The organism is Desulfovibrio mangrovi, from assembly GCF_026230175.1.
GTDB lineage: Bacteria > Desulfobacterota > Desulfovibrionia > Desulfovibrionales > Desulfovibrionaceae > Halodesulfovibrio > Halodesulfovibrio mangrovi.
On the sequence record NZ_CP104208.1, the window covers coordinates 3737711 to 3851922 of the forward strand.

105 protein-coding genes and 1 riboswitch (1 of these 106 cut by a window edge) are annotated in these 114212 nt (G+C 57.1%); of the genes, 48 read left to right on the forward strand and 57 right to left on the reverse strand.

All coding sequences use genetic code 11. The features are described 5' to 3' along the window. The 18 genes from secA to N1030_RS16770 all read right to left on the reverse strand — a co-directional run. Nucleotides 1–641 carry the beginning of a preprotein translocase subunit SecA gene (gene secA / locus N1030_RS16685; protein ID WP_265826682.1) on the reverse strand. It extends 1918 nt beyond the left edge of the window, so 641 of the gene's 2559 nt are visible here — the first part of the coding sequence; it begins with the start codon at nucleotides 639–641; the stop codon falls past the left edge of the window. 322 nt (nucleotides 642–963) lie between these two features. Further along, nucleotides 964–2148: a (Fe-S)-binding protein gene (locus N1030_RS16690; RefSeq protein WP_265826684.1), complete on the reverse strand. Its 1185-nt coding sequence runs from the start codon at nucleotides 2146–2148 to the stop codon at nucleotides 964–966. Between the two features lie 2 nt (nucleotides 2149–2150). Next, nucleotides 2151–2894, reverse strand: coding sequence for a lipid-binding SYLF domain-containing protein (locus tag N1030_RS16695; RefSeq protein ID WP_265826685.1), 744 nt, complete (start codon nucleotides 2892–2894; stop codon nucleotides 2151–2153). Between the two features lie 223 nt (nucleotides 2895–3117). Next, complete coding sequence (locus N1030_RS16700) at nucleotides 3118–4521, reverse strand: FAD-binding oxidoreductase (protein ID WP_265826686.1); 1404 nt, start codon at nucleotides 4519–4521, stop codon at nucleotides 3118–3120. A 260-nt stretch (nucleotides 4522–4781) separates the two neighbouring features. Then, nucleotides 4782–5252, reverse strand: a complete 471-nt coding sequence (gene smpB / locus N1030_RS16705) for an SsrA-binding protein SmpB (protein ID WP_265826687.1) — start codon at nucleotides 5250–5252, stop codon at nucleotides 4782–4784. Between the two features lie 9 nt (nucleotides 5253–5261). Further along, on the reverse strand, nucleotides 5262–7037 hold the full coding sequence (ptsP, locus tag N1030_RS16710; protein ID WP_265826688.1) for a phosphoenolpyruvate--protein phosphotransferase: 1776 nt from the start codon (nucleotides 7035–7037) through the stop codon (nucleotides 5262–5264). Beyond that, nucleotides 7038–7337, reverse strand: a complete 300-nt coding sequence (locus N1030_RS16715) for an HPr family phosphocarrier protein (RefSeq protein WP_265826690.1) — start codon at nucleotides 7335–7337, stop codon at nucleotides 7038–7040. A 32-nt stretch (nucleotides 7338–7369) separates the two neighbouring features. Beyond that, nucleotides 7370–8146, reverse strand: a complete 777-nt coding sequence (locus N1030_RS16720) for a PTS system mannose/fructose/sorbose family transporter subunit IID (protein WP_265829096.1) — start codon at nucleotides 8144–8146, stop codon at nucleotides 7370–7372. Between the two features lie 68 nt (nucleotides 8147–8214). Beyond that, a complete protein-coding gene (rsmI, locus tag N1030_RS16725; RefSeq protein ID WP_265826691.1) occupies nucleotides 8215–9042 on the reverse strand; it encodes a 16S rRNA (cytidine(1402)-2'-O)-methyltransferase in 828 nt (275 codons plus the stop codon). Beyond that, nucleotides 8984–9415: a YraN family protein gene (locus N1030_RS16730; protein WP_265826693.1), complete on the reverse strand. Its 432-nt coding sequence runs from the start codon at nucleotides 9413–9415 to the stop codon at nucleotides 8984–8986. The genes rsmI and N1030_RS16730 overlap by 59 nt, the downstream gene beginning before the upstream one ends. Then, nucleotides 9409–10068 carry a ribonuclease HII gene (locus tag N1030_RS16735; protein WP_265829098.1) on the reverse strand — a complete coding sequence of 220 codons (660 nt, stop codon included), beginning with the start codon at nucleotides 10066–10068 and terminating at the stop codon, nucleotides 9409–9411. The genes N1030_RS16730 and N1030_RS16735 overlap by 7 nt, the downstream gene beginning before the upstream one ends. A gap of 224 nt (nucleotides 10069–10292) precedes the next feature. Further along, the gene (gene rplS, locus N1030_RS16740; protein ID WP_265826694.1) at nucleotides 10293–10640 is read right to left on the reverse strand and encodes a 50S ribosomal protein L19; all 348 of its coding nucleotides are present in this window, start codon (nucleotides 10638–10640) and stop codon (nucleotides 10293–10295) included. 82 nt (nucleotides 10641–10722) lie between these two features. Further along, nucleotides 10723–12012 (reverse strand): tRNA (guanosine(37)-N1)-methyltransferase TrmD, encoded by a 1290-nt coding sequence (gene trmD, locus N1030_RS16745; protein WP_265826695.1) that lies wholly within the window; start codon nucleotides 12010–12012, stop codon nucleotides 10723–10725. Nucleotides 12013–12024: 12 nt separating this feature from the next. Next, nucleotides 12025–12555 (reverse strand): ribosome maturation factor RimM, encoded by a 531-nt coding sequence (rimM, locus tag N1030_RS16750; RefSeq protein ID WP_265826696.1) that lies wholly within the window; start codon nucleotides 12553–12555, stop codon nucleotides 12025–12027. 17 nt (nucleotides 12556–12572) lie between these two features. Then, entirely contained in the window at nucleotides 12573–12806 is a 234-nt protein-coding gene (locus N1030_RS16755) for a KH domain-containing protein (RefSeq protein ID WP_174404508.1), read from the reverse strand. A gap of 75 nt (nucleotides 12807–12881) precedes the next feature. Then, nucleotides 12882–13118 (reverse strand): 30S ribosomal protein S16, encoded by a 237-nt coding sequence (gene rpsP, locus N1030_RS16760; RefSeq protein ID WP_265826698.1) that lies wholly within the window; start codon nucleotides 13116–13118, stop codon nucleotides 12882–12884. 106 nt (nucleotides 13119–13224) lie between these two features. Further along, nucleotides 13225–14862: a signal recognition particle protein gene (gene ffh / locus N1030_RS16765; RefSeq protein ID WP_265826699.1), complete on the reverse strand. Its 1638-nt coding sequence runs from the start codon at nucleotides 14860–14862 to the stop codon at nucleotides 13225–13227. A 216-nt stretch (nucleotides 14863–15078) separates the two neighbouring features. Then, nucleotides 15079–16260 (reverse strand): pyridoxal phosphate-dependent aminotransferase, encoded by a 1182-nt coding sequence (locus N1030_RS16770; RefSeq protein WP_265826700.1) that lies wholly within the window; start codon nucleotides 16258–16260, stop codon nucleotides 15079–15081. 209 nt (nucleotides 16261–16469) lie between these two features. Next, nucleotides 16470–16578: riboswitch (SAM riboswitch) on the forward strand. Between the two features lie 9 nt (nucleotides 16579–16587). Here N1030_RS16770 and N1030_RS16775 point away from each other — a divergent pair. The 4 genes from N1030_RS16775 (at nucleotide 16588) to N1030_RS16790 (ending at nucleotide 20072) form a co-directional block, all read left to right on the forward strand. Next, nucleotides 16588–16743, forward strand: a complete 156-nt coding sequence (locus N1030_RS16775; protein WP_265826701.1) for a hypothetical protein — start codon at nucleotides 16588–16590, stop codon at nucleotides 16741–16743. A 206-nt stretch (nucleotides 16744–16949) separates the two neighbouring features. Beyond that, nucleotides 16950–18089: a homoserine O-acetyltransferase MetX gene (gene metX / locus N1030_RS16780; RefSeq protein ID WP_265826702.1), complete on the forward strand. Its 1140-nt coding sequence runs from the start codon at nucleotides 16950–16952 to the stop codon at nucleotides 18087–18089. Further along, nucleotides 18079–18711 (forward strand): methionine biosynthesis protein MetW, encoded by a 633-nt coding sequence (metW, locus tag N1030_RS16785; RefSeq protein ID WP_265826704.1) that lies wholly within the window; start codon nucleotides 18079–18081, stop codon nucleotides 18709–18711. The genes metX and metW overlap by 11 nt, the downstream gene beginning before the upstream one ends. Before the next feature lie 62 nt (nucleotides 18712–18773). After that, nucleotides 18774–20072: an O-acetylhomoserine aminocarboxypropyltransferase/cysteine synthase family protein gene (locus N1030_RS16790; RefSeq protein WP_265826706.1), complete on the forward strand. Its 1299-nt coding sequence runs from the start codon at nucleotides 18774–18776 to the stop codon at nucleotides 20070–20072. Between the two features lie 95 nt (nucleotides 20073–20167). Here the strand turns inward: N1030_RS16790 and N1030_RS16795 are convergent, their stop codons facing one another. Continuing rightward, nucleotides 20168–20428, reverse strand: coding sequence for a hypothetical protein (locus N1030_RS16795; RefSeq protein WP_265826707.1), 261 nt, complete (start codon nucleotides 20426–20428; stop codon nucleotides 20168–20170). Continuing rightward, nucleotides 20391–21992: a 3-phosphoshikimate 1-carboxyvinyltransferase gene (locus N1030_RS16800; RefSeq protein WP_265826708.1), complete on the reverse strand. Its 1602-nt coding sequence runs from the start codon at nucleotides 21990–21992 to the stop codon at nucleotides 20391–20393. Before N1030_RS16800 ends, N1030_RS16795 begins: the two co-directional genes overlap by 38 nt. Before the next feature lie 764 nt (nucleotides 21993–22756). Here N1030_RS16800 and aprB point away from each other — a divergent pair. The 6 genes from aprB (at nucleotide 22757) to N1030_RS16830 (ending at nucleotide 30981) form a co-directional block, all read left to right on the forward strand. Continuing rightward, nucleotides 22757–23245 (forward strand): adenylyl-sulfate reductase subunit beta, encoded by a 489-nt coding sequence (gene aprB, locus N1030_RS16805; RefSeq protein WP_265826710.1) that lies wholly within the window; start codon nucleotides 22757–22759, stop codon nucleotides 23243–23245. 54 nt (nucleotides 23246–23299) lie between these two features. After that, on the forward strand, nucleotides 23300–25297 hold the full coding sequence (gene aprA / locus N1030_RS16810; RefSeq protein ID WP_265826712.1) for an adenylyl-sulfate reductase subunit alpha: 1998 nt from the start codon (nucleotides 23300–23302) through the stop codon (nucleotides 25295–25297). Nucleotides 25298–25467: 170 nt separating this feature from the next. Further along, nucleotides 25468–26706 (forward strand): CoB--CoM heterodisulfide reductase iron-sulfur subunit A family protein, encoded by a 1239-nt coding sequence (locus N1030_RS16815; protein WP_265826713.1) that lies wholly within the window; start codon nucleotides 25468–25470, stop codon nucleotides 26704–26706. Between the two features lie 6 nt (nucleotides 26707–26712). After that, nucleotides 26713–28965, forward strand: a complete 2253-nt coding sequence (locus tag N1030_RS16820; RefSeq protein WP_265826714.1) for a hydrogenase iron-sulfur subunit — start codon at nucleotides 26713–26715, stop codon at nucleotides 28963–28965. A 13-nt stretch (nucleotides 28966–28978) separates the two neighbouring features. Next, nucleotides 28979–30142 carry a quinone-interacting membrane-bound oxidoreductase complex subunit QmoC gene (gene qmoC / locus N1030_RS16825; RefSeq protein ID WP_265826715.1) on the forward strand — a complete coding sequence of 388 codons (1164 nt, stop codon included), beginning with the start codon at nucleotides 28979–28981 and terminating at the stop codon, nucleotides 30140–30142. An 89-nt stretch (nucleotides 30143–30231) separates the two neighbouring features. Next, nucleotides 30232–30981 carry a coiled-coil domain-containing protein gene (locus tag N1030_RS16830; RefSeq protein ID WP_265826716.1) on the forward strand — a complete coding sequence of 250 codons (750 nt, stop codon included), beginning with the start codon at nucleotides 30232–30234 and terminating at the stop codon, nucleotides 30979–30981. A gap of 155 nt (nucleotides 30982–31136) precedes the next feature. Here N1030_RS16830 and moaA read toward each other — a convergent pair whose 3' ends face one another. Genes moaA through N1030_RS16850 form a run of 4 tightly spaced genes read right to left on the reverse strand, consistent with a single transcriptional unit; the run spans nucleotide 31137 to nucleotide 34423 of the window. After that, on the reverse strand, nucleotides 31137–32210 hold the full coding sequence (gene moaA, locus N1030_RS16835; protein ID WP_265826717.1) for a GTP 3',8-cyclase MoaA: 1074 nt from the start codon (nucleotides 32208–32210) through the stop codon (nucleotides 31137–31139). Further along, entirely contained in the window at nucleotides 32207–32821 is a 615-nt protein-coding gene (mobA, locus tag N1030_RS16840) for a molybdenum cofactor guanylyltransferase (RefSeq protein ID WP_265826719.1), read from the reverse strand. Before mobA ends, moaA begins: the two co-directional genes overlap by 4 nt. After that, nucleotides 32818–33540, reverse strand: a complete 723-nt coding sequence (locus N1030_RS16845; RefSeq protein WP_265826720.1) for a formate dehydrogenase accessory sulfurtransferase FdhD — start codon at nucleotides 33538–33540, stop codon at nucleotides 32818–32820. Before N1030_RS16845 ends, mobA begins: the two co-directional genes overlap by 4 nt. A 1-nt stretch (nucleotide 33541) precedes the next feature. After that, nucleotides 33542–34423 carry a formate dehydrogenase accessory protein FdhE gene (locus N1030_RS16850; protein ID WP_265826721.1) on the reverse strand — a complete coding sequence of 294 codons (882 nt, stop codon included), beginning with the start codon at nucleotides 34421–34423 and terminating at the stop codon, nucleotides 33542–33544. Nucleotides 34424–34748: 325 nt separating this feature from the next. On the opposite strand from N1030_RS16850, the gene N1030_RS16855 reads away from it, so the two are divergent. Continuing rightward, on the forward strand, nucleotides 34749–36896 hold the full coding sequence (locus N1030_RS16855; RefSeq protein WP_265826722.1) for an ATP-binding protein: 2148 nt from the start codon (nucleotides 34749–34751) through the stop codon (nucleotides 36894–36896). Between the two features lie 168 nt (nucleotides 36897–37064). Here the strand turns inward: N1030_RS16855 and N1030_RS16860 are convergent, their stop codons facing one another. The 5 genes from N1030_RS16860 to N1030_RS16880 form a co-directional block, all read right to left on the reverse strand. Further along, nucleotides 37065–37799: an ABC transporter ATP-binding protein gene (locus tag N1030_RS16860; RefSeq protein WP_265826724.1), complete on the reverse strand. Its 735-nt coding sequence runs from the start codon at nucleotides 37797–37799 to the stop codon at nucleotides 37065–37067. Next, entirely contained in the window at nucleotides 37799–38566 is a 768-nt protein-coding gene (locus N1030_RS16865; protein ID WP_265826725.1) for an ABC transporter ATP-binding protein, read from the reverse strand. The genes N1030_RS16860 and N1030_RS16865 overlap by 1 nt, the downstream gene beginning before the upstream one ends. Nucleotides 38567–38580: 14 nt before the next feature. Next, nucleotides 38581–39657, reverse strand: coding sequence for a branched-chain amino acid ABC transporter permease (locus N1030_RS16870; protein WP_265826726.1), 1077 nt, complete (start codon nucleotides 39655–39657; stop codon nucleotides 38581–38583). Between the two features lie 21 nt (nucleotides 39658–39678). Beyond that, a complete protein-coding gene (locus N1030_RS16875) occupies nucleotides 39679–40596 on the reverse strand; it encodes a branched-chain amino acid ABC transporter permease (protein ID WP_265829100.1) in 918 nt (305 codons plus the stop codon). Between the two features lie 129 nt (nucleotides 40597–40725). Further along, a complete protein-coding gene (locus N1030_RS16880) occupies nucleotides 40726–41886 on the reverse strand; it encodes an ABC transporter substrate-binding protein (RefSeq protein WP_265826727.1) in 1161 nt (386 codons plus the stop codon). A gap of 516 nt (nucleotides 41887–42402) precedes the next feature. Between N1030_RS16880 and N1030_RS16885 the strand changes: the two genes are divergently transcribed. The 5 genes from N1030_RS16885 to N1030_RS16905 all read left to right on the forward strand — a co-directional run bounded on the left by N1030_RS16885 (nucleotide 42403) and on the right by N1030_RS16905 (nucleotide 47375). Beyond that, nucleotides 42403–43284 (forward strand): histidine racemase CntK family protein, encoded by an 882-nt coding sequence (locus N1030_RS16885; protein ID WP_265826728.1) that lies wholly within the window; start codon nucleotides 42403–42405, stop codon nucleotides 43282–43284. Nucleotides 43285–43445: 161 nt separating this feature from the next. Then, nucleotides 43446–43745 carry a hypothetical protein gene (locus tag N1030_RS16890; RefSeq protein WP_265826729.1) on the forward strand — a complete coding sequence of 100 codons (300 nt, stop codon included), beginning with the start codon at nucleotides 43446–43448 and terminating at the stop codon, nucleotides 43743–43745. Between the two features lie 128 nt (nucleotides 43746–43873). After that, a complete protein-coding gene (locus N1030_RS16895) occupies nucleotides 43874–44386 on the forward strand; it encodes a chemotaxis protein CheW (RefSeq protein ID WP_265826730.1) in 513 nt (170 codons plus the stop codon). Nucleotides 44387–44561: 175 nt separating this feature from the next. Continuing rightward, entirely contained in the window at nucleotides 44562–47015 is a 2454-nt protein-coding gene (locus N1030_RS16900) for a sensor histidine kinase (RefSeq protein ID WP_265826731.1), read from the forward strand. 3 nt (nucleotides 47016–47018) lie between these two features. Beyond that, complete coding sequence (locus tag N1030_RS16905) at nucleotides 47019–47375, forward strand: ArsR/SmtB family transcription factor (RefSeq protein ID WP_265826733.1); 357 nt, start codon at nucleotides 47019–47021, stop codon at nucleotides 47373–47375. 63 nt (nucleotides 47376–47438) lie between these two features. On the opposite strand, the gene N1030_RS16910 is transcribed toward N1030_RS16905, so the two are convergent. Both N1030_RS16910 and N1030_RS16915 read right to left on the reverse strand, forming a co-directional pair. After that, entirely contained in the window at nucleotides 47439–50564 is a 3126-nt protein-coding gene (locus N1030_RS16910; RefSeq protein ID WP_265826734.1) for an efflux RND transporter permease subunit, read from the reverse strand. Beyond that, nucleotides 50561–51928 (reverse strand): efflux RND transporter periplasmic adaptor subunit, encoded by a 1368-nt coding sequence (locus N1030_RS16915; protein ID WP_265826735.1) that lies wholly within the window; start codon nucleotides 51926–51928, stop codon nucleotides 50561–50563. The genes N1030_RS16910 and N1030_RS16915 overlap by 4 nt, the downstream gene beginning before the upstream one ends. A gap of 278 nt (nucleotides 51929–52206) precedes the next feature. On the opposite strand from N1030_RS16915, the gene N1030_RS16920 reads away from it, so the two are divergent. From N1030_RS16920 to N1030_RS16935, 4 genes are all read left to right on the forward strand, one after another. Then, nucleotides 52207–52734 carry a DUF3124 domain-containing protein gene (locus N1030_RS16920; RefSeq protein WP_265826736.1) on the forward strand — a complete coding sequence of 176 codons (528 nt, stop codon included), beginning with the start codon at nucleotides 52207–52209 and terminating at the stop codon, nucleotides 52732–52734. A gap of 90 nt (nucleotides 52735–52824) precedes the next feature. Then, nucleotides 52825–53538: a FadR/GntR family transcriptional regulator gene (locus tag N1030_RS16925; RefSeq protein WP_265826737.1), complete on the forward strand. Its 714-nt coding sequence runs from the start codon at nucleotides 52825–52827 to the stop codon at nucleotides 53536–53538. 173 nt (nucleotides 53539–53711) lie between these two features. Next, nucleotides 53712–54509: a sulfite exporter TauE/SafE family protein gene (locus N1030_RS16930; protein ID WP_265826738.1), complete on the forward strand. Its 798-nt coding sequence runs from the start codon at nucleotides 53712–53714 to the stop codon at nucleotides 54507–54509. A 530-nt stretch (nucleotides 54510–55039) separates the two neighbouring features. After that, a complete protein-coding gene (locus tag N1030_RS16935; RefSeq protein ID WP_265826740.1) occupies nucleotides 55040–55315 on the forward strand; it encodes a hypothetical protein in 276 nt (91 codons plus the stop codon). Between the two features lie 167 nt (nucleotides 55316–55482). Here the strand turns inward: N1030_RS16935 and N1030_RS16940 are convergent, their stop codons facing one another. Then, the gene (locus tag N1030_RS16940) at nucleotides 55483–55800 is read right to left on the reverse strand and encodes a TusE/DsrC/DsvC family sulfur relay protein (protein ID WP_265826741.1); all 318 of its coding nucleotides are present in this window, start codon (nucleotides 55798–55800) and stop codon (nucleotides 55483–55485) included. A 518-nt stretch (nucleotides 55801–56318) separates the two neighbouring features. Further along, nucleotides 56319–56999 (reverse strand): CBS and ACT domain-containing protein, encoded by a 681-nt coding sequence (locus tag N1030_RS16945; RefSeq protein ID WP_265826742.1) that lies wholly within the window; start codon nucleotides 56997–56999, stop codon nucleotides 56319–56321. A 316-nt stretch (nucleotides 57000–57315) separates the two neighbouring features. Between N1030_RS16945 and larC the strand changes: the two genes are divergently transcribed. Then, the gene (larC, locus tag N1030_RS16950) at nucleotides 57316–58530 is read left to right on the forward strand and encodes a nickel pincer cofactor biosynthesis protein LarC (RefSeq protein ID WP_265826743.1); all 1215 of its coding nucleotides are present in this window, start codon (nucleotides 57316–57318) and stop codon (nucleotides 58528–58530) included. A gap of 214 nt (nucleotides 58531–58744) precedes the next feature. Here the strand turns inward: larC and N1030_RS16955 are convergent, their stop codons facing one another. Further along, a complete protein-coding gene (locus N1030_RS16955; RefSeq protein ID WP_265826744.1) occupies nucleotides 58745–59662 on the reverse strand; it encodes a hypothetical protein in 918 nt (305 codons plus the stop codon). A 318-nt stretch (nucleotides 59663–59980) separates the two neighbouring features. Here N1030_RS16955 and N1030_RS16960 point away from each other — a divergent pair, with 318 nt between their 5' ends. The 3 genes from N1030_RS16960 (at nucleotide 59981) to lepB (ending at nucleotide 64072) form a co-directional block, all read left to right on the forward strand. Then, entirely contained in the window at nucleotides 59981–61276 is a 1296-nt protein-coding gene (locus tag N1030_RS16960; protein ID WP_265826745.1) for a radical SAM/SPASM family putative metalloenzyme maturase, read from the forward strand. Between the two features lie 243 nt (nucleotides 61277–61519). Then, a complete protein-coding gene (gene lepA, locus N1030_RS16965) occupies nucleotides 61520–63325 on the forward strand; it encodes a translation elongation factor 4 (RefSeq protein WP_265826747.1) in 1806 nt (601 codons plus the stop codon). 84 nt (nucleotides 63326–63409) lie between these two features. Then, nucleotides 63410–64072 (forward strand): signal peptidase I, encoded by a 663-nt coding sequence (gene lepB, locus N1030_RS16970; protein ID WP_265826748.1) that lies wholly within the window; start codon nucleotides 63410–63412, stop codon nucleotides 64070–64072. Between the two features lie 372 nt (nucleotides 64073–64444). On the opposite strand, the gene N1030_RS16975 is transcribed toward lepB, so the two are convergent. After that, on the reverse strand, nucleotides 64445–66586 hold the full coding sequence (locus N1030_RS16975; RefSeq protein WP_265826749.1) for a bacteriohemerythrin: 2142 nt from the start codon (nucleotides 66584–66586) through the stop codon (nucleotides 64445–64447). 654 nt (nucleotides 66587–67240) lie between these two features. Next, a complete protein-coding gene (locus N1030_RS16980) occupies nucleotides 67241–68125 on the reverse strand; it encodes a PEP-CTERM sorting domain-containing protein (RefSeq protein ID WP_265826750.1) in 885 nt (294 codons plus the stop codon). Nucleotides 68126–68531: 406 nt separating this feature from the next. Here N1030_RS16980 and N1030_RS16985 point away from each other — a divergent pair, with 406 nt between their 5' ends. Further along, nucleotides 68532–70061: a YifB family Mg chelatase-like AAA ATPase gene (locus N1030_RS16985; RefSeq protein WP_265826751.1), complete on the forward strand. Its 1530-nt coding sequence runs from the start codon at nucleotides 68532–68534 to the stop codon at nucleotides 70059–70061. A gap of 296 nt (nucleotides 70062–70357) precedes the next feature. Here N1030_RS16985 and rsgA read toward each other — a convergent pair whose 3' ends face one another. From rsgA to N1030_RS17005, 4 genes are all read right to left on the reverse strand, one after another. Beyond that, complete coding sequence (gene rsgA / locus N1030_RS16990; RefSeq protein WP_265826752.1) at nucleotides 70358–71437, reverse strand: ribosome small subunit-dependent GTPase A; 1080 nt, start codon at nucleotides 71435–71437, stop codon at nucleotides 70358–70360. 111 nt (nucleotides 71438–71548) lie between these two features. Further along, a complete protein-coding gene (gene hemC, locus N1030_RS16995) occupies nucleotides 71549–72496 on the reverse strand; it encodes a hydroxymethylbilane synthase (RefSeq protein WP_265826753.1) in 948 nt (315 codons plus the stop codon). 123 nt (nucleotides 72497–72619) lie between these two features. After that, nucleotides 72620–72838 (reverse strand): FmdB family zinc ribbon protein, encoded by a 219-nt coding sequence (locus N1030_RS17000; protein WP_265826754.1) that lies wholly within the window; start codon nucleotides 72836–72838, stop codon nucleotides 72620–72622. 67 nt (nucleotides 72839–72905) lie between these two features. After that, nucleotides 72906–73541, reverse strand: a complete 636-nt coding sequence (locus N1030_RS17005; protein WP_265826755.1) for a D-sedoheptulose 7-phosphate isomerase — start codon at nucleotides 73539–73541, stop codon at nucleotides 72906–72908. A gap of 185 nt (nucleotides 73542–73726) precedes the next feature. On the opposite strand from N1030_RS17005, the gene N1030_RS17010 reads away from it, so the two are divergent. The 5 genes from N1030_RS17010 (at nucleotide 73727) to N1030_RS17030 (ending at nucleotide 79705) form a co-directional block, all read left to right on the forward strand. Continuing rightward, nucleotides 73727–74578, forward strand: a complete 852-nt coding sequence (locus tag N1030_RS17010; RefSeq protein WP_265826756.1) for an NAD(+)/NADH kinase — start codon at nucleotides 73727–73729, stop codon at nucleotides 74576–74578. A gap of 156 nt (nucleotides 74579–74734) precedes the next feature. Then, on the forward strand, nucleotides 74735–76480 hold the full coding sequence (locus N1030_RS17015) for an ARMT1-like domain-containing protein (protein ID WP_265826758.1): 1746 nt from the start codon (nucleotides 74735–74737) through the stop codon (nucleotides 76478–76480). A gap of 43 nt (nucleotides 76481–76523) precedes the next feature. After that, nucleotides 76524–77177, forward strand: a complete 654-nt coding sequence (locus tag N1030_RS17020) for a DUF4254 domain-containing protein (protein ID WP_265826759.1) — start codon at nucleotides 76524–76526, stop codon at nucleotides 77175–77177. A 250-nt stretch (nucleotides 77178–77427) separates the two neighbouring features. Next, entirely contained in the window at nucleotides 77428–78855 is a 1428-nt protein-coding gene (gene gatB / locus N1030_RS17025) for an Asp-tRNA(Asn)/Glu-tRNA(Gln) amidotransferase subunit GatB (RefSeq protein ID WP_265826761.1), read from the forward strand. A 451-nt stretch (nucleotides 78856–79306) separates the two neighbouring features. Further along, nucleotides 79307–79705, forward strand: coding sequence for a Ros/MucR family transcriptional regulator (locus N1030_RS17030; RefSeq protein ID WP_265826762.1), 399 nt, complete (start codon nucleotides 79307–79309; stop codon nucleotides 79703–79705). A 40-nt stretch (nucleotides 79706–79745) separates the two neighbouring features. On the opposite strand, the gene N1030_RS17035 is transcribed toward N1030_RS17030, so the two are convergent. The 6 genes from N1030_RS17035 to rplM form a co-directional block, all read right to left on the reverse strand. After that, the gene (locus N1030_RS17035) at nucleotides 79746–80381 is read right to left on the reverse strand and encodes a Crp/Fnr family transcriptional regulator (protein WP_265826763.1); all 636 of its coding nucleotides are present in this window, start codon (nucleotides 80379–80381) and stop codon (nucleotides 79746–79748) included. A gap of 86 nt (nucleotides 80382–80467) precedes the next feature. Continuing rightward, nucleotides 80468–80959 (reverse strand): hypothetical protein, encoded by a 492-nt coding sequence (locus N1030_RS17040; RefSeq protein ID WP_265826764.1) that lies wholly within the window; start codon nucleotides 80957–80959, stop codon nucleotides 80468–80470. Nucleotides 80960–80976: 17 nt separating this feature from the next. Further along, nucleotides 80977–81588, reverse strand: coding sequence for an uL18 family ribosomal protein (locus tag N1030_RS17045; RefSeq protein WP_265826766.1), 612 nt, complete (start codon nucleotides 81586–81588; stop codon nucleotides 80977–80979). After that, complete coding sequence (gene thrB / locus N1030_RS17050; protein ID WP_265826767.1) at nucleotides 81585–82130, reverse strand: homoserine kinase; 546 nt, start codon at nucleotides 82128–82130, stop codon at nucleotides 81585–81587. The genes N1030_RS17045 and thrB overlap by 4 nt, the downstream gene beginning before the upstream one ends. Nucleotides 82131–82312: 182 nt before the next feature. Next, entirely contained in the window at nucleotides 82313–82705 is a 393-nt protein-coding gene (gene rpsI, locus N1030_RS17055; RefSeq protein ID WP_265826768.1) for a 30S ribosomal protein S9, read from the reverse strand. A gap of 22 nt (nucleotides 82706–82727) precedes the next feature. Further along, nucleotides 82728–83162 (reverse strand): 50S ribosomal protein L13, encoded by a 435-nt coding sequence (gene rplM, locus N1030_RS17060; protein ID WP_265826769.1) that lies wholly within the window; start codon nucleotides 83160–83162, stop codon nucleotides 82728–82730. Nucleotides 83163–83534: 372 nt separating this feature from the next. On the opposite strand from rplM, the gene N1030_RS17065 reads away from it, so the two are divergent. Further along, nucleotides 83535–84776 (forward strand): HD domain-containing protein, encoded by a 1242-nt coding sequence (locus N1030_RS17065; protein ID WP_265826770.1) that lies wholly within the window; start codon nucleotides 83535–83537, stop codon nucleotides 84774–84776. 113 nt (nucleotides 84777–84889) lie between these two features. Continuing rightward, entirely contained in the window at nucleotides 84890–85369 is a 480-nt protein-coding gene (locus tag N1030_RS17070; RefSeq protein WP_265826771.1) for a CBS domain-containing protein, read from the forward strand. A gap of 97 nt (nucleotides 85370–85466) precedes the next feature. Here the strand turns inward: N1030_RS17070 and N1030_RS17075 are convergent, their stop codons facing one another. Beyond that, entirely contained in the window at nucleotides 85467–86519 is a 1053-nt protein-coding gene (locus N1030_RS17075) for an HD-GYP domain-containing protein (protein WP_265826772.1), read from the reverse strand. 1 nt (nucleotide 86520) lies between these two features. After that, nucleotides 86521–87933: a pyruvate kinase gene (gene pyk / locus N1030_RS17080; RefSeq protein WP_265826774.1), complete on the reverse strand. Its 1413-nt coding sequence runs from the start codon at nucleotides 87931–87933 to the stop codon at nucleotides 86521–86523. Nucleotides 87934–88099: 166 nt separating this feature from the next. On the opposite strand from pyk, the gene mraZ reads away from it, so the two are divergent. The 15 genes from mraZ (at nucleotide 88100) to ftsZ (ending at nucleotide 105206) form a co-directional block, all read left to right on the forward strand. Then, the gene (gene mraZ / locus N1030_RS17085) at nucleotides 88100–88552 is read left to right on the forward strand and encodes a division/cell wall cluster transcriptional repressor MraZ (RefSeq protein ID WP_265826775.1); all 453 of its coding nucleotides are present in this window, start codon (nucleotides 88100–88102) and stop codon (nucleotides 88550–88552) included. Between the two features lie 30 nt (nucleotides 88553–88582). Further along, entirely contained in the window at nucleotides 88583–89560 is a 978-nt protein-coding gene (gene rsmH, locus N1030_RS17090) for a 16S rRNA (cytosine(1402)-N(4))-methyltransferase RsmH (protein ID WP_265826777.1), read from the forward strand. Between the two features lie 11 nt (nucleotides 89561–89571). Further along, nucleotides 89572–89856 carry a hypothetical protein gene (locus N1030_RS17095; RefSeq protein ID WP_265826778.1) on the forward strand — a complete coding sequence of 95 codons (285 nt, stop codon included), beginning with the start codon at nucleotides 89572–89574 and terminating at the stop codon, nucleotides 89854–89856. A gap of 21 nt (nucleotides 89857–89877) precedes the next feature. Next, nucleotides 89878–91890: a penicillin-binding transpeptidase domain-containing protein gene (locus N1030_RS17100; protein ID WP_265826779.1), complete on the forward strand. Its 2013-nt coding sequence runs from the start codon at nucleotides 89878–89880 to the stop codon at nucleotides 91888–91890. Nucleotide 91891: 1 nt separating this feature from the next. Further along, nucleotides 91892–93340, forward strand: a complete 1449-nt coding sequence (locus tag N1030_RS17105; protein ID WP_265826780.1) for a UDP-N-acetylmuramoyl-L-alanyl-D-glutamate--2,6-diaminopimelate ligase — start codon at nucleotides 91892–91894, stop codon at nucleotides 93338–93340. After that, nucleotides 93337–94770, forward strand: coding sequence for a UDP-N-acetylmuramoyl-tripeptide--D-alanyl-D-alanine ligase (locus tag N1030_RS17110; protein ID WP_265826782.1), 1434 nt, complete (start codon nucleotides 93337–93339; stop codon nucleotides 94768–94770). The genes N1030_RS17105 and N1030_RS17110 overlap by 4 nt, the downstream gene beginning before the upstream one ends. Continuing rightward, nucleotides 94760–95836 carry a phospho-N-acetylmuramoyl-pentapeptide-transferase gene (gene mraY, locus N1030_RS17115; RefSeq protein WP_265826783.1) on the forward strand — a complete coding sequence of 359 codons (1077 nt, stop codon included), beginning with the start codon at nucleotides 94760–94762 and terminating at the stop codon, nucleotides 95834–95836. Before N1030_RS17110 ends, mraY begins: the two co-directional genes overlap by 11 nt. A gap of 16 nt (nucleotides 95837–95852) precedes the next feature. Beyond that, nucleotides 95853–97145: a UDP-N-acetylmuramoyl-L-alanine--D-glutamate ligase gene (gene murD, locus N1030_RS17120; protein ID WP_420842846.1), complete on the forward strand. Its 1293-nt coding sequence runs from the start codon at nucleotides 95853–95855 to the stop codon at nucleotides 97143–97145. A gap of 5 nt (nucleotides 97146–97150) precedes the next feature. After that, nucleotides 97151–98263, forward strand: a complete 1113-nt coding sequence (gene ftsW / locus N1030_RS17125; protein ID WP_265826785.1) for a putative lipid II flippase FtsW — start codon at nucleotides 97151–97153, stop codon at nucleotides 98261–98263. A gap of 3 nt (nucleotides 98264–98266) precedes the next feature. Continuing rightward, on the forward strand, nucleotides 98267–99394 hold the full coding sequence (gene murG, locus N1030_RS17130; RefSeq protein WP_265826786.1) for an undecaprenyldiphospho-muramoylpentapeptide beta-N-acetylglucosaminyltransferase: 1128 nt from the start codon (nucleotides 98267–98269) through the stop codon (nucleotides 99392–99394). A gap of 7 nt (nucleotides 99395–99401) precedes the next feature. Beyond that, nucleotides 99402–100763 (forward strand): UDP-N-acetylmuramate--L-alanine ligase, encoded by a 1362-nt coding sequence (murC, locus tag N1030_RS17135; RefSeq protein ID WP_420842847.1) that lies wholly within the window; start codon nucleotides 99402–99404, stop codon nucleotides 100761–100763. Nucleotides 100764–100767: 4 nt separating this feature from the next. Further along, nucleotides 100768–101670: a UDP-N-acetylmuramate dehydrogenase gene (gene murB / locus N1030_RS17140; RefSeq protein ID WP_265826788.1), complete on the forward strand. Its 903-nt coding sequence runs from the start codon at nucleotides 100768–100770 to the stop codon at nucleotides 101668–101670. 197 nt (nucleotides 101671–101867) lie between these two features. Next, a complete protein-coding gene (locus tag N1030_RS17145; RefSeq protein WP_265826789.1) occupies nucleotides 101868–102515 on the forward strand; it encodes a cell division protein FtsQ/DivIB in 648 nt (215 codons plus the stop codon). A gap of 21 nt (nucleotides 102516–102536) precedes the next feature. Beyond that, nucleotides 102537–103763, forward strand: coding sequence for a cell division protein FtsA (gene ftsA, locus N1030_RS17150; RefSeq protein ID WP_265826790.1), 1227 nt, complete (start codon nucleotides 102537–102539; stop codon nucleotides 103761–103763). An 87-nt stretch (nucleotides 103764–103850) separates the two neighbouring features. Then, on the forward strand, nucleotides 103851–105206 hold the full coding sequence (ftsZ, locus tag N1030_RS17155; RefSeq protein WP_265826791.1) for a cell division protein FtsZ: 1356 nt from the start codon (nucleotides 103851–103853) through the stop codon (nucleotides 105204–105206). Between the two features lie 426 nt (nucleotides 105207–105632). Here the strand turns inward: ftsZ and N1030_RS17160 are convergent, their stop codons facing one another. Beyond that, a complete protein-coding gene (locus N1030_RS17160) occupies nucleotides 105633–106070 on the reverse strand; it encodes a PaaI family thioesterase (protein ID WP_265826792.1) in 438 nt (145 codons plus the stop codon). A 128-nt stretch (nucleotides 106071–106198) separates the two neighbouring features. Between N1030_RS17160 and N1030_RS17165 the strand changes: the two genes are divergently transcribed. Beyond that, on the forward strand, nucleotides 106199–106939 hold the full coding sequence (locus N1030_RS17165) for a substrate-binding periplasmic protein (RefSeq protein ID WP_265826794.1): 741 nt from the start codon (nucleotides 106199–106201) through the stop codon (nucleotides 106937–106939). A gap of 58 nt (nucleotides 106940–106997) precedes the next feature. Here the strand turns inward: N1030_RS17165 and gap are convergent, their stop codons facing one another. The 8 genes from gap to rpsB all read right to left on the reverse strand — a co-directional run bounded on the left by gap (nucleotide 106998) and on the right by rpsB (nucleotide 114060). After that, complete coding sequence (gene gap, locus N1030_RS17170) at nucleotides 106998–108017, reverse strand: type I glyceraldehyde-3-phosphate dehydrogenase (RefSeq protein ID WP_265826795.1); 1020 nt, start codon at nucleotides 108015–108017, stop codon at nucleotides 106998–107000. Between the two features lie 54 nt (nucleotides 108018–108071). Continuing rightward, a complete protein-coding gene (locus N1030_RS17175) occupies nucleotides 108072–108632 on the reverse strand; it encodes a GAF domain-containing protein (protein ID WP_265826796.1) in 561 nt (186 codons plus the stop codon). Between the two features lie 273 nt (nucleotides 108633–108905). Continuing rightward, the gene (gene frr, locus N1030_RS17180; RefSeq protein ID WP_265826797.1) at nucleotides 108906–109460 is read right to left on the reverse strand and encodes a ribosome recycling factor; all 555 of its coding nucleotides are present in this window, start codon (nucleotides 109458–109460) and stop codon (nucleotides 108906–108908) included. Between the two features lie 4 nt (nucleotides 109461–109464). After that, nucleotides 109465–110181 carry a UMP kinase gene (pyrH, locus tag N1030_RS17185; RefSeq protein WP_265826799.1) on the reverse strand — a complete coding sequence of 239 codons (717 nt, stop codon included), beginning with the start codon at nucleotides 110179–110181 and terminating at the stop codon, nucleotides 109465–109467. A 69-nt stretch (nucleotides 110182–110250) separates the two neighbouring features. Then, nucleotides 110251–111021, reverse strand: coding sequence for a glycosyltransferase family 2 protein (locus tag N1030_RS17190; protein ID WP_265826801.1), 771 nt, complete (start codon nucleotides 111019–111021; stop codon nucleotides 110251–110253). Then, nucleotides 111018–112187, reverse strand: coding sequence for a DegT/DnrJ/EryC1/StrS family aminotransferase (locus N1030_RS17195; RefSeq protein ID WP_265826802.1), 1170 nt, complete (start codon nucleotides 112185–112187; stop codon nucleotides 111018–111020). The genes N1030_RS17190 and N1030_RS17195 overlap by 4 nt, the downstream gene beginning before the upstream one ends. 268 nt (nucleotides 112188–112455) lie before the next feature. After that, a complete protein-coding gene (tsf, locus tag N1030_RS17200) occupies nucleotides 112456–113277 on the reverse strand; it encodes a translation elongation factor Ts (RefSeq protein ID WP_265826803.1) in 822 nt (273 codons plus the stop codon). Nucleotides 113278–113298: 21 nt separating this feature from the next. Then, nucleotides 113299–114060 carry a 30S ribosomal protein S2 gene (gene rpsB / locus N1030_RS17205; protein WP_265826804.1) on the reverse strand — a complete coding sequence of 254 codons (762 nt, stop codon included), beginning with the start codon at nucleotides 114058–114060 and terminating at the stop codon, nucleotides 113299–113301. Nucleotides 114061–114212: the final 152 nt, after the last annotated feature.

A 114212-nucleotide genomic window follows, 5' to 3' on the forward strand; every position in this document is an offset into this window, starting at 1 on the left:
AGGATGGAGTCCACTTCGTCCACGATGGCGAAGTGGTGGGGGCGCTGCACCAGCTGTTCCTTGTAGAACTTCATGTTGTCGCGCAGGTAGTCGAAGCCGAATTCGTTGTTGGTACCGTAGGTGATGTCCGCGTTGTAGGCTTCCTTGCGTTCTTCGTCGGTAAGACCGTGTACGATAACGCCCGTGGTCAGGCCGAGGAAGCCATAAAGCTGGCTCATCCACTGCGCGTCACGCTTGGCGAGATAGTCGTTCACGGTCACTACGTGCACGCCCTTGCCGGTCAGCGCGTTGAGCACTACGGGCAGGGTGGCCACAAGGGTTTTACCTTCACCGGTCTTCATTTCCGAGATCATGCCGTTGTGCAGCACGCAGCCGCCGATGAGCTGAACATCATAGTGGCGCATGTTGAACACGCGGCGACCGGCTTCTCGCACCATGGCGAAGGTTTCGGGAAGAATGGAATCAAGGGATGCGCCGTCGGCAACCATCTGCTTCAGCTCGGCAATGCGCGAGGGGAAGTATTCGTCGGACTTTTCGCGAAGTCCGGATTCCATGGAATTGATGGTGGCGAGGATGGGGCGCAGGTGCTTGAGGAAACGGTCGTTCTTTGAGCCGAAGACTTTTTTGATAAGGCCGAGCATTCTTTCTCCCGAAAAAGGCGTATCTGGTCTCCGGCGAACCGGAGGGATGGACGGAACGTTGATGAAGTGTCGTCAGCGGGGCCGCAGGCTATGTGGCAGCGTGAACGGCGGACCATTGACGAATCCGGTTATTCGTACTGGAAAACTACTAAGAACGCAACGCGCATTGGCAAGACACGCAACGCATATTAGTTGCAGGATGTTGCAGGATTTTCCGTGTCCGCTGTTTTTTGCAGGCGGGGGGGCGCAACTTCAATCCGGTGGCATTGCAGGAAAAGAGAAGTGCCGTCTCCCTCTCGTCGGGAAACGGCACCGCAGTTCGTCAGGGAATGATGATGTCCAGCCAGTGGCCTACGGGAACATCCTTGTCGTCCAATGCGGGACGGGAGCTGCGCAATTGCAGGGTGCAGCCGCTGCAACCTGTGAGCACCTGCGTTCCGGCATCCGGATCGAGGGCGTTCCAGCAGCGTTTGGCCACCTCACGCGAGAGGGGCTGGTCACCTAGTTGCAGAACGCCTCCCATGCCGCAGCACTGTACGCCGGAAGGGGCTGACATTCTGTTCGCCAGTGTCTTGGCAAGCCATGCCTTGTCCGGGTCCTTGCCGCCCCAGTGACAGGGCTGGTGGTAGCGGACGCGTTTTGGCGCATCCTCGGTGGTAACAAAGGTGCTTTCTCCCCACAGGGCGGAGAGCGGTACCAGCGATGCGGCAAATTGGTCAGCCTCTCCCTGTTCCCAGTTTACGTCGGTGCAGTGGGCATATTCGGCAAGCCCGTGCTGGCAGGTGGCGCAGAAGGTGGTCATGCGCGGACGCCCCGCAGCGCGCCATGCGTCGACATTCCTCTGGCGTGCGGAATGGGCGGCATCGGGAATGCCCGCGTGGTCCAGCGTAAGTCCGCAGCAGGTCATGGCGTTTTCCGAAAGCACCTGAAAGCCCAGCTTTTTCAGCAGGGTTAACGCCTTGGCATGCCACGACTTCTGAATGCGTCGCGCAGTACAGCCCGCAAAGAGCAGTATGGAGTGGCCTTCGCCCACGTTGCGGTCATAGTTCTCCACCTTCAGCCAGGGAGTGATGTCGCGTGCGGGCGCCATGGCGCGCATGGAATCCATCAGGCGGGAGAAGGTCTTCGGGCCGATGTCCTTGGGCGCAACCTTGCCGAAGGTGGCGAGTGCGGGCCACAGGGCCGCGCCCCGTTCTATCCACTGCTTCCACACCCACTGCTGCCAGCCGGGATGCATGGCCCGCAGTTCCGCCAGCTTCTGCGGAACGGAGAGCTTTTGCGGGCAGGCTGCAAGGCAACGCCCGCAGGAGAGGCACTTGTCCGCCAGTTCGCGGCAATCCACCACGTTCAGCCGTTCCGGCGAGCGGGCCAGCGTTTTCAGCATGTACTGCTTGGCCTTGGGAGAAAGTTCCTCGCGTCCCGTGGTGAGCATGACGGGGCAGACCGAAAGGCAACGCCCGCACAGGATGCACTCCTGCGCGGGCGGATTCTGAGTGCTGTCGTTCATGATTATTCTATGCCGCTTTCCTTGGTTTCAGCTGCCAGTGAGGCGAGCGTGTCACGCAACTCAAACGACCCGCTGTTATCGACCTTGCCTGAAACGATTTCGGCGGGTGTTACGCCCATGCCGTAATAGGAGAGGTTGCGGTCGTGATTTATGGCAATGGTGCCGCCTTCCAGCGCCATGCTGAAGGCGATTCCGCGTGTAAAGGCAACGTAAACTATGCCCTTTGTGTGGGTTCCGTAATCAATCTGGCCGCTGTGACCCGTCGGGCCGATGGCGGCGGAAATGTCGGCATTCAGCGTCAGGCCGCTCTGCAGGGCGTCTTCAACATACTCCTGTTCCATCAGGATGAGCATGCAGGTTGTGATCTGTCCGCCTGCCTGAAAGCCGAAGCTCAGGTCTGCCATGGTGATGAAGGACGGGGGCGTCCACGAGCCGTCCGTATTGCGGGCCAGCATGACCCCTGTGCCGCCTTCAACGCCGATAAAGTAGCTGCCCTTGTACAGGGAGGGAAAAATGACCACGCCCTTGGCCTTGCGCAGGTATGAACGGAATGGTGGCACGTCGTCCGCCTTGGCAAGCTGCTCAAGGGCGGTTTTGGAGTTGTTCACCAGAATCTGCTCACGGGATGGATCATCATGCGTCCTGTCGGCATGTCGTTTGCCACTGCAGCCGCCCGTCAGCAGTGCGGCAAGCATGCAGATGGTCAGAACGGCAATCGTGCCGCGAACGGTATTGGCAAGGCGCATGGTCATCCTCTGTACGGCTTCGTCACGTGGTTGTCCGGGCGGCACGCGCCGCCTGTCTTCATGACGTAATTCAGTAAAGGGTAGCCTGTTTTACCGTGCTCGGCAACGGGCAGCGAGCTGAAGAAAAAGAAATATGTGGCTGGGTCGCCTTGGGGCAAAGGCTGAAACGGGTGGGCGTATCGGACATGCCGGAAGACAGTCCGGAGAGAGTCTGCAACTGCCGTCAGAACGCTTTGCCCGGGTTCATGATGCCATGGGGGTCAAATGCGGTCTTGATGTCGCGCATGATGCGCCGCTCTTCTTCGCAAAGCTGTTTGTGCACGTAGGGGGCTTTGGTCAGGCCGATGCCGTGTTCGCCCGACAGGGTGCCCTTGAGTGCCAGCACATGCTCCATGACTGCCAGCTTGGCCTTTTGCGCCCGTGCCTTCTGGTCGGGATCGGAGGCATCGTGCATGACGTTCACGTGGATGTTGCCGTCGCCCACATGGCCGAAGGTGAGGATGGTCAGGCCGCTTTCTTCCGCGATTCTGCGGATGCCAAGCAGGGCGGTGAGCAGTTTGCCGCGGGGAACGGTGACGTCGTCGGAAATCTTGTTTGGGGCAACGTAGTAGGAAGCGGGATTGATGAGCCGGCGGATTTCCCACAGTGGTTCCTCTTGCTCTGAGCCCAGTCCCTGCTCCAGCCAGACGGGGGCTTCGTCGGCGGCCTGAAGGGCCTTATGCAGACGGGCAAGGTCCGCAGGCAGGGCCGCTTCACTGCCGTCCAGACGGAACAGCAGGACGGCACGGACACCATTTTCGCCCTGCGGCCACGGTACGGAAACCAGCTTGGCCAGACAATCCAGCACCTCTGCGCCCATGAATTCGAGCGCGGTGGGCAGAATGCCCGAGCGGAATACGCTGCGCACCGCCCCCATGGCATCTTCCAGCGATGCGAAGCCGGCCATGAGGGAGGCTGTTGCTTCGGGTTTCGGCATGAGCTTGAGGGTGACGTTGCTCATCACGCCAAGCGTGCCCTCGCTGCCCACCATGAGGCGGGTAAGATCCAGCCCCACAACGTTTTTGTGGTTGCGACCACCGCATTCGATGACCTTGCCGCCGGGCAGCACCACGCGGCAGCCCAGCACCCATTCGCGGGTTACGCCGTATTTTACCGCACGCATGCCGCCTGCACAGGTCGCGACATTCCCTCCGATTGTCGAGATACCGAAACTGGCAGGATCGGGCGGATAAAAGAGTCCCATGCCCTCCACGTGTTTCTGCAGGTCGCCGGTGATGATGCCGGGTTCCACAACGGCCACGAAATCGTCGGCGTCCACGTCGATGATGCGGTCCATTTTCAGGGTGGATATGACGATTCCCGGTTTTTCCGGCACGCACAGCCCAACCACGTTAGTGGCACGGGCGCGGGGGTAGAGCGGAATGCGCTCGGCGTGTGCCCAGCGCAGCAGCTCCACGATCTGTTCTTCCTCCAGCGGGCGGACAACCGCCAGCGGCAGGCCTGTCAGGCGGCTGGCGTCGGTTTCGAAGATCAGCATTTCCTCAGGGGTGGTCAGGCAGTCGGAACCCGGAAACAGGTTCTGCAGAAAGTGTCGCTGGGTGGCGTTGAGGGCGGTGGTCTTCGTCATGGGCTGTCTGTGTTGCGGCTGTCTGCCGTTGGCAGGGTTGGAGGTGTGCGGAGGAAGGGAAAGGATAGGGAAGAACGGGGCGTTGCCCCGTTCCCCGCCAAAGGGAATGATTCCCTTTGGAAACCCCGAAAGGGGGGGCTGCGATTATCCTTCGCGTCCTCGTTATTTACGGGGTGCAGGGGGCTTAGACCCCTGCCGGGTGGAGGGCAGAGCCCTCCCCGCCGGAGGCAATAAAATAACTCCCCAAACTGCCTGAACTGCTACATGCCTGCCAACTGGCGGGCCACGTCACGCTGAATGTCGCGTTCTTTGATGCTGTCGCGCTGGTCGTGCAGCTTCTTGCCCCGTCCGAGGGCGATTTCCACTTTGACGCGGGAGTCCTTGAAATAGATGGCCACGGGAACCACGGAGAAACCACGCTGATCCACCTTGGCTGCCCATGCGGCGATCTGGCGGCGGTGCAGCAGCAGCTTGCGGTCGCGGTCGGGGTCGTGCTGGGCGTAACCGGCGTTCTCATAGGGAGCGATATGCAGGCCCACAAGCCATGCCTCGCCAGACTTGAACTGGACATAGCTGTCGCGGAAGGCGACGAGTCCGGCACGCAGCGACTTCACCTCGGTACCGCGCAGTTCAATGCCCGCTTCAAGGTTTTCAAGCAGTTCGTAGTAGTGGCGGGCCTTCTTGTTTTTTGCGATATGCCCGCTGGATTCCTTCTTGTTCTTTTTGCTCATGGTCTATGTCTAATCGTCCTGATCAAGCAGGGATGCGAAAAATGTCAGTTCTTCAGGGAAGCGCTTGAATATGGTCTGGCGTACCTTGCGGTTGATCTTGGAAACCGTGGCGTGGCTGAGCACGTCACGCAGCAGTTGCTTGCATTCTTCCATGTTCACCTGACGGATGATGCGCTTGATGCCGGGTATGGCCTGCGGAGCGATGGAAACCGCATCTATCTGCATGCCCATGAGGATGGGGATGCAGTAGGGGTCGGATGCCACTTCGCCGCAGACGCTCACTTCTATGCCCGCACGGTGGGCGGCGTCCACAACATATTTGATGGACCGCACAATGGCCGGATGCAGGGGCTGGTACAGGTAGGAGACGTGCTTGTTGGCGCGGTCGATCCCCAGCGAGTACTGGATGAGATCGTTGGTGCCGATGGAGAAGAAGTCCACTTCCTGCGCCAGCGTTTCGGAGATCATGACCGCGCTGGGCAGCTCGATCATGATGCCCACGGGCATGTTGGGGTTGTAGGGAATGCCGGCTTCGTCCAGTTCCTGCCGGACAATGTTGAGCTGGTAGCGTGCCTGCCGCACTTCCTTGATGCCGGAGATCATGGGGAACATGACCGCCACGTTGCCATGTACGCTGGCGCGCAGAATGGCACGCAGCTGGCGGCGGAACAGCTCCTGATTCTTCAGGCAGTAGCGGATGCCACGCAGGCCGAGAGCGGGGTTGGCTTCTTCCAGCTTCTCCTGCGTGTTCATCATCTTGTCCGCGCCTACGTCCAGCGTGCGCAAGGTGACCTTGGCGGGGGCAAGGCGTTCGGCAATGGTAGCGTATTCGCGGTAGAGCTCTTCTTCCGAGGGGGCTTCCTTGCGGTTGAGGAAGGCGTATTCCGTACGGTAGAGGCCCACGCCTTCGCCGCCGTTGTCGAGCACGCTTTGCAGCTCGTCGGCAAGTTCTATGTTGGCCTGAATGTCCAGCCGGAAGCCGTCCACGGTTTCGCCGGGCAGCTTGCACTGGCGGACGATGGACTTCTGGTAGTTCTCGAACTGGTACTTCAGGTCGGAATAATCGGCGAGTTCGTCTTCCGTGGGGCCGATGAGAATGCGGCCACGCAGGGCGTCCACGATGATCAGGTCGCCGTCGCGTACGGTTTCTTCAAGGCCTTCCACGCCGACGATGGCGGGAATTTGCAGCGAGCGGGCCAGAATGCCCGTGTGCGAGGTCTTGCCACCTTCGCAGGTGGCAAAGGACATGATCTTGTCCTGTTCCAGCTCGATGGTATCTGCCGGCGTCAGGTCGTGCGCCATGAGCACCATGCGTTCCTCAAGGGCGCGCGAGGTGTCCTTGCCGCCGAGCAGGCGTTGCATGATGCGCTCGGCCACCACGCGCACGTCCTGAATACGTTCGCGGATGTACGGATCGTCGATGGCGCTGAAGGCGGCTGCGATGCTTTCCACGGACTGCTCAAGGGCCCATTCCGCCGTGATACCGCGTTCGCGGATGCGGGTGGCAGCTGCCAGCATGAGCTTGGGGTCCTGACAGATCATAAGGTGCGAGTCGATGATCGCGCCGTGTTCCCGAAGCTCTTCGGGGACCTTGGCGCGGGCAGCCTCAAACTCTTCGCGTACCTGAGCGGACGCGCTGGTGAGGCGGTCGATTTCGTAATCCACCTTGCTGGCGGGAATGGTTTCACGCGGGATGTGTCTGCGGCTCTGGCGGTTGATGAAGAACGCCTTGCCGATGGAAATGCCTGCGGAAACCGCGACGCCGTGGAGAATTTCGCGTGCCACTTATGCCCCCTCTCCCAATGTGCATTGAAAGACGTGTGCCATATGTTCAAGGGCCTGCTTCGCGTCGTCGCCCCATCCCTTCAGGGTGAGCTCGGTTCCTCGTGCGGCGGCAAGGGAGAGGATGTCGAGAATGGACTTGGCGTCCACCTCCTGATCATCCACCACGAGCCTCAGTTCGCACTGGAACTTCTGGGCTTCCTGCGCAATGCGCGCCGCAGGGCGGGCATGCAGGCCCAGTTCGTTCCGCACGCAGATGATTGCTGAAAAGCAGCCCTCATGTTCGCTAATCGTGTTGTGCACTCTGTGCTATCCTTTATTCGGTCTCACGCGGCCTACATGCCGGATGAGAAGTATCCTGTCAGCATGGGTACGATAAGCGCAGCCAGTGCCAGGATAAAGAGTAGTATGATTCTGGACAGGTGGAATCGCCCCAAGATCCAACCGGCCAGACATAGCCCGGCGCTGGCAAGCCCCCAAGCCAGCTCCCATGAATACCCCCAGATGCTTTCCAGATGTGCCCATGGCCAGACTTCGTACAATAGTATCACAAGAACAACGGCGTTGGCGAGTTTGAGTCGCTCGCCCCAGTTGATAAGATCCCAGTTCTTAAGCATGTTCAGCACCTTGAGGCCGCCGCGAAGGCCTGCCGCAAAGGTGAATAGCTTGAATGCGTGCAGGGTCAGGAACAGCATGAGCGACCAGCACAGGGCCACCCAGTGCATGTCTGCCACAAGCATGCAGGTGGTTGTCAGCGACCAGAACACCAGAAAGCTCCCGCCGAAGACGGAGTCTCCGATGGCCGAGAGGGTGTAGGTGGTCGTATCCTTCAGTGCCGTCAGCATTTCTGCGGGAGCCTTGCCACGGGCGATGAGCGCCTCCAGCGAAAGGAAGGTTCCCACCAGCAACGGGGTCCAGAAGGGGTGCGTATTATAATGCTTCAGGTACCGCTTGCGAGCGTCCCGGCGTTGCTTGGGGTCGGGATAGATGGCCCGCAGCCCGGGTTCCATGGCGTAGACAATGCCCACATTCTGCAGGCCGCGCGTGTTGAACGCGGCACCTACAAGGTAGGTGCGCAGAAAGCAGCGCAGCAGGGTTCGGGCATCCGTCATGGTGTTCATGGCATGTCTCGTCGGCCGAAGGGTAACCTGATGTTCGGATCTATCGCAAAATCGGGCTGTCAGCGTTGCATGAGCTGATATATCTCGCCTACGCTCCAGCCCTGTACGCGGTCTTTCACGCGGCGGGCGATGTCGCGGGGTTTTCCGCCCGCGGCCGATTCTTCCCTGACAAGGGCGAGGACGGCGTTTTCGTCCGGCTTGTCCACGCTTTCCGGGGGGCCGATGACCACGGTGATTTCTCCCAGCAGGTCATCGGGAACGGAGGCGTGTTCCTCCAAGCGGGTGAGGATAAACTCCTCATGTGTCTTGGTCAATTCCCGTGCGACACACAATTCTCTTGGTCCGAGCACTGCGTGGGCTACGGTCAGCGTTTCCGCGAGGCGGTTCTTGCGCTCGAAGAAGACCAGTGTGGTCTGCACCGCGCGGAACTCGCCGAAAAACTTTTCCTGATCACTCTTCTTGCGGGGCGGAAAGCCCATGAAGGTGAATGGCTGCGGAGCAATGCCGCTGGCTGCGAGGGCGGTAAGCGGAGCACTGGGGCCGGGGACAACGGAGACGGCAAGGCCTTCCTGCCGTGCAAGGCGCACCAGCCGGTAGCCGGGGTCGGAAAAGAGGGGCATGCCCGCATCGGAGACCAGCGCAAGTACCTGCCCCTGCTGCATGGCTTCCACCAGCGAAGGCGCCTTGGCTTCCTCGTTGTGATCGTGAAAGCTGGCAAGCTTCTTGACCGTGACGCCGGTCATCTTAAACAGGGTTCCGGCACGACGGGTATCTTCCGCCAGTACCAGATCTGCGGCTTCCAGCACTTCCCGGGCGCGGGGGGAAAGATCACCAGGGTTGCCAAGCGGTGTTGCCACCACCCACAGGTTCGGAGAGATCAAAGGCATTTTCCATGTGCTCCACTTGGTATGCGTCGCCGGTGCGTACAACGGCGATAAGGTCGAACCGGCAAGGCCTGTCCCACAGGTTTGCCGCGGAAATATAGTGCTGCGCCGCCTTGATGAGGGTTCGGCGCTTGGCTGCCGTCAGCGCCTCGTCCGGTCGCTGCAGGGAGCCTTTGCTGCGGGTTTTCACTTCAACGAAGATGGTTTCCTTCCCGCGTGTGCAGACAATGTCCAGTTCCAGTCTGCCGTGCCGCCAGTTGCGGGCCGTTATGCGGTAGCCCCTGTCCAGCAGGAAACGGGCTGCGGCGTCTTCGCCATTGGCACCGGTGACAAGGTGAGGAGCCGTCGCCGTCTGTTCTCCGCGGTTGCCTACCACAGTGAGGCCTGCTCCGTCACCACGGTTTGGGGTGTCTCCGGACGAACCTTGGCAAAGGTGAGGCGGTGCATGCGGCAGGGGCCGTTCTCCGCAATGGCTGCAATGTGCTCCTGTGTGCCGTAGCCCTTGTGCTGCGCAAACCCGTATTGGGGGTAGCGGCGATGCAGGCTGTTCATGAGCCTGTCGCGGAATGTCTTGGCCAGTATGGAAGCTGCGGAAATGGCCGGAATTTTGAGATCGCCCTTGATGACGGTGGTCTGCGGCATGTCTGCGGCAAGTTCGAAGGGAATCTTCTGGTTGCCGTCTATGGCGAGGAAGACCGGAGGAACCCGCAAGGCCTGCACTGCGCGATGCATGGCCAGAAAGGTGGCCTGCAGGATGTTGATGCGGTCGATTTCCTCAGGCCAGACAACCCCCACGCCCCAAGCCAGCGCCTGCTGCCGGATAACGGGGTAGAGCGCCTCGCGTTTTTTCTCGGTAAGCTTCTTGGAGTCGGTGAGTCCTTCGATGACCAGTCCCTGCGGCAGAATGCAGGCTCCCGCGACGACGGGGCCCGCAAGGCATCCGCGTCCGGCCTCATCGATGCCGGCAAAGGGATGCGGCCATGTTGCCTGCAGATCCGGTTCGGTTCCGTCCGGAGTGAGCAGGTTCATGGCAAGGGGTGCGGCGTTTTTCTTGCGGGGCATGCAGCGTTCCTATTGCAGGGTGAAAGGTCTTGGGCCGTATCCTTTGGCCATGCCTCTTGTAGACAGGTTTCTCCTGTCTGTTCAAGAAGAAACGTGCCGGGAGATACGTATGTAGGGCAGTCGCCGGACACGAAAAAAGGGGCTGGCAGCGCCAACCCCTTTCATCACCTTGGTGCAACAGCCCGAAGAGCTTACCAGCGCTTCTTGGGCTTGATGCGGGCAGCCTTGCCCTTGAGGTCGCGCAGGTAGTACAGACGGCTGCGGCGTACGCGGCCTTCCTGAACCAGTTCAATGCGCTCGATGGAAGGAGAGTGCAGGGGGAACACGCGCTCAACGCCAACACCTTCGGAAACCTTGCGGACGGTGAAGGTAGCGTCGGTGGTGCCCTTGCTGATGCGGATTACTGCACCCTGGAAAACCTGGATGCGTTCCTTTTCGCCTTCGATAATGCGCATGTGAACCTTAACGGTGTCGCCGCTGTTGAACTTCGGCATGTCGATGCGCAAGTGTTCACGTTCGATCTTCTGAATAGCATTCATATTAGTGTCCCCTTTGGCCTAATTTTTCGCAACACGGGTTACGTGGGGTTTGCGTTCGTTTGTAAACTTTACGGTGCGGCGCTCACAGTGCGTCGCCCAATATCCGATCAATGATAATGGCTGCAGCCGTTCTCACAGAGAGGTGGTTGTAGCCGTCAAGGTATCGAACCGGCCGCAGTATTCCGTCACACTCCTCCAGAACCTGCGGGGCGAGACCGTGAGCCGTACCAAACAGAAGCAGAACAGGACGTTCCGCCAGAATATGGCGGATATCGGCAAAATTCATATTGCCCGCACCCTTGGCGCTCGTCGCTACCAACAGGGGCTTCTGTCCGGTCCGTTCCGAAATATCGCGCACGGCGTCTTCAATATACCCGACACCACGGATGATCTGCAATGCCTCACCTCTATCGGGGTTGGCGGCGGTTCCCGGACCGGTCACCCAGTGCCGGAGCAGTTCATCCAACATGCGTCTCTGATCTTCGATGGGAGTGGAAATGTAGTAGCCACCGAGACCATAGGTGCATGAACAGCGGCCTATATCGTGTATATCGAGGTTTGTCAAAGAAACCGCGACAGATTTTTTCTCTTTATTTACAACAGGATAGTGAACCAGTGCGCAAAAGAGATTTCTGCCGACGCGATTTCTGTCTTCTTTTTTCAATATTTCCAGATCGTTGGAAGACAGGGGTGCTTCCTGCAAAATATCAGGTCTATTGTGCAGAGTTATCTTCAACGCCTGTTCGCGGCGCCATTCGGCAATGCGCTTATGGTCGCCGGATTTCAGGATTTCCGGCACTTCCAGCCCTTCAAAGACATCCGGGCGGGTGTAGTGGGGATATTCCAGCAATCCTGCGGAAAAGCTTTCCTCCTCGCCGGAATCCTCATGTCCCATGTAGCCGGGGACGAGGCGCGAGGTGGCTTCGATGACGGAGAGGGCGGCGGTTTCGCCGCCGTTGAGCACATAGTCGCCGATGGAGACAGGCTCAATAGCGAACAGCTCTTCCAGTCGCGCATCAAAGCCTTCATAGCGTCCGCAGATGATGGTCACGGACTCTTCCTGTGCCAGCTCGCGGGCCATGGCCTGCGTGAAGGGGCGGCCTTTGGGGGCCATCATCAGGATTCTGCCGGGCTTACCCGAAGATTCCTGAATGCTGCGCAGTGTCTTGGCCAGCGGGTCTGCCATCATGACCATGCCGGGGCCGCCGCCGTAAGGGCGGTCGTCCACGGTGTGGTGTTTGTCCGTCGTGAACTCGCGGGGATTCTTGAACGCGAACGAGACGAGCCCGGATTCATTGGCCTTGGCCATGAGTCCGCACCCGAGCGCGGAGTCAAAGAACTCCGGAAAGAGCGTGACGATGGTGAATTGCATGATGGAGCTGTGCTACTCGCCGCCCAGATAGAGGTCGAGCAGTCCTTCTGGCGGTGCTATTGTGACAGTGCCGTTATCAAGATCAATGTCGGTGACGAACTCGTCGGTGGCGGGGAAGAGCACTTCCCGCTTATCGGCGCTTTCTATCACCCAGACCTCTGATCCGGCATTGAATTGGAAGTTAACGATGTGCCCGATAGAGGTGCCGTCTTGCAGGCGTACCTCCAGACCCTCGAGCTGGTAGAGGTAAACCTCATCCTCGCTGGGGTCGGGCAGTGCATTCTCGGGTACGAGAACGCTCACATTACGCAGGGTCTCTGCGCAGTTCCTGTCGCGGCAATCCTCAAGCAGCAGCAGTTCGCGTCCCTGATGGGCGCGAGTAGAGACCACCTTGTGACGGGTGGGCTTTGCCTTGCCTTTCTGCAACCACACGAAATCGTTCAGAAGTAAAGGGGAGTCCGCGTAGTATTCAACGCAGACTTCCCCCCGCAATCCGTGTGGCTTGACGATCAAGCCTATCTGTAAGAGTCGACTGTCAGTCATCCGCCCGGGCGGAGGCTTTATTCCAGAATTTCCAGAACAGAGCGCTTCCTAGCTTTGGTGGAGGCGGCACCGAGGATGGTGCGCATCGCGCGGGCCGTACGGCCCTGCTTGCCGATTACCTTGCCAAGGTCTTCCTTGGCTACCTTCAGTTCAAGAACAGAAGTCTGTTCACCCTCGACCTCAGCAACGGAGACTGCGTCAGGGTTGTCCACAAGCGATTTCGCGATGTACTCAACCAGATCCTTCAACATGGCTCACCTCCAGTCGTTGTTCAGCAGGATGTCAGCAATAGGTGAGCTGCCTAGGCAGGTCGCCATGAACAGAAGCTACTTTACTTGCTTGAGAAGTGCGCGAACGGTGTCGCTGAGTTCAGCGCCGTCGTTCATCCACTTCTGAACCTTGTCCATGTCGATCTTGATTTCGGCAGGCTCAACCATGGGGTTGTAGTAGCCCAGGTATTCAAGGGGACGACCATCGCGGCGGGACTGAGTGTTCGTCGCCACGACACGGTAGAATGCACGCTTCTTGTTGCCCATACGGGTCAGTCTGAGTTTAACGGCCATCTCGTTGTTCTCCCATTATATTATGTAATAATATGGTTTTTCCCGGAAAGCGCAAGGAGAAAGAATCCCCGGTTTTCCGCGTATTCGTTATCGGACCAAAGAGCCGCTATTTTTTCTTGCGGCCCTGCTTCTTCTTCATCTTTTCTTTTTTGCGGGCGTCGCGTTTCTTCTTCAGGTCTTCCTTGGAGAAGCCCTGAGAAGCATCGCCACCGTCCATGCCGGGGAATCCTGGCATGCCAGGCATTCCGGGCATTCCCGGCATACCGCCCATTCCGGGCATTCCGCCCATGCCCTGCATTGCCTGCATGGCTTCCATGCTGGGCATATCGGCCTTTCCGGCTTTGCCGGGCACGCCGCGCAGTTTGCCCATTCCCGGCAGATTCAATCCGGGGATGGTGGGCATGTTGGACATCTTGGGCATTTTGCCCATCTGTCCCTTTTTGCCGCCGCCACCCATCATCTGCTTCATCATCATTCGCATCTGCGAGAAGCTTTTGATGAGGTTGTCCACGTCCTGCACCTTCAGACCGCAGCCGCCTGCGATACGCTTTTTGCGGCTGACGTTGATGAGGTCGGGATTGCGACGTTCCTGATCCGTCATCGAGTTGATAATCGCCTCGATGCGGTTCATTTCCTTATCCGGCACGTTCAGGTCGCCGAGCTTTTCCTTCAGCGCACCCATGCCGGGGATAAGTTTGAGAATCCCTTCCAGCGACCCGAGCTTGCGCATGCGGCGCATCTGGGTGCGGAAGTCCTCGAAGTCGAATTCGGCCTTCTGCATCTTGAGGGCCATGGCTTCGGCTTCTTCCTGCGAAACCTCGGCCTGTGCCTTTTCAACAAGGGTGAGCACGTCACCCATGCCGAGGATGCGACCGGCGATACGGTCAGGATGGAAGACTTCGAGGTCGGAAATTTTTTCGCCCATACCGACGAACTTCACGGAAGTGCCGGTAACGGTCTTGATGGAGAGAGCCGCACCGCCGCGTGCGTCACCATCCATCTTGGTCAGCACGGCGCCCGTAAGATCGAGCTTGGCGTTGAAGGCTTCGGCCACGGTCACGGCATCCTGACCGGTCATGGCGTCGGCTACGAAGAGAATTTCCTGCGGGTTCAGCTTTTCCTTGATGGTGACCAGCTCGTTCATGAGCTGTTCATCCACGTGCAGGCGGCCGGCGGTGTCGAGCAGGATTACATTACACTGCTGTTCGCGCGCTTCTTCGTATGCGGCCACGGCGATATCCACCGGATTCATCTGCGGGGTGGAATTGTACGCCGGAATGTTCAGCTGCTTGGCCAGCGTGTGCAGCTGGTCGATTGCAGCGGGGCGGTAAACGTCGGCAGGCACCAGATACGGCTTCATTTTCTGCTTGCGCAGATAGTTCGCCAGCTTGGCGGACGAAGTCGTCTTACCGGAACCCTGCAGGCCCACCATCATGATGACGTAGGGCTGCTTACCGCGCAGGTCCAGACCCGTGGTGTCGCCGCCGAGCAGTTCCACAAGTTCGTCATGGACGATCTTGATGACCTGCTGTGCGGGGTTGACGCCTTTGATCACTTCCTGACCGAGGCAACGCTCACGGACACGGTCGGTGAATTGCTTCACGACCTTGAAGTTGACGTCCGCTTCAAGCAGGGCAAGGCGAACCTCGCGCAGGCCCTCCTGCACGTTCTCCTCATTCAGGGTCTTCTGACCACTGAACTTTTTGAAAACAGAATTCAGTCTGTCGGAAAGTGTATCAAACATCAGCACTCCACGTGAAAGACATAAGAGCGAGATCGGTAATCGAGTCCCGAAGGAAAGTCAAGGGTTCCCGTCAGCTTGTCAAGGGGAAGTTGCTGGTGCAGTGGAAATCTGTATGCAACGCAACTCTCCAATTTCATTCACGGAAAACGGCGCACCGAGTATGGAGCGGTGCGCCGTTACTTCAATGGATAAAATAACGTCGGTTTTGAACCGAAGCTAGCTGTTGGCTTTCTTGAAGCCTTCGGCCGCACGTTCGATGACTTCTTCACCCACGCAGAAGGTAAGGCGGAAGTAGCCGGGGCCGCCGAAGCCGCTGCCGGGAACCGCGAGTACCTTCTCCTGCATCAGGCGCTGGCAGAACGCCACGTCGTCGCCACCGGGAGCCTTGGGGAAGAAGTAGAACGCGCCCTTGGGCATGCGGTATTCGTATCCTGCTTCGGTCAGCACGCGGGCCATCACGTCACGGCGCTTTTCGTAGATGCTTGCATCCACCTGCGCGGTGAGGGCGGCCTTCAGCAGATGCTGGCCGATGACGGGCGGGTTTACGAAGCCGAGAATGCGGTTGGTGAGCATGAGGCCCGCCATGAGTCTGCCGCGGTCGGGCATGCGGGGCGAAAGGCACACATAGCCTACGCGCTCGCCTGCCAGTGACAGGTTCTTGGAGAAGGAGGAGAGCACCACGGCATAGTCGTACATGGGCAGCACGCTGGGCACCTCCACGCCGTCAAAGGCGAGGAAGCGGTAAGGCTCGTCGGAGATCAGGAAAACAGGACGGCCGTATTCCTTGCTCTTGGCGTCCAGCAGCTCGGCCAGCGAGGCGATTTCTTCTCTGGTGTAGACCGCGCCGGTGGGGTTGTTGGGCGAGTTGATGATGACCGCACGGGTCTTGGGCGTCATGGCGGCTTCAATGCTGTTGATGTCCAGCTCGAAGGTGTCGGGCTTGGACATGGCGGGCTTGAAGGCCACCTGATGGTTGGATGCGTAGAATCCGTATTCTACGAAATAGGGGGCCACGCCCACCACCTCGTCGCCGGGTTCCATCACCGCACGGAAGAAGGCGTTCATGGCACCGGCCGCACCGCAGGAGATGAGGCAGTCATCGGCGGCGACTTCCACGCCCTGCTCCTTCTTTACGAGGTTGGCGATGATCTGGCGTGCCCACGGAAAACCGCCGTTGGGCATGTAGCCGAAGGTGAACGGCTCTTCGGTCTTGTCGGCAAGGTCGCGCAGAATGTCGCCGACCAGTGCGGGGGCGGGAACATCGGGATTGCCGAGGCTGAAATCGCATACGGCATCCGCGCCATACTGTTTCTTCAGGGCGATGCCTGATTCGAACATCTTTCGGATCCACGAGGAGTTCTCGATGAAGCCGGAAATCTGCTGGGAGAGAAGTGTCATTGCAGTACCTCTGATTGGCTTGGGTGCCGGAAATGTTGCGTACGATCGTTCGCAGTCCGTGCGATGCAGGACTCCGGATAGGTTTGGATAGGGCATGAAGGCGCGAATGTCCAGCCGTGCAAGCCGGTTGGCATTCAGCTTTGAAACCGCTGCCGGTTTTCTCGGCGTCACCACTTGACGGCAGAATCGTACCGTCTTATCAGGAGTGGAAATCATTAAGAAGGCGTGAGAGACCTGGCTCGTAGACCGCCTAGCAACCTGAATGCCGCCAATCGGCCAAGGTGCTACTGCCAGCCCGCTCAGCGGGACCGATGAGGGAAGAATACTATGACTACCATTATTATCGCCATACAGACCATCGCAACTGCAGCCTTTGCAGCTCTGGTCCTTCGTGCGGTTCGCCCCGAACCCCGCCTCGTGCCTGTCCGTGTTTCCGACCGTGTCCGCGGTCGTCGAATGCGGTCAGGGCATCGCCCGCTTTAAGGGACAGCCCGCTCGGGCTCTGCTTCCTTTTTCCGTCGTTTCTATGAATTTCATGCGCTGCTGCGCCATGGCTGTTTTTCTGCTATGGTGCCTCGACGCGCATCCTTGTAACGCATGAGATGTCCGCATGCGCTGCCCCGCTGATCCATCGTCTTCTCTGTCGTCGATGGGGTAGCAGTCTGTCTGTTGCGGATCAGAGGTGTTCTATGACGCAGTCCAATTGCTCCGGCGCAGAAACCGCATCCAACGGCGTCTGCCTGTTCACACTTCCCGAACCGCTTGTCTTCAGGAGCGGTGCCGAGCTGTCGGGCGTGCAGCTGGCCTATGAAACGTTCGGTACGCTGGCGGCTGACAAGAGCAACGCCGTGCTCGTCTGTCATGCCCTGACCGGGGATTCGCATGTAGCCTCTTCCGTCCATGGAGGACAGGTCAAACCCGGGTGGTGGGATGAGTATGTCGGTCCCGGAAAGCCTGTGGACACTGACCGTTTCTTCGTCATCTGTTCCAATATCCTCGGCAGTTGCTACGGCTCCAGCGGGCCGGCCAGCATCAATCCCGCAACGGGCAGCCCTTACGGGCTGGATTTTCCCGTGGTCACCATTACCGACATGGTGCGCGCGCAGCGCCAACTGGTGCGGCATTTCGGCATCTCCCGCCTGTGCGCGGTCACTGGCGGTTCCCTTGGAGGCATGCAGGTGCTGGAGTGGGCCGCGCGGTATCCTGAAATGGTCGCCGCAGCCGTGCCCATTGCCACCACTACGCGGCATTCGGCGCAGGCCATTGCCTTTAATGAGGTTGCGCGGCAGTCCGTCATCTCCGATCCGAACTGGCAGCAGGGGGCCTACTATGGCGGCCCCGCACCCGATCTTGGCCTCGCGGTTGCGCGCATGATCGGGCACATCACCTATCTTTCCGACGAATCCATGCACGTGAAGTTCGGCCGCAACCTGCAGAACAGGGAGCAGCTTTCCTTCAACTTCGAGACGGACTTTCAGGTGGAGAGCTACCTGCATCATCAGGGGCGCAAGTTCGTGCAGCGCTTCGACGCCAATTCCTTTCTTTATGTCACCAAGGCAGCAGACTACTTCGATCTGGAGCTGGAGAAGCCGGAGAGCTACGCCTCGCAGGCGTTCAAGTCTTCCGACACGCGCTTTCTGGTCATCTCCTTCACCTCCGACTGGCTCTATCCCAGCTATCAATCCAAGACGCTGGTAACGCACCTGCAGCGGGCGGGTCGGGACGTGAGCTTCTGCGACATCACGGAGAAGTGGGGGCACGATGCCTTTCTGCTCCCCAACAACCATTTTGCCGATATTCTGGGAGGGTTTTTCAGCCATGTCCGCTAACCAGACTGCCGCCCTTCGCCCTCTTCGTTTTGACCAGCAGGTCATTGCTTCATGGATAGAGCCGGAAACCCGCGTGCTCGACCTTGGCTGTGGCGACGGCCAGTTGCTCGGCCACCTCGTGCGCGAAAAGCAGGTGCACGGCACGGGTATAGAGCTTTCGGAAGCGTACGTCGCCCAGTGCATAGGGCAGGGGCTTTCCGTGGTGCACGGCAATGTGAACGAGGAGTTGCCCAACTATCCCGACAAGGCGTTCGACTATGTTATCGTCAGTCAGACCCTGCAGCAGGTGCACCGTCCCACGAAGATGTTGGAGCAACTGCTCCGCGTGGGACGTTTCGGCATCGTGAGCTTTCCCAACTTCGGGTACTGGAAGGTGCGCCTGCAGGCCATGTTTGGCGGCAGGGCCCCCAAGACCCGCGAACTGCCGTATGAATGGTACGATACGCCGAACATCCGCGTGCTGACCCTTGAAGATTTCCGGAAGTACGGGGAGGAGATTCCCTTCCGCATCATGCGGCAGGAGGCCGTGGCCATGCCCGGCGGTGATCCGTTCCCGAGGCGGGTGAACCTGTTGCCGAACCTGCGTGCCTCGTACGGCATATTCATGATTGAAGGCAGGTAATTGTCCTTGTCGCAATGAGTTCTGCAAGATCGCAATTTACAGATAACACCATGGAGACAGCCATGACCGCATCATACCGTTTCGAGACCAAGGCCCTGCACGCAGGTTTTTCCAAGGACCAGAGCAACGCCCGCGCCATTCCGGTGCACCGCACCGCAGCGTATCTGTTCAACAGCACGGAGCATGCCGCCAACCTGTTTGCCCTGAAGGAGCTGGGGAATATCTATACACGGTTGGGCAATCCCACGCAGGATGCGCTTGAGCAGCGCATGGCCGCGTTGGAAGGGGGAGCCGCAGCCGTGGCGCTGGCATCGGGCACCACGGCCATTCATTACACGGTGCTGAATATCTGCCGGAAGGGAGACGAGATCGTTTCCGCCTCCAACCTGTACGGCGGCACGTATACCATGTTTGATGCCATTCTGCCGGATCAGGGCATCACCACCCGCTTTGCGGACTTCTCCAATCCTGACGACATCCGTGCCAAGATTACGGACAAGACCCGTATGCTGTTCACCGAGGTGATCGGCAATCCTTCCCTTGACGTGGTGCGCATCCGCGAGGTGGCTAAGGTTGCGGAAGAGTTTCATCTGCCGCTGGTGGTGGATTCCACCTTCACGCCGCCCAGCCTGTTCCGTCCGTTGGAGCACGGGGCGCATGTTGTGGTGCATTCGCTGACCAAATGGATCGGCGGGCACGGCACCGGACTTGGCGGCATTGTTGTGGACGGCGGCACATTCGACTGGACGGATTCCAAATTCTCGCTCTTCAACGAGCCGGACCCCTCCTATCATGGCCTGCGCTATGCCCATGACCTTGGTCCGCTCAATCCCGTGGCCTTTGCCCTGCGCCTGCGTCTTGTACCGCTGCGCAATCTCGGCGGTTGTATCAGTCCCGACAACTGCTGGTTGTTCCTGCAGGGATTGGAGACTCTGAGTCTGCGCATGGAACGGCATTGCGACAATGCGTTGCGCGTAGCCGAATATCTGAAGCAGCACGACAAGGTAGCCTGGGTCCGCTATCCCGGTCTGGCTGATGATCCTGCCCATCAGGCAGCCAGAGAGCAATTTACGGGCGGCTATGGCGGTATGGTCGTGTTCGGCATCAGGAGTGCTGCAGGCAAGGGTGCTGAAGCTGGCGCGAAGTTCATCGACAGCCTCAAGCTGGTCTCCCATCTGGCCAACGTGGGTGATGCCAAAAGTCTGGCCATTCACCCCGCGTCCACCACTCATTCGCAGTTGACCGAAGAGCAGCAGCGGGCTGGCGGCATAACGCCGGACCTTATCCGTTTCTCCGTCGGGATCGAGCATATTGATGATATTCTGGAGGATGTGGGGCAGGCGTTGGAGAGGGCTTGTTAGAAAGGATTTGGTGAAAGGACAAGCTCCCCCCATATTCAGCAAAAAAAGCCCCCGATGTTTCCATCGGGGGCTTCTCTTTTCATCTTATTTCCATTCTAGAACAGCGGTTCGGCTTCCATCTTCAGACGATTCAACCGAACCTGTGCAAACTGCATCTGCACCTGCATCTGATTCTTTTCCTGCCGGTTGGCGTGAATCTCATTGGCGAAGAAGATGCCGTTCTTGGGGTCTTCCGCTTCGAAGAGACGCTTCTGCTTTTCATCCAGCGTTTTCAGCTGCTGCTGATAGCTGGCAACAAGCTCTTCAAGAGCGGGAATGCTATTCGGCAATGATTCTGCGTCGCTTGGGTTGGTCACTGGTGGTCTCCTGCTTGGGCTTGCGAGTCATGGTCGGCTCGGGCAGTCCGTTGTAGAACGTCCAGAACGAGGGCATCAGGTCGGTGATATTGCCGGGGTTGGCCAGCTTGATGGAACGCTTCAGGAACGCGAGCATGGCAAAGGCCATGGTCCAGTTGGCGTCGGGGCTGGTCCAGAGGGGAGCGGCCGGCACGTCGACGGAGGGGAATACCTTGCCGTCGTCGATGAGCATATGAGCCTGCGCCACAAAACCTTCAACAAGCACGAGATCCATGCCTGCGGGCAGGGGGGGCAGGGCGACCGGTTCGCCGGTGGCCTTGGCGCGTGCGCACGCCATGGCAACGCTCAGCGGATAGTAGGCTGCCGGCAGGGTGCCCATATCGGGCTGGCCAGCCTTGGCTACTGCAGCCGTGGCGGAAGCGATGACCTTGCCGTCGCGGGCGGTCACTTCCAGTCCGGCAGAACGGAGCAGGGCGAGGGCGGCATCGCCTTCCTCGGTTTTTACGGGCCATGCGCCGTCAAGCTTGACCGTACCTGCGGTAAACACGGGAACGGACAGTAGGGTGGTGCCGATGACAGGGTCCAGCGCAAGCTGGGGCTCGGTGGGCACGCTGGCAGGTCCGGGGAAAATGGTGAAGTCGCTGGTGCCGCCGGAATACTGTACGCCGCACTGGTCGAGCAGGGCGGAGACTTCTGCGAGGCAGGTTTCAGCGTTGGCGTTATTGGTCAGGTTGATGGTCACACGCACATCCCAGGAAGTGGCGGCAATAAGGCAGGCCACGACGGCTTCAGCGGGAAGGTCGGAGGGGATGGCGATGGCGTCCGGGATGATGCCGGAGCATTCAAGACGAACGGGCAGACCGTTGGAGCGGGGTACTACGTGGGCCACACGGGCGCCGAGCTGCGGCAGAAAGTGGCGGAAGGCAGTAAGGTCGGCATCCTTGAGAACGGACCCGCCGGTAAATTTGAGCGTACCGTGACGACCAGCAGCCATGAGGGCGAGCAGGTAGAAGTTCAGATGATCGTCACCGGCGAATATGACCTTGTCGGCAAAGCTGAGGGCTTCGCCACCCTTGGATATGACGTCGCCATCCTGCCAGTAGAGAGAGGCGCCAGCCTGATTCAGAGCTTTGACAAGCTCGGTGACAGGATCGGCGGTGAGCAGGCTCTTCAGGCGGCATTTGGTGCCGGACATGGCAGCAAGCGTCATCCAGAGACGAGCGCTTTTCAGCGAAGCGGGACCGGGAAGATCAACGTTAACCGGCTTGCGGTTAGGAGAAAGGGTGAACTCCGTTCTCTCGTCAGATTCGGCCTTGCTGGTGAACTCGATGTCCTGAATAAGGCTGAAGAGCTGGCGGGCAAGTCTGGGGTCCTTGCTGAATTTGGTGGCGTTGGCTTCCCACAGCAGGCGCAGTTGCTTTTCGCTGGAGATGCCGGTGGTGCCGGAGCCTTCCTTCTTGGGACGTCGGGTTTTCTGGATGAGCTTGGAGCGGCGCGCCAGCAGCTTCATCAATTCCACGTCCATTTCGCTGATTTCCTCAACGAGGGTCATATTCTTTTTCATCGCTATTTGCCTTTCATTGAACATTGGTATGTGTGGCGTTCCCCTAGCGTGAAACCGCATTGTCCGCAACAAGAATAATGCGTGTCAGACAATCGCGGTTGGGCTTTAATGTATTTGTAACCTGTCGTCCGTATCAATACATTATATATAGGTCATGTTGGGCAGCAAGGGGGAATTGTGTGCCAACCTTCACAAGCTGATGCGTCGGCTCGGAACTTCTTTAAAACCGTTTTCAGTATTTGTGCATAACAGGCACAGAAGAGTAGGAAAGGGCTTTAAGGCAGGAAGTGGGTTGTTTGGTCAAACAATTCCTGCAGTTGGGGAGGCTTTACCCGCATTAATTCTGAACAAACTCTAGAAAATTCGCATTGAGGCTATTTCGTGAAAAAATGCATTAAGAACGCGCGGTGCTCTTGCAACCTTGGCCTATTCAATGTAAATGGCTATGGACCAAACGGCACAGGCCCTTGGTTAAGGGGATGTGTAGAGTTCTGTAACATCATGAAAAACAGTCGGTTATGCTGGTTTGAGTGGGCTTTGTGAAAAAAATGAACAAGCCCCTTGACCTAGTACCGCTGGCTTTGTTACTTCTCTCACAAGCGATACGGAATAGTCGTCTGTATCGTCCGTTGTCTTCGGTGGAGTCCCAAAAGGCAGGGCAATTGTTTGGATCTGCTTTTTTGTCTCCATCGAATGATGGACCCCGAAATGGGAAAAAGGCTTTTAGGTAAAACCTTTAATTTCGTTGTGTTGGAGGATAAGGTATGCCGACTTACGTAGACCCGTCTAAGTGCGATGGCTGCAAGGGTGGCGAGAAGACCGCCTGCATGTACATCTGCCCCAACGACCTCATGATTCTGGACGCTGACGCTATGCGCGCTTTCAACCAGGAACCTGAGGCATGCTGGGAGTGTTACTCCTGCGTTAAGATTTGCCCCCAGGGTGCAATCACCGCTCGTCCCTACGCTGACTTTGCCCCCATGGGTGGTACTTGTATCCCCATGCGCTCCGCTGATTCCATCATGTGGACCGTTAAGTTCCGTAACGGCAACGTGAAGCGCTTCAAGTTCCCGATCCGCACCACCCCCGAAGGCTCCATCAAGCCCTTCGAAGGCAAGCCCGAAGCCGGTAACCTGGATGACGAACTGCTGTTCACTGAAACCGAACTGGCTCTGCCCATCGAAGCTCTGGGCCAGAAGATTGAAGTTGCTGAAGCAGACATCACCATGGTTCGTAAGGCCTCCGCTGTTTAAGCGGTAGCCCCGGTCAAAGTAACGAAAAGAAAATTTCCTATAGGAGATATTATCATGCCGATGATTCCTGCTAAGGAAACGCCCCGTGGCGTTGCTATCGCTGAGCCGGTAGTAAAGGAACACGACGTCGACATCCTTATGGTTGGTGGTGGTATGGGTAACTGCGGCGCTGCTTTCGAAGCAGTGCGTTGGGCCGACAAGTACGCTCCTGAGCTGAAGATCATGCTCATCGACAAGGCCGCCCTCGAGCGTTCCGGTGCTGTTGCACAGGGTCTCTCCGCTATCAACACCTACCTCGGCAAGAACAATGCTGACGACTACGTTCGCATGGTTCGTACCGACCTGATGGGCCTGGTTCGCGAAGACCTTATCTTCGACCTTGGCCGTCACGTTGACGATTCCGTTCATCTGTTCGAAGAGTGGGGCCTGCCCTGCTGGATCAAGGACGAGCACGGCCACAACCTGGACGGCGCTGCCGCTAAGGCTGCCGGCAAGTCCCTGCGCGCTGGCGACGAATGCGTTCGTTCCGGCCGTTGGCAGATGATGATCAACGGTGAATCCTACAAGTGTATCGTTGCTGAAGCTGCTAAGAACGCCCTGGGCGAAGCCCGCATCATGGAGCGTATCTTCATCGTTAAGCTTCTGCTCGACTCCAAGGAAGAAAACCGCATCGCCGGCGCTGTAGGCTTCAACCTGCGCGCTAACGAAGTTCACATCTTCCGCACCAACGCCATGGTTGTTGCTTGCGGTGGCGCTGTTAACGTGTACAAGCCCCGCTCCACTGGTGAAGGTCTTGGCCGTGCATGGTACCCCGTTTGGAACGCAGGTTCCACCTACACCATGTGTGCACAGGTTGGCGCTGAAATGACCATGATGGAAAACCGCTTCGTTCCCGCCCGTTTCAAGGACGGTTACGGCCCGGTTGGCGCATGGTTCCTGCTCTTCAAGGCTAAGGCCACCAACTTCAAGGGCGAAGACTACTGCGCAACCAACCGCGCAATGCTGAAGCCTTACGAAGATCGCGGCTACGCTAAGGGTCACGTTATCCCCACCTGTCTGCGTAACCACATGATGCTTCGCGAAATGCGCGAAGGTCGCGGTCCCATCTACATGGACACCAAGACTGCCCTGCAGACCACCTTCGAGACCATGACTCCTGCTCAGCAGAAGCACCTCGAAGCCGAAGCTTGGGAAGACTTCCTCGACATGTGTGTTGGTCAGGCCAACCTGTGGGCATCCATGAACATTCAGCCCGAAGAAACCGGTTCTGAAATCATGCCCACCGAGCCTTACCTCCTCGGTTCCCACTCCGGCTGCTGCGGTATCTGGACTTCCGGTCCCGACGAAGCTTGGGTACCCGAAGACTACAAGGTGCGCGCTGCTAACGGTAAGGTATACAACCGTATGACCACCGTTATGGGTCTGTGGACCTGTGCTGACGGCGTTGGCGCTTCCGGTCACAAGTTCTCCTCCGGTTCCCACGCTGAAGGCCGTATCTGCGGCAAGCAGATGGTCCGTTGGTGCATCGACCACAAGGACTACAAGCCTTCCATCGCTGAAGACTCCAAGGCCCTTGCTGACCTGATCTACCGCCCCTACAAGAACTACCTGGCCGGCAAGGATGCTTCTACCTGCCCCGTAGTTAACCCCGAGTACATCTCTCCCAAGAACTTCATGATGCGTCTCGTGAAGTGCACCGACGAATACGGCGGCGGCGTAGGCACCTACTACACCACCTCCGAAGCTGCACTGAACACCGGCTTCCACCTGCTGGACATGCTGGAAGAAGACTCCCTGAAGCTCGCTGCTCGCGACCTGCACGAACTGCTTCGTTGCTGGGAAAACTACCACCGTCTGTGGACCGTTCGTCTGCACATGCAGCACATCGCGTTCCGTACGGAATCCCGTTACCCCGGCTTCTACTACCGTGCAGACTTCATGGGCCTGGACGACTCCAAGTGGAAGTGCTTTGTTAACTCCAAGTACGACGTGAAGACTGGTGAAACCACCATCTTCAAGAAGCCCTACTACCAGATCATTCCCACTGCTTAGTATCTGAGTAGGTCTTAGAACTCCCGGGCGGTTGCGGGTAACCGCAACCGCCCTTTTTCTTCCCTGACCCAGACGGTCTAAGCCGGGGCAGTAAGTTTAAATGCCTTATTGTCTGGGCTTAGGCCGTTTTGTCGAATTGGCCCGAAACATCCGTAGGGAGGATAGCAAGAATGTCCAACTCCATACTCGTCGTCGGCGGCGGCTTCAGCGGTATCACTGCCGCTCTGGAAGCTGCGGAACTCGGCTACGAAGTGTACATCGTCGAGAAAAGCCCATTTCTTGGCGGCCGGGTGGCACAGCTTAATAAATATTTCCCCAAGCTCTGCCCTCCGTCCTGTGGCCTGGAAATTCAGTTCCAGCGCATCAAGAAAAATCCCAATGTGAAATTCTTTACCCAGGCTACGGTGGAATCCGTGGCGGGCGAGGCAGGCGACTTCACCGTTACCCTGTCCATTGCGCCCCGTGGCACCGCTCCCAGCAGCGCAGACCTTGGCGCCCTTGCAGAGAGCCTTGAAGGTGAAGTGAAAGACGAGTTCAACTTTGGTCTTTCCACCCGCAAGCCCCTCTACATGGACACCCCTTTCGGCTTCCCCAATCGCTACGTTCTGGAAAAGGACAATCTTTCCAAGGCTGACAAGCTGAAGATCGGTTCCAGCGTGCATTGCGACATGAACGAAGCTGAAAAGAGCGTCGTGCTGAATGTTGGAAGCATCGTACTCGCCACCGGTTGGAAGCCCTACGACGTTACCAACCTCACCAATCTTGGTGCCGGTCAGATCAAGAACTGCGTGTCCAACATGCAGCTTGAGCGTCTTGCTTCTCCCAACGGCCCCACCGACGGTAAGATCCTGCGTCCCACCGACGGCAAGGCCCCCAAGAAGATCGCCTTCGTACAGTGCGCCGGTTCCCGTGACCAGAACCATCTGAACTTCTGCTCCTACATCTGCTGCATGGCCTCTCTGAAGCAGGCTCTGTATGTACGTGAGCAGTACCCTGATGCTGAAGTCACCATTTACTACATCGACCTGCGTACCCCCGGCCGCTATGACAAGTTCATGCGCAAGGCCACCGCGGACGAAATGATCCACCTCGTCAAGGGCAAGGTTGCCGGTGTTGAAGCCGACGCTGCCTCCGGCGACGTGATCGTGGAAGTTGAAGACGCTGTGAAGGGCACGAAGAAGAAGGTCCGCCACGACATGGTGGTTCTGGCTACCGGCATGCAGCCCAGCCTGTCCGGTGAAAAGAATCCGTTTGGTGTTCAGCTGGACGAGGACGGCTTCGTCATCGGCGGCGAGGCCAAGGGTATTTTCGCGGCCGGTTGCGCCACGAAGCCCCTGGACGTTATGCGTACCGCGCAGTCCGGTACCAGCGCCGCACTCAAAGCTATCCAGACGGTGCGAGGGAGGTAGTAGATAATGGCCCAAAAAATAGGCGTATATTTTGACCAGTCTGCTCTTGGCGTCATTGACGGTGAAGAGCTTGCTGCGCACGTTGGCAAGAAGTTCGGCGATGCCTGCCCCGTGGCAAAGGTTTTCCCCGTACTGGCTGCAGAAAGCGCCCGTGCTGAGATCCGCGCCGACATCGAGGAAGAAGAACTGGACGGCGTGATGCTGTGCGGTGCTTCCCCCCGTGTTGACTGGGATCTCTACAACTTTGAAGGCGTGCTCGTAGATCGCGTAAACCTTCGCGAACACTGCGCAATGGCCTTCAAGGATGCTGACGGTTCCGTACCGGAAGCCGGCGACGACGCACCCGAACTGCTCATGCTCATGGCCAAAGACTATGTGAACATGGGCGTGTTCAAGATGCAGAAGACCAAGACCCCCACTCCTCCGGAGTTTGAAACCGTCAAGACCATCCTCGTTATCGGTGGTGGTTGGGCCGGTCTTACTGCAGCCAAGCAGGCAGCTGACTACGGCCACGACGTTATTCTGGTGGAAAAGGAAGCTGCACTTGGCGGTAAGGCCGTGGGCATGCTCAAAACCGCTCCTCTGGAATACCCCTACACCGACGCTCACGAGACCGGCATCGAGAAGAAGATTGCCGATGTGACCGGTAACGATAAGATTAAGGTCATTACCAACGCACGTCTCGAAAAGCTGGAAGGTCTGCCCGGCCAGTACAAGGCCACCATCAAGGGTGAAGAGTTCCCCGTCGGTGCTGTCGTTCTGGCAGCTGGCTGGGTTCCCCAGAATCCCAAGGTGCTCGGCCCCATGGGCTACGGCAGCGTTCCCAACGTGGTGACCGCAGCTGAATTTGAAAAGATGGTTAAGGAAGGCACCCTTTCCGCAAAGCGCGTTGCCTTCGTTCTCAATACCGGTCTTGTAGACGGCGGCGACATCTACGCTCCTGCCTGCGCTGAAGAGGCTCCGGCCGAAGAAGCCAAGAAGGAAGAAGGCGAAGATGCTCCCAAGTACGTTCACAAGGACTTGGAATCCGTTCGTCACCTGCCTATCTCCAATGCTGTCAGCTCCGTGGTTGCCCTGAAGCAGGCCAACTATGTGTGTGACACCTTTGAAGACGGCCAGGCCTTCATCCTTTACGACTCCATGGTCGTACAGGGTATTCACGAGCGTTACTACAAGGCTGCCCAGAACCGCCTCGGCATCATGATGTCCAAGGCCGAGATCAAGGGCATTGCCGCAGACGGTGATGAAATCATCGTTTCCGCCGGCAACACCCTTATGGGTGGCGACATTGAAATAGCTGTCGACATGGTTGTTCTGCCCACGGGTATCGTACCCGCCACGGCAAAGGATCCGATCATGAACTTCGTGTACCGTCAGGGCCCGAACTTCCCGGATCTGGAACTCTTCGAAGGGTATGCAGACTCCAACTACATCTGCTTCCCCTACGAAACCCGTCGTACCGGCGTATACGCTGCAGGCTGCGTACGTCAGCCCATGATGCTGGACGCTGCCGAGGAAGACGCCATCGGCGCCACCCTCAAGGCCATCCAGTGCATCGAGTCCGCAAACCGCGGCGTTGCAGTGCATCCCCGTTCCGGCGACCTCAGCTACCCCGTGTTCAACTTCGTTCGCTGCACCCAGTGTAAGCGTTGTACCGAAGAATGTCCCTTCGGCGCGCTGGACGATGATGAAAAGGGTACGCCGCTGCCGAACTTCAGCCGCTGCCGTCGTTGCGGTACCTGTATGGGTGCCTGCCCCGAGCGTGTTATCTCCTTCGATAACTACAACATCGACCAGATCGGTACCATGATCCGTGAAGTTTACGTTCCGGACAACATGGAAACCGGCGGTCCCCGTGTCATCATCCTCGCCTGCGAAAACGACGCATACCCGGCGCTGGATATGGCCGCCATCCGCGGCAAGAAGTGGAGCCCCTACGTACGTATCATTCCCGTACGCTGCCTCGGTTCCGTCAACGCCATCTGGGTTGCAGACGCCATGTCCAAGGGTATTGACGGCGTTATGCTGCTCGGCTGTAAGTACGGCGACGACTATCAGTGCCACTTCGTGAAGGGCTCTGAAATCTGTAACCGCCGTAAGGACAACATCGCTGAGACTCTTAACCGCCTTGGCGTTGAACCTGACCGTGTGGACCAGTACGAAGTCGCCATCGACGAGTACGATAAGGTGCCGGACATGATCGAAGAGTTCATGAACATGATCTTCGAAAAGGGTCCGAACCCGTTCAAGGGCTACTAGGAGGAGATGGAACATGGCTCAGTCCGTAAGAATCCAACCTGATCTTCAGTTTGTCAAAGAGTTGCAAGCTGTTGGTGGGGACTCGCTCAAGAAGTGCTATCAGTGCGCTACCTGCAGCGTCGCCTGCCCCATCTCTCCCGCTAGCAACCCCTATCCCCGTAAGGAAATGGTATGGGCTTCCTGGGGTTTGAAAGATAAGCTCATCAATAACCCTGACATCTGGCTTTGTCACAACTGCGGCACCTGTTCCGACCTGTGCCCCCGTGGTGCCAAGCCCGGTGACCTGCTCAGCGCCCTGCGTAACATGGCTTACCAGCGCGTGAACCTCTTCCCCACCATCGGGAAGTGGATGAGCAGCCCCAAGTATCTGATCAACCTGATCGCCATTCCGGCGATTCTGTGGGCGGTCATTTGGTTCATTCGCGCAGGCCAGCTCGGCACCGCATTCCCTGTTACCGAAGCCGGTGACATCGTATACGGTCTGCTGTTCCCCGGCGACTTCACCATTGACCCCATCTTCATGGCCACTTTCTTCGGCATGATGTTCTGTTTCTTTAAGGGTACGAAGAACCTGATCAGCTCCTTCAAGCCGGAAGGCTCCACGCTGGTGCTGGGCAAGCAGAAGTCCATGCTCATGTGCCTGAAGGACGTGCTGCTTGAAGAAATCATGACCCACAAGAAGTTCAAGGACTGCGGCGACGACCGTTCCGACCGCAAGGCCGGTCACATGCTGGTCTTCTATGCCTTCCTTGCACTGATGGTCGTAACCGGCGTAGTTGCCGTTGGTCACTGGGGCGGCTACCTGTTCCCCGCTTACGCTATCCACACCCCGCTGCATCTTGCCCATCCGGTCAAGCTTCTGGCAAACGTGGGTGCCGTAATGCTTCTCACCGGCATGGCCATTCTGACCAACCGCCGTCGTGCACAGGAAGCGTCCAAGACCAAGTCCAACTACTACGACTGGTATCTGCTTAATGTCATCTGGGCTGTCGCTCTGACCGGCGTGCTTTCCGAGCTCTTCCGCTTGGCTGGCATCCCCCAGATCGCGTACACCGTGTACTACATGCACCTGGTCACCGTGTGGATGCTGTTCGCATACCTGCCCTGGTCCAAGCTGGGCCACCTGGTATACCGTACTGCAGCCCTGACCTACGTGCGTCACATGGGACGCCGTTAGAAAACGACAAGCGCTCCCGCCAGAGCGGGAGCGCGTCAAGAAAAGACTTCAACAAGAAAATATTCTTTCCTTGATTATAGGAGGCCCAAATGTCTGAAGAAGCACGCAGGGTTTTCAAAATGGAAACCATTCTTGGTGTAATTGCCGGCAAGAGCGGTGCTGATGTTGCCGATCTGCTTGGCTACCTGGCTCAGCGCGAACTCTCCACTGAAGAGCTCGGCGCAGTAGCTCCCATCGCAAAGGGCTGGCTCTACAGCCTGGAGCCCCGTTTCATGGCTTGTGCCTACAGCGAAGAAGTTGTCTTCGAAGAATGGGCTCAGAAGCAGGTTGCCACCCTGGGCGACAACGTTTCCATTGAACCCATCCCCGCTGCTGAAATGGCTGGCATTTCCGTTGTGCTGGACAAGATGGCTGAAGCCAAGGCTACCATCGCAGCTCAGGTTGCTGAAGTTGCCGAACTGAAGGGCAAGGTTGCTGAACTGGCTCCCTTCGAAGGCAAGACCGCTACCCTTGAAAAGCAGGTTGCCGATCTGACCGGTAAGCTGGACAAGGCCAAGGCTGACCTCACTGCTGCTCAGAAGGAACTGAAGACCTTCGACGGCAAGGTTGCCATCAACGAGAAGGAAATCGAATCCTCCGTTAAGGATATGGTTTCCAAGGGTCTGAAGGAAGCTCTGGCCAACCTGCCCGTTGGTGCCGCTGTTGCTGGTGCCGTTGCTGGTGAAGCCGCTGCTGCTGATGAGCCCGCTGGTTTTGAGGATTCTTCCTCTTCCGGCGAAGTACCGGATACCTTCGGTTTCGGTGCTTCCGGTGCCAGCGACGACGGTTTCGGCTTCTAAGCCGACACCGTTTGCCGCAAGCAAACGATATGAAAGCCCGGTCCTTTGGACCGGGCTTTTTTCGTGTAAGGGTAGGGAGGTTCTCCCAAATATTAAAACGGCCCGATTCAGGAGAATCGGGCCGCTTGTTTTCCAAATACTGTGGTTCCGGTTTGCTAGCCGCCTATGGCGTTCATGCGCTTGTCGGCAACTGTGTGTTCGCGCATCTTCTGCAGAATTTTGTATCCCAGCGGCTTGTTGCGGTTGGCTCGTTCAAGCACTCGGCGGACGAAGCGCTCACCCAGCTTGGGGTTTCGGAGCAGCGGGCGTAGTGAGTACTCCTTGTCTGAGAACAGGCAGGTACGGAGTCTGCCGTCTGACGTAATGCGCAACCGATTGCAGTCGTTGCAGAAATGGTTGGACATGGGAGAAATGACGCCGATTCGTCCCTTGCCGCCTTCTATGCCGTACAGGCGGGCCGGACCGGCCTTGCGTTCTCCGTGTCCCAGCGGGGTGAGGTTAACGTGCTCCTGAGCAGTGGCAAGGATGTCTGCTGCGGACCAGAAGTTGTCCTGGGTCCAGCGGTTGCACTGCCCCATGGGCATGAACTCGATGAAGCGGAAGTCTACAGGGTTGCGCCGGGCAAAGTTGATGAATACGGGGAGTTCGTCGTCGTTGATGCCTTTAAGGGCAACGGCGTTCAGCTTGACCTTCATACCCAGTGCCAGTGCCTCGTCAATGGCGCGGGTGACGTTGCGCAGCATATCCCTGCCGGTAATGTTCTGGAACTTCTGTCTGTTGAAGGTATCCAGCGAAATGTTCAGACAACGGACTCCGGCATCCTTCAGCGCTTGCACTTTGCCGGAAAGCAGCGTGGCATTGGTGGTGATACGCAGGTCAAGATGGGGGTGGCGCTGAAGCATCTGCTGTATGAGGTGCAGAATGTTCTTGCGCGCAAAGGGCTCGCCACCGGTAAGGCGAATCTTGGAAATACCCATCTCCGCCACCAGATCCACGAGCCTGAGGATCTCTTCATAGGTAAGAATGTCGTTGTGCTGCAAAAACTGCATCTGTTCGCTGCTCCAGCAGTACATGCAGCGCAGGTTGCACCGGTCGGTAACAGACAGGCGCAGATAATCAACGGTGCGGCCGTGGCTGTCGGCAAAGTGTCCGTGGGCTTCTTTACCCTGTGGAGCCGCTGAGGCTATGCCTGCAAGATCGGCAGGATCGGCGAGCAGTGATTTGGTCATAGTGCAGCTATGATTCGACGGGCCATTTCAAGGTCCGCAGGATAGTTGATGTTGAAGAAGGGGAGTGACTCCCTGCTAGTATACGGTATATGCAGTTGGGCCGATTTGTCTATCACGCGGCTCAGTTTGTATATGCCGTTCTCAATGGCTTCTTCAAAGAGCGGCAGGGCGGCAAAATCGTAAATGGCGACAAGGGATTCGATGAATCCGGTTTCCACCTGAAGGAAGGTCGTCATCAGGGTGGACTCTGTGCGCTCCTTGCGTTTTTCCACCAGTTTCATGAGGGTATGCGTATCCATGAACGGCAAATCGCAGGAAAGTACCATAATTGGTCCTTGCGCAGCACGCAGGGCGGTCATGACTCCGCCTATGGGACCAAGTCCCTTCTTTTCATCGCAGATCCAGAAATAACCGTTGGTTTTGGGTTTGGTTGTTCGCCCGGAAATCCACACCTCGTCTGTCACCTGTGCCAGCAGGCCGCAGGCACGATTGAGCATGTCCGGCTCGGAATCGCCATAGAGCCGGATAACGGTCTTGTCGTTCCCAAGACGCGTGCTCAGGCCGCCAGCGAGGACAACGCCGGTAAGGGGTTCAGACGAGGGCGCGTTCACGCAAGCACCCGTCCGGCATTGTCCACAAAGACGGAGAAGCGGCCTTCCTTGTCCCGTGTGAAGCCTACCAGCGTTGCGTTGTGCTCAGTGGCCATGTCCACGGAGGCCGTGGTGACGGCGGAGCGGCTGATGATGAACCGGAATCCGGCTCGAAGCGCCTTGGCGCACAGGCTGGAAGTGACCCGTGCCGAAACCAGCATGACCTTGTTCGAAAGGTCCACATTGGAGCGGTTGGCCCATCCGGCAATGCGATCCAGACAGTTGTGGCGGCCAATGTCTTCCGCACGGTGCAGCACCTGCATGGATACGGGATCCAGAACTCCGGCGCGATGAAAACAGCCGGTGTCGTCCCACAGGCCCTCGCCGCCCATGAAGTCCGCCATGGCCTTGAGCAGCACCGGGGCGTGGATGGGAGCGGGGTTGCCTGCAGCAGGAGGCAGCGTTGCGCCGAGCTTTACGTCAAATTCTGTTTCCGCAAGCTGTGTAACGCTGCCGATACGGCCAGCCCCGCCCATGTCCAGCAGCACGTGTCCGAGTGCAAGGTCTGCCAGATTGCAGGGCCATGCCCACAATGTCTTGGGCGGTGCATGTTCGGTGTGTATGCGTATGGGAATTTCGCGGCTGAGCACGTCATGCTGGTCTTCCCAGACTCCATCCTTGAACCGGCGGATGGTGATGCCGCGCGGGGCGGCTTCGGTACAGTGCGTCTTGATGGCCATATCAGAATCCCCATGCGGAAAGCGTTGGGCGCGAAAGCCCCTGTTCGCGGGCCAGAATATCCAGCGCCAGCGACTCAAGATCGTCAAGGGCAGGGATGCTCACGGCATCGAGCGTCCTGAAATCTGCTGTTTTCATGTAACAGTTGCAGGTCCGGCACACATGCACCTCGAAGCCGGGTTCGCCTTCCGCTTTGAAATATTCAAGCTTTTCGTGGTCCTCTTCGCCGCAGAAGGCGCATTGCAGGCGCTTTGCACGATAGTCGGAACGGCAGAAGGAGCAGCTCAGGTGTTTGAAGCCTTCCTTCTCATGAAGTGAAGCGATGAGCGGCTGGGATCCGCAGTAGGGACAATGGCCGAAGGTCCATGGTTCGTCATTGTTATGATGCTCCCGCAGCTGTTCAGCTACGGCCTCAAGCGAGGGAGAGAGGCTGCCCTGCACCAGAAAACGGACCAGGCTCGGGGCATCGGGCAGTCTGGCTGCCCAGTCCGCGAAGAACAGATGGTCATCCTTCAAAAAGGCTTCGCATGCTTCTGAAAGATTGAAGCTTCTGTCTTCAAGGCCTTTGCGGATACTCCCTGCGGCTTCTGTCAGGCTCCCGCCGATTGCTTCCATGAGTGCCAGCAGCTTGCCAAAAAGGATGGCGGTCTGTTTTGCATCATAGACAAATAACTCGCGAGGCAGAAGCGGCACACCCTGAACGTGGGCGTCCGGCGGAGTGGGGAGGGCTGGGGCCTTAACGGAAACCTCGCTGCGGCTTGCAAGCTGCAAGGTGGCTGTGTCGGAAACGATGCGCAGCAATGCGGCGGGCAGAAACTCTTTTTTGCTCAATAGGGTGAGCTTGCGCTCAAGACGTTTCTGTTCCTTGTCCATGTCAAAGCTCATGTTATCTCCTCAAGTGCCGTTCTGTGAAAATGTCTGATGGAATGCTAGCAATCTCATGCGAAATGACAATACCTGAATTCATGCGTCAGGTTTAGCACAATTTCAGAGCAAAAACGCATGGGTATGGTTTTACTGTCTGAAATAGTTTGTCTTTAGTCTTGTCTATGCCGTAATGGTAAAGATTGGATGATAGTGGATTAGGGCTAACTATTGCGAACACAAAGAGATCACAGATGGCATATCTTCTGCTTACAGGCTTGCCTGAGGTGTTCGAAATGGCGTACAGTATGCTCTCAGGCATCTATGTCTATTATCTGGGGGATGTATGATTCAAGCAATGAGCAAACATGGAAGGGGGCATTCAAGCAGCGGTTTGTTTGCTGTCATGCTTACGCTACTGCTTGCAGTTGTAATTCTCGCAGGTGACAATGTATATCGTGTATACAAACGTGAACAGGATATAAGGGTTTCCCGGGCTCAGGAGCTCGTTAATAACCTGTTGGAACAGACCAACGCTTTTTATGAGCGTTATGACACAACTTTCAGGGCTCTTGCTCTGACTGTGCCGTTTTCACATCATCAAACTGAACCTGCCAATCATTTGGCTCGGCGACTCCTTGAGGCCAATCCCGAGCTGGTAAATGTAGCTGCCACGGATAAAACCGGAGTTTTCTTTGCCTCAGCCATTCCTTTCAAGCAATCGGGCGCTTCCATAAGTAACCTTGATTTTTTCAAGCGTATTGCCGCTGGTGCGCCCAAGGTTGTCATGAATCCTCATCTGGGCCCCCTCAGCAAGCATCTTGTTACTGGGATGATAGTTCCGTTGCATACGGAAGAAGGAGAGTTTAACGGGGTTATCGGGGCATCCATCCTTTTCAGCAGTCTGACAAAACAGTGGGACAGGTATATTGCCGGAAAAGATATCTCATTGTTGGTATGGGATCATGCGATGGTCATCAGGCATGGTTCCGATGACAAGAAAGGGTTGATCGGTGAGCCGCTTGCCGACGACACAACCCTGTCGGCAGTGTTGCCTCTTGATAAACGCCAGGCTCAGTCTGTGCTGTTTTCGGAATCCGGGAGGCGCTACCGGGCTGTCACAGGTTTTTCAGAGATCAGCAACCTGCAGTTCGCCGTTATACTTGAGCATGATATTCCTCTGATGCATGTGTTTGAAAAAACACCATATCTATGGGTTCTGCTGGCGACCATCGGCATGTTGGCAGTATCGTCGGTCGTGGTTTATGTGCGTGAGCGGGATTGGCAAGCCAATCTGCTGGTCAGTGAGCGTCAGTATCAGAATCTGCTTGACGCCATTCCGGCCACGCTTGTCGGCATCAATGCGGACGGAGTGGTCACTCATTGGAACCGGGCTGCAGAGGCGATGACCGGTGTCTCTGCTGTCCGTGCACTTGGAGCTGATGTGCGTTCTCTTATTCTTCGTCCCCAGATGGAACCATTACTGCAACAGGTCTTGAATAAGGAGGAAGTTGCCGAGTCTCTCAATGTAAAGGTGATGACGGAGGATGGCATAAGGTACGAAAATATTCGTTGTTATCCTGTTGTGGCGGGAAAGATGTTCGGTGCTTTGCTTCGAATTGATGATGTGACTGAACAGGTGCGTTTCAATGAAGTAATGATTCAGACGGAAAAGATGATGTCCGTGGGCGGGCTGGCTGCCGGCATGGCGCATGAAATCAACAACCCGCTTGGCATTATTATGCAGAGCACCCAGAATGTTTTTCGTCGGGTGTCATCTGAGATGAAGGCGAATCAACAGGTGGCTGAAGAGTTGGGCGTGGATCTCACGTCTGTGGGCCGTTATCTGGAAGCGCGTGGTGTCATGGGTTTCCTCCGGAACATTCGTGAGGCGACAGGGCGTGGTTCCAAGATCGTCAGCAACATGCTGCAATTCAGCCGCCAGAGCAGCGGGCAGAAGCAGCCTTGCGATATGAACCAGCTGCTTGATGGTGCATTGGCGTTGGCTCAGGGTGAATATAGCATGCGCAAGAAGTATGACTTTAAACGAGTTAGAATCATCAAGGACTATGCTGAAAACTTGCCTAAAGTCGAATGCGCCGCCACGGAAATTGAACAGGTTGTGCTCAATATTTTGAAGAATGCAGCGCAGGCCATGGCAGAGCATTGTGAGAAAGATTGCCAGCCAGAAATTGGCTTGCAGACTCGGTTGGTTGATGGGGATGTGCGAATTGATATATGGGATAATGGCCCCGGTATGGAGCAAAGTGTTCAAGACAATATCTTCAAACCATTTTTTTCCACTAAGCCCGTAGGAAGCGGAACAGGACTGGGGCTTTCGGTTTCACATTTCATCATAACACAAAACCATAAAGGGACGTTAGGTGTGGACTCCGAACTCGGAAAAGGATCTCGTTTCATCATACACCTGCCTCTGGTTGCTGAGAATAACCGGAGCGCAGCCAATGGTATCGGAGTACCTAACGAAGAGTAGTCTGCGGGGGATCGTAATGTCGTATTCTTTGAAGAATGATGGTTATGACATTCCGGAGTTTAACTATTATTAAAGGGCTAATCTTGGCGAATCAGTATGGGATTATGCCAATAAAAAGTCCCCGTCATATCAGGATGACGGGGACTTCTATTTGCAAGCTGTTGGAATCTAGCCGCCCAGATAGGCCTTTTTCACTTCGGGGTCGTTGACGAGTTCTTCGGCAGAACCGCTGGCCACGATTTCGCCGGTATCCAGCACATAGCCACGGTGCGCAAGGCTGAGTGCAACCTTTGCGTTCTGCTCAACCACCACGATGGTCAGGCCGTCTTCCTGATTGATCTGCTTCAGGGTACGGAACATTTCGTACATGAGCAGAGGGGCAAGTCCCATGGAAGGTTCGTCCAGCAGCAGCACATCGCATTTGGTCATCATGGCGCGGCCTACGGCCAGCATCTGCTGTTCGCCGCCGGAAAGGGATTCGCTGCGCTGGTTCTTGCGTTCCGCAAGGCGGGGGAAGAGGTCGAAGATGCGCGCAAGGTCGCGCTTAATCTCCGTGTCCGGATCGTTCTTGCGGGCATAGGTGGCCAGCGTCAGGTTTTCCATGACGGTCAGGTTGCCGAAGATGCGTCGACCTTCCGGCGCAAGCGCAAGATTCAGCTTGGCGACAACGTCATGGGGTTCCACGTTCAGGATGGATTGTCCCCTGAACTTGATGTCGCCGGACATCACGCGGGGAGCCTCGGGAGGAGGCAGACGCATGATGCTGTTCAGCGTGGTGGATTTGCCCGCACCGTTGGCACCGATGAGCGTAACGATCTCGCCTTCGTCCACATGGAAGGTCACGCCGTGCAGCGCCTCGATATTTCCATATTTTACGTATAAGTTTTCGATAGATAGCAGCATCAGATTGTATCGTCTCCAAGGTATGCCTTGATGACCACGGGATTCTCCTGAATCTCTTCCGGGGTACCGTCGGCGATGGTGGAACCGAAATCAATGACCTTGATGTGTTCACACAGGGACATGACCACCTTCATCTGGTGTTCAATCATCCAGATGGTGATGTCGAATTCATTGTGAATCCATCGAATCAGCTTGATCAGCCCCTCCACATCTGCGGAGTTGAGGCCTGCCGCAGGTTCGTCCAGCAACAGCAGTTTGGGTTTGATGGACATGGCGCGCGCAATTTCCACACGGCGCTGCATGCCGTAGGGCAGGTTCTTGGGGCGCTCATAGGCATATTCCTTCAGGCTCATCGCCTCGAGCATTTCCCAAGCCGTGCTGTCGATGGACGCTTCGCTTTTCCGGTACCGCTTGGTGCGCAGAAAGGCATCCCACACGTTGTACCCCATGCGGTAATGCTGGGAGATGCGGATGTTGTCCAGCACGGTCATGTCGTGCCAGAGCCGGATGTTCTGGAAGGTGCGTGCAATGCCCATGGAGGTCACCTGATGCGGCTTGAGGCCCGCAGTGGGCTTGCCGTTGAACATGATGGTGCCTTCCGTGGGCTGGTAGAAGCCTGAGGTCAGGTTGAACACGGTGGTCTTGCCTGCGCCGTTGGGGCCGATGAGGGCGAGCAGTTGTCCTTCCTCAATGCTGATATTGAAGTCGGAAACAGCCTGCAGGCCGCCGAAGCGCTGGGTCATGTTGCTTATTTCGAGAAGTGCCATGATCGTTCCCCTCCCTACCTGAAGCTGTAGAGTTTGCGCAGTTTCGGGAAGAGATCAGGCAGTTCCCTGTTGCCCAGAATGCCTTCGGGCCGGAACTGCATGAGGAAGAACAGGATAAGCGGGATGATAACCCATTTCCATACCTGCGAGATTTCATAGCTGTCCGGCAGGATGCCCATGGTGTGCATGAGGCTGTCGATCTCCGGAATGACAAAGCGCAGGGCTTCGATGAGCATGGTGAAGAGTACGGCGCTGAGCACGGAGCCGCTGAGCGAGCCCATGCCGCCGAGGTAGACCATGACCAAGCATTCCGTGGACTTCATGATGTTGAACGACTGCGGGTTAACGTAGCCGTAAACATGGGCGAACAAGCCGCCCGCAAGACCAGCGAGGCCGGAGGAGAGCATGAAGGCCGCGATTTTCATCTTGTTGGTATTAACGCTCATGATTTCCGCTGCCACTTCGTCCTGACTGATGGCGATGATGCCCTTGCCGTAGGTGGACGATACGAAGCGACGGATGATCCAGATGGAGAAGAGGGTGCCGATGATGATCCAGATCAGCATCCACGGGATGTCAGCCGTGTCGCCCATGGCGTTGATGACGCGTTTCATGCCCTGAAAACCGCGGGGGCCGCCGATCACGTCCATGTTCTCAATGGCAGAGATGATCATGTAGTTGGCCGCAATGGTGATGATGGCGAGATAGTCGCCGCGGGTCTTGAACGAGGGCAGGGCTACGATCAGGCCGGCAATGGCAGCTACTCCTGCACCGGCAAGGATGACGAAGGGAAAGCCCAGCCAGGCCAGGTCTGGCGGCAGCAGGGCGGGGCCGAACACCTTGTCCTTGGTGAACAGGGCCACAGAGAGAACAGAGGAGACATAGGCGCCTACGCACATGAATCCACCGTGTCCGCATGAGAATTCGCCCATGTAGCCGTTGATGATGTTCAGGCTGGAGGACAGAATGATGTTGATCCCCATGAACATGATGACCGTGAGGATGTACTGGTCAAGAAGGCTGTATTGCGCACTACCCACCAAGGCAAGGCAGGAGAGCAACAGCGCGATGGTGAACGTGTGTTTTTGCATCGGGAGTTCCTGTTTCCTGAGTTAGATCTTGGTGGTCTTGGCAATGCCGAACAGGCCCGTGGGCTTCATCCAGAGGATGACCAGCAGGATGCTGAAGGCAAAGAGGTCGCGGAAGGAAGACGGCAGCACCGAGGCAACGCCGATTTCGATAAAGGCGAGCAGGAAGCCGCCGATAAAGGCTCCGCGAATGTCGCCGATGCCGCCCACAACCGCTGCGATGAAGGCCTTCCAGCCGATGAGCGCCCCCATGTACGGTTCAAGGATAGGGTAGGACATGGCGAACAGCATGCCTGCAAGCCCCGCAAAGCCGGAACCGAGAATGAAGGTGAACACGATGACCGTGTTCAGCGGAATGCCCATGAGCGGAACTGCGAACTTGTCGAACGATACCGCGCGCATGGCCATGCCAAGCTTTGTCTTGGTCACGATCCAGTGCAGGAAAAGGAAAACGCCGATGGCTGCGAAAATAACCATCAGCTTGAGGTTCGTGATGGATGCCCCGCCGATGTTGAGAACAACAGTATCAACCATCTCGGGGAATTTTTTGCGGCTTGCTCCGAGCAGCGCGAGGTTGCCGTTTTCAAGGATGAGACCGCACATGAGTGCCGTGATGACAACGTACAGTCTGTGAGCACCTTTTTTGCGCAAGGGGCGGTAAGCCACGCGTTCAAGGGTAACCCCCACGCAGGCCGTCAGCAGCATGGTGAGCGGCACAGCCATGGCGACCAGCATCCAGCCGGAAGCGAAACCGCTCAGTTCGGCAATGAGCATGGAAGAGACGAAAAATGCGATATAGGCTCCGACCATGAAAATATCACCATGGGCGAAGTTGATAAGAAGCAGCACGCCATAAACCAGGGTATATCCAACAGCTATAAGGGCGTAGAAACTGCCCCACTGCAACGAGTTGATGACGTATTGCAGGAAGCCTTGTAGCAGCGTTTCCACAGGGAGGAGACCTCCTCAACAGCACATTCAGGAACTGTCGTTAAATGGTTGGTGTTGTTGTGGTGTGGTGCAAAAAAGGCGGCGGGGAAAACCCGCCGCCTTGAGTCGTTTAGCGGGTGGCTATTGCGGGCAGACTGATTCGGTGAATTCGAACTCACCCTTGGGGCTGATCTTTACGACAACGGCGCACTTGATGGGGTCGCCCTGTTCGTCAAAGCTCATGGTGCCGGTGATGCCTTCGAACTTCTGAATCTTGGACATGGCTTCGCGGATGGCCTTGCGTTCCTTGCGGACGTCGGACTCAACCTTACCTGCTTCCTGAATGGCCTGCAGCACCAGACGGGTTGCGTCCCAAGTCAGGGCAGCAACGTCGTCGGGGGTGTAGCCGTACTTGGCAGAGTAACGGTCGATGAATTCCTTGGTCTTGCCGGTTGCGCCGGCTGCTGCGTAGTGGGTGGAGAAGTACTGACCGGCGCAGTCGTCGCCGCACAGGGTCATCAGTTCAGCGGAACCCCAGGCGTCGGAACCCATGAAGGGGCCCTTGTAGCCGAGCTGACGGGCCTGCTTAATGATCAGGGCTACCTGATTGTAGTTGTCGGGAACAAAGATGAAATCGGGCTTGGCTGCCACGATGGTGGACAGCTGAGCGGAGAAGTCCTGGTCCTTGGTGCCGTGGGATTCGAAAGCAACCACGGAACCGGCGCCCTTCTTGCCTTCCCAGACCTGCTGGAAGATTTCGGCAAGGCCCTTGGAGTAGTCGTTGGAAACGTCATAAATGACAGCTGCGGTCTTTGCACCGAAAGTCTTTTCGGCAAAGTTGGCTACCACGGGACCCTGGAAGGGATCGAGGAAGGCAGCGCGGAATACCCAGGGACGGTCCAGGGTGGTGTCGGGGTTGGTGGACCAGGGGGTCACCATGGGGGTCTGGTTGTCGTCGCAGGTGCCGCCGGCGGGCACAGCCTGCTTGGAAGAGTTGGGGCCGACAATGGCTACGACCTGGTCGCGCTCAATGAGCTTGAGAGCAACGTTAACGGCAGATTCAGCCTTGGACTCGTTATCTTCATAGATGAAGTCCAGCATGTACTTCGTGCCGCCCACATCAAGGCCACCAGCGCCGTTGATGTCTTCCTTGAGCATTTCGGCGGCGAACTTGGAGGCTTCACCTACCTTCGGGATGTCACCGGTGAGCGGGATGTTGAAGCCGATCTTGATGGTGTCTGCTGCAATGGCCTGAGCAGCGAAAAGCAGCACTAACAGAGCCGTAAAGACGATTTTCCTCATGGATAGCCTCCTCAACATAATGATTTTGCCAAAAAAAGAATGGTTCCCAGTGCGATGTACAGTACCCGAAGCTGTGACTCTTGCAACCACTTTTTGCCTCGTTGACTATTTTGTCAAAACACTATAATTTCAGTAAGTTATGTATTTACAAATTTGTAACAAAAAAACTTCATATATTTCAACATAATATGAGTGTCTAAATGGTCTGCTGTGTTACAAAAAATGGGTTTGACTGTTTATTCAGTGTGTGATGATTTGTCTGAATTTATTGAGTTTTTACAATTTCGTGATGCAAAATAGTTGTTGACATACCTGTTTGGGGCGTTCTGTGGGTTTCATCACTGTTTGCCGTTACAATTGTGTTTGCCATCAGTATTTTTGAAAATACCGCAGATTTCTACATAGGCGCATTATAATATGATGGTGCGGCCATAAAATTGTCGGGTTGTGTGATCATTGCACCTTGGGCTACAACTCCCTCGCACCAAAGGAATCGCAAAAGGAGCGTTTGGGTAGATGAAGATAGCCTTTGCCAAGCTTAGTCCCGGAGGGAACACGACCATCCTTCTTGATATGCCGGCTCCGGAAGGCCCGGTGCGAGCCAAATTGGCCAATGAAGTCATGCATCCGCTGCATCTTGGCGGAGAACAGGTCGGCTATATGGATATGGATGGCGGCCCTCTCCCCAGTCTTGAGATGATGGGGGGAGAGTTCTGCGGCAACGCTGCGCGGTCATTTGCGGCGGTGCTGGTGATGCGGGGACATCCTTCAATTGTCCGGGACGAGACGGAGAACCGTTATTCCGGACACATCCGCGTATCCGGAGCCAACGGGCCGGTCCCTGTTTCGGTCTCGGCTCGCGAGGTTCCTGCGTCGTTTAGTGCTCATGAGGGGGCAATGCGCACAGCCTATGAGGCCTCTGTCCGGGTATTCGTACCGCACGAAGCCGCAGGCTTCCTGCATCGTGTCGAATCCGGCATGGATGTAGTTTCGCTTGAAGGCATTACCCATGTGCTGCTGGATGCAGTCCGGCATCCCATGTCTGCCGACTACAGCGAGCAATGTGCCCGTATCCGGGCAGTCTTGGGGCTGGAGCGGGCCGAGGCTGTTGGTTGCATCTGGTATACCCGTGAAGAATCCGGCTTGCGCATCGACCCTGTTGTCTGGGTGCGTGGGACGCAGTCCACCCACTATGAAACAGGCTGCGGCTCGGGTTCTGTCGCTTTGGGGCTGCTGGAAACCGTCCGCACGGGAACGGCGTTTTCCGGGCATGTGCTGCAGCCGAGTGGGCAGACCATATGCGCTTCCATTGAGTATTCTCCTGAAGGCGGCTTCAGGGGGGCATGGATTGGGGGTGAGGTCAGGCTTGTCGCAGAAGGGCAAACTCTGCTGGCCTGATACGGCAGTAGTCCCTGAGGGCGTGAACGAACGTGTTGCGCGGGGGCATGCCGGAAGGGCTTGTTGGCGGGGCTTGTCTCCCGGGCCTGATGGGAGTAATGTGCGCACGCGGTACTCAGGTACAGATACACTCATCATTAAACCGATCGGACTCTTTTTTCATGGAACTTACTCTTTTGGCTGACCTGTGGGATTATCTCGCAGTGGAAAAGCATCTCCCCGGCAAGCTGTCTCTCAAGGTTGATCTCGCGATCAGAAATCATCCCAAGGCAGCCGAATTGTCCAAAAGCGGTGTCTCCGGACTGGCAGCCATCCGCAAGACACGCATGAACATATTTACCCGTACGCTTGTTGTGGAGTACGATACAGCACTTTTGCCTTTTGATCGCCTTGACGCCCTGCTGCGCTGTACGGATATGGAGCAGATGCGTTCAATGGCAGAACAGATTTCCTTGGCCTGATGCGCATTGAACGCAGCTGTTAGAAAAAATATACTGTACAGCAGCCCCCATCGCCTTGTTATGGTCCCATAATGCAATTGATACGCTAAGCCATCCGGTGCCGGTAACTGGAACGTACAGGAGGAGCCATGGCCGAAAATAATCAGTATCTCACATTTTCCCTCGCGGAAGAGATATTTGCACTTGATATCAGCTCGGTGCGAGAAGTGCTTGAACTTGCTTCCATTACGCGCATCCCGCGCACTCCCAGCTATATGCGCGGGGTGATCAATCTGCGCGGCCATGCCGTCCCCGTTCTGGAGCTCCGACGCAAGTTCGGCATGCCTGCCATTGAAGACACGGTGAATACCTGCATCATTATTGTAGAGGTGCAGCTGGATGGCGACACCACGATCATCGGTACCTTGGTCGACTCCGTGCGCGAGGTCTTCGAAATGGGGCAGGACACCATTGAGGCTGCTCCCCGCATGGGCACGGCAATCAAGTCCGAATTCATCAAGGGAATGGGCAGGCAAGGCGAGAATTTCGTGATCATTCTGGACGTGAACAGAATTTTCTCCGCAGAAGAATTGGCCGAAGTCTCTTCTGTCGCGCCGGTTTCCGCGCCCGCCGAGTCGGCGGTGCAAACGGCCGCCTCATAGTCGGCACATTGATTGCGACTCCGCCCAGGCCGCTCCGGATTTGTTCCGGGGCGGCTTTTTTTGCGCATGGCTTGTTCGGATTGTATAAGTATGTCAAATTCTGACTGTAGTTACCTCAGCAATGGCGTACTCCACGCCTACTTCAATACAGGACATCAATCGGCCGGAACAAAGCATGTCTGACTTGCGGAATAGCCCCTCCCACGATCTCGTTCAGGAATTGGAACGATTGAAGCAGGAAAACGCCCGCCTCAGGGGGCGCAACGATGAGCTTGCGGGAACGCTGGCGTGTTTCTCGCAGCCGATTCCCGTGGTGCGTTCCATAGCAAACAACGTAAAAGACGCCATCATGGTCCTTGATGAGGAAGGGCGCATCATAACCGGCAATCCCCTTGCGGCATTCATGTTCGGCGAGGTTCAGGATACCTTTGGCGGACAGGTGATTCATGACCTGCTGGGCGCGGCTGATGCGGGCATGCAGGCCTTTACTGCCGCAGTGGAAGGCAATGGTTGCGTTATCACGGAGCAGCAGGGCTTGGGGCTGAAGGAATGGCGTTCCGCGCCGCTCGTCATAGATGGTAAAAGACTGATCCTGCTAGGCCAGCTTGATGTTGCCGACAGGTTCTCGCTCCGTCAGGGGAATTTGCAATTGCAAGCCTTGTTGGAAGAGAGGGGCGTTTCCCGGAGCATCGCCTTGCGGCAGATACTTGAGCGCCAACGGGCGGAAGAGATGTTTCGCAGGGAGCAGGGGGTCTTTCAGCTTATTCTGGATACCGATCCAAGTTATATTTCAGTCTATGATGCCGAGGGGCAGCCGCGTCTTGTAAACAGGGCCTTTTCTCATCTTTTCGGATTCAGGGAAGAGTTGCCGTTGGCAGAGCAGTTCCGGCAATCTGCGGCGGCACGGCAGTTTGCCTGCGACAGGACAGAGCGGGTGTGCCGCACGGGAACGACTGAGTACTACGAGTGCGAAGTTGAAGACGATATGGGTACCTTCCGGTGGTATGATGCGGTCATAACACCGTTGGAAACACCTTCAGGTGAGACGTTGGCTTTGAGTATTGCAACTGACGTCACCGAGCGGAAAGTCAGCCAGCTGGCATTGGAGCAGGCGCACAGCGAGCTGGAAGAGCGCGTCAAGGAGCGCACGGCTGCGCTTGCCGAGCTGAACGAGCGGCTCGTGCATGAGGCAATGGAGCGTCTCGAGGCGCAGCGTCGGATTGAGGAAAGCGAAGCCCGTTTCAAGAGTCTGTTCTTCACCAACCAGGCTATCAAGTTGCTCGTTGACCGTGAGAGTCTTGTCATCAGGGAAGCTAACAACGCGGCCCTGCAGTTTTATGGATATACGCGTGAGGAAATGATTGGTCTGCCGGTTACGGCGCTCACCATGAGTACCGAGGAGCTGATACGGGAGCGGCAGGGCGGGATGTCCCGTGAGGGGAGTGCGCATTTTGAAGCCCGCCACCGGCTCAAGAACGGTCGGTTCGTTGATGTGGAAGTGTATTCGGGCTCCATTGAAGGGGAAATGTTCAAGACCATTTTTGCCATCGTGCATGACATATCCGAACGCAAAAAGGCGGAGCGTCTGGTCATAGAACAGCGTAACCATCTTACCGCCCTGATGAACGCATTGGCCGATTCGGCAATGCTGCTGGACGTGGAAGGCACAATCATTACGCTGAATACTGCGGCGGCAACGGTGTTGGGTGGAACGGAAGAGGAGCTTGCGGGTGTGAGTTTGTTTGATAAGGTACTGCCCGTGAGCGAGAAGCATATGCGTGCAATAATGGAAAAGGTTCGGGAGACCGGCCAACCTCTGCGTCAGGAATACGCCTCCGGTGATTCTGTTTGGGACGTCACCTGCAACCCTGTTCTGGATATTATGGGCAACGTGGGCGGTCTGGCCCTGTACGGCAAGGATGTCTCTGCGCGCAAGAAAGCCGAGGAGAGAATGCGCTGGCTTTCCGCCCGTGTGCTTTCGGCGCAGGAAGAGGAGCGTAAGCGTATCGGGCGCGAACTGCATGACAGCACGGCGCAGATGCTCTCCGGCATCAAATTCATGATGGAGGCGGATCTTTCCATAATGGAACGTGCCAAGCTGCCGCATGACACGCGGGCCATCCGCAAGGTAGTTTCTCTGCTGCAGGGAGCAATTATTGAGTTGCGCCGTATCATCATGGACCTGCGCCCCACGGTGTTGGACGATCTGGGCTTGCTTTCCGCCCTGCGTTGGTTGCAGGATGAATTTTGTACCATGCATAGCGGGACAGGTTTCCGCCTCTTATTGGAAATGGACGAGGATCTGTTGAGCGAGGTGCAGAAATCCGTGCTGTTCCGCGTGGCTCAGGAAGCCATTGCCAATGCCGTCCGGCACAGCAGGGCAGACGCATTGAGCCTTTCACTTGTGCGTGAAGGGGATTATTGTTCGCTGGTCGTGTCTGATAACGGTGTCGGATTTGACCCGCGTGAACTCGTGGGGGCGGGGATCGGGCTCGACAGCATGCGCGAACGCCTTGAACTGGTGGAGGGGCAGTTGCACATCTCATCGGAAAAGGGCATTGGCACACAGGTGAAGGCATTGGTTCCCATCAGGAAACACGATGAGATGCGCGATCAGAACAGGGAGTGAATTTTGTCTGAATTGAATCCGGTCTGCCAGAGCTTCTGCGAGCATACCGACGCCATTGAAGATGTCCGTAAGGCCATGGCTGACGATGTTCACATCACCGCGCTTGCCGAGCTTTTCAAAATGCTCGGTGACGGAACCCGTGTACGTATGCTGCTGGCCCTTGCGCGGCGGGAGCTGTGCGTGTGCGACCTGACGGCCATTATCGGCATGTCCCAGTCTGCGGTGTCCCACCAGTTGCGCTATCTGCGCACCGCCAAACTTGTCCGGTACCGCAAGGAGGGCAAGAACGTCTTTTATTCCTTGGACGATGACCATGTTACCGGTCTGCTCATGCAGGGGCTTGAGCATATCCGCGAGTAAGACGGATAACAGGGGCTCAGAGAATGAAAAAACCACCGTTTCCGGTGGTTTTTTTATTATCAGTTATCTCGTTTGCTGTTTGCGTTCCCTTGCATGGGCTGTCAGCCCCCAGTCGTCCAGTACGCAGTAGAGTGCCGGAACAAGGAACAGCACCATAACCGTGGACATGGTAAGCCCGAAAATGATGCTGCAGGCAAGGGGGATGAGCACCTGAGCCTGGATGCTGGTTTCCGTGAGCAGGGGCAGCAGGCCGGCAATGGTGGTCAGCGAGGTGAGCAGCACGGCGCGCAGCCTGTTGCGGCTGGCCGCAGGTGCGGCCCGCACGGGCTCCAAACCTTCTCCGAGCCGTAGTTTCAGGAATTCCACAAGCAGGATGGAGTCGTTGACCACGATGCCGGCGAGGGAGATGAATCCCATCATGGAAGGCATGGTCAGATCCAGCCCCATGAGCAAGTGTCCCCATATGACGCCAATGAGCGCCATGGGAATGGCCATGAGCACGCATATGGGCTCCGAGTAGCTCTTGAACTGGAAGCTCAGCAGTATGAACACGCCGGCAATGCCCACAATGAACGCCGTACGCATGGAGTTGCCGGTCTTGGCTCCTTCCTTTGCCTCACCTTCCAGCGACATGTGTATGCCCGGATATTTCTTGAGCAGACCGGGAATGAAGGATTGCAGGGTGTCTGCGCGAATCTGGCTGGCATTGGCCAGGGCGGTGTTCACGTCGCCTTCGACGGTAACGGTGCGCAGGCCGTTTACCCGGGCGATGCGCGCCCAACCCCGTCCGTATTCGATATCCACCACGTTGCCGAGGGGAATCTGGTTGCCGGAGACATCCGTGATGTGAAAGTAGTCAAGGTCGGCAAGGCTGTTCTTGTCATCGGGGGCAAGCCGTACGTCCACCTCGTAGGATTCGCCGTGGTACTGGAGTTCGGTTGCCGTTTCGCCGAAAAAGGCGGTTCGCAGTTGGTTCCCGATACGCCTTGCGTCAATGCCCAGCGATTTGGCGCCCTTTTTCAGCGTGGCCCGCAATTCGGGTTTGCCGGGGCGCAGGTCGTCTTGCAGATCCACCACGCCGTTGTACTGTGACAGCCAATGCTGCAGATCAAGCGAGGCGGCTTTGAGCTGGTGCATATCCTCGCCCGTGAGCCGGAAGCTCAGCGCCATGCCGCCGGGACCGATAACCGGCTCTTTCCAGACAATGGAGATCACGTCCGGTACAGAGCCCGTACGGTCACGCCACATGCCCGCCACGTCGTCAAGTCGCAGGGTGCGCAGGTCGGAATCCAGCAGGTCTGCGGAAACCGTAACGACATGGGGGCCGGTTTCATCAGCATCAGAGTTGGTGTTGTAGTAGACGGCGATATTCTTCACGAGCGGCTGGTTGTCTGGCTGTTGCGGGGCATATTCGGTATCAATGCTCTTGAGGGCGGAAATGAGCTGTGCGGTAACGGCTTCAGTCCGCGCAAGCGGGGTGCCCTGCGGCAGCAGAACCCGTGCTTCTATCTGGTCGCCTTCAAGGTCCGGAAACACTTTGAATTTCAGTCTGCCTCCTGCAATCATGCCCACGCTGATGAGCAGCAGGGCAATGACGCAGCCCACGAAGAGATAACGCCATCGGACCGCCGCATCCACGGCTTTACCGAGGCGTTCCTCTTTGAACCGTTCGAATTTTTCATCGAAACGCTGACGGAAAAGGCTTTTGCGGTCCTGCCGCATGGCACCGAGAGAGTGGGCCAGATGATGGGGCAGAATGAGAAAAGCCTCTATAAGGCTTACCCCCAGCGAGAGGATGAGTACAAAGGGCATGACCCAGAGCACCTTGCCGATGTTGCCTTCCATGAATACGGCCAGCGAACCGAAGACGAGTACCGTGGTGGCAAAGGAAGAAATGACGCCGGCCGCCACCTCACGCGTGCCGTCCACCACGGCCTCGAACGGGCGTTTGCCCCTGTTGATGTGGGCCGCCACGTTTTCGGCAATGACGATGGCATCGTCCATGATCAGGCCGGTGGCCAGCAGAAGGCCCACCATGGTCATCATGTTTATGGTCATGCCGGTCACGTGCATGCCGTAGAGAGAGACAAGGAAGGAGACCGGCAGGCCCATGGCCACCCAGAAGGCATACCGGAAGCTGAAGAACAGCCACATGGTGAGGAACACGAGCACAAGGCCCTGAATGCCGTTCTTCAGCAGCATGTTCAGGCGGTCGGAGACGATGTCGGAAACGTTCTTGGTTACTGTGAGGTTCACGCCGGGTGGGGCTGTGTGGCGTTCCTTTTCCAGAAATGCCTGTGCCTGGTCAACAAGGTTCAGGGCATCCTGTTGCTGGGTTTTGTTTATTTGCAGAATGCCCGCCCGCAACCCGTTGAAGATGACCTTGTCTTCATCCAGCTCGAACCGATCGGTGATGGTGGCTATGTCGCCGAGGCGGATTTCCGCTCCGGAAGAGCCCGCTACAACAATAAGCTCTTCAAACTCCTGAATGGTGCGGCGCTGGTCCTTGAAGCGGATGAGAATGTCTCCCGTGTCCGTCTGCAACGTGCCGCCGGGCAAGTCCAGACTTTGGGCGGCAATGGTATCCGCTATGTCGGCTGCTGAAAGACCGTATTGTATGAGTGCCTGCGCAGGCACTTCTATGCGGATCTGGTGGTCGGAAAAACCGGCAATGGTTATCTGGGTGATGTCTGTGGTGGCAAGAAGCTGCCGTTTAAGCTGCTCGCAATATGCCTTGAGGTCCGGTGCGGACATGGGGCCGGAGACAGCCACGGACATCACGAAGTCCAGCCTGTTGAGCTGGCTTATGATCGGGGTTTCGACGTTTTCGGGAAAGTCGTCGATGGCGTCCACCTCTGTCCGCACATCGTTCAGAAAACGATCTATGTCGCCTCCCTCGGTCATTTCCGCAATGATGACTGCGGCTCCTTCCTTGGCCTCGCTGGTCACTTCGGCAATTTCCGACAGGGCTTCAAGAGCTTCCTCCACCCGTTCGCAGACGGCTTCTTCCACATCCTCGGCGGTTGCGCCGGGGTAGAGGATGGATATCTGCACCTTGTCCGGCGTGAAGCGGGGAAAGGTTTCGCGCAGCAGTTTTGGGGCAGCCAGCAGGCCCATGAGCAGAAAGGCTGCCATGAGCAGGTTTGCTGCGGTGGGGTGCGACGCGAAGTACGCGAGAATGCGCCTCATCGGACACTCCCTTCGCCCAGAGCTTCCCGGGTGATTGTTTCAATCGCCTGTTCGTCGGTGACGGGGTTGAGCAGCATGTTCTCCATGGCGGGAATGACGTCCGTCAGTACTATGGTTTCTCCTTCCGCAAGGCCGGAGCGCAGCACCACAATGTGCCCCTGCGGAAAATCCACCGTGACTTTGCGCAGTTCAAGACGGTTGTCGGCGTTCATCACGTAGACGGTGTCGCCGTGCAATGCCGAGCGGGGAATGGCGACGGCGGGATCAATGGGATGGCCGCGCAGCTCCACCTCGCAGAACATGTTGGGCAGCAGCGGCGGCCGCTTGCCGGGTTCGGCCTTGATGTACGAGTCATCCACGGCCACGTATACTCCGACTGTGCGGGTGTTCGGATCAATGGAGTCGTTCATGCGCGTAACACGGCCTTTCCACGAGACCGTGTCGCTGCCCAGTTCAATGCGCACAAGGGCATCCAGCGAAAGAAAACGCTGGAAGGTTTCCGTGGTCAGCTTTTCGCCTTGCGCAATGGGGTTGCCCCCTCTGGGCACCACGTAGCGGAACATATACATGGGCATTTGCGCCACGGCTTCGGAAAGCCCGATGGAGTCAGCCTTGGCAATGGTCTGGCCGGAATTCACGGCTTGGCCTTTTTCAACGGATACTTCGGTTATGCGACAGTCGAAGGGGGCTCGGATGTAGGTCTTGGCCAGGTCTATTTCCGCTTCCTCAAGACGGCTGCGACTGGCCGAAATGCTGGCGAGAAGGGCCTGCCTCTGGGCGGGAATGCCATTCAGTGTGGTGCGGTAGGACTGTACTTTGTTTTCCTGCGTGAGTAACTGGCGTTCCGTGCTTTCCATTTCGGAACGGGCAATGGTGCCGGAGGCCATGAGGTGCTTCATGCGTTCATATTCCTTTCGGTAGAGGTCCAGAGATTTTTTCTCCACTTCATAGGAATGTTTCGTGTCCCTTTCCGTCTGTTCCAGTTCGCGCAATTGGGCCAGCAGGTTGTTCACGTCTGCCGTGGAGGCCTGCCGGGCCGTCAGGCGTTTTGCCGGATCAATGCGGACCAGCATGTCGCCCTTGGCAAGCAGGGCGCCTTTCTTGAAATAGGGATTGATCTCTACGATCTGCCCGCTGACTTCGGTCACGGCCTGCCATTCCTGACCGGCCTGAATGTGGCCGTAGCCTATAACTCTCGGAATCACGGCAAGTTGCGGGGCCTTCATGACGCGGACAGTTGTGGTGCGTTCTGCCACTTCCACCCGTTCAGGTTTGCGGGCCGTTTTGATGAGAACAACGAGGCAGAGTATGCCTGCTGCCACGGCAGGAATGATGAGCTGTCTTCTGGATAAGGATATGCGCATGGTGTGCACCTGTGGATTTCGATGTTCAGGCCTGTCGGATGGCAGACCGCTCTTATTAAGTCGGTTGGGGCGGTCTTGAGGTTACAGATCGATAAGGTCCCTATACCATTCCGTTTGCATTGGTTCCAGCAGCAAGAAAGGGGAGTCGAAGATTTGTGGATAGTGGTTCACATTGAATATGTTGTCATCGGTTTTCCTTGAGTCGCGGGGGATTATGCCGCATATTGGGCGAAACAGCTCTGCCTGTGCCGATGCGGGCGGGAAGTACAGGAGGAAACATGGGAAATATGCGTGCCGTGCATAGCCGGGTCATGATTGTTCTGAGTCTGCTTGTCGCGTTGGTGTTTCTGGTTCCCGCGGTCCGGCCTGCAGAGGCTGGCAGAGGCCGTGTGGTTGCCGAGAAATGGGTCTCGCAGACGGTTTATCTTCCCGTGTATTCAAGTGTTTTTTTCGGGAACCAGAAGAAACGCACCCGTCTGTTTAACGTTGCTGTTACGGTGAGTGTGCGGAATACAGATGCGTCCTCTCCCATTGAGATTCTGGGAGTCCGTTATGTCAGTTCTGCCGGCAAGACCTTGCGTCAGTATGTGAAAGAGCCGCTGGTTTTGCCTCCGCTGGCCGCTTTTGAGCTTGCGGTTGACGAATCTGATGAAGAGGCGGGGGTAGGCGGCTGTTTTATCATCAAGTGGAAGGCCGCAGATGCCGTGAGTGCGCCGCTCATGCAGTCTGTCATGATTGGAACGCAGAATTCGCAAGGTATTTCCTTCATTACGGAAGGCCGCATGGTGGAAGGGGTGCGGGAGTAGCTCCCTGGTTTGAGTTGACAATCAGTTCTGACATGGTTCATATTGGTCAGACCAGTTTGCGGAAGTATTTTCTTCCGCGGTAAGGTACGCATGAAGTCGGAAGCAGTGGAAAACAAAACAACGCGCCGGGTGCGCCTGCATGAAGAGATTGTCGCCCAGATTCGCGAACTGATAGCGCAGGGCGAACTGAAGTCCGGTGACAAGTTGCCTGCGGAGCGCAGGCTTGCAGAGATATTTCGCGTTTCGCGTCATTCCGTGCGCGAAGCCATCCGGTCGTTGGAGCAGCAGCAGATTGTGACCAGCCGCCTGGGCGACGGGACCTATGTTCTGGAGAAGAAGGAAGAACAGGTCATTGAGCCGTTGGCAACCGCTCTGGAGCGTTGCCGCGGCAAGCTTGCCGAGGTGCTTGAACTGCGTAAGCTCATTGAGCCGCAGATCGCCTCGCTGGCGGCGCGCAACGTCACGGATGACGAGCTGATCGGGCTCAGGGCTCAGCTGGACAGGCAGATTGCCGAGATTCAGCTCGGGAATACCGGCTCTGAAGCGGACTGCGAATTCCATAAGCTTATTGCGGCAGCCACGGGCAACAGCGTGCTGTTGGAGATGGTTACCCGCATCCACGACCTCGTTGCGGAGAGCAGAGACTTCACGTTGCAGAATGATCACAGACGCGACTGGGCCATAGAAACCCATGAGCGCATTCTCAAGGCCTTGGTGGACCGTGATCCGGAAGCCGCCTACCGGGAAATGTATGATCATATTGCCTACGTGGAGCAGTTGGCGCTGAAGGAGCTGGGCCAGTAGCACGTCGTCGGTGAGCAAAGGGTGTGTGCCCTTGCCCTAAGTCTTGGGAAGACGCCCGTCGATCTGTGGCTGGCCTGTTCTGCACGAAAACAAGGTTGCGCAGGATCTGCCTGCTCCGGCAGGTTGGCTATGCACCTGTTTGCTGCACCATTTTGCCGCACCATAGAGGAACCATGTTCACCACTCTTATTCTTTACCTGGCCCTTGGCGCTGTTGCCGGTATTCTTGCCGGACTGCTTGGCATAGGTGGCGGCCTTGTCATTGTGCCCATGCTGCATTTTGCTTTCCAGTGGCAGGGGCTGCCCGTTGAGCACCTGATGCACATGGCTCTCGGCACCTCGCTGGCCACCATCATCATGACATCCGTTGCCAGCTACCGGGCCCATGACAAGTTGGGCGCCGTGCGCTGGGACATCTTCCGCAGCATTACTCCCGGAATCATCGTGGGCACCTTGATCGGTTCGTGGCTTGCCGCACGCATGTCTACCGGCATTCTCAAGGCCGTGTTCGTGTGTTTCCTGTATTACGTGGGAACGCAGATGCTCATGGGCATCAAGCCAAAGCCGACCCGTGATATTCCCGGCACTGCAGGCATTTTCGGAACCGGCAGCATAATCGGCTGCGTCTCCAGTATCGTTGGTATTGGTGGCGGCACATTGACCGTTCCCTTCATGACCTGGTGCAATGTGCAGATGCATGTGGCCATCGGAACCGCCTCGGCCATAGGTTTGCCCATCGCATTGGCCGGAACCCTGGGATACGTCATGAACGGTTGGGGTGTTGCCGGTCTGCCTGACTGGACCGTGGGGTTTGTCTACATTCCGGCCCTGCTCGGCATCATCGCCGCCAGTGTGCTGACCGCTCCCTTCGGTGCAAAGCTGGCGCATAGCCTGCCGGTATCCAAGCTCAAGCGCATTTTTGCCATCCTGCTCTACGTGGTGGCCACCAAGATGCTGTTGAGCCTTTTCTAGCCTCTCCTGTCTGCGGCCTGTTTCTTTCTTGTTGCTGGCCGCTTAAGCTTTCCCCTGTGATTGGCCGGACTACCTTGTGAGGTGGCCGGTTGGTTGGCATCCGCCCCGTACGCGAAAGCGTGCGGGGCGGTTTGTTTTCACGAGGGGGAACAGGGCGCAAAAGGGACGATCAGTAGTGAACATTCACTATGATGTTTTGTTTCGATTCTGTTGCAAGCCGGTTTCGTTTTTTTACATAATCCCTCTACCTGAGATTGTTGGGATTGTTCCTAACTTTGGCCTTTACCTGTGGAAAAAAATATACTTGTTGGTCAGGCCACTCAGGGCTAGGTTGCCTCTCAGGGAAGAAAACAGGATGCAACGCTGCATTGGTTCTTTTGATAATTGCTAGCGATATCAGATTGTTGCATTGTGTAAGCTTTTTGCTTTCCCAACTACGGCCTTACCGGGGTTTCATGCACAGCGTTGCTGCACAGTTACGAAGGGTGTGTGGAAAACCTGCTGGGATGACTGAGCAACAGGAGGATGTCGTGCGTAAGAATGGCATGGACGATATGATTGAAAAATTGGGTGAGGATTTTGCCAAATTCGCCGGGACGCTGCGAGACGTTGAGAGAACGGAGGATGGTGATTTCATAGTGCCTGCGGATGTGATGCTTTCCATCGTAGGCCATGTCGAATCCATGTTCGGCACAGTGCGCAAGACGCACGTGTCGGTCAAAAGCGCTCTGGTAACCGAGCAGCTGTCTCGTGATAGAGCGTGGGATTTGCTGATGGAAGAGGCTGACTGCGGCACCGAACACTAACTGGTCGAAATTCGCTGTACTGATAAAGGCCCTGCAGGCACGACCTGCCGGGCCTTTGTCTTTTTTGTGTGTGGGCTGAAAAGCAGGTCGGGGATGGTCTGAAAAGGGCAAAAAAAATGGCGGAAGCCGAAGCTTCCGCCTTGATTGCACTTGCGCGCTGGTAGCGACTAAACGCAGCCAGTGGGCTTGGGCAGACCGGCCATCTTACAAGCGCCCTTGCCGGGGCCGGAGGGGAACAGTTCGTAAACCTGCTTCAGCTTGAAGCCGGTGTTCTTGGAAAGAATACGAACCATGGGAGCGATGCCGTTCTTCTTGTAGTAGTCCTGCAGGAAGTCCAGAATCTTCTGGTGGTCTTCGGTGATCTCAGCGATACCTTCGGATTCCTTTACGAACTCAACCCACTCAGGGGACCATTCTTCGAAGCGAAGCAGGAAGCCGTCTTCATCAACCTCAAAAGTCTTACCCTTAAAAGAAACTTCAGCCATTTGTGTCCTCCTTGGACATGCTCTTCAGCGTGTATCGAGCTAGACTATGCCGGAAACCGGAATGGTATCCGGCAACCAAAGTAAGCAGCTGTCCGCTGCTTGTTTCCACACAGGTAACGATGAACCATTCAAAGGTATGAAAGGTCAATCTTCAGCTATTATCCCGCTTTGGATAAAGCCGGATATAGGGGTTTGTCAATGGTCTGCCTGAAAAAAGCGCAACGCGTGCGCGACAGGAGAATAATGCCTTAAAAGGCCGCGGTGCCGTCCTGTTGGGGAGCGGTCACAACCATTGCTACCCTGTAAGTGGTGCTTAACATGCCACAAGGATTTCAAAATTTCAAGAAAAGTCGTCCTAATGTTTCCTTATTGATTTCAGTGTATTGCCTGTGATTGAGTGTGCAGCTAAGTATTTAGGGTTTTGTTTACTGCCAGTGGGCGGATGTGACACTGAAAAGGGAGAGAGCGTTACGCTCTCTCCCTTTTAATGTCATTAACCAGTGGTCGCGGCTTGCGGGTTACGTAAGCGCGTGGACGTGGTCGCGGGCCCAGAACAGCATCTTGTGCCTGGACTTGAGCTCCTCGATGATCTTGTTTTCTGCCGTACGGTCCATGGGCATGATGCGGATGTTCACAACGCGGCTTTCCTTGTTCTTGTCCGGCCCTTCCATGGAGGTCAGGATGGAGATGATGCGGGCGTTGTGTTCGCGCAGCGTGTCTACGATGGGCTTCAGCGTGCCCGGGGTGTTGGGCAGTTCAAAGGCGAACTGCACACCGCCGTAGCGGACGCCGGTGATGGTGATGAGCACTTCGAAGATGTCGCTGTCCGTGATAATACCTTGCAGAATGCCGTCATCATCGACCACGGGCATGCCGCCGATCTTCTTGCCGATCATGGTGACGGCAGCGTTTTCCACTGTGTCCAGCGGCTTGGCGCACACCGGATCAACGGTCATGATATCCTTCACCTTGATCTCGGAGAGAAGATAGTACAGCTCGTGCACGTCAAGGCTCGTGGCCTTGGAGGGGGAAGCTTCCTTGATGTCGCGGTCGGAGACGATGCCGACAACGCGATTCTTGGCGTCCACCACGGGCAGTCTGCTGATGTCGTGCTCCTTGAGAATCTTGGAGGCCTTCATCATGGACGTGTCGGGGGTGACGGTAAGTACTTCCTTGGTCATCCAGTCGCGAATAAGCATAAGGTTCCTCCTTACTCAGCCAGAAAAGTATGTTAGGCCTGAGCCGTTGGTTTCATTTTCCGTAGGTTTACTATAATCATCTTTTGGCAAGGCAAACAAGAAAAAATAATCACCATAACATGTTATGGCGTCAATATTCGGTCTGGAACCGTTTATCCATGATTCTTTCGTGTCTTTGCGAATTGTGCTGTTTGCTGCATCCTTCCGGCAGGGAACGGCAACGGGGCCTCGGCGAAGGTGATAGCGCTTTCTGCCGATATGGCCGTCCCATTGGCGGGCGGCAGATCTATACGTGCAGTGTCTATTGGGAGTGCATATGCGATCGCTGTATCTTGATTGTTCCTTGGGCCTTGGCGGTGACATGCTGCTTGCCGCCCTGCACGGACTGGGTGCGGACTTTGCTGTACTTGAGGGATTATTCTCGGATTCAGGCGTCGCCGTGGAAATACGCCCCGAGACCGTCACACGGCAGGGAGTAGCAGGGTGTTCCATGAGTATTCGCTGGGAGGACGGGCAGCCGCTTCGACACCTTGCTGATCTTGAGGACATTCTGAACCGGCTGGCCGTTTCCCCTTCCGTCAAGGAGAAGAGTGCAAAGGCGTTGCGCCGACTTGCGGAGGTGGAAGCCACCGTGCATGGCGTTGCCGTTGAGTCTGTGCATTTTCACGAGGTAGGGGCCATTGATACGCTGGTGGATGTGGTCGGTGCTTTCTGGGCGCTGGAACAAATGGGCGTTGAAGAGGTGGTGTGTTCCTCATTGCCGTGGTTCACGGGAACGGTGCAATGCGAGCACGGCACCATGGCGCTGCCTGCACCCGCCACGTTGCAGCTCATGCAGGGCAAGCCAGTGCACCCCACCGCTTTTACGCAGGAGATGGTCACGCCTACCGGCGCGTTGCTCATAGATGCTCTGGTTTCACGGTTTGCCGAAGGACCGACGGGTACCTTGCTCGGGAGCGGGCTGGGGTATGGTACCCGCGATTCGGGAGGAGGGCTGCGTACGTTCCTGCTGGCGCAGGCGGACGCAGGCAAAAGCAATCGCGCGGGAGCTGCTGAGGCCGTGACGCTTGATACCGTCGTGCAGCTTGAGAGCAACGTGGACCATCTGACCGGCGAGGAAATCGGGTTCTGCTTTGAGTCGTTAATGGAGGCTGGCGCTCTGGATGTGCTCTATCTTCCCGGGATCATGAAAAAGAACAGGGCGGGCGGGGTACTTCGGGTGCTTTGTGCGCCGGACATGGCAGATGCCGTGCAACAGGCTTTCTTTCATCACACGCATACCCTCGGCATTCGTCGCAGTCGTGTGGAGCGGGTCACGCTGCAGCGGCATGCTTCCCGTATGGAAACACCGTTGGGCGAGATGGAGGCCAAATCCTATAGTCTGGGAGGTCGGCAGATTTCCCGTCCGGAATATGAGGCTCTGGTGGCTTTTGCCAGAAAAACGGGGCGGAGTCTGCCGGAGTTGCGGGCCATGATGTCTGGTGGGGCCGGGGAGGAAGCGTCTGACGGAGATGAGGACTGCAATATGTAGTCAGTCATGGCGCAGCAGGATGAGGGCTTCTCCAGTCATGCCTATGCCGCCGGGATGTTGCAGAGGGTTTCAGAATGTCCCATGCGGGAACGCGGGTGGGTTTTAGTCCGCTCCGTATGAAGCGGCTTCGCTTTTTGTACGAAACAGCAGCAGACCCGATCGCATTGGCATCGGTCAATATGGCCCTGTCAGGGGCGTTCGCGGGCAGTTGCCGTCAGCGGATGCGCAGGCTGCGCCAGACCGATTCGAAGGTCTCCGAGTCGCAGGCCGTGGTGGTGCCTGATTCGTGCGTCACCATGAGCATCTTGTTCTCGTTTTCCACTATCCATGCCGTTCCCTGAATCGTGCGCGTCTTCTTTTTGCCGTTGGCAAACAGGGAAAGCCGTTGCAGCAGGTTGGGCCGTGTTTCCTTATGCCACCGGTAGCGTTTGCGGGAACCGTCCGGCAGTCCGGCCTTTTCCTTGCGGATGTTTTCCAGCGGGGTGTCCATGGTGTCCCGAATCCAGACCCTGAACGGTTGTCCCTGCAATACCACGTTGGCGGGAGCAAGGCGTTTTATGCTCAGGGTGCAGCGGCCGTCGGTAAAGTCCAGTTCACTCAGGCCGGGTTTGAATTCCGCTTTCGCAAGCGTGTATCCGGCTGGTGCCAGAAACTGCAGGTCGTTTATCGCGTAGGGGACAGGGGCCCCGGGCAGAGCCATGGACATGCTGTTCAGAACGGGGCGCAAGGCTTCTGCCTCTGCAGCGCTCTTCAGCGGGCTTTGGATAAGCACGGTGCTGTTGGAAGGTCTGTGCAGGCACAGGGCACCGTTGGCACTTTTGTGCGAGAATGGATGAACTTCAAAGTCAGGCGACATGGCCGTGAGCAGTTCGGTCCAATGGGAAGGGATGTCGGCAGACGTGAAGGAGAATCCCTCAAAGCGTTGCATCTGCCTTTCAAGAGCACGACGCTTGCGCGGGATGGAAACAGGGCCGGATTCCACGGTCCACTTGCATTCCAGAACGGCAAGGTCGTTACGGGTAATGAGAAGGTGTCTGGTGTCAATGATTGCCGGTATCCAGTCGTCGGGCACGGTCAGGACTAAGCCGTTCCATGCCACCGGACTGCCGGGTATGTCCGATGCAGCGTCCATGTGCCATTCCTGTTGAGGGTTGCCAAAGGCGGAGTGCCGCGTGCTTATGGCGGGTATCCGCAGCCTGTTTCCGGCAGACTGCTTTTTTTCCGGCAGTTTGTCCAGAGGGTGTTGGCTGAGCAAATAACTAATATCGTATTTTCCCTTGCCAAGGGGCGACCGGACATTAGATGTCCTTAGCCGGAATGGTCTGTCCCGGCTGTTATATTGTTTTCTGCTCCCTTTCGAGAGTGATGTACCTGATTGCAAGAAGTGGTGCCGCCAGCGGGAACTCGTGTGAGAGAGCCTGGGGCACTGAGAAATGAGAGAGGTCGCTGCGTGTCGAACGACTATCCTGCCCGCCTGTATGTTGAGGTGACAACCCGTTGCAATCTGCGTTGCAGCATGTGCGTGAAACAGACGGAAGGCTGCGGCATTGCCGAGGCCGATATGCCGTTCGAGGTTTTTTCAAGGCTGGCCTCGTGCCTGCCCCATGCCGAGGCGGTGTTGCTGAATGGCGTGGGAGAGCCGCTGTTGCACCCGCAACTGCCGGAGATGGTCCGTTTTGCACGACAGCATATGGTACCGGATGCCATGCTGGGGTTCCAGTCCAACGGGTTGCCGCTGACTCCGCAGCTTGCGGAACGGTTGCTGGCGGCAGGCCTTTCCACAGTCTGCCTTTCCGTGGATTCCATCGCCTCCGCAGAAATGGAGACACTGCACGGCGGCGGGCAGACCATGAGTCTTGGCCGCTCTTTCGCCATGCTGCGTGAGGCGCGCCAGCGCACCGGAAACGACCGTTTCCGCATCGGGGCCGAGTTCGTCATCATGCGGCGCAATCTGCATGAACTGCCACAGGTCGTCCGCTGGGCATCGGAACAGGGCGCGGCCTATATGCTGGCCAGCCATGTATTGCCCTATGACGAGCGGGCCGTTGCCGAATCCGTGTTTACGCAGGATTCGCCGGAGGTGCTCGCCTTTTTCGGGGAATGGCGCGACAAGGCCGCTGCCTTGGGGCTTGATCTAGACCGTTACTATTCCCTGTTCCGTAAATTTCACCGCAGCGAGGACGAAAAGCGGCTGGTGGCCTTTGTGCAGGAGATGCAGCAGGCGGCCAGCGCGCAGGGCATTTCGCTGCACCTCAAGCGGCTCATCGAGCAGTCCGGGGCTATCCCCCTTGCCGAGGTGGAGGCCGTCTTCGCCGAGGCGCGAGCAGTGGCGGAGGAATGCTGTCTGGAACTGCACCTGCCCACGGCTGCGGCCCGCAAGGAGCGCCGCTGCGACTTTGTGGAGGATGGGGCCGTGTTCATTACGCCCGATGGCGGGGCGCATCCCTGCTATTTTCTCTGGCACCGCTATTCCTGCCATCTGGACGGACAGAAGAAGACCGTGCGGCCGGAACGCTTCGGCAGTGTGGCGTTCTCCTCACTGGAAGCGATCTGGCGTTCGCCGGAGTATGCCTCGTTCCGGAAAGACGTGTGTGCCTATGAGTATCCCGACTGTTCTTCGTGCACCATGGGACCGTGTGATGACATGACCGGTGAGATGGGGCCCTTTGAGCATGATTGCCACGGCATTACGGTTCCTTGCGGGCATTGTCCGTGGTGTCTTGGCGGATTGCAGTGTCTTCTTTAATTATTTCACGGTAATTCAGGTTCAGTTGAGCCTATTTTCCCAAGTGGGACACCCCATTGCTTGGTGTTAGACTTCCGGTCGCAAATAGTCTATGTAAGGCTGTTCATTGCGGGTGCTCCAATTCTGTTGCCGGAAGGGCGCAGTTGCGGTGCCCCGAACGCTCCGGCCAGCGGTCCCGCTGCCGGCATTACAACCTTATGCACAGGAGGAATGACGTCCTTCGGGACGCCATCCAAAATACATATGGCGAAACAGGCACATATCAGAAATTTCAGCATCATCGCGCACATTGACCACGGCAAGTCCACGCTGGCCGACCGTATCCTTGACATCACCGGTCTTGTTCAAGCCCGTGACAAGAAGGAACAGTACCTCGACCGCATGGAAATCGAGCGCGAACGCGGCATCACCATCAAGGCTCAGGCTGTCCGTATTCCCTACAAGGCGAAGGACGGCAACAACTACATCCTGAACCTCATCGATACTCCCGGCCACGTTGACTTCGGCTACGAGGTTTCCCGCTCCCTTGCCGCGTGCGAAGGCGCGCTGCTGGTCGTGGACGCCTCGCAGGGTGTGGAAGCCCAAACCCTTGCGAACGTCTATCTTGCGCTGGACCATGACCTTGAGGTCATTCCCGTTCTGAACAAGATCGATCTTGCCAGTGCGGAGCCCGATCGCGTGAAGGCGGAAATCGAGGAAGTCATCGGCCTTGATACCACCGATGCGCTGGGCGTGAGCGCCAAGACCGGCCTGAACGTGGAACAGGTGCTCGAAGCCATCGTGGAACGCCTGCCCGCCCCTGAAGGTGACCCCAATGCGCCTCTCAAGGCGCTGATCTTCGACTCCTGGTACGATTCCTATCAGGGCGTCATCATCATGTTCCGCGTGGTGGACGGCACTCTGAAGAAGGGTGACAAGATTCGCCTGATGGCCACCGGCAAGGAATACGAAGTAACCAAGCTCGGCGCATTCAGCCCCGAGATGATCGAAATGAAGAGCCTCACCGCCGGTGAGGTAGGCTACCTGTGTGCCACCATCAAGGAACTGGGCGATGCCAAGGTGGGTGATACCGTAACACTGGTATCCAACCCCGCCAGCGAGCCTGTTCCCGGGTTCAAGGTGGTCAAGCCCATGGTGTTCTGCGGGCTTTACCCCTCGGACGCCAACGAGTACGAGCCGCTCAAGTATGCGCTGGAAAAGCTGCAGCTCAACGACGCTTCCTTCTCCTACGAGGCGGAAACTTCGCAGGCGCTGGGCTTCGGCTTCCGCTGCGGTTTCCTCGGCTTGCTGCATATGGAAATCATCCAGGAACGTCTTGAGCGCGAGTTCGACGTGGATCTCATCGCCACTGCTCCTTCGGTTATCTACAAGATCAAGACCGTGGACGGAAAGAAGATGGATATCGACAGCCCCGCCAAGCTGCCGGATCCCACCAAGATCGAGACGCTGTACGAGCCCTTTGTACGCTGTGAAATTCACGTACCCGACGAGTATGTGGGCAACGTGCTCAAGCTGTGCGAAGAGAAGCGCGGCATCCAGAAGGACCTGAAGTATCTCACGTCCAGCCGTGTCATCATCACCTACGAACTGCCCTTTGCGGAAATCGTGTATGACTTCTTTGACAAGCTGAAGTCCTACACCCGCGGGTATGCTTCCATGGACTATGAAATCATCGACTACCGCGACTCCAATCTGGTGAAGCTCGACATGCTCATCAACGGCGAACCGGTGGACGCGCTCTCCATCATCGTGCACCGCGACAAGGCCCAGTATCATGGCCGCGCTGTGGCGCTGAAGCTGAAGAACACCATTCCCCGCCAGATGTTCGAGGTGGTCATTCAGGCCGCCATCGGCACCAAGGTCATTGCCCGCGAACGCAATGCGCCCATGCGCAAGAACGTGACCGCCAAGTGTTACGGCGGCGACATCACGCGTAAGCGCAAACTTCTGGAAAAGCAGAAGGAAGGCAAGAAGCGCATGAAGCGCATGGGCAACGTTGAGTTGCCGCAGGAAGCCTTCCTGGCCGCACTGAAGGTAGGCGAAGACTAGCGGGTTGTTCTTTCCGTACACGCGAACAGAAACTGTCCGACTACCCGCCCGACACACGCCGAGCGGCAGAATATGGAACGCATCATGTCCGAATTGAATCAGAAGAGTGGATTTGCCGAATACTTTGAAGCGCTGTTCATTGCCATTCTGCTGGCCTTGTTCATCCGTTCCTTCCTTGTGCAGGCTTTTACCATACCGTCCGGTTCCATGCTGCAGACCCTGCAGATCGGTGATTACCTGCTGGTGAACAAGTTCACCTACGGCATTCGTTTCCCCTTTGTGGTGAAGGAAACCAATCCCTCCGGCGGTTCATGGTGGTCCCGCCATTCCGTGGTGCTCGGACCCGAGCTTGTGCACATGAATGATCCCGAACGGGGCGATGTTGTCGTATTCGAGTATCCCAAGGATCCTTCCATCCACTATATCAAGCGCGTTATCGGCGTGCCCGGTGATACGGTGGAAGTGCGCGACAAGGTGTTGTACCTGAACGGCGAGAAGCAGGACGAACCCTATGTGCAGTATGTGCGCACCTTCCCCGGCCCCGGTGATAACTTCGGTCCCATTGTGGTGCCGGAAGGCAAGTACTTCTGCATGGGCGACAACCGTGACGAGTCCTACGATTCCCGTTTCTGGGGCTTTGTGGACCGCTCCGCCGTTGTGGGCAAGGCGCTGGTTCTCTACTGGTCCATGGATGGTATCAGCTCCATCCGTTGGAACCGTATCGGCCGCTCCGTGCACGACCTGTAGCATGCAGCAACCGGCAATGCCGGACTGATCAGAATAAGCGAGTCCCCCGCCGCAAGGTGGGGGACTTTTTTGTGGTTGCGGGGCAGGTGGCGCGTTGCCGTCGATCTGCGGCTATATGAGAATATGGGCAAGTGTAGGGATGGTTCTCAGGGAGCATGCAGAGGGGGCTGGATCGGCTGGCTGGTCTGCTGCGCTTGTTAGAAGCGAATTATCGGGTGTGCCCCGGCAGTGGCTTTTGATCACACGCTGTGTGCTGGCTGGCAGTGTTCCTCCTGCCGTGGAGACTGCTGATGAAAGGCCCTGCAGTTATGAAAAAAGCCCCCGTGCGCAAACATGGGGGCTTTGGAGTTCTTGATGCGATGCCGACTGAAGCTAACGGACGCCTTTTTCGCGCAGGAAGGGAGTGTAGCGGCGGTCGGTACCGTTGATGTGCTTCATGAGCCATTCCTTGAGGAAGCGCATGACATCCATGGTGACCGTCAGTTTGCCGGACTTGAGGCCCTCTTCGAAGTCGAGCACCTTTTCCACGAACTTTTCGTGCTGGCGAATATGGTCAGGGGTTTCGGGGTACCTGTGCTTGGCAAACAGGTCTTCCTCGAACTTGAAGTGGGTGACCGTGTAGTTCTTCAGTTCATCCACGATCTTGATGAGATGCTCTTTGCTGCGGCGTTCCTTCATGGCCCTGTGCAGACTGTTGATGAGCTGCACGAGACGTTTATGCTGGTCGTCGATGGACTTGATGTTCAGCGCAAGATCGTCCGTCCACGTGAAGAGATCGCCGTTGCCGTTGGTGTCCACGCCGGTGGCCTTGCCGGATGCAAGCGACTGGATGACGGTGTCCAGCTCTTCCACAAGGCCGGAGATCTCAACAAGAGCTTTGGCGGAAACAGACATACCCTCTGCGGTTTCGGATGCCACACGGGTGACTTCGGACACTGCGCGGTTGATCTCTTCCGAGGCGGCAGACTGTTCTTCCGATGCCGTGGCAATGGAGGAAACCTGCATGGCGGTTTCATCAACAATATGCACGATCTCTTCCATGAAGCGGCCTGATTCGGTGGCTGCTTCGGTGGAAATGACAATGTCCTTGGCGGCCATCTCCACGGCCTGCACGTTCTCGCGGGCATGGGTCTGGATGAGTTTTACGGCATCGCCCACTTCCTTGGTGGCGTGCATGGTCTTTTCTGCCAGTTTGCGTACTTCGTCCGCCACCACTGCAAAGCCGCGGCCGGCTTCACCCGCGCGGGCGGCTTCAATGGCTGCGTTCAGCGCCAGCAGGTTGGTCTGGTCCGCAATGTCGGAGATGGTGACCATGATCTGGCTGATGGAGTCGGCCTGCTGGCCGAGCTGGCCCATGGTTTCCTTGAGCGACATGATGCGCTGCTGGATCTGTTCGATGGAATCGACAGCCTTGCGCACGCCCTTGGCGCCGGTTTCGGCGTTTTCCTTGGAGCGGGCGGCGGATTGCGCGGCGCTGGAAGCGTTCTGTGCAACCTCGAAAACGGTACCGTTCATTTCCTCCATGGCGGTGGCAGTTTCCGTCATGCGGTCGCGTTGAATATCCACGCCGTTGTTCACGACCTCAATCTGGCGGGAAAGCTCTTCAACCGAGGCGAAGACCTTGTGGGAAACCCCCTGCGCCTTGTTGGCCACGGCGGTCATGGTGTCAAAGAGCTTTTGTACGGTCTTGCGCTGTTCTTCGGCGTCCTGCAGGGCCTTGGCGGTTTCTTCCGCACGCTGGTTCGCCTCGCGGCCAAGGGCATCGGCTTCCGCCATCTTGGCCTTGAGGTTGGTCACCATCTTGTCGATGTCGTCCTTCAGGAAATGCAGTTCATGGGCGTAGCTGCCTTCAGGCTGTGCGTCCAGCTTGCCACCGGCAATTTTCTGCGAATAGGCGCGCAGGTTGCCAAGAGGCGTGAACAGGTCACGTCTGAGACCCAGCAGTACTATCAGCAGAACCGCGGCACCGAAGGCGGCACAGGCAAGTTCCAGTATGAGCAGGTATTGTACCTTTCCCTCGGCTGAGGCCTGCATCAGGGAAACGGCCTTGGTCATGGCGCCTACCAGTTTGTCGCTGGCTGCAGGCAGCGTGGCGGTGGCTTCCGTGTTGCCGGAAAGGGAGGCATCCACCTGCTTCTTATAGTCCTTCCAGAGCGAGGCAACCTGCGAAAGCTGGCTGGCAACGCTCTTGTCCGGTGCGGAAAGGGTGGCCACGGGGCCGGATGCCTCCAGCGTCAGCGGCGCATTGCCGCCGTTTGCAAGGGCATTGAGGGTTTTGTCAAAGATACGGATGGAGCTGGATACACGGTCCTTGTATCCGGCGTCCTTGGATATTTCAAAGGCGAGTGTGTCCTTGGCTATTTTCTGGCTCAGCATGCGCTGGCGGCCGGAAAGGTTGATGGCGAGTCCATCCCCTTCCTGAGAATTGGTCACGATCAGCGTCCCGGCCAGCATCGTCAGCGAAACGAAAAACAGGCTGAGAACAGACAAGAGAATTCTTGTACGTATGGTCATTGTTCCCCCGTGGTTGAGCAAATAACGTTAGCAGGAATGATGATATGGATAATTGATCTCGTTAGCAATGTAGAAGCCCGAAAAATTTTCATATTTATTTTGTTCTGCTCCTTATAGGGTCATTGCTGTGCCAAATCTATGAATAATCGGTTGCGAAGTCTTGTGGTTATGTTGCCTCTGGGTCTTCTTGGAACCAACCGAGGCCGTGTAGGATGAGATATCTGTTGCTGCGGTCTTTCGTTTTGGTCGGGCGATTTTGCGGGTCTTCCCGTTTCACTGCCCAAAACGGTACGGCATGTTGCATGCTGTATCGGACAAGATGACCAAGGCATAAGGGTATGGATCTGGAATGACAGCGATAAACCAAGTCCTGAACAGGTGAGCGGGGGTATGGTCGCACGAAAGGGCTGTGGCCCCCATGTTGGTCTGGATGTGTTAAGCTGATCAGGAAGTAGATCTCGCGTGTTGGCTATCTGTATATTTTGAACTTCTCTCGGCAGGGCGGGCGGGAAAGGCCGATGCTGTTGTGAGCCCGGTAAGCAGAAGCCGGTGCGAGAAACTCACACCGGCCCTGTTGGATCAGTATTCAGGTTCAACGTGCTTCCGAAGGTCAGGCAGATCTATTGGAGCACTGGATACAGGACGATGTCATGTCTATTCTTTCAACTTGCGTCCAACCGCTGCAATCCAGGTTAGCCCGACGAGGAGCAGGATGATCGTGGAGGGTTCTGGCGTTGCAACCGCAGGGGCACGCAATGACATCGCCATCATCTCGGGTGCTGGGGGATAATTGATTTCGGCTTCCGGTACGAGGAGTTCGAAATCGACAACGCCCTCGGGATACCCCTTGACGTTGGCAAGGAAGTAGTATTCCCAATCAAGCCTTGCAGGGCCGTCATCCCCTTCGTCTCCATCGTCGGAAGTCGTGGACGCCTTGCCTCCCTTCTTGCCTCCGCCTCCTGCATCCGGTCCGGAGAAGAATGGGTCGGCACGCAGTATATCCTCAAGACTCAGCAAAGCGACATCGCCGGTCAGGAGAAATTCGAAGGCATAGGTTTCGCCCATCGGTATTCCGCTTGAAGGGTCGCCGGAAGTGAACATGCTGCCGATGCTCGCACCGGCATCCCAGAAACCGTGATAATCCGGGGACGGGATGAGGGTGGACTTCATGGTTGTCATCGGCATGTTCCAGCCGCTGACGGTGGTTTCGCCGTTGGTCACGGATTGCAGTGACGCGGAAACTCCGTCCGGAACATTGAAGAGAAAGGCTGTGATGTAGGGAGAAATGTAGACATTGTAAAGGTTGCCGTCAGGGTCCGTGGTCTCTTGGACAATTGTCTGGGAATTGTTTTGGATAGTGACCGTGATTGTTCCTGACTTGTTTGATTGCCCCAACTCCCAGGTGAATCCGGCGTTAGCTCCGATTTCACCGTAGGAACCGTCCGCAAGGCCCATTGTCAACGACATTCCATAGATCGGAGATGCAAAGGGCAGCCATATTAGACATAAAGCCAAAAACATGTGTGCCAGGTATTGCATTCCGCTACCTCCTTTGGTTGGTAAAGCCTGTCTGGGAACACTTTCAGTGTTCATCAAAAACAAGCAGGGGAATAATAGCGGTGAGCAATAACTGTGCCTGAATATTTGGTAATTAATTTGATATTTCAGAGTGCTACGGTAGAGAATTGTTCCATTATATCTTAACATGTAAGTCGATAAATCTTACAGTAGAAACGAATGCGTTTCTGGAACGTTCGGGTGGAGAAAATTTCGCTCACAGGGTATTATGGCTGCTTGCGTTGATGAACCAATCATGTCGGATGCGTCTGCATCGGGTTTTTGTGCAGGAAGCATCGCCAAATATATCGAAGTTAGGCAGTCGCTTGTCCTTTATCGCGTTTTCTTTTAACAGCACGGTGCATACACAATTTCGAACGGACACCTTATGATTTCTACAATTTCCTGCGCTGCCCTGTTGGGAATAGACGCATTCAGGGTTGATCTTGAAGTGGACCTGGCGCGGCAGGGCATGCCCGCATTCACGCTTGTGGGTCTTGCCGAGGGGGCCGTGCGTGAAGCCAAGGAGCGTGTGTTCGCAGCGCTCAAGAACGGCGGATACAAACTGCCCCCATCCCGCATAACCGTGAACCTTGCCCCTGCCGATCGTCGCAAGGGCGGTAGCGGCTACGACCTGCCTCTGGCACTGGCATTGCTGGGCGCGGCAGAAGTGCTGCCGCAGCAGAAGCTGGACGGCTGGTATGTGGTCGGCGAGCTTTCCTTGACCGGCGAACTCAAGCCCGTGCCCGGCGTGCTGTCCATGGCCATTCTTGCCCGCAAGGAAGGGGCGAAGGGCTTTCTTGTTCCGGCGGACAACGCAGCCGAGGCGGCTGTGGTGGAGGGGCTGGATGTATACAGCATCCGGTCGCTGGGCGAGGCGGTCGGTTTTCTTTCCGGCGAGACGGCTTTGACGCCCGTGAAGCGGGACATCCGTGACGTCTCGGCCAGTGACGACTGGCTGCTGGATTTTGCCGAGGTGAAGGGGCAGGAACATGCCAAGCGCGCTATTGAAATTGCTGCGGCGGGCGGGCACAATTTGCTGTTCCTCGGGCCTCCCGGCAGCGGCAAGACCATGCTGGCTCAGCGTATTCCCACCGTGCTTCCGCCGCTTACCATTGACGAAGCGCTGGAAGTGACCAAAATTTATTCCGTGGCAGACATGCTGGGCGAGAGTTCGCTCATCCGGACGCGACCTTTCAGATCGCCGCACCATACCATCTCGGATGTGGGGCTCATCGGCGGCGGTGCCTATCCGCGTCCGGGCGAGGTGTCGCTGGCGCATCGCGGCGTGCTTTTTCTGGACGAGCTGCCGGAATTCAAGAAGCCCGCGCTTGAGGTCATGCGCCAGCCGCTGGAAGCGGGCAACGTCACGATATCCCGTGCCGCGATATCGTTGACCTATCCGGCTGACTTCATGCTTGTGGCAGCCATGAACCCCTGTCCATGCGGCTATCAGACTGATGAGCGGCATACCTGCGTGTGCAGCGATTTCCAGATTCAGCGCTACCGCGCGCGGCTTTCCGGTCCCTTGCTGGACAGGATAGACCTGCATGTGGAAGTGCCCGCCGTGCCGTATGAGGATTTGCGAAGTGAGTCTCCCGGGGTGACATCCGCCCAGATGCGGCAACGAATCGAAGCCGCCAGAGCACTGCAGGCTGCGCGGTATGAAGGTACGCCCTGTATGACCAACGCCGACCTTTCCGGCCGGTGGCTTGAGGACTTCTGCCGTCTTGGTGCGGCGGAGCACGCTTTCCTCGGCAAGGCCGTGAACGCGCTGGCCCTGTCTGCCCGCGCCTACACGCGCATACTGCGCATTGCGCGCACCATTGCAGACCTTGCGCGTGAGGAGACTATTGCCGTTTCGCACATTGCCGAGGCCATCAACTGCCGTACGCTGGACCGGCAGGGCGGGGCGTAAGATGTATCGCTGCTCCAGATGCGATACAAGCAGATCATCAACGTAAAGGCCGGAAGCGCGAGCTTCCGGCCTTTGTTGTGCCTCAAGATTGTCTTGGCGGTACTTCATCCAGATCCTGATTGGGCCGTATTCGCCATTCCTGCGCTGTTACGCCTCGCTGGTCATGTAGGCCAGTTCGCCGCCAGCGGTGGCGTGAGCGGGAGGGGGAAATGTTGTATGGGACGGGATGGCTGACACACATCATGACACATGAAGATGCCACAACGTGCTTTCAGGATACTGTAAAGTTGGATGAATCAGCGTCTGCGGCGTTGTTTCTTGCCGGTGGAACGTCCTGCCATGCGGTCTGCGGCACGGCGCTGGCGGGCGTAGATTTTGGCCTGCTGTTTTTCGTCGTCCTGAGCGGCCTGCTCCCGTACCAGTTTGCGGTAGTTCTCCACACGGCGTTGCGGGATGATACCCTGTTCCACGGCTTCTTCCACGGCACAGTCCGGTTCGCCATCGTGCTTGCAGTCGGCAAAGCCGCAGCGCAGGCCCAGTTCGATGATGTCGCCGAATACTTTGGAAAGACCGTGTTCGCAGGGGGGCAGACGCAGTTCACGGAAGCCGGGCACGTCCATGATGAGGCCGCCGTTGGGCAGTGTGTAGAGCGTGCGGCTGGAGGTGGTGTGGCGTCCCTTGCTGTCGGAGTCCCGAATGGCGCCGGTGAGGGTGAGCTCTTCGCCGCTCAGGGTGTTCACGAGTGTGGATTTGCCCACACCGGATGAGCCTACAAGCGTTGCGGTGCGGCCGCGCTCCACCCACGGGAAGAGGGCGCTGACCGTGTCGATGGTCAGGGCGTTGACGACCACCACGTTCAGATTGCTGTTGAGCGCGCGTACCTGTGCGGCGCAGTCGTCCGCATGTTCTGCGGTGACGAGGTCGCGTTTGGTGAGCACCACGACCGGCGTTACGTCATATTCGTAGGCGATGGCCAGATAGCGTTCAAGGCGGGAAAGATTGAAGTCCTCGTTGAGCGAGGAAACGATGAACAGGGTGTCCAGATTGGCCGCCACCAACTGTACGCTGGTGATATCCGAAGGAGCGCGGCGGGTGACAAGCGTCTGGCGGCTCAGGATGCGTACGGGCCACTCGCCCGTTTCATCAAGGATGAGCCAGTCGCCTACGGTGGGCCTGTCTTCCGGCTCACCGGACAGCCAGTTGCCGGGTATGGCGATCTGGCGTTTGCCTTCGGACCCCATTATGAACATGACCATACTGTGTACGCTGCAGACGCGCACAATGGATGATTCCGCAGGGCGGTCTTCGGTGAGCTGGTCTTCGAAAAACGAGTTCCAGCCGAGGTCGGCAAGATGGGGGTAGGCTGTGCTTGTCATGCGTCCTTTGACAGTAGCGGGAATGTTGTTCGTTGCAAAGTATATCCGGCCCCGAAGGGCCGGATATGATATTCAGTGCTGGTCCGCGGCAGGCCGCGATCAGGCGCAGTGTTATGAGCGGGTTGCCTGCTCGGAGGCATACACCTCTTCGAGAATGGCTCCTGCTCCCTGCTGTTTTACGGTCTCGGCAAGCTCAAGGCCAATCTTGCGCGCTGCTTCGGCGGTGCCGGCAACGGTTTCGCGGATGATGCGCTTGCCTTCAAGGTCGGCCACAAAGCCCACCAGCGAGAAGCTGTCTTCACCCGTCATGGTGGCGTGACCGGCGATGGGTACCTGACAGCCGCCCTGCAGGCCGAAGAGGAATCCGCGTTCGGCTTCCACGCAGATGCGGGTGGGGCGGTGCTCCAGAAACGCGAGCAGTTCATGCATGTCTTCGCGGTCCTGATGGAATTCAATGCCCAGTGCTCCCTGACCCACGGCGGGCAGGAAGCGGGGCGGCCCCAGAATTTCGTGCTTGGGTGCGGTAAGGCCCAGACGCTTCAGGCCGGAGGTGGCCATGATGATCGCGTCGAACTCGCCGTCCATGAGCTTGCGCAGGCGGGTATCCACATTGCCGCGCAGGGACACGACCTTCAGGTCGGGGCGCAGGGTCAGAAGCTGCGACTGGCGGCGCAGGCTGCTGGTGCCCACGGTGGCGCCCTGCGGCAGGGAGTCCAGCGTGTCGTAGTTGACGGAAAGGAAGGTGTCCGATGCGTCTTCGCGCTGGGGAATGGTGCCCAGAATGAGGCCTTCAGGCAGTTCCATGGGCACGTCCTTCATGGAATGCACGGCAAGGTCTGCGCGGCCGTCCAGAAGGGCTTCTTCGATTTCCTTGACGAACAGTCCTTTGCCGCCGACTTTTGCCAGAGGTACATCCAGAATGATGTCGCCCTTGGTCTTGAGTACGAGCAGTTCAACGGAAACCTTGCCCGCATGCTGCCGTTCGATGCAATCCTTGATGTGGTTGGCCTGCCAGAGTGCGAGCTTGGAGCCACGCGTGGCGATGACGATGTTCTTCATTTCGCGTCCGCTTGAGCTTGAGGTTCCGTGCCGGAGGTTGCGCTTCGCGACTAGGCGCAAGGCCGACCGGCGAATATTCTGGTGCGGCGCTATGCCGCACGGGATTCCGTACCGTGCCTGCCGTTACTTGCAGGTAGAACAGTTGCCGCCGGAGCAGCCGGAACAGCCGGAGCTGCCCGAAGGGGCGGAAACGGTTCCGCCGGGCATCTTGAACTGGGTGGCGGAAAGCAGTTTGTGCGTTGCGCCGGAAGCGCATGCGGGGCATGCCGGCGTATCGTCGCCGAAAACCAGTTCTTCAAATTCATTGCCGCAGGCTTCACACTTGTATTCATAAATGGGCATAGCAGTTCCTCCGTGAATGTTTCACGGCATGAGATAATGCCGATCGCGCGATCGTCAAATGGTGCGGTTAACCCTGACAGGCTCCGTCCGGCTCGTTCAGGTAGGGCTGAAGCTCCATGACGTTCTCGAACAGATAGTGGTCCGTGAGCTGGCAGAGCAGGTGTCCTATGGCGATGTGCACTTCCTGAACAAGAGGCGTATGCCGGTGGGAAACGTCAAGCAGGTGTTCGCAGAGCGGAGCCATGCGGCCGCCACCCTGTCCCGTGATGCCGACGGTGGTGATGCAGCGTTCACGGGCGACTTTGAGGGCTTCGACAATGTTGTTGCTGTTGCCGGAGGTGGAAATGGCCACAAGCACGTCGCCTTCGGTGGCCAGTGCCTGCACCTGCTTGCTGAATATGAGATCGAAGCCGTAATCGTTGCCTATGGCGGTGAGGATGGACGAATCCGTCGTCAACGCGATGGCCGGCAGGGGCGGGCGTTCCATGATGAAACGGTTTACGAATTCGGCAGCCAGATGTTGCGAGTCAGCTGCACTGCCGCCGTTGCCGCAGAAGAGAATCTTGCCGCCGCGCGCAAGGCACAGGGCCAGAATCTTGGCCACTTCGTTCACCTTGTCAGCGTTGGCCTCGAAATAGGCCTCGCGCAGACGGGCGCCTGCACGGGCATGTTCCATAATAATCTCTTTGGCGGTATTGTTCATTAATGCTCCTGCCTGATGGAAACGAATCTCATATCCGTCTTAGTAACGTAAATCCACTTGGGCAGTATACTAAATGGCGCAAAGTGACAACGGTATGTCCTCCGCTTTTTCCGGCCGGAAAAAATATCTTGACGGAAGCGCGCTTCATCCTTGATGGAATCGCGGCTTTTTACTAGGGAAATCCGATGAGCCGAACCATACAATCAGTTTTTATCGTGACCAAGGCAGGACACACTGCCGCACTCGAACTCGCAGACTCTCTGAAGGAGTGGTTTGTGGAGCGCGGATGCAGTGCAGAAGTGTTTGAGAACGGGCGTCTGCAGTGGCAGCGGGTGGTATTGCCTGCTGAAGGCGGACTGGTTCTCGTGCTGGGCGGCGATGGCACCATGCTGAGTGTGGCCCGCCGTCTTGTCGGTTCGGACGTCCCCGTGCTGGGGGTCAATCTGGGCCGGGTGGGATTCCTGACCGAAGTGTCCGTGGACGAGTGGCCGCAGCAACTTGAGCGTCTGTTTGACGGAAGCATACGATTCGTGCGTCGTTTCGCCCTTTCGTGCGCAGTTGAACGCAGTTCGCACCGTATATACAGCGGCGTGGCGGTGAACGACATGGTCGTGCACCGCGGGGCCCTGGCGCGGGTGATCAAGCTGGAACTGCACGTGCAGGGCGAGCGTCTGGGCAGCCTGCGTGCAGACGGCCTCATCGTGTCTACCCCCACGGGTTCCACGGGCTATGCGGTTTCCGCCAACGGTCCGCTCGTTCACCCCGACCTCGACGCCTTTTCCGTCACTCCCATCTGCCCCTTCCTCAACGCTCTCAAGCCCTTTGTGCTCTGTGGCGACATGGAGCTCGGCATCGTGATTCAGGATACGGATACCGATCTGTACCTGACGCAGGACGGGCAGGATGGTGTGATTCTGAAGGGCGGAGACCGGGTGACCATCTCGCGGGCGCAGAAGGGCCTTCTGGTGGCCGAGCTGGGCTGCGCCAGCTATTTCGAGCGGCTGCGGACCCGTGGATTTTACAAGGATCAGCAGTAGCGGCGGAACGTCGCCCGGAGCCTGCCCGTGCCGTACATGGCCTGAAGTCAGGCTGGATTCAACTACAATGCCGGACGGTTTCGCCACCTGTTGTCATGCATGGCAGAGCGTGTGCGGCGGGCCGGATTTCTTTCAACCAAATTCCGGAGGCCGTGCATGAGCGTGTTGCCAGAGTTGAAGTCTGTTCGGGATGTTCGGTGGGGCAAGGATCCGTATCTGGATGCCTGGCTGCATAATTTCAAGACCGAGAACAACATCGAACACCTCATGAACCCCGAGAATGTTGCTCCGGACGAGCAACTCCGGTTCATGGTCGCGCTGGACGAACAGCAGGTTTACATGCCCTGTTCGGATGCCATTTTTACGCAGTTGCTGAGCAAGGAACGCCCCAAGGCGCTGCATCAGGAATACACCCGCATCTGGCGGTTCATCATGCGGCTTATCAGGCAGCATGGTTTTGACAAGTACAACCAGCGCCGCGTCATTCAGTTCTGTAAGTTGCGTTTCCGCCAGCATATGAATTCACGGATCATGATCCCGTCGCGTCTGGCCAAGCGTCTGACCAGCATCGTGCTCACCCAGTGTGCGGTGCCCGATCCCTACAAGGACGGCAAGCTCAAGGCCAACCGCCTTGCGTGGGAATTTCTGAAGCGTCCTTCCACGGAGCGCCTCATCCTTGCCAATCCGCCGGAATGCAACTCTGCGCCTGACATCAGGGAAATGCGCTGGGAGCTGGACTTCCTTGAGCTGCGCCGTCTTCTGTATCTTTCAACGCTGCCCGTGCTGTGGCAGGATGCTGATCCTTCCCCGCTGGAGGTGGAAACCGAGCTTGAAAAGCCCTGCGGCGAATGCAGCCGTCTGCGGTTGCTGCTGGGGCCCGAGGACGAAGAACGCAAGAAGATTCTCTACCTTCCCGACGTGAGCGGCGCCTTTGTCTTTGACCTCAAGATCATCCGTTCGCTTATCAGGCAGGGGCATCAGGTCGTTCTGGCTCTCAAGGAGGGCTTTTATTTCAACACGCCGACCCTGTGGGAGATCGACCGCGACCCTGTGCTCAAGGAAGCCACGGCCGGGGCCCATATACTGCATGACGACGGGGTGACCAAAAACGAACTGCTGCGTCTGCTGCGCGAGCACCGGTTCCTGATCATTTCCGACGGAACACGCGAGCAGCTGAACCTGTACAAAACCAGTGTGACGTTTGCCCGTGCATGGAAGGAATGTGATCTGGTCATGGCCAAGGGCGGACGCAATTATATGAACCTCATCGGGTGCAGCCACGATTTTACCCGCGACATCGTGTGCTTCCACCGTTCCGAGGACGGGGAATTCCATCTGCACACGAAGCCCCGCGCCAAGTGGGTGCGCAAGTTTACCGAGGCCGACCTGCACGGCAAGGCCAAGGAAATTATCACCGCCATGCGTGAAGCCAGGGCTGCCGGCAAAAGCGTCATGTTCTACAGTGCAATCATCGGCTCCATTCCGGGACAGACAGGTCAGGCTATTCGCGTGGTGGATACCTTTGTGCGGCACCTGCGGGAACGCCTTGAGAATACTTTTATCATCAATCCTGCCGAGCACTTCGAAGAAGGCATGGACGGCGACGACCTCATGTTCATGTGGGAGCGGGTCCAGAGAAGCGGCATGCTTGACGTCTGGCGTTTTCAGACGGTTGAGGATATAGAAACAAGCTTTACGTTGATGGGGCGCAAGGTACCTTCGGTCTGGTCGGGCAAGGATTCGACCTATTCCACCGGATGTACTAAGGAAATGCGCATTGCGCTGGACATGCAGAAGGCGCATCCCGAAATGCAGATCATTGGCCCCAGCGCCGACAAATTCTTCCGCAGGGCTGAATACGGCGTGGGCAAATATTACGACGCGGGCATTAAAGCCCCCTAATGCGGTGCGCGCATAACAGAATCAGGAACAGGCTTATTCAAATATGATCGGTTTCGACGATATTTCAGCTGAATTGGAACGCTGCTTTGCGGCGCAGGTGCAGGCCACTGCCGATTGGCACGTGATTGAGCAGGAAGATGCCACAGACGTGGCGGAAGGGCCGGAACTCGGCAATCTTGCGGGACTGGTGCTGGCTCAGCATCTCATGAATTTCAAGCTGTGGCATGTGGAAGACATTGCCCGCCGCAAGGATGTGGGGCCTGAAGTCATTGCGGACTGCAAGTACCGCATCGACCGCCTCAATCAGCGCCGTAACGACTTCATGGAAAAAGTCGACGCCTGCATCGTGGGGCTGGTTACGCCCATGCTGCCCCCGTTGCCTGCGGATGGTAGCGGCGTGCGGCATAATACCGAATCGCTGGGCATGTCTGTGGATCGTCTGTCCATACTTAGCTTGAAGATTTTTCACATGCATGAGCAGACCGAGCGTACGGATGCGGACGAAGCGCATCGCGAATCCTGCCGCGCCAAGCTTGCCGTATTGCACGAACAGCGTGCCGATCTTGCCCGTGCTGTGCTCGAATTGCTGGATGACTACCGTTCCGGCAGCAAGCGGCCCAAAGTATATTTTCAGTTCAAGATGTATAATGACCCCGCGCTGAACCCGCAGCTCTACAAGGGCGGACAGGTCAGCTAGGGAAGGGCTGGGCTGGTGGCTTGCAAGCCGCCTGCCTGCGGATACTGAGAGCATGGTGGCCGCCCGGGGCCTGCCTCTCTGTCCTTTTGGCTGTATGGCTGGCAAGCTCGCCAGATTGCTGAAGGTTTTGAAGCGTATTATTCACGTTCGGCTTTATCATTATGCTGAAGCGGTTCACCGGTGCCGAATGCGGCGAGACCGTGCGTAGTGTGGCCGTGCGTTGCGAGATATGGATTGCAAGGAGATTGTCATGGCGAAATATGAAGTTGTCATCGGGTTGGAAGTGCACGCCCAGTTGAAGACGGAATCCAAATTATTCTGTTCCTGCTCCACCCGTTTCGGCAACGACCCCAACGAGAACGTGTGCGAGGTCTGTTCCGGAATGCCCGGCGTTCTGCCGGTGCTGAACAAGCGGGCCGTGGAATTTGCCGCCAAGATGGGGCTGGCCATGAACTGCACTGTGCGCAACCGCTCCGTGTTTGAGCGGAAGAATTATTTCTATCCGGACTCCCCCAACGGCTACCAGATTTCCCAGCTGGGGGAAGCTATCTGCCATGGCGGCCATCTGGACCTGAACATGGGCGACTATACCCGTCGTGTGGGTCTTACCCGTATTCAGCTTGAGAACGATGCGGGCAAGTCCATTCACTCTGCGGCAGACAATGCCTCTTTCGTGGACTTGAACCGTACGGGCGTGCCGCTTATCGAAATCGTGTCCGAGCCGGACATGCGGAGTGCGGAAGAAGCGGTGGCATACCTGAAGTCTCTGCGTGCCATTCTGCTCTATCTGGGCATCTGTGATGGCAACATGGAGGAAGGCAGCTTCCGTTGTGATGCTAACGTCTCGCTGCGGCCCGCAGGACAGAGCGAATTCGGCACCCGTGTGGAGCTGAAGAACATGAACTCCTTCCGTCATGTGCAGAAGGGGATCGAGTACGAAATCGCGCGTCAGCAGGACCTGCTGGAAGACGGCGAAGAAGTGGTGCAGCAGACACGCCTGTACAATGCGGAAAAGAACCTTACCGCGGCCATGCGCGGCAAGGAAGAAGCGCACGACTACCGTTATTTCCCTGATCCGGACCTTATTCCCATCATGCTTTCCGATGAGCAGATTGCCGTATGGCGCGACGAATTGCCCGAACTGCCCGAGCAGCGCAAGGCCCGTTTTGTTTCCGAACTGGGGCTGCCGGAGTACGATTCGGAAGTGTTGACGCAGGACAAGGATATGGCTGACTACTTCGAGGCCGCTCTTGCCGTGTTCAACAATCCCAAGAAGGTGAGCAACTTCATGATGGGGCAGTTTCAGCGTGAGTTGAACGAGCGCAACATGACTGCCAAGGATGCTCCTATCCGTCCGGAAATGCTGGCCGAACTGGTGCGTATCATTGAGGAAGGCCTTATCTCCAACAAGATCGGTAGCGACATTTTCCCGGAAGTCTTTACCAGCGGTGTTTCTCCCGAAGCGTATGTGAAGGAGAAGGGCATGGTGCAGATTTCTGACTCGTCCGAGTTGGAACGTGCCGTGGATGAGGTTATTGCCGAGAATCCTGCGGAGGCGGAAGCGTATCGTGGCGGCAAGACAAAGCTGCAGAGCTTCTTTGTGGGACAGGTGATGCGTAAGACCCGTGGTAAGGCAAATCCTGCTCTTGTGAACGAATTGCTTGCAAAGAAACTGTAGTATCGCTGCGTGTTGCCGTAGGATGGTAGTGCTTTTCCGTGCAAGACGGTGCGATGCATAGAGAGAATTTGGCGAATGCTGTAACAGTTTTATCTCTGTTTCAATTGAAGCCAAGTGTTAGAAATGAGTATGCGGCCCCTTTGGGGGCCGCATTTTTATTGATATGTAAGTTTTTGTTTATGTATTTTCATGTATGGATTGTCGTAAAGCAGTTAGCCATGGCAGCAAAGGGGGGGGGAGTGTAACAATCCCCAAAGATGGGGTTTGAAGTAATACTTCATTACATGTTTTTGAGGGTGAAATGCTGACCGTGCATGTCGTATTTCAGTCAAAATGCGTGTCCGTTTTGTTCAGTTGACGTATGCAATATGGAGATGTATAGGGTTTTGTGTAAAACATATTGTCGAATCTGGTAATTATTAACGCTGTAGTTGCATATCCGGAGTGAGATGTGGACGATTACTTGAAAGGGGCATTGGAAATTGTGAAGGCGCAGGCCAGCGTTCGCACAATGACCGAAGAAGAAATCACGTCTATGGTGCGGACGCTTGCGGATAATATTCGCGAGATAAGTATGGGATCGGAGGAAGGGGGGCCGGAACTCGATTCAGATATTGATCCTAAGAAATCCATAAAGGAAAAATCCATTACCTGTCTTGAATGCGGTAAGTCTTTCAAGATTCTGACCAAGAAGCATCTCGTTTTGCATGGGTTGGATGCAGCGGAATACCGTGAAAAGTGGGGGATGAAAAAGAATACGCCGCTCGTCTGCAAGGCCCTGCAGCGCGAACGTCGAAAGAAGATGAAGTCCATGGCGCTTTGGGAAAAACGCCGTAAGAATGCACAATAGTATTATTAAGAAACGCGCCTCAGGGCGCGTTTTTTTATGGTCAGAAGCTCTCTCCGCGGCTGTATGCCTGCAACCTTTTCGCAGCCTCAACCGTGAAGTGTTCCGGTTCAAGAATGTTCACCAGCTTTACGCCATCCTCTGAGGATATGATGCCTATCATGCGCAGATGTTCCAATTTATGGAGGATGTCCAGAACCTTGTCCTCAGGGCTGACAAAGGCGTCTTTCAGGGACATGAGGGCGTGCATGTAATCGAACTGGCGCACACCGTTACGGGCGAGTAATTCAATGGTTCTGCAGGTTCCCTGAAACAGGCTGGGGACCTGCATGGACTTTTTGGTGCTGGCTCGAAGGCGGTGTACGAGCACGTCTATGAGGGTCTGCATGATCTGGGGGGAATCGCGGACAAAGTTGTCGAAGTCGTCCTTCTTCACCTCCACCGCCCGCACGTCATCCAGTGCGATGGCAGTCGCCGTGCGCCGGTTATCATCCAGAATCAGGGACATTTCCCCGAACATGTTGATGGGATTCAGGATGGCGAGAACCTTCTTCTTTCCATGAACTTCCTTGGAAAGTTCCACGCGCCCTTCCTGCAGCAGATAGGCGGAATCTCCTCTGCTACCTTCGCTGAAGATTACGGAATACTTGAGAAAGGTTCTGACAACGTAGGATGACATTACAACCTCCCCGCATGCTGGTGGCGTTACCAGAGTGTAGCATGTTTTGCGGTGGAGGAAACTGAAAAGCAGGTGAGGCGGGCGAGTTAACGAGTCAGAGCGCCCTCATGGGCAAGGTGAATGCGTCCTTCCTGCTGCTTTTCAGGGCGCCATGGCGTTTCTGCGAGCACCATGCGGTAGCCGAAAGATACGTAGAGAGAGGTGTGTGTCTGTTCGGGGTCCAGACGGAATTCAAAAGGAATGGCGCGTTCGCCGGTCATTTCGCGGGGCAGGATGTCCACTTGTGAGGACGCTATGACATCACCGGAGCTTTCGCTGAGATAGACCGTAAAGGATAGCTGGTCGTAGTAACGGGCCCACTCCGGGAAGAGTTCCGTGTTGGGATAGGCCGTCCCCTGCAGGCCTACGCCCTGCTTCAGGGGCATGTTGTGGAATTCGAAACGCCAGAACTTCATGGAAATGGTCTGCGGGGTGTCGGTCAACCAGGGGCGGCGGTCCAGATGGCTCACATTGAGATAGGAGCAACCGGACAGCATCAGGGTGACGAGGAGCAGCAGAGCGGTGAAGCAGCGTTTCATGAAACGTTCCTGTGGGCTTATTTGATTACGGGCGGCCCCTGCACAAGCATTTCCGCAAGAGTCATGTTTACCCGCGGCAGGACGCGAAGCTTGGCTCCGACGTATTCCATCTCCAACTGCACCAGTTCCTTATACAGTTCGGTCCTGTCCAGTGCGGGTACCAGTTCGTCTGGCTTTCCCTTAACATTATCCACAAAGCGGTAGCAACCGGTAAACACTCTTCTTTCGCCGTTGGGCAGCAGCATGGTGTTTCGTGTGCCATGCATGCGGCAGATCATGAGGCGGTGTTTGTACACGCCGCACAGCCCGTCATCGTTGAGGGGGCACATGACGCTGGGTTGCAGGTTCATGGAAAGAGAGTGGTGATACTGCTTCACGGCTTCATGCGCGCGCTGCAGGTACAGGTCGCGTCGCTCCTGCGGCAATTCGTTCATGCCACGCCACAGGTAGCTCCATTCCACGTAGGTGTGATGCTGGAAATAGCTCACGCAGCAGTTCTGCTGGCAGTTTTCGCAGCTGAGGCCAGCTTCGCGGGCGGTTTCGGCATAGGCCGCGGACATGCGGTCGTAGAGATTGCCAAGGCGGGCAAATACGCCCACGCCTTTTCCGCGCTTCATATTCTTTTTCATGAACGTGACTCCAGCCAGTGCCGGATGGTTTGGGCACAGGTGTCGGGAGCGAGGTCTTCGCAGCGGACTGTGAAGTCTGCGGCTGCTTCGTACAGGGCCTTGCGCTCGTTGTAGAGGTCTTCGATGGTCTGGCCCGGGGCAATGGCCAGTCCGCGTTCGGGATTGCGGCTGATGCGCTCCAGAATCGTGGGCAGGCTGACATCCAGATAGACGACAGGTCCCAGCGTTTTCAGATGATCGACGGCGAACTGGCGGTATACCACGCTGCCACCGGTGGAAATGACGGTGCGACGCGCGCCGATGCGGCTGATGATGGAGCCTTCCACGTCGAGGAATTCTTCTTTGGTCATGCTGTCCGCAACGTCCTGCAGACGGGTGCCGTAATGGGCTTCGATGATGTGATCGGAATCAATGAAGGCCCAGCTGAGCTGGGTGGCGAGAGCTTTGCCCACAGTGGTCTTGCCTGCGCCAGCCATGCCGATGATGGAAACACATTCCTCGTCGGTGGCAACAGGTTGTCTCAGGGTCGGCGTATCAGACATGGAAAAGGTGTCCTCTGGAGTGATCGATTTGCTTGGAGCAGGGGTAGTTGTGCCTTTGCGGGGACGTTGTGTCAACTTCATAAGCCCGCGCCAGAGGCGGGTGCATATAAAAAAACAGGCCCGCAAAAGCGGGCCTGTTGAGTGCGAAGTGTCGTGTAACCGCAGCAGGCTGCGGAAACCGATTAACGCTTGGAGTACTGGTAACGTGCGCGAGCTGCGCGCTGACCGTACTTCTTACGTTCCTTCTTGCGTGCATCACGGGTAAGGAAGCCGGCCTTCTTCAGAGCGCCGCGCAGGTCGGCGTCAACTTCCAGAAGGGCGCGGGAGATACCGTGGCGAACTGCCTGAGCCTGGCCGGACATGCCGCCGCCAGCAACGTTCACCTTGATGTCGAACTTGCCGAGGGTCTTGGTCAGCTCGAGGGGCTGACGCACAACCATCTGCAGGGTCTTACGCGGGAAGTAATCTTCGTAGGGAAGACCGTTTACAAGGATCTGGCCCGAGCCAGCGTAGAGGCGGGTCCGAGCGGTGGCGGTCTTTCTTCTGCCGGTACCGTAATCAAATTCTTTGGACATATTCTTCTCCTGCCTCTAGCTCTTAGGCCTGGATTTCCAGAGTCTGGGGATTCTGTGCCGCATGGGGATGCTCAGGACCAACATAGATCTTGAGCTTCTTCAGCATGGCTGCGCCGAGGCGATTCTTGGGCAGCATGCCCTGAACGGCCTTGCGGATAACCTCTTCGGGCTTCTTGGCCAGCATGTCAGACAGGCTGGTCTCACGCAGGCCACCCATGTAACCGGTGTACCGGTAGTACTTCTTGTCGGCCATCTTGTTGCCGGTGACCTTGATCTTCTCGCAGTTCACAACCACGATGAAATCGCCGTTATCCATGTGGGGGGCGAATTCGGGCTTGTGCTTGCCGCGCAGGCGGTGAGCGATCTGAGTTGCCAGGCGACCGAGGATCTTATCTTCGGCATCTACCACGAACCATTCGCGGTTGATATCTTCAGGCTTGGGGCTGAACGTCTTCATAATAATATACTCCTGAGTGCGAAGCTCGAAAGGGGAACTTCATAGGGAGTTTTAGGTTCGTTGTCAATAGTCAAAAGCATCCGCACATAACTCCGGGTTCGGAGTGATGTGTTACGTCAGTGCGCCGGAAGGCATTGCCTTCGGCTTGCGTCGCCTTTCACCAAGGCGGCGTAAGGGCTTCCGTGATCTTCTGGTGAGTTGGATTCAGCCAAATGATCCGGCAACCGGCACGACGGGAGCAGACGGGTAACGGGTGGGGCAAGGCCTGTAGGCCCTGGAAAAAAACGTCAGTCCCTCGTGGAAACTGTTGATCTTTATACTACGACATCCTAACTTGCCAAGTGATTTTTTCAAAAAATTCAGGAGCGCCATATGTCCAATATTCGCAAGAGTCTGCTGCAGTTTACCTTCGCCGGTGCATACATGAAGCGATGGAACGACAAGCTGCGGCCCATGGAATTGCTGGAAGTGGACAAGCAGGCGCACAAGATGATCGTGGCATGGCTGCTCTATCAGTTGAATTCGGAAGGCCGCCTTCAGGGGGAGCGCATCAAGCTTGGCGAGACCATCGTTGAAGGGGGGATCTTCGACTACTTTTTCCGCCTGGTCATCACGGACATAAAACCCCCAATATTTTATAAGATACGGGAGAATCCCCGTCATTACGCCCAGCTCATCGGCTGGGTGCAGGGGGAACTGGAGCCGGTGCTCGCTCCGCTCGGCAACGGCTTCTGGGATCGTTTTGTGGCCTATTTTGCCCATAGCAGGAAGAAGACGCTTGGTGACGAGATTCTGGATGCCGCTCATCTCTACGCCAGCAAGTGGGAGTTTGACCTGCTCAAAAATCTGAATGGCTTTGACGACGAAATTCCCGATATCGATGCCTCATTCACAGAACGTCTGCAGGCCTATTCGCACCTCAAGGGTGTGCCTGAGCTGCTTTCCGGTTCGGACAACGTTCTTGGCAGGCTGGCGAACCTGTGCGGGCAACTGCGTTTTCAGAAGCGTTGGTCCCAGACGCCGCGTGTACCGGAAACGTCGGTCATCGGGCATATGTTTCTCGTGGCATGCTACAGCTATTTCTTTTCCATTGCGCAGGGGGCTTGCGGGGCGCGCCGCCAGAATAACTTCTTCTGCGGGCTCTTCCATGACCTGCCGGAACTACTGACCCGCGATATCATCTCGCCCGTGAAGAAGTCCGTGGACAAGCTGGACGACTTCATCAAGGAATACGAAGCCGAAGAACTGGAGCGCCGGGTGCTCGGCCCCATGCGTGCAGAAGGGTACGAGCGCCTTGCATGGCGGCTTGGCTATTTCCTCGGTCTGGAAACGGGGTCGGAATTCGATGAAGCCATAGTGGTGGACGGCGTCATCAAGAAACTGAACTTTGAGCAGTTGCAGACGCATTACAATGAAGATCAGTTCGATCCCAAGGACGGCGTGATGCTCAAGGCCTGTGATACCATGGCCGCTTTCATCGAGGCCTATACCGCTGTGCGCAACGGCATTTCCGTGGATGAATTGCATCAGGCCCTGTGGCGGCTCAGGCAGCAGCACCGCAAGCTGGTCATCGGTAATATTCACGTTGGCGCACTGTTTGCCGATTTTGACTGATTTTCATCAGGCAGGGTCTATTGTGCTCTTTACCAAACAAGGGCAACTGGTTACATTCGATCGTAGGCTTACAACCTTTTAGCGGGGCACCACTGTTCCCGAGGGAGATGCATATGCTGTTACGAACCCGTGCCTGGGATATTGTTCGCGAGGAGTATCCAGTGATGAAGGAGGCCAATTCTCTGGCCGATGCCATGCGCGAGTTGAATGCCGTGAGCGACAGCGGGTGTCTATGTGCGCTGGTTATGGACGATAACGGTCGTCTCAAGGGTGCGGTTTCCATGTGGGACACCGTGCGCTTCATGGAAGACAATCTGCTTCGTGGTGATGCCTTGCGCGGACTGGACGAGAACCGTTTTGAACAGATGTACACCAACGCCTGCAAGGTGGCCGGTTCCACATCCGTGAAGGATGTGATGGACAAGAATCCGACTGTGGTAGCTCCCGACGAACCTCTCTTGGTCGTTCTTGAGGACTTCGTGAAAAAGGGACGGAGCTATGCAGTGGTCAAGGAAGGCCCGCGCGTGCTTGGCGTGATCATGATTGCCGACATTTTCAAGGAAATCAGCGGCCAGATCGTGTGTCGCAGCTAAAAGAAAAACGGACACTCCTTTGAGAGTATCCGTTGGATGCGGATAAAGATGCTCCGGTGCCAGGCTTGCCCTGTCGCCGGAGTTTTTTGTGGATCGGTTATGCCACGGGTTGATCAGACTGGGCTGACTGGGTTGACTGTGCAGACTGGGCCATACGGAAGGCATCCGTAAGGTAGGCGTGGTTTAGCAGGAGCGTGTAGCGTTCATCATAGCGCTTCTTGTCTTCTGCCAGCTTGCGTGCTGCCTCCGCCGGTTCGGTGCCTGCGGCATAGGGGCGTGAGCAGATCATGGCTGAAAAGGAATCCGCCACGGCAACCAGTCTGCCGAACTTGCTGATCGTCTCTCCCTTCAGTTTCTGGGGGTAGCCGGAGCCATCCAGTCTTTCGTGATGTTCAAGGGTCGCCTGCTTCATCTCGTCAAAGGCGAACCCGAGTTTGTGCATGATTTTCGCGCCCACAATGGGGTGGGGGGTGAGCTTTTCCTTCTCGTCCATTTTGAGCGGGGTCGTCTTGGCGAGGATGAACGGCGGCACTTTGCACATGCCTATGTCATGCAGCAGCAGAGCCAGAGCCGCCTTGTCCAGATCGCGCCTGCGGTATTCGCTGCGGGCGGCATAGAACAGCCACAGGCCAACGGCAAGTGTGTTCACCGCGTGCGATGCAAGGTTGTGTTCACGGTTCAGGCGTCGCATGAACAGCTTGATGCGGTGGCGGTCCTGAAAGATGAATTCGGTGAACACCATCACATCCTGATACAGCTGTTCGAAAACGGGCATGACGGGCTGTTCGGCGAATTCGTTCACGCGCAGGGCCAGTGCCTGCATGAATACGTCGGCAATCTCGCCCTGCTTCAGGTTCTGGTCCACCAGCACCAGGTCGAGTTGCTTGATGATGTGCTTGGAGTATATGGGGTGGTCTGCGCGGGAAACGAACAGGTTGCCGTCTTCGCACAAACTGTGCACCGCCTCGACCTGTTCATTGGTGAGGCGGGCACCTTTTTTGCTGTATGGCTGCAGGCGGGCTATGCTCTCCTTGAACTCGAACAGGTCGACCGGAGGGCGGTATTTGGGAAAGCTCTCCAGGATCGGTTTGGCGATCTGGTAATACTCTTCCTGAATCGCGTCTGGGATGGGGCTGCCGGCTGCACTCATGTTATTTATGGTAGATTTTTACCAGGTTTGTACCTCTGGCCTTGGCACCGGGTTTGGGCTGGCCTGCGGTGATGACGACATTGGCACCTGCGGGCAGGAGCGGGCATGTTTCAATGAAATGTTCGGCTCGTTCCAGATGGCCCGGAAGCGCGGTGTCAACGGGTTCGGGCTTTACGCCCCACGAGAAGTTCAGGCCGCGCAGGGCCTCGGGGTCCGGGGTGAGGCCGTAGATGATCTGCCGTGGTCTGCGGGCGGAAAGCAGGCGTGCCGCTGAACCTGACATGGAGTGGGCCACGATGGCATCGGCCTGCGTTTTTTCTGCCAGGAGGCTGGCGGAGTAAGCCAGAAAATCCGGGGTTCCCTTCTCGTCGTCGGGGGGGTGTATGCGCTTTGCCTCAAAGTGGATTTCTTCCGCCTGCTTGGCGATTTCCACCATGAAACTCACCGTTTCCACGGGGTATTTACCCATGGCGGTTTCTTCGGAAAGCATTACGCAGTCTGCACCGTCAAGCACCGCGTTGGCGACGTCCGTGGTTTCCGCACGGGTGGGGACGGGGTTGTTGACCATGGAAAGCAGCATCTGCGTGGCTACGATGACCGGTTTGGCGGCCTTGTTGCACGCACGGATGATGCGCTTCTGCATGGCGGGCAGCATGGGCAGGGGGCATTCCACGCCAAGGTCGCCTCGTGCCACCATGACCACGTCGGTCACTTCCAGGATGTCTTCCAGCCTGTCCACGGCGTTCTGCCGTTCCAGCTTGGCAACAACGGGAATGTTCTTTCCCGCTTCCTTGATGATGGCCTTGGCGGTGAGAATATCCTCGGGGGTCTGGACGTAGGAGAGGGCGCAGGCGTCCACGCCGAGGGCGAGGCCGTCGCGCAGGTCCTTCTTGTCCTTATCCGTCATGGCGGGCAGATTCACCGGCTTGCCGGGAAGGGCAAGGCCTTTGCGTGAGGTGAGAATGCCGCTGTTCTGGCATTCCATCTCGAATGCGCCGAGGGGAAGTTTTTCCGTGATCACGAACTGGAGAACGCCGTCGCTCAGTACTACCTTGTCGCCCACTTCCAGCGTTTCCATGATGGGCGGGTTGTCAAAGGGGATGAACGGCAGCTCGCGCACCATCTCAGAACCGGAAGGCCCCAGCACCACTCTGTCGCGCTGGTCCAGAGTGAGGGTGCCCTGCCGGATTTCCCCGATACGTATCTTGGGGCCGGAAAGGTCCTGCAAAAGGGTTAGGGGGACACCGTGCTCCTTCTCCAGTGCGCGAAGGAGCGCGATAAGATCCGTGAACATGGAGGCATCACCGTGAGAGAAGTTCAGGCGGAAGATGCGCACCCCAGTCTGGATCAGTCTGGTCAGGGTTTCCGGCGAATTGGACGCCGGACCGATGGTGGCGATAATTTTTGTTCTCATACCTGAAACTCTTGGTGAATTGTCAATTTCTGTCAAGTGTATTTGTCTTGACAGTATTTCATAATCTACAAAAATTCTAGACAAAAAAGGGTGGTGAGCATGAGACTTGTAACTATATAAAAGAAAAAGTGGTAAAGTGTGGTAAAAAGTGGTAGGAGCATGAGGTATGTTGTTCAGAGGAAGATCACACCGCAGCCTCGACCCCAAGGGGAGGCTCATGTTGACCCCGGAAATACGGGACATTCTGCTTTCGCGCTCGCATGAGGGAAAGCTGGTGCTCACTACGTATGACCGGTGTGTGGTCGGTTATCCTCTGCCGGACTGGGAAGAGTTCGAGCAGAAGTTCCAGAAGCTGAAGACCCCTTCGCTCAAGGTTCGGAACTTCCGTCGCCTGGTTATCGGCGGTGCAGAGGAGATGGCTCTGGACAAGCAGGGACGCATCCGCATTTCCGCGGATCACATGGCTTATGCCGGGCTGGACAAGGATGTTGTCATTGTCGGGCAGGGCAGCAAGTTCGAAATCTGGGACAAGGCGCGGTTCGAGGCGCTCATGTCCGAAGACAGCTTTGATGACGTGGCCGATGAATTGGCCGAAAGCGGGATCGATTTCCCGATTTAGTCTGTCATACTTACAAGGAAGGGGAAGCCTGTGACACAAGGCGAGGAATCAAATCGCTCCGGGGCAGAATGGAGTGATCATGTTCCCGTGCTGCTGAGCGAGGTGCTGGAGTATCTGGCACCCAAGCCGGGCGGCTATTATCTGGATGGTACTCTGGGGCTTGGCGGCCACAGCGAGGCCATCATGGAGGCTGCGCAAGGCAAGGCGCAACTGGTCGGTCTTGATCGCGATGTTGCCACGCTTGAGCGTGCCCGCAAGCGCCTTGCCCGCTTTGGCGACAACGTGCACCTCTTCCATTCCAAGTACAGCGACTACGAAGAAGTTCTGGATGAGCTCGGTTGGGACTTGCTTGACGGGGCGCTCCTTGATATCGGCGTTTCCTCCATGCAGCTGGATCAGGCGGAGCGCGGTTTCAGCTTCCATGCAGATGGTCCGCTGGATATGCGTATGGACCCGGATAGCGACACGCCGCCTGCAAGCCATATTGTGAACAAGGGCAGTGCAGAGACGTTGCGCATGATTATCGGTAAGTACGGTGAAGACCCCATGGGCGGCCGTATCACCAACGCCATTCTTGAAGCACGCGCCAAGGCTCCCATCGAAACGACGTTGCAGCTCGCAAAGATCGTTGAGATGGCCTATCCCGCCAAGTGGCGTGCGCAGGCCCGCAATCATCCGGCTACCCGTACCTTCCAGGCGTTGCGCATGGCGGTAAACGGTGAGCTTGATGAGCTTGAATCTTTTCTGGGAACGATTATACCACGCCTCCGCCCCGGCGGCAGGGTGGCCATCATTTCCTTCCATTCCCTTGAAGACAGGATGGTCAAGCATGCCTTTGCCGCAGAGGCGAAGGGCTGCATCTGTCCGCGGCAGATCCCTGTATGCGTGTGCCATCACACCGCGCAGGTGCGTATTCTGACCAAGAAGCCCGTCATGGCAGGCGAGGAAGAGCTGGCGCGCAACCGTCGCTCCTCCAGCGCAAAGCTGCGCGCGGCGGAAAAACTGTAGTGGAGGCCGTCGTGAACAACAGCATGAGCGGCTGGATTCTGGGGACCATACTTGCGGCGGTTACGAGCCTGGTGCTCGGGCTGACGCTCGTCTGGCTCAACATCGAGCGAATGGACATCGCCTACGGGCTGCAGAAGCTGCAGGTCGAGCTTGATAACAGCGCCGCTCATGGCGCCAAGCTGGAGCTTGAGCGGGATAACCTGCTCGCCCCCTATAGGCTGCGCCGCAAGGCGGAAGAATTGGGAATGCGTCCGGCAATGCCCGGACAGATTCGCAGACTGGAAGATCTGCAGTAGTTTTCCGGTGAGGAGCAAGGCGTGGTTTTTGGCAAGAAGGCAAAGAATCCCCGCACAAAGGCGGTAAAGAGGCCTGCCCAGCAGCGCGTCAGCGGACGCGACTGGGGACGCTTCCGCCTTGGTGTTGTGGGCGCCTTCTTTTGCGTCGTTTGGTTCGCCCTGTGGTGCCGCGCCTTTTATGTGCAGATTTATCGCGGGCCGGAGTTTGCCGCCAAGGCCACCCGCCAGCATCTGGCGCCGGAGCTGGTGACGGGGCGTCGCGGTTCCATTCTGGATCGCAACGGACAGGTGCTGGCCCGCAGCGTGGCAAGCAAGTCCGTGTTTGTGCGTCCGGTGGAGATTGCCAATCCTGCCGAGGCGGCGAGACTGCTGGCATCCGCACTTGATATGCCGCTTTCAACGGTCCGGTCCAAGATACAGGAGCGTCGCCGTTTTACATGGATAGCCCGCAAGATAAGTGACCGGGCCGCCGTGACCATCAAGGAGGCCCGCATGTCGGGCATCTATCTGTCCACGGATTACAGCCGCGCCTATCCGAACAGGCAACTTGCCGGCAGGTTGCTCGGTTTTGTGGGGATGGATGATCAGGGGCTGGAAGGGATTGAGCTCACGCAGGATGAGCAGCTCATGGGGCAGGACTCAAAATACGTTGTCCAACGTGACGCCGCCGGACGGAGGTTGTACCTCAACGGGCCGGAACGGGACCCGTCGATAGACGGACTGGATGTCCGGCTCACATTGGATGCACAGATACAATTTTTTGCAGAGGAGGCACTTGCGGAAGCGGTGACCTCCTTTGAGGCGTCATGGGGTGGGGCGCTCATGGTGGATGTGGAGAGCGGAGACATTCTGGCCTGGGCGGAATATCCCCCGTTCAACCCCAACGCCTACAACCGGTATTCACCGAGCCAGTGGCGCAACCGCATTGCTGCGGACGCACTGGAGATGGGCTCCACGATCAAGCCGTTCCTTGTGGCCTCGGCCCTCGAGGAAGGCAAGATTACGCCGGACAGCCTGTACTACTGCGAGAATGGCAGGTGGCAGTTGCACAACGTGCGCATCAAGGACACGCACAAGAACGAGTGGCTGCCTGTGGAAAAGATTCTCCGCTATTCGAGCAACATCGGTTCCGCCAAGATCGGCCTCGATCTTGGGGCGGCTACCTACTACAGCTACCTTACCCGTCTTGGCTTCGGTGAAAAAACCGGCATGCCTGTGCGGGGTGAAGCGTACGGAATTTTGAGGCCGGCAAAACGCTGGCAGGAAGTGGATCTTGCCAATGCGGCGTTCGGACAAGGGTTTTCTGCCACCATGCTGCAACTGGCGCAGGCCTATGTCTGCCTCGCCAACGGCGGTGTGCGCAAGCCGCTGAGGGTGCTTGCAGACAGCCCGGCGCACGGAAGCTCTGAGCGGGTGTTCTCCGAGAAGACCGCTTCCACGGTGCTTTCCATGTTGCGGGGCGTGGTCGAGGAAGATGGTACGGGCAGGGCTGCACGCATTCCGGGTATCAGTGTCGGCGGCAAGACCGGTACGGCGCAGAAGGCCAGCCCCCAGGGCGGGTATGGCGACAAGTATACCGGTTCGTTTGTGGGTCTGATTCCTGCGGAATCCCCCCGCTATGTGCTGATGGTCGTGGTGGATGAGCCTGTGAAGAACCATTACGGCAGCGTTATTGCCGCTCCTGCGTTCCGGCAGATAGCCATGCGGTCCATGGCCTACATGGGCACCCTGCCGGATACCGGCGAGGGCACTGCCTTTGCGGGAGTGGAAGAGCCGGTTGTCAACAAGGTGGTTCCGGGTGTTTCGGAAATCCGCCGCGATGTTTCCAGAACCGCCCTTGCAGACGATTCCACTGTGCCGGATGTGCGCGGCAAGTCGTTGCGCTGGGCGGTTGAAGCGTTTGCCCGCAAGGGCATTATCCCCACCCTGCAGGGTGAAGGGTTGTTCGTGAAAAAACAGAGCCCCCAGCCGGGAACTCCCTGGTCCAAGAATGGCTCGCAAAAATACATACTTTGGCTTTCGGAGCGCTCTTAGCATGACACAGGTTATTACGTTGGAACAGCTGGCGGATCAGGTTCGCACCGGATTGATCACCCTGCATACGGATTCTCGCAAGGTCATGCCCGGTGATGTATTCATTGCCGTTCCCGGCGCATCCATGGATGGCGGCGACTTTATCGGCGACGCCCTCGACAAGGGCGCGGCATATGTCGTTTGCCGCGAACGCAGCATGCCCGAAGACGGAGCGGACGCCCGTTTCGTGATTCATGAAGACCCGCAGGCCGCTCTTGGCATTCTGGCGGGCATCAAGTTCAGCACGGAAGAACTGGTGTTCCCCGTGGTGGGGGTGACCGGCACCAACGGCAAGACCACGGTGACCTACATGCTGGAACATCTCTTCAATGCAGCCGGCCGCAGGGCGGGCGTTATCGGCACCGTCAGCTACCGCTGGCCCGGCACCGAGCTTGAAGCCAAGATGACCACCCCGGACTGCCTCAAGGTGCACGCGTTGCTGGCGCGCATGGCCGCAGCTGAGGTTGACGGCGTGTTCATGGAGGTCTCTTCCCACGCACTGGACCAGAACCGCACGGCGGGCGTGGAATACTCCGGCGCCATCCTGACCAACCTGACGCAGGACCATCTTGATTACCATGGCGACATGGAAACCTATTTTCAGGCCAAACGCCTTCTCTTCACCTCGGTTCCCAAGGCGGGCAAGGCCTGCGTTGTGAACGTGGACGACCCCTACGGCCGTCGCCTGCTGCCTGAACTGCCCAACGGCATCGGTTTCACGCTGCACGATGTGACCATTGAGGGCTGCCGTATTCTGAAGGGTGAGGTTCTCTCCTGTACCGTGGATGGTCTGCACCTGCGCATGACTCTTGATGGCGAAAGCTGGGAACTCGTTTCTCCCATGGTCGGCTATCACAACGCTTCCAACCTGCTGGGCGTGCAGGGCATGGGCCGCATGCTCGGCCTCTCCGCAGAGGATATGCGCGGGCTGGAAGGCTTCAACGGCGTCCCCGGTCGCCTTGAGCGCATTCCCAACAGCAAGGGCGTGCATGCCTTTGTGGACTATGCCCACACTCCCGATGCGCTGGAGAACGTGCTGACGGCGCTGCGCAAGGTCGGATTCGAGCGGATCATTACCGTGTTCGGTTGTGGCGGCGATCGCGACAGACGCAAGCGTCCGTTGATGGCAGAGGCCGTATGCCACCATTCCGACGTGGCTGTGCTGACCTCTGACAACCCCCGCACCGAAGACCCGCTGGCCATTCTGGAAGACGTGAAGCCGGGGCTTATCGGTTGCGCCCATGTACTTATCGACCCTGATCGCAAGGCGGGCATCGCGCTTGCCGTGGCGGACGCCCGTCCCGGCGATTGCATTCTTGTCGCGGGCAAGGGTCACGAAGACTACCAGATAATCGGTACGGAAAAATTTCCTTTCAGTGACCAGGCCGTTTTGAAGGAGTTGCTCGGGTGAAGCTTACTCTGAATGCCATACAGAATGCCATGGGCGCCATCGGATTCCTTGGCGACGCAGGCAGCCTTGTTCCCACGGGTGTACAGACGGACAGCCGCGTTCTGAAGAAGGGCGAGCTCTTTTTCTGCATCTCGGGCGAGCGGTTCGACGGCCATAACTTTGCCCGCACCGCCGTTGAAAGAGGAGCCTGTGCCGTGGTTGCCGAGCGCCCTCCCTTTTCCATGGACGAAATGTGCTCCATGGAATGTGAAGAAGGCGGCGTGCCGCTGCTCATGGTGCGCAACTCAGTGGAAGCGTTGGGAAAACTGGCTGCCTATCACCGCCAGCAGGCATCTGCCACGGTGGTTGGTGTGACCGGTACGGCTGGCAAGACCACGGTGAAGGAAGTTCTGGCGCAGGTGCTCTCCGTGCGCGGCGAAACCGCCCGCAACCACCTGAACCTGAATAACCAGATCGGTCTGCCCGTATCCATGCTTTCCGCAACCGGCGATGAGTGCTTCTGGGTCATGGAGGCCGGTATCAGCGAGCCGCACGACATGGATGAGCTTGCCAGCGTGCTGCGTCCCGACCTCGGCATCGTGCTGAACGTGGGCAGCGGGCATACGCAGGGGCTGGGCGACAAGGGCGTGGCTTATTACAAGGCACGCATGCTGAACTACATCGCCAAGGGCGGTGTGGGCCTTGTCAGCGGCGACTACCCCGATCTGGTCCGCGAAGCCAAACGAAATTTCCGCGAGGCGCGCTTCTTCAGCGTCAAGGATGCTGAGTGTGCCTACTTTGCAGAATATGTCGGCCCAGATTCGGAAACGAACGGGCGCTACAAGGTGCGTCTGGACGGCAAGGAATTTGAGCTGGTGGCTCCCTTCCGCGGAGCCTTTGCCGCCGAGAACGTCATCGCCGTGGCGGCCGCTGCGGACATTCTCGGTCTCAGGTCCGATGAGATCATCAAGGGATTTGCCGGGGCAAAGCTCCCTGAGAAGCGCTTCTGCTGTCAGCAGCGCGGCAACTGGCTGGTCATTGACGACAGTTACAACGCCAATCCGCTTTCCAGCGCCCGCATGCTGGAAACTGCATCGGAGATGGCAGAGGGCAGAGCGCTCATGCTTGTCATGGGCGAGATGCGTGAACTGGGTGATGAGGCCGTTCCGGCACACGTTCAGCTTGGCAGAAAGATGGCAGAGACCGCTCCCGCCGCAGTGTTCTGGGTGGGCGGCCATGAGGATGAGGTTCGCCGCGGGCTGGCTGAAGCCGGCTGGCAGGGCGAGATGTTCGTTGTTCAAACTCCAGAGGAATTCGTGAACCGTTTCATGGATACGGACCTTCGGGCCGGATTGGTTCTTTTCAAGGGGTCGCGCGGCAACAGGCTGGAGCGGCTGGTGGAAGCTTTCTGCGCGGAACCCTGCAAGTTGGAGGAAAGCGATGCTGTATAACCTGCTGTATCCTCTGAGCGACGACATCACGCTTTTCAACGTCTTCCGGTACATCACCTTCCGTTCCGTGTGGGCGCTGCTTACTGCGTTGCTGCTGTCTATCGTGCTCGGGCCGTACTTCATCAAGTGGCTGCAGCGCATCAAGTGCGGCCAGTACATTCAGGAAGAAGTTTCCTGCCACAGCGGCAAGGCCGGTACCCCCACAATGGGCGGGCTGCTCATCGGCTTTACCATGATTACCAGCTCGCTGCTCTGGTGCGACCTGACCAACACCCGTGTATGGCTCACCCTGTTCGTGTTCACCGGGTTCGGACTGGTCGGCTTTCTCGACGATTTTTCCAAGCTCCGCCGCAAGCGTAACAAGGGGCTTTCCGCAAAGGCCAAGTTCCTCTGGCAACTGCTTATTGCCGCTACGGTCATGTTTGTGCTGGTGCAGGACCCTGCATATTCCACGCAGCTTGCCGTGCCTTTCTTCAAGAACATCGCCCCGGACCTCGGCTGGCTCTACATCCCCTTTGCCATGTGCGTCATGGTCGGCGCTTCCAACGGCGTGAACCTGACAGACGGCATGGACGGACTGGCCATCGGTCCCACCATTATCGCGGGCATCGTCTTTGCGGTGTTCGTTTATGTGGCGGGTCACGCGCAGATGTCTTCCTACCTGCAGGTGGCCTCTGTTCCCGGTGTGGGTGAAGTGACCGTCGTCTGCGGTGCGCTCATCGGCGCGGGCATGGGCTTCCTCTGGTTCAACGCCTATCCGGCACAGGTGTTCATGGGCGACGTGGGCAGCCTGTCCCTCGGCGGCACGCTGGGTTTTCTGGCGGTGCTCTGCAAGCAGGAACTCATCCTGCTCGTGGCGGGCGGCCTTTTCGTGGTGGAAACCCTCTCGGTAATCCTGCAGGTGGGCTATTTCAAGTTCTCCGGCGGCAAGCGAATCTTCCGCATGGCACCCCTGCATCACCATTTTGAATTGAAGGGCATACCGGAGTCCAAGGTCATCATCCGGTTCTGGATAACCTCTGCACTGCTGGGCCTCGTGGCTCTCAGCGTACTCAAGCTCCGCTAGGTCGAATGATATGAAGATCAGCTGTCAGCAGAGCCCCGTAACTCCCGGCATGAAGGCCGTGGTTGTGGGCGTGGGAAGCACCGGCATGGCTGCCGCGGAGTTGCTGCATGCGCTTGGCGCGGATGTGCGCATCGTGGACCGCAGTGCCGAAAAGGTTTCTCCGGCGTTTCGTGAAGTTATCGATCGGTTTGGTTTTGAAACCGCCTTTGGCGACCACAGTGCGGAACAGTTTGCGGGTGCGGAACTTGTCGTTCCCAGCCCCGGCGTTCCCGTGCTCAAGCTGGCCCCGTATCTGCCCGAAACGGCGCGGGTGATGGCGGAAACCGAACTGGCATGGCACTGCGTGCAGCATATTCCCGTGTTGTCCGTGACAGGCACCAACGGCAAGACCACCACCGTGCGTCTGTGCGCGAAGATGCTGGAAGATGCCGGAAAGAAGGTTTTTCTCGGCGGAAACATCGGTACCCCTCTCAGCCGCTTCGTGCTGGAAGGTGGCGAGGCAGACGTGCTGGTGCTGGAGCTTTCCAGCTTCCAGTTGCAGACCTGTTCCGCTCTGCGTCCCAAGGTTGGTGTGCTGACCAATATCACTGTGGACCATCTCGACTACCACAAGGATATGGACGAGTACACGGACGCCAAGATGCGCATGTTTGCCCGTCAGACCTTCGAGGATAAGGCCATCTTCGGTCCCGGTCTTGAAGACCTGCCGTATCGCTACGACGTGAAGGCGGAAATCTGGTTCTTCGATGATTCCGCACGCTTTCCGGAAGCCCTGCTCAAGGGGCGTCACAACCGCCTGAATATGGAAGCGGCCTTTCTGGCCTGTTCCGTTTTCGGCGTGACCGTGGAGAGCGCTACGGCAACGCTGCGGGAGTTCACCGCGGACGAACATACGTTGGAAACCGTTGGGTCCGCCAAGGGCGTGATCTTCGTCAACGATACCAAGGCAACCACCGTGGATGCCGTACGTGCCGCGCTGGAAACTTTTGAAACGCCCATCCTGCTCTTGGCGGGCGGCGTTTACAAGGGCGGAGACCTCACCACTCTGCGTGAGCTGATCGGCACCAAGTGCAAGGCAGTGGGGCTCTACGGCGGCAGCCGCGAAAAGTTTGAACAGGCATGGGGCGGATGCGCACCCATTTCCTACGACAGCACCATGGAAGAAGCCGCAAGAAGGCTCATGGGTGTGGCCGCCGAGGGTGACGTGATGCTGCTTGCACCGGCCACCTCCAGCTTTGACCAGTATGCGAATTACAAAGCGCGCGGAGAGGACTTCCGTCGCATTCAGGCCCTGTTGGCAGGAGAATAGGAATAATGGCTCCCTTGAAGAAGAACGCAATGAACCTGGACTGGGTACTGCTTGCATCAGCGGTGTGCCTGGTCGCGTTCGGCCTGACCATGGTGCTTAGCGCCAGCGGGATCATGGCCGAGAAGTTTCATGCGGATAAGTACTACTTCTTCAAGCGCCAGCTCATGTTCGCAGGCATCGGCGGAATAGGGATGCTGGTTGCGGCTTCCATACCCCGCAAGTTGTTGAATCAGCTGCAGTATCCCGCACTGGGGCTTGCTTTTGTGCTGACGGTTATCACGCTCACGCCTCTCGGAACCACCATAAACGGTTCCAGCCGCTGGATATCGTTCGGCATTTTTGCCGTGCAGCCCATGGAATTCGCCAGAATCGCGCTGGTGTTGTATCTGGCCTACTTTTTCAGCGCCAAGCAGGAGCTGGTGAAAACCTTTTCCAAGGGAGTCATACCGCCCTTCGCCGTTACCGGCCTGCTCTGCCTGTTGCTGCTCAAACAGCCGGATTTCGGCGGTGCTGCCGTGATGGCCATTCTGCTCTTTTTCATGTGTCTCGTCGGCGGTACGCGGCTTATCTACCTTGCCGCATCCGCCATGCTGGCGGGCGGTGCAGGGTGGTTGCTCATCATGCGTTCCGGGTACCGCTCCCGTCGTCTGCTGGCGTTTCTCGATCCCTTCAAGGACGCGCAGGACTCTGGCTATCAGCTTGTGCAGTCGCTGTTCGCCATGGGTTCCGGCGGCATCACGGGGCAGGGCCTCGGTGCCAGCAAGCAGAAGCTTTTCTTCCTGCCCGAGCCGCACAACGACTTCATCATGGCGGTGGTTGGCGAGGAGCTTGGTTTTGTGGGTGTTTCGCTGTTTTTCATCATCATGGGAGTGTTCCTGTGGCGGGCCTTTCGTGTGGCCTACCGGCAGGAAGACCTGCGTGACCGCCTGACGGCGTTCGGGCTGGCGCTCATTCTCATGCTCAGCGCAGTGTTCAATCTTGCCGTGGTCATGGGAGCTGCGCCGCCCAAGGGTGTTGCCATGCCTTTCATGAGCTACGGCGGCAGTAGTCTTGTGGCGACCTTTCTCTGTGTCGGGTTGCTGCTCAATTTTTCAAGAACGTCTGAAGGGACGGCGTAGGATATGAAGCGTTTTGTTCTGACCACCGGCGGTACCGGTGGACACATCTTTCCGGCACTGGCCGTAGCCGAGGAACTCCGCAAGCGTTTCCCTGATGCGGAATTCCTGTTCGTCGGCGGCGAGTACGGTCCGGAGCGCGATATCGTGACGCGGGCCGGAATCGAATTCGTCGGTCTGCCCGTGCGCGGGGTGCTCGGCCGTGGTCTTCGTGCAGTGGGGGCCGTATTCGGTCTTGCCAAAGCTACGGTACGCGCCATGGGCATTATCGGCAGCTTTAATCCTGACGCGGTTATCGGATTCGGCGGATACGCGGCCTTTGCTGCCTGCATGGGGGCAAAGCTGCGTGAGAAGCCCGTGGCTGTGCATGAACAGAACAGCGTTCCCGGTCTTGCCAACAAGCTGCTCGGCAAGGTGGCGGACCGTATCTTTATTTCCATGCCCGATCCGGACGAACATTTTCTCCCCCGCAAGACCGTGCTGACCGGCAATCCCGTCCGTGCCAACATCAGGGCGCTACGTGAATTGCCGGTAAATGAAACCGGTAGCCGCCGTCTGCTGGTCGTTGGGGGCAGCCTTGGCGCCCGGGCCGTGAATACGGCTGTCATGGCGATGCTGCCCACCTTGCGTGAAGCAGGCGTGACCGTGCATCACCAGACAGGGCAGGCCGACCTTGAGCGGGTCCGTGCCGCCTACGAAGAGGCCGGTATGCAGGGTTGCACCGTGGAGGCATTTATCGATGACATGGCGACAGCGTATGCGCAGGCCGACTTGGTGCTCTGCCGCGCCGGAGCCACCACGGTTGCGGAACTGACGGTGGCAGGCAAGCCCGCCGTATTCATTCCTTTTCCTTACGCCACGCATAACCACCAGGTGCACAATGCCCGCTTCCTTGAGCGGCAGGGCGCAGCACTGGTGGTGGAAGAACGGCAGCTTGCGGCAGATTCCGCTGAATCCGTGGATCTTCCCGCACTTGTCACGGCACTTATCTGTGACTCTGGCCGTTTGAAAATGATGGCGCAGGCTTCCCGCAAGCAGGGATGGCCTGAAGCCGCCGCCAACGTGGCGAGCGGTCTGCTCGACATAACGCGCAAGGCGCCTCTGGCGTCTCTGGTGCATGAATACAAGAAGTAGGTGTGTGATGATCAAGATTCGCAAGATTCACATGGTGGGTATCGGTGGTGCAGGCATGAGCGGCATTGCCGAAGTTCTGCTCAACCTCGGTTACGAGGTTGCCGGTTCCGACATTGCCGACGGCCCTGTGGTGCGTCGCCTGAAGAATCTGGGAGCGGAGATCTTCATCGGACACGGAGCGGATAACGTGACGGATGTGCAGGTGCTGGTCCGTTCTTCCGCCGTGAAGGATGACAACCCTGAAGTTATCGCCGCCCGGGAGAAGAAGATTCCGATCATTCCCCGCGCCGAAATGCTTGCCGAATTGATGCGCCTGCGCACCGGCGTTGCGATTGCCGGTACCCACGGCAAGACAACCACCACTTCTTTGACGGCAGCCATTTTTGATGCCGCGCAGACCGACCCCACCGTCATCATTGGCGGGCGGTTGAATGCCTATGGCACCAACGCGCGTCTGGGCGAGGGCGAATTCCTGATCGCAGAGGCGGACGAATCCGACGGTTCGTTCCTCTGTCTGTTGCCCATCATGACCGTGGTGACCAACGTGGACCGTGATCACATGGATTTTTACGCGGACCAGCAGGCCATTGATGATGCCTTCGTGCAGTTCATGAACAGCGTGCCCTTCTATGGCGCGAACATCGTATGCGGCGACGACCCCGGCGTGCGCAGGTTGTTGCCGAAGGTGAAGCGGCCCTGCATTACCTATGGTTTCGGTCCCGATAACGATATTCGTGCCGAAGTGCTTTCCTGCACCGAGATGAGCCACTTCCGTGTCATCGTGCAGGGGCGTGATATGGGGGAAGTGCATCTCTCCCAGCCCGGCCGTCATAACATCCTTAACGCGCTTGGGGCCATCGGCGTCTCGCTCGAGGCCGGCATTTCCGAAGCGGCCTGCATTGAAGGGCTTTCCGGTTTCACCGGCGTAGGCCGCCGCTTTGAGCGCAAGGGCGAGCGCAACGGTGTGCTGGTTGTGGATGACTACGGTCATCATCCGGCCGAGGTGGCCGCAACCATCAATACCGCCAAGCAGTGTTTCCCCAACCGCAGACTTGTGGTCGCCTTTCAGCCCCATCGTTTCAGCCGTACGCAGGCGCTCTTCGGCGAGTTCTGCAAGGCCTTCGAAGGGGTGGACAAGCTGCTGCTTACGGAAATCTATCCGGCATCCGAAGCGCCCATTCCCGGCGTGAGCGGGCAGAGTCTGGCGCAGGGGATTCGTCAGGTGACAAATACCGATGTTCTGTATTGTCAGGATTTTCAGGCCGTAACAGAGGCTCTTCCTGAAGTGTTGCAGCCCGGTGACCTCTTTATCACTCTGGGTGCAGGCAACATCTGGACTGTTGGCCAGAAGTACTTGGACGGAGAATAGCAGTATGTCGCTGGTTATTCTGCAGGGGCCGACCCTCAGGGAACGTACCACGCTCAGGCTTGGTGGAAGCACCATTGCCGAAGTGGTCATTGCCCGTGCGCAGGACTGCGACGAATTGTCGCTTGCGCTGGAGCGCCTTGGCGGCAAGCCGCTGGTGCTGGGGTACGGCAGCAATATATTGGCCAGCGACGGCGAGTTGCCTCTGGTGGTGGTGAATCCTGCTGTGATGGATGCGCCGCAGGTGGTGGGCGAGGGCACCGACGGTGTTCGCGTTCGGGTGGGGGCCGGCTTCAGACTTCCCCGCCTGCTTGGCTGGCTCTGCTCCAACGGGCTTTCCGGATTGGAAGGACTTTCGGGCATTCCCGGAACCGTGGGTGGGGCCGTTGCCATGAATGCCGGTTCTTACGGGTGTGAAACAGGAGCCAGACTGGAAAGTGTAACGATCTTTGACCCTCGCAACGGTGTGCGCACTCTCAAGAGGGACTCGTTGCACTTCGCATACAGGCATTTCTCCGTAGAAGAGACTGATGGTGCCTCTGGCGATACGTCTTTGACTATTGTTCTGGACGCAACATTCTGTCTTGATAGAGGCGTCAGAGACGATATTCATCGGGTAATGCGGGAAAACTACGCCAAGAAGAAAGCAACGCAGCCTGTAACGGCATATAGTGCCGGCTGCGTATTCAAGAATCCTTCGCAACAGGCAAGCGCAGGAAAGCTTTTAGACAGTTGTGGATTTAAGGGAAAAGAATATGGTGGCATGGCATTTTCGAAAATGCATGCTAATTTTTTGATAAATACTGGTAAAGGAACAAGCGAAGAAGCAAAGTATCTTTTATCAATTGCGCAGGAAAAAGTAAAGAAAGAAACAAATTTTTCACTTGAATTAGAAGTAAAAATCATCTGATGGCAAGAGTGGCTGCAATCAAGAAGAAGCGTGCGCCGGTTAGTTTTTCCGGCAACACGTACTCAAGGGCAAGATGCAGGAAACCAAGTAGCAGAAAGTTTCCGAATTTGTGGCCTTGGGTGCTTACACTATTTACTTCTTTTCTTTTTATTGTTATTCTCAGTATCGCATTGCTCTATTTGTATCGCTTTTTCACTGTGAGTGAGTACTTCTCGGTGAAGGAAGTGCAGGTGGCCGGAAATGTCCGGCTCGGAAGCGGTGAGATTCAGGCGCTTGCAGAAGTGCGACCCGGCATGAACAGTCTGGCCGTGCGTATGGGGGCGATGGAGGCCCGTCTGCTCAGCAATCCCTGGGTGGCAGGTGTCTCCGTCAAGCGGGAATTGCCCGGAAGCTTCTTCATCACGGTGCGCGAACGCGTGCCGCACTACTGGGGAAGGCGGGGCGACAAGGTGGTCTACCTCGATGACCGTGGTGACATGATCTGCGAGTTGGAGCCGACCAAGTTTACGTCGCTTCCGTTTCTCTCGATTGATCCGGGCATGGAATCCTGGCTTGAGCAGCTGCCTGACATGGTGGGATCGCTGGAAACGGCCAGCCTGCCCTTGGATATAAATAATGCCGCGTGGGTGAGACTCAGCAGAAGTGGGGGGATGGAGCTGTTTCTGGAGAATGCGGATATGACTCTCTGTCTGGGGGTCGAGGATTGGAACACTAACCTGAGCCGTCTGGCCTTGGTGCTGGGGGACCTGAGCCGCAGGGGCGAATTGAAGTATGTTCGCTCGGTGAAGGTGGACGGTGACAGTGTGTGGGTTGAGGCGGCAACTTCTCCTGCCGCCAGCAGATAATGAATTTTGGAGGTATGCAGTATGGCCAAGTCTGATCTGATCGTGGGACTCGATATCGGGACCACTAAAATCTGCGCCGTGGTGGGCGAGCCCACTCCTGATGGTGTGGATATCGTCGGCATCGGCACTGCCCCCTCCACCGGCCTGCGTAAGGGTGTTGTGGTAAACATCGAGCAGACCGTGCAGTCCATCAAGAAGGCGCTTGAAGAGGCCGAACTCATGGCGGGTTGCGAAATCCGCTCCGTCTACGCAGGAATCGCAGGCAGCCACATAAAGGGCTTCAACAGCCACGGCGTTATTGCGGTCAAGGGCGGCGAAGTCGGTCCCAAGGACGTGGAGCGCGTGCTGGATGCAGCCAAGGCGGTAGCCATTCCGCTGGACCGCGAGGTCATCCACATTCTGCCGCAGGAATACATCGTTGACGACCAGCGCGGCATCGCCGATCCCCTCGGTATGGCCGGTGTGCGTCTTGAAGTGAAGGTGCACATCGTCACCGGCGCGGTGACCAGTGCACAGAATATCGTGCGTTCCTGCCATCGCAGCGGTCTTGATGTTTCCGATATCGTGCTTGAGGCGCTGGCTTCTTCCAAGGCCGTGCTGACAGAGGAAGAGCGCGAAATCGGCGTAGCGTTGGTGGACCTTGGCGGCGGCACCACCGATATTGCGGTGTTTGCCAACGATTCCATCAAGCACACGGGCGTGCTCGCCCTTGGTGGTCAGAATCTGACCAACGACATCGCCTTTGGTCTGCGCACCCCCATGGTCAGCGCAGAGAAGATCAAGACCCGTTACGGCTGCGCGCTTGCCGAACTTGTGCGTGGCGATGAAACCATAGAAGTTTCCAGCGTGGGCGACCGTGAGCCCCGCAAGCTCTCCCGTCAGGTGCTGGCGGAAATATGCGAACCGCGTATGGAGGAGATCCTTTCCCTCGTGGATCAGGAACTCGTCCGTTCCGGATACAAGAACCTTATTGGCGCGGGCGTGGTGCTTACTGGCGGCACTTCGCTGATCGACGGGTGCCAGGAACTTGGCGAACAAATCTTCAACCTGCCCACGCGGATTGGCTATCCTCGTAATGTGGGCGGCCTGAAGGATGTCGTGAACAGCCCCAAGTACGCCACCGCGGTTGGTCTCCTGCGGTATGGCGCGGAAAAGGAAGGCTTGGAGCTGAAATTCCGCATTCGTGACGGCAATGTCTTCAACCGGGTCCTGTCCCGGATGAAGAAGTGGTTCTCGGATGTTTCTTAGGCGTTATCCGGGAACCGAATCCTGTTTGGTCTACACGTTTTTGGTCTACACTGTTTGAACTGAGTATTGGCGAAAGGAGAGGCGAACATGGAATTTATGGAAATTGAAGACAGCATGGCGAAAATTAAAGTCATTGGTGTCGGCGGTGGCGGTGGTAACGCTGTTAACAACATGATCAGCTCGGTACTGCGCGGCGTGACTTTCATCACTGCCAATACCGACGTGCAGGCGCTCAACAACTCGCAGGCCGAGTACAAGATTCAGCTGGGTGACAAGCTCACCAAGGGCCTTGGCGCAGGCGCCAATCCCGCAGTCGGCCGTGATGCAGCGCTTGAGTCCATCGAACAGATCCGCGCAGCCATCGGCGAGGCGGACATGGTGTTCGTTACCGCAGGTATGGGTGGCGGCACCGGCACCGGCGCGGCGCCTGTTATCGCGCAGGTTGCCAAGGAAATGGGCGCACTGACCGTTGGCGTTGTGACCAAGCCTTTCTTCTTTGAAGGCAGAAAGCGCCTTGAGGCTGCTGAAGCCGGCATCGAAGAGTTCCGCCAGCATGTGGACTCCCTCATCACCATTCCCAACGACCGACTGCTGTCCCTCGCCGCCAAGAAGGCAACCTTCGTGGAAATGCTGAAGAAGGCGGACGAGATTCTCTATTTCGCAGTGAAGGGCATTTCCGACCTCATCATGGTGCCCGGCCTGATCAACCTCGACTTCGCGGACGTGAAGGCCGTGATGGGCGAATCCGGTCTCGCCATGATGGGCGCAGGCAGCGCCACCGGCGAAGCCCGTGCCCGCGAGGCTGCCATGAAGGCTATCACCAGCCCCCTGCTGGAAGATGTATCCATTGACGGCGCACGTGGCGTGCTCATGAACATCACCTGTTCCTCCGATCTCACCATCGAGGAAGTTTCCGAAGCAGCAGGTGCCATTCAGGAAGCCGCGCACGATGATGCCCGCATCTTCTTCGGTACCGTATTTGACGACAACATCGGCGATGAAATGCGCATCACCGTTATTGCCACCGGCATTGACGCCACCCGTGCAGAAACGCAGGGAAACGGCGGACGGAGCGTTTCGGCGAACGGTAAGGTAACGCCCATGCGTAATGCCCCGCCCAAGGCCGCTCCGGCACCCCGCGCCCAGCAGCAGGTTCAGCCGCAGGCCGCTGCGCGTCCCGCACAGCCTGCCAGTCAGCCCATGAGTCAGCCCATGGCGCAGCCGCGTCGTGCTCAGGAAGTGATTACACGTCCTGCGCCTGCGCGTGGACTTGGCAACTTCAGCGAAGAAGACCGCAGCATTCCCGCATACCTTCGCCGTCAGGGACAGGTAGCGCAGGCAGCGCAGCAGGCAGCCAACCTGCATAACCCCGGTGAGGAAGATTTCGTATTCGACGAGGACGAGTTTGAGATTCCTTCCTTCATCCGCAAACAGGCGGATTAGGCAGGATTGAAACAGGGCGCCCGGTCCAGATGAACACGGGCGCGGATTGAGGGCTGCGGCCCGACTCCCTCCGTCACGGCATGTGAAGGACCGAGTCGCACCTGCCCTTGAGAGACCGTTGTTCCGTAATGGGAGCTGCAACGCTCCGCGGACGACAGATGTCGCATTCTCCGCTGTATGGTGCGGATCGAGGCAGGGGGTGCCTCAATGCGACAAAAGACAGGTAGACCCTGTGACCAGGTTTGGAACTACGCCTCTCCTTCCCTGCTCACAGTTTTTTAAAAGGCCGCTCCACAGGGGGGCGGCCTTTTATCATGGGATGTGGTAAATTAGCCGCTTCCAGCTCACTGCGGAAAGACTGTGTTTTCGAAAAAAGAATGGTGCCCTAGGGCACCATTTTGTTTTTTCAGGTAGGAGGATACGTGGCTAGCTGGGCGCACCGGCGCGTTTCACATAATAGACTGCGCGGCCTTCAGCTATCTGCGTGTCCGGCATGGAAGATGAGGTAACGCGGATATGCACGTTGGCGATGCGGTTGCCCAGCATGCGCACGTCGCCTTCCGCCACAAGGTCTTCAAAGGGGGCAGGGCGCTGGTAGTCTACGCGCATATCGATTGTTGCAGTCTTGTCTTCAGGCCCGAAGTGGGTCCACAGCGCTACCGCGCCGCAGATGTCTACGAGAAGGGCGGTAATGCCGCCATGCAGCACGCCGCGCATCTCGTTCCCGTTGAAATCTTCGCGGTAAGGCAGGCACACCTTGGCATAGCCCGGGCGTACATCCAGCACCTTTACGCCCAGAAAGCGATGGAAGGGAATGTCCTCTTCAACAAACTTGATCAGGTCTTTGTGTACTGTGCTGTTCATGGTGGTGGATGTATCGCGTATTTCGTATGCAGTCCATAGTCGGTATTCGGCGCTGCAACCGCCGTGATTATTGTAAAAACATATCTAAGCCCTGTACAGTAAGTTCTCTGATGCGTTACTGCTTATATATGAAGCTGAAACTGTTGAATATGGTGTTGATACTCGTGTTCGGTTGGGCGATTGCGGCTGTTGGCGCGGGGCGCGAAGCCGGTGCGTCTGATGTGCCGTCGCATGTTGCACTGGCAACGCACAACCTCAGCCCCTACGGGTGCTATGATGCTTCCGGACACTTTGATGGCATAGCTGTACGTGCCGTCCGGTATGCTTTTGCGGAAATGGGCGTAATTCTGGAGTTACGTGTCGTGCCGTGGAAACGAGCCCAGTATATGTTTCAGACTGGGGATGTGGACGGTTTTTTTGCGGCCTCCAAGAACGATGAACGTGATGGCTTGGGAGTTCTCTCTTGTACGATAGCAGACCAGCAATGGAGTTGGTATTATCTGCCGCACGGCGGTCCTGTACCATCAGATTCCGTCTTCAGGCAGAAGGCCAGGGTCGCTTCGTTTCATGGCGCGAATATGCTGCAGTGGCTGCATGATGAGGGATATAATGTTGTGGCCTCTCCGCCAACCACGGCAGAGCTTGTGGAATTGCTTGAGCGGCGCAGAGTGGACGCGGTGCTTGCGAATAATCTCGTTATGGAAGAGCTGTTACGTCAACGCAGAAATTCTGAATCTATCAACGTCTTTGTGCTCAAGGATAATCCGCTCGGGGTCTACTTTTCCCATTCCTTTCTTGCCAGATATCCTGATTTTCTCCGGCAGTTCAATGAGCATGTCGATACGTACCGGCGACAATTTCAGCACTGAATACGTAAAAAAGGGAGGCACGCTGTGCCTCCCTTTGTTCTTTCTGTTGCCAGAGGGCTTACATGCCCTTCTTGGCCATCATGTCGATGAGGTCGCCCACGCGGCAGGAATAGCCCCATTCGTTGTCGTACCATGAATAGATCTTGGCCATGTTGCCGGACTGCATCATGGTGAAGTCCGCTTCAACAATGGAGGAGCGGGGGTCGCCGATGAAGTCGGATGAAACCAGCGGCTGTTCCGAGAAGCCCAGAATTCCCTTCAACTGGCCTTCAGAGGCTGCCTTGAGGGCTGCGCGAAGGTCTTCAGTGGTGGTGTCCTTTTCCAGCTCGCAGACGAAGTCTACGAGAGAAACAGTGGGGGTGGGCACGCGGACGGAGTAGCCTGAGAACTTGCCGGCCATCTCCGGAATAACCAACGCCACGGCCTTGGCTGCGCCTGTGGAGGTGGGAATCATGTTGCAGGCGGCGGCGCGTGCGCGGCGCAGGTCGGAGTGGGGCAGGTCCAGAATGCGCTGGTCGTTGGTGTAGGCGTGGATGGTGGTCATTACGCCTTTTTTGATGCCGTATTTCTCGTGCACGACCTTGACGATGGGAGCAAGGCAGTTCGTGGTACACGAGGCGTTGGAAATGATGTGATGCTTGGCAGGATCGTAATCCTTTTCGTTCACGCCCATGACGATGGTAATGTCTTCTTCCTTGGCGGGGGCGGAGATGATGACCTTCTTGGCACCAGCTTCAATATGCATGGCGGCCTTGGGGCCGGTACGGAAAATGCCGGTGGATTCCACCACCACATCCACGTTCTGGCTGGCCCAGGGAATGAGGCGCGGATCGCGTTCCGCAAAGTTCTTTACCTGGAAATCACTGCCTACGTGAATGATGTCGCCCTCAACGGTGATCTTGGGCTCGAACGGTCCGTAGCTGGTGTCGTGCGCCAGCAGGTGCGCGTTGGTATTGATATCGAAAAGATCGTTCACGGCTACCACTTCAATGGTGTCGCGATGGTATTTCCATATGGATTTGAGAACCTGGCGACCAATACGGCCGAAACCGTTGATGCCAACACGTACTTTGCTCATGCTATCCTCCGGTCGCGATATGTCGCGTTGCTGGTAATGGTCAGGGCGAGACGGCTAGTCTTCAAACACCTGATATACGTAGGCGTTGGCCAGTTCGCTGGCACGTTTGAGCGCGGTATACATGCGCGCGTTTTCCAGAGCTATGCCGCAAAGGTTGGCGATGCAGCTCAGGAATTCCAGTTCTTCTTCGGTAAATTTGCGGGTTTCGCCGGAGTATACGCGCAGTACGCCGATAACCTTGTTGCCATGGGCGATAAGCGGGACAACAACAAGAGAGACAAGCCCTTCCTCAGATGCCTGCTGGGGATACTGGAAGCGGCCGTCATTGCGCACGTCTTCAATATAAATGGCCTTGCCCGCCAGCACTTCCTGATCAAGTTTGCTCTTGCCCACTTCCACAGGGCCCTTTTGTGCATAGCGCTCGCTGAGGCCGTAATACGCGTCGGGTTTGAGCAGGGTGCCATTGCGGTTCAGCAGGCGGATGAAGCAGCCTCTGGCCCCCATGGTTCTGGTCACCTGTTCTACAATCTGACCGAGAACGACCTTGGGCTCAAGGGAAGAGTTCACGACCTTGGCTATCTTGTAGATGGTTTTATACAATTCTTTCGATTCCATGATGCTACCTGCCTTTTATGGGTTATCCGCAAGGCTCGCTGCAGGCCGCGCTGGCGGCTGTCGGAGCGGTAAGTCAAAGAGAATATGCCGAAATTCCCTTAGCTCATAGCATAGTTGCATATGCATTGGTAGTGGATTGATAGGGCCCTTCAAGAAAATAAACGATACAATGCAGGGGGAAACACGGCTGTTGTCAGGCTCTGTGGGGCGGTTGGGCGAAAAAAAAGCCGGACCCTGAGGTCCGGCTTTGCAATCCTTGAAGCACGGTGTGTGCTAGATGGCCATGACTTCGGCTTCCTTGGCGGAACCGCGTTCGTCTGCCTTGGCAACATAGGCGTCGGTGAGCTTCTGCACTTCGTCCTGACCGTGACGGCAATCGTCTTCGGTGATCTCTTTGCCCTTTTCGAGCTTCTTGATCTGTTCGTTGGCGTCGCGACGTACGTTGCGGATGGCAACCTTGGCTTCTTCCACATACTTCTTGGAAACCTTCACGAGTTCCTTGCGGCGCTCTTCGGTCAGCATGGGAATGTTGATGCGGATGACTCGACCGTCATTCATGGGGTTGAGGCCCAGATCGGAGTTGATGATGGCCTTTTCGATCAGCGCAAAGGCGCCCTTGTCCCAGGGCTGTATGGTGATGCTGCGGCTGTCCGGAATGGCAACGGAAGACATCTGCTTGATGGGCGTGGGGGTGCCGTAATAGTCCACCACGATGTTGTCCACGAGCGAGGTGGAAGCGCGACCGGTGCGCAGCTTTCCGAATTCACGTTCCAGCGACGTGATGGCCTTCTCCATTCTTTCTTCGGCGTCGAGCAGGATATCATCCATTGGGTTACTCTCCTTGTACGATGGTGCCGACACTCTCGCCCAGCATCATGCGCTTGATGTCACCCTTGTACAGGTTGCAGACGAGGATCGGAACATTGTTTTCCATGCACAGCGTGATGGCGGTGGAGTCCATGACGCCGAGCTTCTTTTGCAATACATCAATGTAGTTGAGCTGCTTGAACATGACTGCATCTGCGTGCTTTACGGGATCCTTGTCATACACACCGTCCACCTTGGTGGCCTTGACGATGGCATCGCACTTGAGCTCCATGCCGCGCAACGCAGCCGCAGTGTCAGTGGTGAAATAGGGGTTGCCGGTGCCGGCGGCGCATATGACGATGCGTCCCTTTTCCAGATGGCGTTCGGCGCGGCGGCGAATGTAAGGCTCGCACACCTCCTGCATGGTGATGGCGGAAAGAACGCGGGTGGGGTGCCCGAGCTTTTCCAGCTGATCCTGCACGGCAAGGGCGTTGAGCACCGTAGCCATCATGCCCATGTAGTCCGCAGAGGAGCGGTCCATGCCCTTGGCGGACGAAGACAGTCCGCGGAAGATGTTGCCGCCGCCGATGACCAGGGCAACTTCTATACCCATATCAGCCACTTCAGCGATTTCTCGACATATCTTTGAAACAGTTGCAGGGTCAATACCGAATTTCTCATCACCAGCCAAAGCCTCGCCGCTCAGTTTCAGCAGCACGCGTTTGAAACGCAATTCGCTCATGTCCGACCTCTGGGGTTGTCGTTACTAATGCTATTCAAAAAATATGGCGGACTTGCCGCCATAAATACATTATTGTTCGTCGTAGGGCTTGCCCCACGTTCCTTCATCTACCCGTACATATTTGAGAAAGGCGTAAAATGCGCCGTGTGCGGCGTTGATGAAGCCTGCGCGGCCATCGAGTACGCCGCGCTGGAAGAAATAGAGTTTGGCAAACCGCATGGCGCCGTGTCCTATACCACGCATCACGCCGCCTTTTTTGCCTTTGCGGCGCAGGTCGTCCGCCCCTTGCTGAGCATAGGAGTTGATCTTGTCCAGATGCTGGGCAAAGCTCTCGTAGGGGTAGTGGATGATGTCCGCCTTGATGACGTCCGTTTCACCCTTGGGACGGAAGGAATAGTGCGCGCCGCTTACCTCAACCTGCATCCTGTCTGCACGAAATGCGCGCAGCAGCCTGTCCGGATACCAGCCGGAATAGCGCATGAACCGGTCATAATACCAGTTGCGGCGATGCACATAGTAGCCCGCAAGAGAGGCTGGCGCGGAGGGCAGCGCTGCAAGAATGCGTTCGCGCAGGTCATCCGTGCAGATTTCATCCTGATCTAGACTCACGACCCAGTCGGTATCGATCTGGGCAAGGGCGAACTGGAACTGGGGGCCGGGGCCTTCCCATTTGCGCTGCACAACTGTTGCTCCGGCGGCTTCCGCAATGGCAACGGTGCTGTCGGTGGAATATGAGTCCACTACCAGCACCTTGTCGCAGAAAGCCAGCGAGGCAAGACATTTGTCCAGCAGACGCTCTCCGTTGTAGGTGAGCACCAGTCCCGTTACCGTCGGTCTCACTTGGATGCTCCGGTGCAGGCGTTACAGATGGAACGTACGGCGTTGATCACGTCGTCCACGTCCTTTTCGGTCAGCTTGGCGGAAAGGGGCAGGCTGACGGTTTCGCGTCCGTATGCCGTGGCATGGGGGGTGTCTTCAGGCTTCCAGCCGAACCGCTTCTGGTAGTAGGGGTGTTCGGGGATGGCAAGATAGTGCACACCGACGCCGATGTTGTGCTTGCGCATGGCCTCGAGCATCTGGTCGCGTTCCACGCCGCAGCACTGCTTGTCCACGCGTATGGTGAACAGGTGGTAAGCATGTACGGTATCTGCTTCAGGCGCTGCGGGCAGGCCGAGGCCGAGATCGGCAAAGGCTTCCATGTAACGGTTCCATATGGCTTCACGGTGCTTCCAGTAACGTTCGATGCGGGGAAGCTGGTGCAGGCCCAGTGCCGCCTGCAGGTCCATCATGTTGTATTTGAAGCCGTGGTCAACCACCTGATAGTGCTTGTAGCCCGCATCGGAGAAGCGTGCCCAGGCGTCGGCGCTCATGCCGTGCAGGGCCATGATCTTGCAGCGGTCGATGGCGGCCTTGTCATTGGAGATGAGCATGCCGCCTTCTCCGGTGACGATGTTCTTGGTGGCGTAGAAGCTGAAACAGCCGATGTGGCCGATGGTGCCCGCCTTGCGTCCCTTGTATTCGGATTCGATGGCGTGTGCGCAGTCTTCAATGACCACAAGATTGTGCTTGGCGGCAAGCGCCATGATGGCGTCCATGTCGCAGCAGCGTCCGGCGTAGTGCACCACCATGATGGCGCGCGTGCGCGGAGAAATTTTTGCCTCAATGGCGGCAGGGGCGATGTTCAGCGTCAGCGGGTCCACATCGGCGAGAACGGGAGTGCCACCCGCGTGGATGATGGAGTTTACCGAGGCGCAGAAGGTCATTGCCGTGGTGATGACTTCGTCGCCGGGTTCCAGTTCAAGGGTGAGACAGGCAAGGTGCAGAGCGGCGGTGCAGGAGTTGACCGCGGCTGCGTAGGGAACGCCCTTGAAGGCGGCAAAGTCCTTCTCGAATTTGTGGACCTTGGGACCGGTGCCGATCCATGCCTTGCTCAGGCTGTCCACCACTTCATCTATTTCGTCCTGTTCGATCAGCGGCTGTCCGAAGACCAGAAAGGAATCGCGCATGTATATTGGCTCCGCTTGCTGTGCGTATGTGCGTCCGCTGCCTGTTGTTCCGCCGTGTACAGGGCGGGAAAGGCGTACCGGAAAAGGGACGCGGTTTCAGATTTGCGTTTCTGTGCGCCCTTTGGTCATGAAAGTCAAGACCGGTTCCGACTGCCCGTGAGCAGGCCTGTGCGGCAGGCATCAGGCTTGGCGTACAAGGGCCGAGAGTACCGTACCCAAAAAAAGGGGGTCTTGCGACCCCCTTTTACGAGCTATGCGAAGAAAAAGGCTATTCGGCCTCTTCCTCTTCTGCAACGGCGTCTTCACCAAGGGCGAAGCGCACGAATTCGGTAACCTTGGCACCGCCCTTGAGCAGGTCCTTAACGGCCATCTTGTCGTCGCGGATGTAGGGCTGGTCGAGCAGGGTAACTTCCTTGAAGAACTTCTGCATACGGCCATCTACGATCTTGTCCACGATGTTCTCGGGCTTGCCTTCTTCCAGAGTCTTCTGACGGTGGATTTCGCGCTCACGCTCGATCAGGTCGGCGGGAATGCTGGAAGCGTCCAGAGAAACGGGGTTGGTAGCGGCTACCTGCATGGCAATGTTCTTGGCCAGTTCTGCGTTGTCGGTGCCTTCGATGGCAACCAGAACGCCGATCTTGCCGTTGGAGTGCACGTAGGAACCGATAACACCGTCGTTAGCCAGAGTAACACGGGCAGCGCGGCCTGCGGACATGTTTTCGCCGAGGGTGGCGATGCAGTCGGTCACGTCAGCGGCAACGCGGTCGGTGAAGCCTTCTGCGCCGTTGGCGGCAACGTCCTGTGCGAACTTCTGGGAAAGGGCGATGAAGGCCTCGTTGCGTGCAACGAAGTCGGTTTCGCACTTGAACTCGGCCAGAGCGCCTACCTTGCCTTCAACCACGCAGCCGACGAGGCCTTCGGTGGTTGCACGGCCAGCCTTCTTGGCTGCCTTGGAGAGGCCCTTCTGGCGGAGCCAGTCGATTGCCTTTTCTTCGTCACCGTTGTTCTCTGCAAGAGCTTTCTTGCAGTCCATCATGCCGGCGCCGGTCTTGTCGCGCAGGCTCTTCACCATAGCGGCGGAAATAGACATCAGTATTCTCCCGAGGTGATTTTATTCTTCGTCTTTGCCGGCTTCAGCTTCAGCAGCGGCAGCCATGGCAACTTCAGGCTCAACGTCCTTGCTGTCCTTGCCCATTGCAGCGCCTTCCATGCAGGCTTCTGCGATGTGTGCAACAAACAGCTTGATGGCGCGGATGGCGTCGTCGTTGCCGGGGATAACGTAGTCGATCACGTCGGGATCGCAGTTGGAGTCGGTGATGGCAACGATCGGGATACCGAGCTTGCGGCATTCCTTAACAGCGATTTCTTCGCGCTTGGGGTCAACGATGAAAGCCAGCTGGGGCAGGCGGTCCATGTTCTTGATACCACCGAGGGTCAGTTCCAGCTTATCCATCTCGCGACGGAGAGTCAGGATTTCCTTCTTCTGGTAACGGTTTACGGAACCGTCTTCGAACATGGCTTCCAGCTTCTTCAGGCGGTCGATGGACTTACGAATGGTCTGGAAGTTGGTCAGGGTGCCACCCATCCAGCGGTTGGTCACGAAGAACTGATCAGCGCGGGAAGCTTCGGTGCGCACGGCTTCGTGAGCCTGACGCTTGGTGCCGATGAAGATAACCTTGCCGCCCTTGGCAACGGTTTCAGCTACCTTGTCATGGGCGCGGCGGAACAGCTTTGCAGTCTGCTGCAGGTCCATGATGTGGATGCCGTTGCGTGCGCCAAAAATGAAGGGGCGCATCTTGGGGTTCCAGCGGCGGGTCTGGTGGCCGAAGTGGACGCCGGTTTCCAGCATCTGCTTCATTGATACGTAAGACATGTGTAACTCCTGTAATGGGTTTTCTTCCACCCCGAGCCATGACCCTCGACCTGCATGAAGGTACGTTAATACGCCGACTTACAGGCACCCAAGGACGAAACTCGGAGTGTGCTTTGTGTATAAAAGGCAGGAATGGATACGTTGGTTTCAGG

What these genes read in the sequence shown, in the direction of transcription:
- N1030_RS16690 (WP_265826684.1), bottom strand. Translation starts at nt 2,148, where the DNA reads ATGAACGACAGCACTCAGAATCCGCCCGCGCAGGAGTGCATCCTGTGC.
- N1030_RS16695 (WP_265826685.1), bottom strand. Translation starts at nt 2,894, where the DNA reads ATGCGCCTTGCCAATACCGTTCGCGGCACGATTGCCGTTCTGACCATC.
- N1030_RS16700 (WP_265826686.1), bottom strand. Translation starts at nt 4,521, where the DNA reads ATGACGAAGACCACCGCCCTCAACGCCACCCAGCGACACTTTCTGCAG.
- smpB (WP_265826687.1), bottom strand. Translation starts at nt 5,252, where the DNA reads ATGAGCAAAAAGAACAAGAAGGAATCCAGCGGGCATATCGCAAAAAAC.
- N1030_RS16720 (WP_265829096.1), bottom strand. Translation starts at nt 8,146, where the DNA reads ATGACGGATGCCCGAACCCTGCTGCGCTGCTTTCTGCGCACCTACCTT.
- rsmI (WP_265826691.1), bottom strand. Translation starts at nt 9,042, where the DNA reads ATGCCTTTGATCTCTCCGAACCTGTGGGTGGTGGCAACACCGCTTGGC.
- N1030_RS16735 (WP_265829098.1), bottom strand. Translation starts at nt 10,068, where the DNA reads ATGAACCTGCTCACTCCGGACGGAACCGAACCGGATCTGCAGGCAACA.
- rplS (WP_265826694.1), bottom strand. Translation starts at nt 10,640, where the DNA reads ATGAATGCTATTCAGAAGATCGAACGTGAACACTTGCGCATCGACATG.
- trmD (WP_265826695.1), bottom strand. Translation starts at nt 12,012, where the DNA reads ATGCAATTCACCATCGTCACGCTCTTTCCGGAGTTCTTTGACTCCGCG.
- rimM (WP_265826696.1), bottom strand. Translation starts at nt 12,555, where the DNA reads ATGACTGACAGTCGACTCTTACAGATAGGCTTGATCGTCAAGCCACAC.
- N1030_RS16755 (WP_174404508.1), bottom strand. Translation starts at nt 12,806, where the DNA reads ATGTTGAAGGATCTGGTTGAGTACATCGCGAAATCGCTTGTGGACAAC.
- rpsP (WP_265826698.1), bottom strand. Translation starts at nt 13,118, where the DNA reads ATGGCCGTTAAACTCAGACTGACCCGTATGGGCAACAAGAAGCGTGCA.
- ffh (WP_265826699.1), bottom strand. Translation starts at nt 14,862, where the DNA reads ATGTTTGATACACTTTCCGACAGACTGAATTCTGTTTTCAAAAAGTTC.
- N1030_RS16770 (WP_265826700.1), bottom strand. Translation starts at nt 16,260, where the DNA reads ATGACACTTCTCTCCCAGCAGATTTCCGGCTTCATCGAGAACTCCTCG.
- N1030_RS16775 (WP_265826701.1), top strand. Translation starts at nt 16,588, where the DNA reads ATGACTACCATTATTATCGCCATACAGACCATCGCAACTGCAGCCTTT.
- metX (WP_265826702.1), top strand. Translation starts at nt 16,950, where the DNA reads ATGACGCAGTCCAATTGCTCCGGCGCAGAAACCGCATCCAACGGCGTC.
- metW (WP_265826704.1), top strand. Translation starts at nt 18,079, where the DNA reads ATGTCCGCTAACCAGACTGCCGCCCTTCGCCCTCTTCGTTTTGACCAG.
- N1030_RS16790 (WP_265826706.1), top strand. Translation starts at nt 18,774, where the DNA reads ATGACCGCATCATACCGTTTCGAGACCAAGGCCCTGCACGCAGGTTTT.
- N1030_RS16800 (WP_265826708.1), bottom strand. Translation starts at nt 21,992, where the DNA reads ATGAAAAAGAATATGACCCTCGTTGAGGAAATCAGCGAAATGGACGTG.
- aprB (WP_265826710.1), top strand. Translation starts at nt 22,757, where the DNA reads ATGCCGACTTACGTAGACCCGTCTAAGTGCGATGGCTGCAAGGGTGGC.
- aprA (WP_265826712.1), top strand. Translation starts at nt 23,300, where the DNA reads ATGCCGATGATTCCTGCTAAGGAAACGCCCCGTGGCGTTGCTATCGCT.
- N1030_RS16815 (WP_265826713.1), top strand. Translation starts at nt 25,468, where the DNA reads ATGTCCAACTCCATACTCGTCGTCGGCGGCGGCTTCAGCGGTATCACT.
- N1030_RS16820 (WP_265826714.1), top strand. Translation starts at nt 26,713, where the DNA reads ATGGCCCAAAAAATAGGCGTATATTTTGACCAGTCTGCTCTTGGCGTC.
- qmoC (WP_265826715.1), top strand. Translation starts at nt 28,979, where the DNA reads ATGGCTCAGTCCGTAAGAATCCAACCTGATCTTCAGTTTGTCAAAGAG.
- N1030_RS16830 (WP_265826716.1), top strand. Translation starts at nt 30,232, where the DNA reads ATGTCTGAAGAAGCACGCAGGGTTTTCAAAATGGAAACCATTCTTGGT.
- moaA (WP_265826717.1), bottom strand. Translation starts at nt 32,210, where the DNA reads ATGACCAAATCACTGCTCGCCGATCCTGCCGATCTTGCAGGCATAGCC.
- N1030_RS16845 (WP_265826720.1), bottom strand. Translation starts at nt 33,540, where the DNA reads ATGGCCATCAAGACGCACTGTACCGAAGCCGCCCCGCGCGGCATCACC.
- N1030_RS16850 (WP_265826721.1), bottom strand. Translation starts at nt 34,423, where the DNA reads ATGAGCTTTGACATGGACAAGGAACAGAAACGTCTTGAGCGCAAGCTC.
- N1030_RS16855 (WP_265826722.1), top strand. Translation starts at nt 34,749, where the DNA reads ATGATTCAAGCAATGAGCAAACATGGAAGGGGGCATTCAAGCAGCGGT.
- N1030_RS16860 (WP_265826724.1), bottom strand. Translation starts at nt 37,799, where the DNA reads ATGCTGCTATCTATCGAAAACTTATACGTAAAATATGGAAATATCGAG.
- N1030_RS16865 (WP_265826725.1), bottom strand. Translation starts at nt 38,566, where the DNA reads ATGGCACTTCTCGAAATAAGCAACATGACCCAGCGCTTCGGCGGCCTG.
- N1030_RS16870 (WP_265826726.1), bottom strand. Translation starts at nt 39,657, where the DNA reads ATGCAAAAACACACGTTCACCATCGCGCTGTTGCTCTCCTGCCTTGCC.
- N1030_RS16880 (WP_265826727.1), bottom strand. Translation starts at nt 41,886, where the DNA reads ATGAGGAAAATCGTCTTTACGGCTCTGTTAGTGCTGCTTTTCGCTGCT.
- N1030_RS16885 (WP_265826728.1), top strand. Translation starts at nt 42,403, where the DNA reads ATGAAGATAGCCTTTGCCAAGCTTAGTCCCGGAGGGAACACGACCATC.
- N1030_RS16890 (WP_265826729.1), top strand. Translation starts at nt 43,446, where the DNA reads ATGGAACTTACTCTTTTGGCTGACCTGTGGGATTATCTCGCAGTGGAA.
- N1030_RS16895 (WP_265826730.1), top strand. Translation starts at nt 43,874, where the DNA reads ATGGCCGAAAATAATCAGTATCTCACATTTTCCCTCGCGGAAGAGATA.
- N1030_RS16900 (WP_265826731.1), top strand. Translation starts at nt 44,562, where the DNA reads ATGTCTGACTTGCGGAATAGCCCCTCCCACGATCTCGTTCAGGAATTG.
- N1030_RS16910 (WP_265826734.1), bottom strand. Translation starts at nt 50,564, where the DNA reads ATGAGGCGCATTCTCGCGTACTTCGCGTCGCACCCCACCGCAGCAAAC.
- N1030_RS16915 (WP_265826735.1), bottom strand. Translation starts at nt 51,928, where the DNA reads ATGCGCATATCCTTATCCAGAAGACAGCTCATCATTCCTGCCGTGGCA.
- N1030_RS16920 (WP_265826736.1), top strand. Translation starts at nt 52,207, where the DNA reads ATGGGAAATATGCGTGCCGTGCATAGCCGGGTCATGATTGTTCTGAGT.
- N1030_RS16925 (WP_265826737.1), top strand. Translation starts at nt 52,825, where the DNA reads ATGAAGTCGGAAGCAGTGGAAAACAAAACAACGCGCCGGGTGCGCCTG.
- N1030_RS16930 (WP_265826738.1), top strand. Translation starts at nt 53,712, where the DNA reads ATGTTCACCACTCTTATTCTTTACCTGGCCCTTGGCGCTGTTGCCGGT.
- N1030_RS16940 (WP_265826741.1), bottom strand. Translation starts at nt 55,800, where the DNA reads ATGGCTGAAGTTTCTTTTAAGGGTAAGACTTTTGAGGTTGATGAAGAC.
- N1030_RS16945 (WP_265826742.1), bottom strand. Translation starts at nt 56,999, where the DNA reads ATGCTTATTCGCGACTGGATGACCAAGGAAGTACTTACCGTCACCCCC.
- larC (WP_265826743.1), top strand. Translation starts at nt 57,316, where the DNA reads ATGCGATCGCTGTATCTTGATTGTTCCTTGGGCCTTGGCGGTGACATG.
- N1030_RS16955 (WP_265826744.1), bottom strand. Translation starts at nt 59,662, where the DNA reads ATGGACGCTGCATCGGACATACCCGGCAGTCCGGTGGCATGGAACGGC.
- lepA (WP_265826747.1), top strand. Translation starts at nt 61,520, where the DNA reads ATGGCGAAACAGGCACATATCAGAAATTTCAGCATCATCGCGCACATT.
- lepB (WP_265826748.1), top strand. Translation starts at nt 63,410, where the DNA reads ATGTCCGAATTGAATCAGAAGAGTGGATTTGCCGAATACTTTGAAGCG.
- N1030_RS16975 (WP_265826749.1), bottom strand. Translation starts at nt 66,586, where the DNA reads ATGACCATACGTACAAGAATTCTCTTGTCTGTTCTCAGCCTGTTTTTC.
- N1030_RS16980 (WP_265826750.1), bottom strand. Translation starts at nt 68,125, where the DNA reads ATGCAATACCTGGCACACATGTTTTTGGCTTTATGTCTAATATGGCTG.
- N1030_RS16985 (WP_265826751.1), top strand. Translation starts at nt 68,532, where the DNA reads ATGATTTCTACAATTTCCTGCGCTGCCCTGTTGGGAATAGACGCATTC.
- rsgA (WP_265826752.1), bottom strand. Translation starts at nt 71,437, where the DNA reads ATGACAAGCACAGCCTACCCCCATCTTGCCGACCTCGGCTGGAACTCG.
- hemC (WP_265826753.1), bottom strand. Translation starts at nt 72,496, where the DNA reads ATGAAGAACATCGTCATCGCCACGCGTGGCTCCAAGCTCGCACTCTGG.
- N1030_RS17000 (WP_265826754.1), bottom strand. Translation starts at nt 72,838, where the DNA reads ATGCCCATTTATGAATACAAGTGTGAAGCCTGCGGCAATGAATTTGAA.
- N1030_RS17005 (WP_265826755.1), bottom strand. Translation starts at nt 73,541, where the DNA reads ATGAACAATACCGCCAAAGAGATTATTATGGAACATGCCCGTGCAGGC.
- N1030_RS17010 (WP_265826756.1), top strand. Translation starts at nt 73,727, where the DNA reads ATGAGCCGAACCATACAATCAGTTTTTATCGTGACCAAGGCAGGACAC.
- N1030_RS17015 (WP_265826758.1), top strand. Translation starts at nt 74,735, where the DNA reads ATGAGCGTGTTGCCAGAGTTGAAGTCTGTTCGGGATGTTCGGTGGGGC.
- N1030_RS17020 (WP_265826759.1), top strand. Translation starts at nt 76,524, where the DNA reads ATGATCGGTTTCGACGATATTTCAGCTGAATTGGAACGCTGCTTTGCG.
- gatB (WP_265826761.1), top strand. Translation starts at nt 77,428, where the DNA reads ATGGCGAAATATGAAGTTGTCATCGGGTTGGAAGTGCACGCCCAGTTG.
- N1030_RS17035 (WP_265826763.1), bottom strand. Translation starts at nt 80,381, where the DNA reads ATGTCATCCTACGTTGTCAGAACCTTTCTCAAGTATTCCGTAATCTTC.
- N1030_RS17040 (WP_265826764.1), bottom strand. Translation starts at nt 80,959, where the DNA reads ATGAAACGCTGCTTCACCGCTCTGCTGCTCCTCGTCACCCTGATGCTG.
- N1030_RS17045 (WP_265826766.1), bottom strand. Translation starts at nt 81,588, where the DNA reads ATGAAAAAGAATATGAAGCGCGGAAAAGGCGTGGGCGTATTTGCCCGC.
- thrB (WP_265826767.1), bottom strand. Translation starts at nt 82,130, where the DNA reads ATGTCTGATACGCCGACCCTGAGACAACCTGTTGCCACCGACGAGGAA.
- rpsI (WP_265826768.1), bottom strand. Translation starts at nt 82,705, where the DNA reads ATGTCCAAAGAATTTGATTACGGTACCGGCAGAAGAAAGACCGCCACC.
- rplM (WP_265826769.1), bottom strand. Translation starts at nt 83,162, where the DNA reads ATGAAGACGTTCAGCCCCAAGCCTGAAGATATCAACCGCGAATGGTTC.
- N1030_RS17065 (WP_265826770.1), top strand. Translation starts at nt 83,535, where the DNA reads ATGTCCAATATTCGCAAGAGTCTGCTGCAGTTTACCTTCGCCGGTGCA.
- N1030_RS17070 (WP_265826771.1), top strand. Translation starts at nt 84,890, where the DNA reads ATGCTGTTACGAACCCGTGCCTGGGATATTGTTCGCGAGGAGTATCCA.
- N1030_RS17075 (WP_265826772.1), bottom strand. Translation starts at nt 86,519, where the DNA reads ATGAGTGCAGCCGGCAGCCCCATCCCAGACGCGATTCAGGAAGAGTAT.
- pyk (WP_265826774.1), bottom strand. Translation starts at nt 87,933, where the DNA reads ATGAGAACAAAAATTATCGCCACCATCGGTCCGGCGTCCAATTCGCCG.
- mraZ (WP_265826775.1), top strand. Translation starts at nt 88,100, where the DNA reads ATGTTGTTCAGAGGAAGATCACACCGCAGCCTCGACCCCAAGGGGAGG.
- N1030_RS17105 (WP_265826780.1), top strand. Translation starts at nt 91,892, where the DNA reads ATGACACAGGTTATTACGTTGGAACAGCTGGCGGATCAGGTTCGCACC.
- mraY (WP_265826783.1), top strand. Translation starts at nt 94,760, where the DNA reads ATGCTGTATAACCTGCTGTATCCTCTGAGCGACGACATCACGCTTTTC.
- ftsW (WP_265826785.1), top strand. Translation starts at nt 97,151, where the DNA reads ATGGCTCCCTTGAAGAAGAACGCAATGAACCTGGACTGGGTACTGCTT.
- murG (WP_265826786.1), top strand. Translation starts at nt 98,267, where the DNA reads ATGAAGCGTTTTGTTCTGACCACCGGCGGTACCGGTGGACACATCTTT.
- murC (WP_420842847.1), top strand. Translation starts at nt 99,402, where the DNA reads ATGATCAAGATTCGCAAGATTCACATGGTGGGTATCGGTGGTGCAGGC.
- murB (WP_265826788.1), top strand. Translation starts at nt 100,768, where the DNA reads ATGTCGCTGGTTATTCTGCAGGGGCCGACCCTCAGGGAACGTACCACG.
- ftsA (WP_265826790.1), top strand. Translation starts at nt 102,537, where the DNA reads ATGGCCAAGTCTGATCTGATCGTGGGACTCGATATCGGGACCACTAAA.
- ftsZ (WP_265826791.1), top strand. Translation starts at nt 103,851, where the DNA reads ATGGAATTTATGGAAATTGAAGACAGCATGGCGAAAATTAAAGTCATT.
- N1030_RS17160 (WP_265826792.1), bottom strand. Translation starts at nt 106,070, where the DNA reads ATGAACAGCACAGTACACAAAGACCTGATCAAGTTTGTTGAAGAGGAC.
- N1030_RS17165 (WP_265826794.1), top strand. Translation starts at nt 106,199, where the DNA reads ATGAAGCTGAAACTGTTGAATATGGTGTTGATACTCGTGTTCGGTTGG.
- gap (WP_265826795.1), bottom strand. Translation starts at nt 108,017, where the DNA reads ATGAGCAAAGTACGTGTTGGCATCAACGGTTTCGGCCGTATTGGTCGC.
- N1030_RS17175 (WP_265826796.1), bottom strand. Translation starts at nt 108,632, where the DNA reads ATGGAATCGAAAGAATTGTATAAAACCATCTACAAGATAGCCAAGGTC.
- frr (WP_265826797.1), bottom strand. Translation starts at nt 109,460, where the DNA reads ATGGATGATATCCTGCTCGACGCCGAAGAAAGAATGGAGAAGGCCATC.
- pyrH (WP_265826799.1), bottom strand. Translation starts at nt 110,181, where the DNA reads ATGAGCGAATTGCGTTTCAAACGCGTGCTGCTGAAACTGAGCGGCGAG.
- N1030_RS17195 (WP_265826802.1), bottom strand. Translation starts at nt 112,187, where the DNA reads ATGCGCGATTCCTTTCTGGTCTTCGGACAGCCGCTGATCGAACAGGAC.
- tsf (WP_265826803.1), bottom strand. Translation starts at nt 113,277, where the DNA reads ATGTCTATTTCCGCCGCTATGGTGAAGAGCCTGCGCGACAAGACCGGC.
- rpsB (WP_265826804.1), bottom strand. Translation starts at nt 114,060, where the DNA reads ATGTCTTACGTATCAATGAAGCAGATGCTGGAAACCGGCGTCCACTTC.